The organism is Pseudomonas knackmussii B13, assembly GCF_000689415.1.
Taxonomy (GTDB): domain Bacteria; phylum Pseudomonadota; class Gammaproteobacteria; order Pseudomonadales; family Pseudomonadaceae; genus Pseudomonas; species Pseudomonas knackmussii.
Map to the genome: position 1 here is coordinate 1,867,501 of NZ_HG322950.1, position 110,879 is coordinate 1,978,379.

Consider the following 110,879-nt stretch of genomic DNA (forward strand, 5'->3'; position numbering starts at 1 on the left):
CTATATGGGTCTGTAGCTCAGTCGGTTAGAGCGCACCCCTGATAAGGGTGAGGTCGGCAGTTCGAATCTGCCCAGACCCACCAATCGTTGGAAAAGAGGGGGCCATAGCTCAGCTGGGAGAGCGCCTGCTTTGCACGCAGGAGGTCAGGAGTTCGATCCTCCTTGGCTCCACCATCCACGTCGCGAAAGTTCAGACATGAATGTTCAGGGTAATGGAACATTGATGTCTGGTCTTTGTACCGGAACCGTTCTTTAAAAATTTGGGTATGTGATAGAAGTAGACTGAATAATCTCTTTCACTGGTGATTATTCAAGTCAAGGTAAAATTTGCGAGTTCAAGCGCGAATTTTCGGCGAATGTCGTCTTCACGTTCGAGACGTATAACCAGATTGCTTGGGGTTATATGGTCAAGTGAAGAAGCGCATACGGTGGATGCCTTGGCAGTCAGAGGCGATGAAAGACGTGGTAGCCTGCGATAAGCTTCGGGGAGTCGGCAAACAGACTTTGATCCGGAGATCTCTGAATGGGGGAACCCACCCAGCATAAGCTGGGTATCTTGCACTGAATACATAGGTGTAAGAGGCGAACCAGGGGAACTGAAACATCTAAGTACCCTGAGGAAAAGAAATCAACCGAGATTCCCTTAGTAGTGGCGAGCGAACGGGGACTAGCCCTTAAGCTTCTTTGAATCTAACAGAACGCTCTGGAAAGTGCGGCCATAGTGGGTGATAGCCCCGTATGTGAAAGGTTCTTGGAAGTGAAATCGAGTAGGACGGAGCACGAGAAACTTTGTCTGAATATGGGGGGACCATCCTCCAAGGCTAAATACTACTGACTGACCGATAGTGAACCAGTACCGTGAGGGAAAGGCGAAAAGAACCCCGGAGAGGGGAGTGAAATAGAACCTGAAACCGTATGCGTACAAGCAGTGGGAGCCTACTTTGTTAGGTGACTGCGTACCTTTTGTATAATGGGTCAGCGACTTATATTCAGTGGCGAGCTTAACCGAATAGGGAAGGCGTAGCGAAAGCGAGTCTTAATAGGGCGTTTAGTCGCTGGGTATAGACCCGAAACCGGGCGATCTATCCATGAGCAGGTTGAAGGTTAGGTAACACTGACTGGAGGACCGAACCCACTCCCGTTGAAAAGGTAGGGGATGACTTGTGGATCGGAGTGAAAGGCTAATCAAGCTCGGAGATAGCTGGTTCTCCTCGAAAGCTATTTAGGTAGCGCCTCACGTATCACTCCAGGGGGTAGAGCACTGTTTCGGCTAGGGGGTCATCCCGACTTACCAAACCGATGCAAACTCCGAATACCTGGAAGTGTCAGCGTGGGAGACACACGGCGGGTGCTAACGTCCGTCGTGAAAAGGGAAACAACCCAGACCGTCAGCTAAGGTCCCAAAGTTATGGTTAAGTGGTAAACGATGTGGGAAGGCTTAGACAGCTAGGAGGTTGGCTTAGAAGCAGCCACCCTTTAAAGAAAGCGTAATAGCTCACTAGTCGAGTCGGCCTGCGCGGAAGATGTAACGGGGCTCAAACCATACACCGAAGCTACGGGTGCATCGCAAGATGTGCGGTAGAGGAGCGTTCTGTAAGCCTGTGAAGGTGAGTTGAGAAGCTTGCTGGAGGTATCAGAAGTGCGAATGCTGACATGAGTAACGACAATGGGAGTGAAAAACTCCCACGCCGAAAGACCAAGGGTTCCTGCGCAACGTTAATCGACGCAGGGTTAGTCGGTCCCTAAGGCGAGGCTGAAGAGCGTAGTCGATGGGAAACAGGTTAATATTCCTGTACTTCTAGTTACTGCGATGGAGGGACGGAGAAGGCTAGGCCAGCTTGGCGTTGGTTGTCCAAGTTTAAGGTGGTAGGCAGAGATCTTAGGTAAATCCGGGGTCTTAATGCCGAGAGCTGATGACGAGCGTTCTTTTAGAACGTGAAGTGGTTGATGCCATGCTTCCAGGAAAAGCTTCTAAGCTTCAGGTAACTAGGAACCGTACCCCAAACCGACACAGGTGGTTGGGTAGAGAATACCAAGGCGCTTGAGAGAACTCGGGTGAAGGAACTAGGCAAAATGGCACCGTAACTTCGGGAGAAGGTGCGCCGGTGAGGGTGAAGTATTTACTACGTAAGCCCATGCCGGTCGAAGATACCAGGCCGCTGCGACTGTTTATTAAAAACACAGCACTCTGCAAACACGAAAGTGGACGTATAGGGTGTGACGCCTGCCCGGTGCCGGAAGGTTAATTGATGGGGTTAGCGAAAGCGAAGCTCTTGATCGAAGCCCCGGTAAACGGCGGCCGTAACTATAACGGTCCTAAGGTAGCGAAATTCCTTGTCGGGTAAGTTCCGACCTGCACGAATGGCGTAACGATGGCGGCGCTGTCTCCACCCGAGACTCAGTGAAATTGAAATCGCTGTGAAGATGCAGTGTATCCGCGGCTAGACGGAAAGACCCCGTGAACCTTTACTGTAGCTTTGCACTGGACTTTGAGCCTGCTTGTGTAGGATAGGTGGGAGGCTTTGAAGCGTGGACGCCAGTTCGCGTGGAGCCATCCTTGAAATACCACCCTGGCATGCTTGAGGTTCTAACTCTGGTCCGTTATCCGGATCGAGGACAGTGTATGGTGGGCAGTTTGACTGGGGCGGTCTCCTCCTAAAGAGTAACGGAGGAGTACGAAGGTGCGCTCAGACCGGTCGGAAATCGGTCGTAGAGTATAAAGGCAAAAGCGCGCTTGACTGCGAGACAGACACGTCGAGCAGGTACGAAAGTAGGTCTTAGTGATCCGGTGGTTCTGTATGGAAGGGCCATCGCTCAACGGATAAAAGGTACTCCGGGGATAACAGGCTGATACCGCCCAAGAGTTCATATCGACGGCGGTGTTTGGCACCTCGATGTCGGCTCATCACATCCTGGGGCTGAAGCCGGTCCCAAGGGTATGGCTGTTCGCCATTTAAAGTGGTACGCGAGCTGGGTTTAGAACGTCGTGAGACAGTTCGGTCCCTATCTGCCGTGGACGTTTGAGATTTGAGAGGGGCTGCTCCTAGTACGAGAGGACCGGAGTGGACGAACCTCTGGTGTTCCGGTTGTCACGCCAGTGGCATTGCCGGGTAGCTATGTTCGGAATAGATAACCGCTGAAAGCATCTAAGCGGGAAACTAGCCTCAAGATGAGATCTCACTGGGAACTTGATTCCCCTAAAGGGCCGTCGAAGACTACGACGTTGATAGGTTGGGTGTGTAAGCGCTGTGAGGCGTTGAGCTAACCAATACTAATTGCCCGTGAGGCTTGACCATATAACACCCAAACAATTTGTGTGTTAGACGGTGAAGTCGACGAACCGAAAGTTCGTGTGAACCGCAAATTACCTGTCACATACCCGAATCTGGATGAGCGTGTGCGTAAGCCACGAGCATCCGAAAGAATTGCTTGACGACCATAGAGCGTTGGAACCACCTGATCCCATCCCGAACTCAGAAGTGAAACGATGCATCGCCGATGGTAGTGTGGAGTTTCTCCATGTGAGAGTAGGTCATCGTCAAGCACCTATCCCAAAGCCCCTGATCAGCGAAAGCTGGTCGGGGGCTTTGTCTTTTGGGGCGGAAAAATACTCGGTTCCGCTATCAGTCGGTGAGGGCAGATACTGCTGTTTAACGTCGGTTTAGAAGCCTTTGGCGACAAGTCAGAGGGCGCTAGCGAGACATCGCGTCTGCACTCCAGGAGGGCTTCCTCGCAGGCCTGCGCGATTCTCTTCATGCTGCAGCCCAGGCGGAGTCGAGCTTATTAGTGTAAGCAGACCGAATTCGGATGAGCGCCAAGGCGAGCATCCAAGCGAATTGCTTGACGACCATAGAGCGTTGGAACCACCTGATCCCATCCCGAACTCAGAAGTGAAACGACGCATCGCCGATGGTAGTGTGGAGTTTCTCCATGTGAGAGTAGGTCATCGTCAAGCTTCTAATTCCGAAGCCCCTGATCAGCGAAAGCTGGTCGGGGGCTTTGTCTTTTGGGGCGGAAAAATACTCGGTTCCGCTATCAGTCGGTGAGGGCAGATACTGCTGTTTAACGTCGGTTTAGAAGCCTTTGGCGACAAGTCAGAGGGCGCTAGCGAGACATCGCGTCTGCACTCCAGGAGGGCTTCCTCGCAGGCCTGCGCGATTCTCTTCATGCTGCAGCCCAGGCGGAGTCGAGGAGTTGAGCACTGCATTGCCACGCAGCGCTCAAGTGCCAACGATCTTGCTCCCATTCTGGCAACGAAGGTTTGGCGCATATTCGGTATGCCGGTTGGGGGGTGTGGCTAGAGATGGCTGATGAGCTGGTTCAACGCCCCTGCTCGTTGCTTTCCCGTTCGCTGCCGCCATCAGTTTGCTGAAGGTGGTCTTATCGTTGCTGCGGGCAGCTCTTATCAGATCGGTCTGCTTGGATGTCCTTCTTGGCCTGCGCCAGGAGGGCAGCAGACAGGAATCGCAGGCACAAAAAAGGCGCCCTAGGGCGCCTTTCTCGATTCGGCTAGAGATCAGCCGTTGTAACGCTTCAGCACCAGAGTGGCGTTGGTGCCACCGAAGCCGAAGCTGTTGCTCATTACGGTGTCGAGCTTGGCGCCTTCGCGGGTCTCGCGCAGGATCGGCATGTCGGCGACTTCCGGGTCCAGCTCGTCGATGTTGGCGGAACCGGCGATGAAGTTGCCTTCCATCATCAGCATGCAGTAGATCGCCTCGTGCACGCCGGCCGCGCCCAGGGAGTGACCGGACAGGCTCTTGGTGGAGCTGATGGCCGGGGCCTTGTCGCCGAACACTTCGCGGATGCCGCGAATTTCTGCAACGTCGCCGACCGGGGTCGAGGTGCCGTGGGTGTTCAGGTAGTCGATCGGGGTATCGACGGTGGACAGCGCCTGCTGCATGCAGCGGATCGCGCCTTCGCCGCTCGGAGCGACCATGTCGTAGCCGTCGGAGGTGGCACCATAGCCGACGATCTCGGCGTAGATCTTCGCGCCGCGCTTGAGTGCGTGCTCGAGTTCTTCCACCACTACCATGCCGCCACCGCCAGCAATGACGAAGCCGTCACGCTTGGCGTCGTAGGCGCGGGAGGCTTTCTCCGGGGTGTCGTTGTACTGGGTGGAGAGGGCGCCCATGGCGTCGAACAGGCAGCTCTGGCTCCAGTGTTCTTCTTCACCGCCGCCGGCGAAGACCACGTCCTGCTTGCCCATCTGGATCTGTTCCATCGCGTGGCCGATGCAGTGCGCGCTGGTGGCGCAAGCCGAGGAGATGGAGTAGTTCACGCCCTTGATCTGGAAGGGGGTGGCCAGGCAGGCGGATACGGTGCTGCCCATGGTGCGGGTGACGCGGTATGGGCCGATGCGCTTGACGCCTTTTTCGCGCAGAGTGTCGATGGCTTCCATCTGGTTCAGGGTGGAAGCGCCGCCGGAACCGGCGATCAGGCCGGTGCGCGGGTTGGAGATCTGCTCTTCGGTCAGGCCCGAGTCCTTGATCGCCTGTTCCATCGACAGGTAGGCGAAGGCCGCGGCGTCGCCCATGAAGCGCAGGACCTTGCGGTCGATCAGCTCTTCGAGGTTGAGGTTCACCGAACCGGAAACGTGGCTGCGCAGGCCCATGTCCGCGTAGGACTGGTTGTGGCGGATGCCAGCACGGCCGGCGCGCAGGTTGGCGGATACGGTTTCTTTGTCAGTGCCCAGGCAGGAGACGATGCCGAGGCCGGTGATCACGACGCGACGCATGCGGATAACCCTTAGAAGCTGTCAGTGGAAGTGAACAGGCCGACGCGCAGGCCTTCGGCACTGTAGATCTCGCGACCGTCGACGCTAACGCTGCCATCGGCGATAGCCAGGACCAGCGAGCGGTTGATGGTGCGCTTGATATGAATGTTGTAGGTGACCTTCTTCGCGGTCGGCAGGACCTGACCGAAGAATTTCACTTCGCCCGAGCCCAGGGCACGGCCACGGCCGGGGTTGCCCTGCCAGCCCAGGTAGAAGCCAACCAGCTGCCACATGGCGTCGAGGCCCAGGCAGCCCGGCATCACCGGATCGCCTTCGAAGTGGCAGGCGAAGAACCACAGGTCCGGGTTGATATCCAGCTCGGCGACCAGTTCGCCCTTGCCATACTTGCCGCCGACGTCGCTGATGTGGGTGATGCGATCGATCATCAGCATGTTGGGGGCGGGCAGTTGCGCATTACCCGGGCCGAAGAGCTCGCCGCGGCTGCAGCGCAGCAGGTCTTCTCGGGTGAAGGCGTTTTGTTTGGTCATGCGAGCTCCTCAAAAATCCTCAACGGCAGGGCGATCATCAATCGTCCTGCGGCTCCGCGCGCCTGGTTGTTGTCGCGGCGTCCAGCGGCAGCCTAGTCATAGACTATTGCCTTACAGTTAAAGTCACAGCACCGGGCGAACGGTTGTTCACTTTATTTGGTGCTTTCCACTTTCTGCCGAGCCCTACGGGTTTGCGGCAGGTGTCGCAGTGTGGGCGAACAGGGCCGAGCGATCAACGTCCCGGCGCTATCCAGCGCTGCAGCATGCGCTGCAGATCGGCACGCTTGAAAGGCTTGGCCAGGTAGTCGTCCATGCCCGCTTCCAGGCAGGCCTCGCGATCACCCTGCAGCGCATTCGCGGTCAGGGCGATGATCGGTACCTGTTGGTGCCCTGTCTGACCTCGGATCTGCCGCGTCGCTTCGTAGCCGTCGAGCAGCGGTAGACGGCAATCCATCAGGATGGCGTCGAACTGCTCGCGCTCGGCCGTGCTTACGGCTTGGGCTCCATCGCCAACAAGGGTGACGCTATATCCGAGGCTGCGCAACATTGCCTCGATGACGGTCTGGTTGACCGGATTGTCCTCCACCAGCAGAACAGACTGCCCGCTGGCCAATTCCGGGGGACGATTCGGGTCCGCAGCTGCGACACCATGGCGCGCCTGGAAGGGCAGGGGGATCTCGAGGGTGAAGGTCGAGCCCAGGCCTTCTTCGCTGGACGCCTGCAGCGTGCCGCCCATGCGTTCGGCCAGGGTGCGTGCAATCGCCAGGCCCAGGCCGGTACCCCCGTAGCGCCGCGAGGTGGAAGAGTCGGCCTGGCGGAAGGCTTCGAACATGTGCTCCAGGCGCTCCGCGGAGATGCCGATGCCGCTGTCGTTCACCGCGCAGGTCAGCCAGAGCACTTCGTCGTCCAGCGCCTGCCAGCGGACTTCCAGACGAATGGCGCCTTCCTCGGTGAATTTGAGTGCGTTGCCCAGCAGGTTGACCAGGATCTGCCGCAGCCGCGTGGGGTCGCCACGCACCTCCAGCGCCTCCAGCCCGCGCTGGACGTCCATGCGCAGATCCAGGCCGCGTTGCTGGGCGCTGTGCTGGAACACCTGCACCGAGCCATGGATGAGCTCCAGCAGGTTGAACGGGATGCGCTCCAGTTCCAGGGCGCCACGTTCGATGCGCGAAAAGTCGAGGATGTCGTTGATGACCTTGAGCAGGTGTTCGGTGGATTCGGTGGCCAGCGCCGTGTATTCGGCCTGCTCATGGTTGAGTTCGGTGGTTTCCAGCAACTGCAGCATGCCCAGCACGCCGTTCATGGGCGTGCGCAATTCGTGGCTCATCATCGCGAGGAAGTCCGACTTGCTGCGGTTGGCCTGTTCGGCTTCCTCACGGGAGGCCACGAGCTGGGCAATCATCCGCTCCTGCTCGTTGCTGGCTCGCTGCAGTCCCTGGACGAGGTTGTTGATGTGGCGCGCCAGGTCGCCGACTTCGCCTTCGTCGAGGATTGGCAGGTGGGTCTGGTAATCGCCGGCCTGGATCGCCTGCACTGCGCTGGCCATGCTGCTGATCGGTGCTGCTAGTCGCCGTGCCAGGCGCCGCGCAAGGAGCAGGGTGAGCAGCAGGGCGAAGAAGGCCAGCAGGGCGGCCTTGAAGAGGATTTCCTGCTGACGCTCGCTGAAGGCGTCGTTGGCCATGCCGACGACCACGCGCCCCAGGTAGTCGGCATCGCTACCGCTCGCTGGGGACGTCTGTCCCGGGTTGTGGTGTGCCGCGACTTCAGCCGGCGCCACATGTTCGCGCTGGATAGCGGCGTGGAACACCTCGACTTTGGGGCTCTCCTGGCCGGCGACAGCCGCCTCGTGCTCGGCGTAGACGAGGATCTCGTCGTCGCGATTGCGGACTTCGATGAAACGCACGTGTGGCGTGGTCAGGGTCGTGCGCAGCAGGCTCTGCAGCACCGGAAGATTGCCGCTGAGGACGCCGTACTCCGCCGCCGGCGCGAGCTGGTTGGCGATCAGCTGGCCGGTGTGGTTCAGCTCCTGGCGCAGGTCCTGCAGCCGAGAGTGGATGAAATAGCCGGTCAGCAGCAGGGTCAGCAGCAGGGCCGGGCCCAGGCTGATGGCGAGCATGCGGTTCTGGATGTTCCAGCCCTTGGGCGGGGTCATGGTCGGACTCCGTGGCTGGACGCGAGCGAAATTCGGGAGTGAAGCATGGCGTACTCGGAACGGCCCTGTTCTCGATTCTGTTCGGTTGGAGGATGTTAAACGAGGCCGTGGCCATTGCCAGTGCGTTGATCCGCACTGGCCGCTCGGCAGAGGGGCCTTATAATGCCCCAATCGCCGCCCTCGTGCGGTTCGTTATGGAAGTGTCATGACAGAGCAGCAACCCATCGCCGTGCTGGGAGGTGGCAGTTTCGGCACCGCCTTCGCCAACCTGCTGGCGGAGAATGGTCAGCGCGTGCGCCAATGGATGCGCGACGAGGAGCAGGCCGCGAGCATTCGCGCCCAGCGCGAGAATCCGCGGTACCTGAAGGGCGTGCGCATCCACGACAACGTCGAGCCGGTCACTGACCTGGCGGCGACGTTGCGCGACTGCGAGCTGATCTTCGTTGCCGTGCCGTCCAGCGCCCTGCGCAACGTCCTGCAGCCGTTCGCCGAGCAACTGGCGGGCAAGCTGCTGATCAGCCTGACCAAGGGTATCGAGGCGCAGAGCTTCAAGCTGATGAGCCAGATCCTCGAGGAGATCGCTCCACAAGCCCGCATCGGGGTCATTTCCGGACCGAACCTGGCCCGCGAGATCGCCGAGCATGAGTTGACCGCCACAGTGGTCGCGAGCGAGGACGAAGTGCTCTGCGAGCGAGTGCAGGAAGCGCTGCACGGCCGCACCTTCCGCGTCTATGCCAGCGCCGACCGTTTCGGTGTCGAGCTGGGCGGTGCGCTGAAGAACGTCTACGCCATCATCGCCGGCATGGCTGCCGCGCTGGGCATGGGCGAGAACACCAAGGGCATGCTGATCACTCGTGCGCTGGCGGAGATGACCCGCTTCGCCGTGAAGCTCGGCGCCAACCCCATGACCTTCCTCGGCCTGGCCGGCGTGGGCGACCTGATCGTCACCTGTTCGTCACCCAAGAGCCGTAACTATCAGGTCGGATTCGCCCTCGGCGAAGGCCTGAGCCTGGAAGAGGCGGTAGCGCGCATGGGCGAGACGGCCGAGGGGGTGAACACCCTCAAGGTGCTCAAGACCAAGGCCGACGAGCTGGGCGTGTACATGCCGCTGGTCGCCGGGCTCTACGCCATCCTCTTCGGCGGGCGCACGCTGGCCCAGGTGATCCAGGCCCTGATGAGCGGCGAGCCGAAGACCGATGTCGACTTCATTCCCACCAGTGGTTTCTGAGGAGGTACTCATGTCCGCCGATCGTATGGAAAAGGAATCGCTGGTCTTGCGCGTCCTCTGGATGCTGCTGTTCGCCCTGGTCTGGTACGTCGCCCAGATGCTGCTTGGCGCCGTGGTCGTCGTGCAGCTGATCTACCGCATCATCTACAGCGCGCCGAGTGCGAGCCTGCTTGCCTTCGGCGACAGCCTCAGCCAGTACCTCGCGCAGATCGGCCGCTTCGGCACCTTCAACAGCGACGAGAAGCCCTGGCCGTTCGCCGACTGGCCGACTCCGCGTGCCCCGGAAGGCGAGGCCGCCCATGCGGTGCCTCCGGCGCCGCATCCGGTGCGCGACGAGGAACCCAAGCTGTGAAACTGTGGCTGTTGCGCCACGGTCAGGCCGAGCCGCAGGCACGTCGCGACGCCGATCGGCAACTCACCGCCCATGGTCGCAAGGAAGTTCTGCAGAGTGCCGGGCACCTGGCAGGCCATGCGCTCGACGGCATTCTCGCCAGCCCCTATGTGCGCGCCCAGCAGACCGCCGAGCTGGTACGCGAGGCCCTGGGTTTCGCCGGAGCGGTCGGCACTGCGCCCTGGTTGACGCCAGACGACGATCCGCGCGATGTGCTGCGTTTTCTCGATGGGCGCGACGAGCAGAACCTGCTGCTGGTCAGCCACCAGCCGCTGATCGGCGCGCTCGGTGGGCTGCTGGTGCATGGCAGCCGGGACGAGGCCCTTCCAATGGGCACCGCATCGCTTGCAGAGCTTGAGGGCGACTGCCCGTTGGCGGGGCTGATGAACCTGGTATCGCTCTACCATCCCGGGCATTCCTGAGTCCGCTGAACGAGGCCCCGCTAGGGGCCTCGACGTTCCCCCCGCGCTGAAACGCTGCTCCGTAGCGGGATTACAGCGCTGTTCTGTCATATTCGTCTGACGAATTTCCCTACAAAAGTTCACATATCCCTGCTTGCCTGCCCTCTGTCGGGCGTGGAATAGTCAACCAAGCAAGTGCTTGGTCGATCTATCGCTACACCTCTAGAACAACAAAAAAGGAGGGGCATGTGGTCACTGCAATCCGTTCTCCGCTCGAGCAATTCCTGCAACGCGAGGCACGTCATCCGCACAAGCGCTACCTGGTCCAGCCGTTGCCGGGCGGACAGGTCGAAAGCCTGACCTGGGCCCAGGTCGGCGAGCAGGCACGCCGCGGCGCCGCCTGGCTGCGCAGCCTGCAGCTACCGGCGGGAAGCCGGGTGGCGATCATCTCGAAGAACTGCGCGCACTGGATCGTCGCCGATATCGCCATCTGGATGGCCGGATACGTCTCGGTGCCCTTGTATCCCAACCTCACCGCCGAATCGGCTCGTCAGGTGCTGAGCCACTCGGAGGCTGCCGTCGCCTTCGTCGGCAAGCTCGACGACTGGCCGGCGATGGCGCCCGGGCTGCCGAGCGGCGTGCTCAGCGTGGCGCTGCCGCTGCACCCGGAAGGCCGCTTCGATCACAGCTGGGACGACCTCCAGGCTGTCGAGCCGCTGCAGGACGTGCCGCTGCCCGATCCGAGCGCGCTCGCCACCCTTATCTACACCTCCGGCACCACCGGCACGCCCAAGGGCGTGATGCATTCCTTCGCCAATTTCGATTTCGCTGCGAGCCACGCCATCGAGTTGTTCGGCGTAGGCGAGGATGATCGGCTTCTGTCGTACCTGCCGCTGTGCCACGTGGCCGAGCGCATGTTCGTGGAAATGGCGTCAATCTATGCCGGGCAGACGATCTTCTTCGCCGAGAGCCTGGATACCTTCGTTGCCGACATGCGCCGCGCTCGGCCCACGGTATTCTTCGGCGTGCCGCGGATCTGGACCAAGTTCCAGATGGGCGTCTACTCGCAGATGCCGGCGCAGAAGCTCGACCGCCTGCTGCGTCTCCCCATCGTCGGTCGCCTGGTCGGGCGCAAGGTCCTCGCCGGGCTTGGCCTGGATGCGGTGCGCTATGCCCTGTGCGGTGCAGCGCCGGTGCCTCCGGCCTTGCTCGACTGGTACAAGCGCCTGGGCCTGAGCGTGCTGGAGGTCTACGGCATGACCGAGAACTGCGGCTATTCCCATGTGTGCCGGCCCGGTAAGCAGCGCGAGGGCTGGATCGGCCAGAACAGCCCAGGCGTGGAAGTGCGCATCAGCGACGAAGGCGAGGTGCAGGTGCGTAGCGGCGCGACCATGCTCGGCTACTTCAAGGACCCGGAGAAGACCGCCGAAACCCTTACCGAGGACGGCTTCTTGCGTACCGGCGACAAGGGCGAGCAGGACGCCGATGGCAACCTGCGCCTGACCGGCCGGCTCAAGGAAATCTTCAAGACCGGCAAGGGCAAGTACGTCGCCCCGGCGCCGATCGAGAATCGCCTCGCGGTGCATTCACGCATCGAGCAGATCTGCGTGGTCGGCGACGGCCTGGTGGCACCGCTGGGCCTTTGCGTGCTCTCCGAGGTGGGCCGCCAGGAGGCCGCCAACGGCTCGCGTCCGGCGCTGGAGCAGAGCCTGCGCACGCTGCTGGAGGAGGTCAACGGCGAACTCGACAAGCACGAGCGGCTGGCCGGCCTGGTGCTGGTGAAGGAGGTCTGGACGGTGGACAACGGCTTCCTCACACCGACCCTGAAGATCAAGCGCAACGTGGTGGAAAGCGCCTATGGCGCGCATTTCAACGACTGGGCCGAGCGCCGCGAAGCGGTGCAGTGGCATGACTGAGCAAGGAGTGAATGCATGAGCCTGTGGCGTACCCAGCCGAACCTGGAGGCCCTCAACGCCAACCAGAAGAACACCATCGGTGAGGTTCTGGGCATCCGCTTCGAGGCGGTGGACGACGACTCGCTGACTGCCAGCATGCCGGTCGATTCGCGCACCCACCAGCCGTATGGGCTGCTGCACGGCGGCGCCTCTGTGGTGCTGGCGGAAACCGTCGGCTCGACCGCCAGCTACTTGTGCCTGGATAACAGCAAGTACTACTGCGTGGGCCTGGAAGTGAACGCCAACCACCTGCGCGGCCTGCGCAGCGGGCGGGTGACGGCGGTGGCGAAGGCGGTCCATATCGGCCGCTCCACCCACGTATGGGAAATTCGCCTGCACGGGGACGATGGCAAGCCCAGTTGCATCTCGCGGCTGACCATGGCGGTGGTGCCGCTGGAGCGCTGAACCCCGAGATACCCGCAGGAGCGAGCAAGCTCGCTCCTGCGAACAGCGCCGCGCGGCGCTCCACCCCCGCAATTTTGTCCAAGACCCGCCCGCGCCGCGCCGCTAGAGTGGGGCCATGGAACGCATCGAACACCACTGCAGCGATTTGCCCGGCGTGCGCTTCATCGACGCCGAATACCATCGCTTCGCCTTTCCCCGGCACTTTCACCTGGACTTCCACATCGGGCTGATGCTCGACGGTAGACAGCGCTATGTGCATGGCGGCGAAAGCTGCCTCGCCGGTGGCGGCGACATCCTGCTGATGACCCCGGAAAGCATCCATGACGGCGCCAGCGAGGACGACGCCGGCTACCGCATCCGCGTGTTGTCGCTCGAGCCGCAGTGGCTGGAGCAGGCTGCGCGCGCCTTCAGCGACGGTCGGCAGGGGACGCCACAGCTGCTCGCCAGCCAACTGCGCGATGCGCAACTGCAACAGCAATTGCATGGCCTGCACCAGGTGCTGATGGCAGGCGAACGCCTGGAACAGGAAGGGCGACTCTGGCAGGGACTGGCGACATTGCTGGAGCGCACTTCCCGCTTGCGCATCCGCGAGCCCGGCCAGGGGTTCGACGCGGCGACCTGGCGGCGACTGCGCGAATGGCTCGAGTCGCGCCTGGAGAGCCCGCCGACGCTGGATGAGCTGGCGGCGTTCTGCGACCTCAGTTCTTGGCAGGTGCTGCGACGCTTCCGCAACCACTGCGGGCTGCCACCGCATCAATGGCTGACGCAGCTGCGTCTGGAGCGAGCCTTGCCGCGGGTGATTGCCGGCCAGCCATTGAGCGAGATCGCCCTGAGCCTGGGCTTCTACGACCAGGCGCATTTCAGCCGGTTGTTCCGCCGTACCTACGGCTTGCCGCCGGCTCGCCTGCGTCCACGCTGACGCCCCCTTCTTTCGCTTTTCCACAGGAGAATCCCGTCATGCAGGAGGCCTATGTCTTGCTCACGCTCACTGCCGTCTTCGCCGTCGCCCTGGTCAGCCCGGGGCCGGACGTCGCGCTGGTGGTGCGCACCGCGCTGCACCAGGGGCGTCGAGCCGGGGTGCTCAGCGCCCTCGGCCTGGCCTGCGGCATCCTGGTCCACGGCACCCTGGTGCTGACTGGCGTATCCCTGCTGCTGCGCCACTCGCCGCTGTTATTCGGCCTTTTGCAGGGCGCCGGCGCGCTCTACCTCGCCTGGCTTGGCATCGGTGCGATCCGGGCCTGGTTGCGCCGTGGCAAGGGCGGAGCAGGGCGACTCGACGGCGAGCTGCCGGCCTCGCCGCTCGGGCCCTGGCTGCGCGGACTGGCGACCAATCTGTGCAATCCGAAGGCGTTGGTGTTCTTCCTCGCCCTGCTGAGCAGCCTGATCCCGCTGGACATGTCGGTAGGGGGCAAGCTGGCGGTGGCGATCATGCTGTTCGGCACCGGTTTCGCCTGGTTCAGCCTGCTTAGCGTGACCTTGACCCAGCCGGCCCTGCAGCAGCGTCTTTTACGCGCGGTGCCGCTGATCGACGGCCTCTGCGGCCTGATGTTCCTGACCGTCGCCGGCGTCATCGCGGCAGGGCTGGCGCGGCAGTTCTGAGGTTTGGCCGGAGTGCCCTGGCCGCTAGCCGCCGCGGTCATTGTCCGGGCGACGGTGCTGATGGAGAATTTCCCGATCCTTTTCTTGCGGTGATCGGCATGTCCCGAGCGATCTTCTTTGCCCACGCCAACGGTTTTCCCTCTGCCACCTACGGCAAGCTGTTCGATGCCTTGGCGCCGGAGTTCGAGGTGCGTCGCCTGGAGATGCATGGCCACGACCCGCGCTTCCCGGTGAACGCCAACTGGGGGAACCTGGTGGATGAGTTGCTGTTCCACCTGGAAGGGCAGGGCGAGCCGGTGTGGGGCGTCGGGCATTCCCTGGGCGGGTTGCTGCATTACCATGCCGCGATGCGTCGTCCGGAGCTTTACCGCGGGGTGGTGATGCTCGACTCGCCAACCCTGACCTTCGCCGACCAGTGGGTGATCCGCGCCGCCAAGCGTTTCGGCTTCATCGACCGCATCACCCCGGCCGGGCGCACACTTGGCCGGCGCGAGGATTTCGCCGATTTCGACGAGGCGCTGGACTATTTCGCCGGCAAGTCGCTGTTCCGTCGCTTCGACCCAGACTGTCTCCAGGACTATGTGCGCCACGGCCTGGCCCGGCAGGGCGAGGGGTTGCGGCTGAGGTTCGACCCGGCCACCGAGATCAGCATCTACCGCAACGTGCCGCACACCGCGCCGGGCAGCCCGCGCGGCCTGGTCGTGCCGCTCGCCCTGGTGCGCGGTCGCCACAGCCGGGTCGTGCTGCCGCATCATGCGCGCGTGCTGCGCCGGGTGCCGCAGGGCGAATCGCTGTCGGTGCCGGGCGGGCACATGTTCCCGCTGGAGCGGCCGCGCGACACCGCCGAGCTGATCAAGCAGATATTCGCGCGCTGGCAGCGCCGCGCCGACGAGGAGAAGTGATTGTCATGACAGCGAAGGTCGAAGAGATCCGCCTGAACCTGCCGCACATCGAATTGGCCGCCCACCTGTTCGGCCCGGAAGACGGCAAGCCGGTGCTGGCATTGCACGGCTGGCTGGACAACGCCATGAGCTTCGCGCGCCTGGCGCCGAAACTGGACGGCCTGCGCATCGTCGCCCTGGACTTCGCCGGGCACGGCCACTCGGCGCACCGCGCTGCCGGTGCCAGCTACCTGCTTTGGGACTACGCCTACGACGTGCTGGCGGTAGCCGAGCAACTGGGCTGGGAGCGTTTCTCCCTGCTCGGCCACTCGATGGGCGCGATCGTCTCGGTGCTGTTGGCCGGCGCTATGCCAGAGCGCATCGAGCGCCTGGCGCTGATCGACGGCCTGGTGCCTTTCACCGGCGAGGCGGACAAGGCGCCGGAAAAGCTCGGCGAAGCACTCAAGGCGCAACTGGCGCTGCCGAACAAGCGCAAGCCGGTGTACGAGGCGATCGACCGCGCTGTCGAGGCGCGCATGAAGGGCGTCGGTGCGGTCAGCCGCGAGGCCGCCGAACTGCTGGCACGTCGCGGCCTGATGCCGGTGCCCGGTGGTTTCACGTGGCGTTCCGATGCACGCCTGACCCTGCCGTCGCCGCTGCGCCTGACCCGCGCCCACGCCTTCGCCTTCGTCCAGGCCCTGCAGTGCCCGGTCAGTCTTGTGCTGGCCCAGGGCGGCATGCTGGCTGCCGAGCCGGGTGTGCGGAAGATTCTCGAAGGGCGTCCGTTCGCCGTGCACGAGCTGCCCGGCGGTCATCACCTGCACCTGGACGACGAGCCCGGCGCCGAGGCAGTGGCGGCGATCTTCCGGTCTTTCCTCCTCGAATGATCGCCAAGGGGCGCATGCGCTTGCCGGCGTCGGCTTGACTAAAGCGGGGCTTGCCACGAGGCTGCACGGATCGCAGCAGGGAGTTTCCGCATGATCGCGCTCTACGCCACGGCCGCCGCCCGCGTCGACAAGGATTTCACCGCAGTGGGGCCATATGCGCCGCGCTGCTGCCAACGGGAGTGCGCGATCTGATCATGCGCTTCCTCTTTCTTCTTGGCCTGGCACTGTCCGGCGCCGTTTTCGCCGCCGACGTTCCCGATAGCCACGACCTGACCGTGCTGCCGCGCTATCCGCGCGCGAATATCGTCGACTTCTCCAGCAACGCCTCCGTGGAGCGGGTCTACCCGCGCGGTGCGATCAGCCGCATCAGCGGTCGGCTGCGCATGGAGGGCGAAGTACGCGCCGTCGGCCAACTGACCTCGCTGACCTACCAGCTGCCCGACGAGGACTCCAGCGCGGACGCCTTCGCCGCCGCGCGCAAGGGCCTGCTCGAAGCCGATGCCACGCCGCTGTTCTGGTGCGAGGGGCGCGACTGCGGGTCGAGCAGCCTGCTGGCCAACACGGTGTTCGGCAGCTCCATGCTTTACGGCCCGGATGACCAGCAGGCCTATCTGCTGGTGCGTCTCGCCGCGCCGCAACAGGACAGCTTGCTGGCGGTCTACACCATCACCCGCGGCAACCGCCGCGCGTACCTGCATGCCGAGCAACTGGATGCCGGTGCGCCGCTGGGCGAGCTGCTGCCCAGCCCGGCGACGCTGCTGCGCCTGCTCAAGGCCAATGGAGAACTGACGCTCAGCCACGTGCCGGCGCAGCCCGGTGGTGCATGGCTCGACCTGCTGGTGCGTACCCTGCGCCTGGACACCGGCGTGCGCGTCGAGCTAGCTGGCAGCCACGCCGCCGACTGGCGTGGCGCGCTGGTCGGGCAGAACGTGCGCGAGGCGCGCCTGGAGCTGGGCAGTAGTGAGGGCGGTGGCCTGCACCTCACCTGGCTGCGTTGATTTACCTACGATGAAGCGACGTCGCCCCGGACCCGGGCCGACGTCTTCGCCGAGTTGCCGAGGAGTCCGGCCCCGATGTTCGATAACCTGCTTTTACGCATCCTTCTGATCTTCCTGCTCGGCGCCAGCCTGTGGGTGATGGCGCCGTTCTGGACCGCGCTGTTCTGGGCCGCCGTGCTGGCCTTCGCCAGTTGGCCGCTGATGCGCCTGCTGACGCGCCTGCTGGGCGGCCGCGAGGCGCTGGCGGCCGGCTTGCTGACCGCTTTATGGATCGTCCTGGTGGCGCTGCCGCTGCTCTGGCTCGGTTTTGGCCTGGCGGAAAAAATGCGTGCCGGCGTCGAGTTGGTGAAGAACCTTCAGGTCTCCGGCTTGCCGCCACCGCCGCCGTGGCTGGCGCGCACCCCACTGATCGGTGACCGCCTGATCGGCTGGTGGTATTCCCTGGACCAGCAGGGGGTGGCCATGTTCGCCAACCTCAAACCGTACATGGGGCAGATGGGCAACTGGGTGCTGGCGCGCTCGGCCAAGCTCGCCGGCGGCATCTTCGAACTGGTCCTGAGCCTGGTGCTGATCTTCTTCTTCTACCGCGACGGCCGGCGCCTGGAGCATTTCGCCTACCAGGTGCTCGAACGCCTGATCGGGCCGCGCGCCGAACACTACATGGAGCTGATCGCCGGTACCGTGCAACGAGTGGTCAACGGCGTGATCGGCACCGCGGCGGCACAGGCGATCCTGGCGCTGATCGGCTTCCTGATCGCCGGCGTGCCGGGCGCCTTCATCCTCGGCGGGCTGACCTTCGTTTGCAGCCTGCTGATGTTCCCACCGCTGATCTGGGGGCCGGCCACTGTCTGGCTGTTCCTCCAGGGCAACTACGGCTACGGGGTGTTCCTCGCCATCTGGGGCTTCTTCGTCATCAGCGGCGTGGACAACATCCTCAAGCCCTACCTGATCAGCCGCGGCGGCAACCTGCCGTTGGTGGTGGTGCTGCTCGGCGTGCTCGGCGGCCTGCTCAGCTTCGGCTTCATCGGCCTGTTCCTCGGTCCGGTGCTGCTGGCGGTGGTCTACAACCTGGTCAGCGACTGGATCGAAAGCCCCAAGCGCGCCCTGCCTCCGCCCACTGACAAGGCGCCTTAAGGCGTCTCGCTGCGGACGCTGACCAGCTTCGCGCGGCCGGCGCCCAGGCCGGCCAGCAGCGCGCCCACGCTCAACGCCACGAAGATCGCGCCGACGGCATTCCAGCCGCCGGTGAGGTCATGCACCAGGCCAACCACGAAGGGGCCTGCCGCGGCCAGCGTGTAGCCCACGCCCTGGGCCATGCCTGACAGGTGCGAGGCGACGTGGGCGTCGGGCGAGCGCAGCACGATCAGCGCCAGGGCGATGCTGAAGGTGCCGCCCTGGCCCAGGCCGAGCACCAGCGCCCAGAGCCCGATGCTATCCAGTGGCGCGTAAAGGAAGCCGAGCAGCCCGGCCAGGGTCAGTGCCAGGACCAGCACTACGACCAGGCGCTGGTCGCGTCCGCGGGTGCCCAGCCAGGGAGCGGCGAGGGCGCTGAGCAGTTGCACCAGCACCGAGCCGGAAAGCATCAGCCCGGCGGCCGTGGGGCTCATGCCGCGGTCGATGAGGATCGACGGCAGCCAGCCGAAGACGATGTAGGCCAGCGACGACTGCAGGCCCATGTACAGGGTGACCTGCCAGGCCAGGGCGTCGCGCCACAGGCCGCGCACGCTCGCGATATGGCGCTGTGCATGTTGCGTCTGCCGTGCCTGCGGCAGCCAGATCAGCGCTGCCAGCAGTGCGGGGATTGCCCAGCTCGCCAGGGCCAGCTGCCAGCTGCCGTCCAGCCACCCGGCCAGCGGCACGGTGGCGCCGGCGGCCAGCGCCGCGCCCAGGCACAGGGCCATGGTGTAGACGCCCGTCATGATCCCGGCGATGTGCGGGAAATCGCGCTTGACGATGCCCGGCAGCAGTACGCCGATGATGCCGATGCTGGCGCCGGCCACCAGGCTACCGAAGAACAGGCCGGCGACGGGGTACAGGCTGCGCAGGACGATACCGAAGGCCAGTACCACGAGGATCGCCAGTACCGTGCGTTCGGCGCCCATGCGTCGGGCCAGGCGCGGTGCCAACGGGGCGAATAACCCCAGGCAAAGCACCGGCAGCGTAGTCAGCAGGCCGGCAGCGGCCGCCGAAAGACCGGTCGTGTCGCGCACCTGGTGGAGCAGGGGAGCAAGGCTGGAAAGCGCCGGGCGCAGGTTGAGCGCCACCAGCACCAGGCCGAGCAGGAGCAGTCCGTTGCGGCGGGCGGTGGGCGGAGGCGACGGGGCGTCGTCGATTTCGGCGTCGATCAACAGTTCGTCGACGCCATGGGGAGCGGAGTCTTTCATGGTCGGTATCGCAAGGCAGAAGAAGTGCTCAGATCAGCAACGCGCGGTTGGCCGCTCCAGCGGCGTCGGCATCGCCACGTTCGATGGCGTCGAGCAACTGGCGGTGCAGGTCGAAGGCCGGTTGCGGGCGCCCCGGTTCGCTGATGGTCTGGCGCAGGCCGGCGCCGATCACTTGCGAGAAGTAGCGATACAGCTCGCTGAGCAGAGGGTTGTGGGCGCTGTCGACGATGCGCTGGTGGAAGGCCAGGTCGCACTCGACGTACTGCTCGAGGTCCAGGCCATGGGCGTCCGCACTGGCTTGGAGTGCCGCGCGCAAGGCGGCGATGTCGTCTTCATCGCGGCGCTGGGCGGCCAGGCGCGCGGCCTCGACCTCGATGACGCCACGTGCCTCCAGGGCCTGCTCGATGGAGCCCCGAGCCAGGGTGAGCATGATTTCCAGGGGATCGGTGCGAGCGCGGACGTAGGTGCCGTCGCCCTGGCGCACTTCCAGTACGCCGGAGAAGGCCAGGACTCGCACTGCCTCGCGCACGGTGTTGCGGCTCATGCCAAGGCGCTCGGCGAGCTCCGGCTCCGGCGGCAGGCGCTCACCGAGCGCCCAGCTGCCGTTGTCGATGCGTTGGCGGATCTGCTCCAGGGCGATGTCGACCAAGGAGCGCTTCAGGGGATTTGTCATATATACATCCAATCATCGGATGATTCGGTTGGGCAGGGTACGCCTGTGGGGAGGCGAGGGCAAGGAGAGGGGCTGGTCGGCGTGCGCGTGGGGATCGGCGTCACCCTGCAGGGGCGGATTCATCCGCGACAATCCCCGCGCCGATCTCACCTGTAGGAGCGCGCCATGCGCGCGAATCGCGGCCATGGGCCGCTCCTACAGGGAAAGACCGTGCCGTGCGGTTCGCGGATGAATCCGCTCCTACACGGCCCCGTCATCCTCGCGAACGCGGGAGCTAGCCCGTAGGGCGCATAACCGCGTTCGCGGTTATGCGCCGCCCGGCACGAAAACGGCGGATAACCCTCTCGGGGTTATTCGCCCTTGTATGTCGACGCCCCGCCAGATTGGTGGGTAGTCTCCGGCTGATCCCCGGAAGGAAGGCCAGGAAGACGAATTCGCCCTTAAGCCTCGAGCTTGCAATGTAGATGGTCTCCTGCCTTCCCACCCCACTCACGAATCCGAACGGTATCTAGAGCCCACCGCAGGTGAGAGCTCGCATAAGCAAGGTTGGATGGAGTGGTGTTCTGGGACAGCGGCTACATCGGGGGTAATCGAATATGACCATCGTCGTTGGCGTGGATATCGCCAAGAAAACGTTCGACATCGCGGTACTGCAAAGCAATGGCAAGTACCGCACCAAAGGGAATCTGAGCAACGATTCCTCGGGCTTTAGGGCCTTTGAGCAATGGTTGCAGCAGTATGCCGAGCCAGGGGCCTGGATCGTGGTGGAGGCGACCAACATCTACCACGAAGCGTTGGGCGACTTCCTGCTGGCCAGGGGGTACCGGGTTTGCGTGATGAACCCGGCGCGCATTGCCAGCTACGCGCAGAGCCAGATGCAGCGCGTGAAGACCGACAAGGTCGACGCCAAGCTAATTGCACTGTACGGCGCCCGGCATGTCGGCGACCTCCAGCCCTGGCAGCCGGAGCCGCTGAGTGTGCGCCAACTGCAAGCCCTGGTGCGCCGCTACGAGGAGCTCAAAGAGCTGTTCCAGATGGAGGTTAATCGGCTGGAAACGGCGAAGACCGACCCGGTCAAGGAATCGATCCTGTCGGTAGCGGCACATCTGGAACGGCAGATCGAACAGACTGCGAAGGCCATCCGAGATCACATCGACGATGACCCGGATTTGCGCGGCAAGCGTGATCTGCTCAAAAGCATCGACGGCATCAGTGACCAGACTGCCGCGCTACTGTTGGCCGAGCTCGGAACGATCAGCCGCTTCGACAGTGCTCGTGCCGTCGTGGCCTTTGCCGGGCTCAACCCAAGGTTGCGCGAGTCCGGCCAGCACAAGGGCCAGACGAGCATTTCCAAGATGGGTTCACGGCTCCTGCGAGCCGGCCTGTTCATGCCCGCCATCAGCGCCATGCGCCACAACGCGCCGATTCGAGCACTGCGGATACGGCTGAAAAAGAACGGCAAAGTCGGTAAGCAAATCATCTGCGCGGCGATGCGCAAGCTGCTGCAGATCGCCTACGGCGTCCTCAAGTCGGGCCAGCCCTTCAATCCGGAACTGGCCCTTGCTCGGGGGTAGATGACACGGTATCTACTAAAGCTGCATCTCGGCTCTGGAGCTTGCCAACGTGACTCGCCGAGAGGCGAGACAAGAAGCGTCCGAAGACGCCGAAGCGGCGCGCTACATCGTTTTGGGGGGGCGCGGGGAAGACGGGAATGGCGGGGATAGCGGAAACCTGTAGGAGCGGACCTTGTCCGCGAAAGTAATCGCGGATGAATCCGCTCCTACAGGGAGACACCTTTGCCGGGATTTCGCGGGTGAGATCCGCTCCTGCACAGCGGGAATACCGTGCCAAGCTGTTCGCGAGCAAGCTCGCTCCTACAAGGGAAGCCGGCGCGGGCCGGGGTCAGGCGGCGACGTTCAGCAGGCTGCCGCTGGTGCTCTGGTAGCTTGCCGAGCTGCTGTCCTGGTAGTGCTTGGCCAGCATGGCGAGCATCTGCTGCACCATGTCGGAGTTGCTGGTGCTGCCGTCGCTGGAGCTTGAGCTGCTCGAATCGCTGCTGGCACTGGCGGTCAGGCTGCTGCCGGCGTCACTGCCCGAGGGCGGCGGAGGCGGTGGCATGTCGCCTTGGGTCTGCTGCAGGGCGCTGGTCAGCTCGTCCTTGCTGATGCTGCCGTTGTCGTCGCTGTCCAGCGCGCTGAACAGGTCGCTGGTGTCGGTACTCGAAGTGCTGCTGGCTGCGGTCAGCTCGTCGCTGCTGATGCTGCCGTCGCCATCGCTGTCCAGGGACGACAGCAGGTCGCTGGCGGCCTGGTCGGCGGAAGGTGGCGGCGGAGGCGGTGGCATGTCGCCCTGGGCTTGTTGCAGGGCGCTGCTCAGCTCGGATTCGCTGATGCCGCCGCTGCTGTCGCTGTCCATCTGCGCGAGCAGGTCGTCGACGTCGATTTCGCTGCTGCTGGAACTGCTGTCGCTCGACGACAGGGCGCTGGTCAGTTCGCTGGAGCTGATGCTGCCGTCACCGTCGCTGTCCAGGGACTTGAACAGGTTGGCGGCGAACGCCTTCGCCTTGTCGTTGCCGCTGGTGCTGCTGGTGGTGGTTTGGGTGCTGCTGGTGGTGCTGCGCTGCGTGCTGGTTAGCCCGCTGTAGTAGCTGCTGCTGTAGCCGCTGACTCCGCTGATCATTGGACTGCCTCCAAGAAGTTTCTGCTGCCGGACCCCGGTTTCCCGGTCATGCCAGCGTCGGTGAGGCAGTTGTCTGGGGTATGTGCGCTTTGTATGCGCGCGCCGACAAACTCAGGTGCGCGGCAGGCTCAGCACGGCGGTGGCGCCGCCGCCCGGGGTTTCCTCGAAGTGCAGCTCGCCGCCGTGGCGCCGCGCGGCGTCGCGGGCGATCGCCAGGCCCAGGCCGACGCCGCCGGAGTTGCGGTTGCGCGAGCCTTCCAGGCGGAAGAACGGCTCGAAAACCTGCTCGCGCATCTCGGCGGGGATGCCCGGGCCGTGGTCCTGCACACGGATTTCCACGCGGCCGCCGCCGTCGCGCAGGACGAACTCCACGTCGCCGGCGTAGCGCAGGGCATTGTCCAGCAGGTTGCTCAGGCACGAACGCAGGGCCATGGATTGCACCTTGAGCGGCGCGCACTGGCCCTCGACACGCACCTTGGCGCCATGTTCGCAGGCGTCCTCGGCGAGGGACTCGACCAGCGCCATCACGTCCAGCCACTGCCGCGGTTCACTGGCGCGCTCCTGATGCAGGTAGTGCAGGGTCGAGTCGAGCATGCCGATCATCTCGCTCAGGTCCTGGCTGATGCGCGTGCGCAGCTGCGGGTTGTCGATCTCCTCGACGCGCAGCTTCAGCCGCGAGAGCGGCGTGCGCAGGTCATGGGAGACCGCCACCAGCATGCGGCTGCGCTGCTGCACCTGTTCGCGGATGCGTTCGCGCATGCGGTTGAAAGCCTGCGCCGCCTGCTTGGCTTCCTGCGGACCGGTTTCGGGTATCGGCGGGCTGTCGAGGTCGTCGCTGAGCTGGCGCGCGGCGTCGCCCAGGCGCTGCACGGGCCGCGCCAGCAGGCGTGCGCCGAACCAGGCAGCGCCGACCAGGGCCAGCAGCTGGAACAGGAAGGGCCCGCCAAGAAGCGGTGGATGGTGCGGCGGTGGGCCGAATTCCGGTGGCGGGCCGTGCGGCTCGCGCGGGTCGAACCCGGCCTGCTCATGCGGCGGCGGGGGTGGAAAGTCTCGGTGGTGGTAGTGCTCGAACCAGACGAAGGCCAGCAGGTGGGCAACCACGATGGCCAGCAGGAAGACCCCGAACAGGCGGGCGAACAGAGTGTCGGCAAGCTGCAGGGAGCGCTTCTTCATCGGTCGGTCTCAGGCCTCGCGCCGCTTCAGGCGATTTCGCTGACGTCGAACAGATAGCCTTCGCCGCGCACGGTCTTGATCAGCTTCGGCGAGCGCGGGTCGTCGCCGAGCTTCTGCCGCAGGCGCGAGACCAGCAGGTCGATGCTGCGGTCGAAGGCTTCGATGGCGCGGCCGCGCGCGGCGTCCAGAAGAAGCTCGCGGTTGAGCACCCGGCGCGGGCGCTCGATGAAGGTCCAGAGCAGGCGGAACTCGGCGTTCGACAGCGGCACCACCAGGCCGTCCGGGGTGTGCAGCTGGCGCAGCACGCTGTCCAGGCGCCACTGGTCGAAGCGCACCTGCGAGCGCGGTTCGTTGCGCGTGCCTTCGTCGCCACGGACGCGGCGCAGGATGGTCTGGATGCGCGCCACCAGTTCGCGCGGCTCGAAGGGCTTGGCCATGTAGTCGTCGGCGCCCAGCTCCAGGCCGATGATGCGGTCGGCCGGCTCGCAGCGCGCGGTGAGCATGAGAATCGGGATATCCGACTCGCTGCGCAGGTGGCGGCACAGCGACAGGCCGTCCTCGCCCGGCAGCATCAGGTCGAGCACCACCACGTCGAAGCTTTCCTCGGCCAGCGCCTGGCGCATCTGCTGGCCGTCGGCGACGCCGCGCGTCTCGATGTTGAAGCGCGCGAGGTACCCGCAGAGCAGCTCGCGGATCGGCTCGTCGTCGTCCACCAGCAGGGCGCGGGTGGTCCAGCGGCGGGGGGCTTCGGAGGGCGTGGTGGCGGGAGAGGGGCTGCGCTGCATGGGAGTCCTGTGGCGGGCGGGACACGCTCGGCGAGTGTCGGGGCAGGGGGCGGATGCTAACCCGCGGTTACACGGGCGGCCAGGCTGGAGGAGCCTGACGGACGTGCATATCGACGAAATGTCATGCGTGTATCCGGATTGCTACAAAGCCCGCCGAAGCCGACCCCAGAGGCTTCTTTACGCTTTCTTTATGCCCTGCCGACAGGCCGCCAATCGCTTCTTTACGCCCCCTTTGCGGACACTTTCCCCATCGCAAGGATTCGCCTGCGTGAGGAGACAAAGACATGAGCGTGCTCGACGGGGTGTCCCTGGTTCTGGCCACGGGACTATTCATCTACTTGCTGGTGGCGCTGCTGCGCGCCGACCGCACCTAAGGAGGCCGCATGAACAGCCATGATGTGCTGCTGCTGGTGGCCTTCTTCGTCCTGGTACTGGCGCCCGCGCCGCTGCTGGGACGTTTCTATTACAAGGTGATGGAGGGCCAGCGGACCTTCCTCAGCCCGGTGCTCCTGCCGGTGGAGCGGATGATCTATCGCGTCTGCGGGGTCGATCCGCAGGCCGAGCAGAACTGGAAGACCTACACCCTGGCCCTGCTGGCCTTCAACCTGGTCGGCCTGGCCGTGCTCTTCGCCATCCTGGTCGGGCAGGGCGCGCTGCCGCTCAACCCGCAGCACATGCCGGGTCTGGAGTGGACCCTGGCGTTCAACACCGCGGTGAGCTTCGTCACCAACACCAACTGGCAGGCCTATAGCGGCGAAGCCTCGCTGAGCTACCTGAGCCAGATGCTCGGCCTGACCGTGCAGAACTTCGTCAGCCCGGCGGTTGGCGTGGCTGTGCTGGTGGTGCTGGCGCGCGGCATTGCCCGCAAGTCCACGCAGAACCTCGGCAACTTCTGGGTCGACCTGACCCGCGCCACCCTCTACGGCCTGCTGCCGCTGTGCCTGCTGATGGCGCTGTTCCTGGTCTGGCAGGGCGTGCCGCAGACCTTCCTCGACTACGTCCACGCCAGCACCCTGCAGGGCGCCGACCAGGTCATCCCGCTCGGTCCGGCGGCCAGCCAGATCGCCATCAAGCAGTTGGGCACCAACGGTGGCGGCTTCTTCGGCGTGAACTCGGCGCACCCGTTCGAAAACCCCAGCGCCTGGGCCAACCTGTTCGAGGTGGCCTCGATCATCCTGATTCCAGCGGCGCTGGTGTTCACCTTCGGCCACTACGTGAAGGACCTGCGCCAGAGCCGCGCGATCCTCGGCTGCATGCTGCTGATGCTGGTCATCGGCCTGGGCGTGGCGCTGTGGGCCGAGTACCAGCCCAACCCGACCCTGGCGCACCTGCCGATCACCCAGGGCGCCCCCCTGGAAGGCAAGGAAAGCCGCTTCGGCACCACCGCCAGCGTGCTCTGGGCCGTGACCACCACCGCCGCCTCCAACGGCTCGGTGAACGCCATGCACGACAGCCTCAACCCGCTCAGCGGCCTGGTGGCGATGTTCAACATGATGCTCGGCGAGGTGATCTTCGGCGGCGTTGGCTCGGGCCTCTACGGGATGCTGCTGTTCGTCCTGGTCGCGGTGTTCCTCGCCGGCCTGATGATCGGCCGCACCCCGGAATACCTCGGCAAGAAACTGGAGGCCCGCGAGGTTCGCCTGCTGGTCGCCACCTTGCTGGTGATGCCGGTCGGCGTGCTGGTGCTCGGCGCCATCGCCGCCAGCCTGCCGGGCCCGGCATCGGCCGTCACCAACCCAGGCGCTCACGGCTTCAGCCAGCTGCTGTATGCCTACACCTCGGGCACCGCGAACAACGGCTCGGCCTTCGCCGGCTTCGGCGCCAACACCCCGTTCCACAACCTGATGATCGCCCTGGCCATGCTCATCGGCCGCTTCGGCTACATCGTCCCGGTGCTGGCGATTGCCGGCAGCCTGGCGGCGAAGAAGCGCGTGCCGGTCGGGCCGAACAGCTTCCCCACCCACGGACTGCTGTTCATCGGCCTGCTGACCGCGACCATCCTCCTGGTCGGCGGCCTGAACTTCCTGCCGACCCTGGTCCTCGGCCCGGTGGCCGATCACCTGGCCCTCGGCTTCTGAGGAGCCAACAGATGAATGCCAAGACCCAGGACATGTCGCTGAAAGCTGCCATGCCCGCTTCCGATAAACGCCAGAGCCTGAGCTTCGCCGCGCTGTGGAAGCCGGCGCTGCTGCAGGCCTTCGTCAAGCTCGACCCGCGCCAGCTGCAGCGCTCGCCGGTGATGCTGGTGGTCGAGCTGACCGCCGTCCTCACCACCGTGCTGTGCTTCACCGGCGGCGATAACGTGCCGCTCGCGGTAGCCGCGCAGATCGCCGCCTGGCTGTGGTTCACCGTGCTCTTCGCCAACTTCGCCGAGGCCCTCGCGGAGGGCCGCGGCAAGGCCCGCGCCGACAGCCTCAAGGCCGGCACCCAGGGCCTGATGGCGCAGCGCCTGAACGTCGACGGCGCCTACGAGAGCGTGCCCGCCAGCAGCCTGCGCAAAGGCGATGTGGTGCGCGTGGTGGCCGGCGAGCTGATCCCCGGCGACGGCGAGGTGATCGAGGGCGTGGCCGCGGTCAACGAGTCGGCCATCACCGGCGAATCGGCGCCGGTGATCCGCGAATCCGGCGGCGACCGTTCGGCCGTCACCGGCAACACCCGCCTGGTCTCCGACTGGCTGGTGGTGCGGATCAGCGTCAACCCGGGCGAGTCGACCCTCGACCGGATGATCGCCCTGGTCGAAGGTGCCAAGCGCCAGAAGACCCCCAACGAGGTGGCGCTGGACATCCTGCTGATCGGCCTGACGCTGATCTTCCTGCTGGTAGTGGTGACCCTGAAGCCCTTCGCCCTGTTCGCCGGCGGCCACCTGCCGCTGGTGTTCCTGGTGGCGCTGCTGGTGACCCTGATCCCGACCACCATCGGCGGCCTGCTCTCGGCCATCGGCATCGCCGGCATGGACCGCCTGGTGCGCCTGAACGTGATCGCCAAGTCCGGCCGCGCTGTGGAGGCGGCGGGTGACGTGCACGTGCTGATGCTCGACAAGACCGGCACCATCACCTTCGGCAACCGTCGCTGCAGCGCGCTGCATGCCGCGCCTGGCGTCGCCGCCGTGCAGCTGGCCGAGGGCGCGCTGCTGGCCTCGCTGGCCGACGACACCCCCGAGGGCAAGTCGATCGTCGAGTACGTTCGCGGCCTGCACCGCATTGCCGAGCCTGCGCGCGAGCTGATGACCCCAATCGCCTTCAGCGCGGAAACCCGCCTGTCCGGCGTGGATATCCACAACCACGTCTACCGCAAGGGTGCCGTGGACGCCGCGCTGGCCTTCATCGGCCGCGCCCGCAACGACATGCCGGAAAGCCTGGCCAAGGAAGTCGAGCGCATCGCCCAGAGCGGCGGCACTCCGCTGCTGGTGGTGGCGGACGGCAAGCTGCTCGGCGCCATCCACTTGAAGGACGTGGTCAAGCCGGGCATCCGCGAGCGTTTCGCCGAGCTGCGCCGCATGGGCATCCGCACCGTGATGGTGACCGGCGACAACCCGCTGACCGCCGCCGCGATTGCCGCCGAAGCGGGCGTGGACGACGTGATCGCCGAAGCCACCCCGGAGAAGAAACTGGCGCGTATCCGCCAGGAACAGGGTGAAGGGCGCATGGTCGCGATGTGCGGTGACGGCGCCAACGATGCCCCGGCTCTCGCGCAAGCGGACGTCGGCATGGCGATGAACGACGGCACCCAGGCGGCCCGCGAGGCAGCCAACCTGGTGGACCTGGACAGCGACCCGACCAAGCTGCTCGACGTGGTGCAGGTCGGCAAGGAACTGCTGGTGACCCGCGGCGCGCTGACCACCTTCTCGGTGGCCAACGACGTGGCCAAGTACTTCGCCATCCTGCCCGCGCTGTTCGCCGGCATCTATCCGCAACTGCAGGTGCTCAACGTCATGCACCTGGCCAGCCCGCAGAGCGCCATCCTCTCGGCCATCGTGTTCAACGCGCTGATCATCATCGCGCTGATCCCCCTGGCCCTGCGCGGCGTGCGCGTGGCGGCGACCGACGCCATGCACCTGCTGCGGCGCAACCTGCTGATCTACGGGGTGGGCGGGATCATCGCGCCCTTCATCGGCATCAAGGCCATCGACCTGCTGCTGGTAGCGCTGGGCCTGGCCTGACGTTCGGTTTCCGGGTCCCCGCGTGCGCGGGGATGACGAGGAGGGGGAGGGCGTCCCATCCCGTCACTCCCGCGAATGCGGGAGCCCAGAAGACGCCCAATCGAATCGAGGAATACCCAAATGCTCAAGCAACTCCGTCCCGCCATCGCCTCCCTGGCCCTGCTGTCCGTGGTCACCGGCGTGGCTTATCCGCTGGTCGTCACCGGCATCGCCCAGGTCGCCTTCCCGGCGCAGGCCAATGGCAGCCTGGTGCGCGACGCCCAGGGCCAGGTGCGCGGCTCGTCGCTGATCGCGCAGAAGTTCGAGGGCCCGCAGTGGTTCCACGAGCGGCCCTCGGCCGGTGATTTCGCTACCGTTTCCAGCAGCGCTTCCAACCTGTCTCCGGGCAACCCGGCGCTGGCCGCACGTATCGCCAAGGACGCCGCCAGTGAAGCGGTAGGCGGTCAACCGGTGCCGCAGGCGCTGGTCACCACGTCCGGCAGCGGCCTCGATCCGCAGCTGCCGCCGGAGGCCGCGCTCTACCAGGTGCCGCGCATCGCCGCCGCGCGCAACCTGCCGGCCGATAACGTGCAGCGCCTGGTGGAGGCGAACACCCAGCGCCCGCTGGTGGGCCCGGCCGTGGTCAACGTGCTGGCGCTGAACATGGCTCTCGAACAGGCCGCTCGCTAGACTTGCGCGCAATCCCGAGGAGACCCGCATGACCGATCCCAAGCGCGCTGACGCCCTGCTCGCCGAAGTCGAGCGCAATGGCCGCGGACGCCTGAAGGTGTTCCTCGGCGCCGCACCTGGCGTGGGCAAGACCTACGCCATGCTGCTGGCCGCCCAGGGCCAGCTGCGCCAGGGCGTGAAGCTGCGCGCGGGAGTCGTCGAGACCCACGGCCGCGCCGAGACCGAGGCGCTGCTGGTGGGCTTGCCGCAGCAGCCGCCGCTGCGTTCGGAATACCGCGGCATCCGCCTCACCGAGATGGACCTCGACGGCCTGCTGCGCGACCCGCCGCAACTGGCGCTGGTCGACGAGCTGGCGCACACCAACGCCCCCGGCAGCCGCCACGCCAAGCGCTGGCAGGACATCCAGGAGCTGCTCTCGGCGGGCATCGACGTCTACACCACGGTCAACGTGCAGCACCTGGAGAGTCTCAACGACCAGGTGCGCGACATCACCGGCGTGCAAGTCCGCGAGACGGTGCCCGACTGGGTGCTGCAGGAGGCCGACGAGCTGCTGCTGGTCGACCTGCCGCCGCGCGAGCTGCTCGAACGCCTGCGCGAGGGCAAGGTCTACGTGCCGGAGCAGGCGCGCGCGGCCATCGACGCCTTCTTCAGCCAGACCAACCTCACCGCGCTGCGCGAACTGACCATGCAGACGGCCGCCGCGAGGGTCGACGCCGACCTCGCGCAACGCTACCGCCAACTGGGCAGCGAGGCGCCTGCCGTGCGTGGCCGCCTGCTGGTGGCGGTGGACGGCGAACACAATGCCGAGCGCCTGGTGCGCCACGCCTCGCGGGTGGCCGAGCGCCGACACCTGCCGTGGACGCTGGTGCATGTCGACACCGGAGGCGCCCGTGACGAGCAGTCGCGCCTGCACCTGCAGAACGCCCAGCAACTGGCCGAGCGCCTGGGCGGGGAAATCCTCCAGCTGCGCGGCGGCGAGGTGGCGCGCACCCTGGTAGAACATGCCCGCGAACGCCGTGCCAGCGTGATCCTCGTCGGCCGTTCGCGGCAGCGCTGGTATCGCCGGCTGTTCGGCGGCGGCCTCGCCGCGCGCCTGCTGCGCCTGGGCGAAGGGCTGGAAATCAGCGTGCTGGACAGCGAAGCGGACCTGGCTCCGGCCGGGCCGCGAGCACGCGAGCGCGGCCACTGGCGCGACTACTTGCTGGCGGCGGGCGCCGCCGGGGGGGCCCGCGGCCCGGCCCTGGCGCCAGCGCCCTGGCCTGGGGGGTGTCGCAACTGCTGGCGCTACCCAATATCTCCCTGGTGTTCCTCGCCGCCGTGTTGCTGGTGGCGGTGCGCAGCAGCCTGTGGCCTTCGCTGGCTTGCGCAGTGCTGTCGTTCCTGGCCTACGACTTCCTGTTCATCCCCCCGCGCTTCTCGTTCACCATCGAGCGCGAAGAGGACGTACTGACCCTGCTGTTCTTCCTGCTCATGGCTGCGCTCACCGGCAACCTGGCCGCCCGCCAGCGCCGCCAGTTGCAGGTATTGCGCGATTCCCAGGAGGAGACCGGCGCGCTGCTGGAGCTGTCGCGCAAACTCACTGCCGCCACCGACCGCCAGGCGGTGATGGCAGCCGCCGGCCAGCAGGTCGCCCCGTGGAGCATGTGCGCGCCTTCGAGGACCAGGAGCGCGCCGCCACCGACTGGGCCTGGCAGCACGACCAGCCCGCAGGGCTGGGCACCGGCACCCTGCCTTCGGGGCGCTGGTGGTGGTGGCCGCTGTCGCTGGAAGAGGGGCCGCTGGCGCTGCTTGGCGTGCGCCCGAAGGACGGCGAACCGCTGCCCGGCCAGCGTCGCCGCCTGCTCGCCGCGCTGGGTCAGCCGCTGGCCCAGGCGCTGTCCCGCGCACGCCTGGCCGACGACCTGGAAGCCGCGCGCCTGCACGGCGAGACCGAACAATTGCGCAGCGCGTTGCTGGCCTCGGTCAGCCACGATCTGCGGACGCCGCTGACAACCATGCGCGGCGCCATCGACAGCCTGCTGGCGCTCGGCGACGCCATTCCGCCGGACGATCGCAAGGAGCTGCTGGAAAGCACCCGCGACGAGGCCGAGCGCCTGGATCGCTACATCCAGAACCTGCTCGACATGACCCGCCTGGGCCACGGCGGGCTGAAGCTGGCGCGCGACTGGGTGGCGCCGGAGGACATAGTCGGCAGCGCCGTGCACCGCCTGCGCGCGCTGCTCGCGCCGTACCGGGTGGAAACCCGCGTGCCGGCGGAGTTGCCCTTGCTTTACGTGCATGCGGCGCTGATCGAACAGGCGCTGGTCAACGTCCTGGAGAATGCCGCGCGCTTCTCGCCGCCAGGCGGACGCCTGCGGGTGGAAGCGGAGCAGGTCGGCGAGGAACTGCAATTCAGCGTCAGCGACGAGGGCCCGGGGATTCCCGAGGCCGAGCGCGAGAAGATCTTCGACATGTTCTACACCGCCGCCCGCGGCGATCGCGGCGGGCCGAGCACCGGCCTGGGCCTGGCGATCTGCCAGGGCATGGTCGGCGCCCATGGCGGGCGGATCAGTGTCGGCGACGGTCTCGATGGCCACGGCACGCGCCTCACGCTGCACCTGCCGCTGCAGCGCCAGCCGGACCTGGAGGAACTTGATGCCGGTGCTTGAAAGGACCAAGCTAGGCGCCGTTTCCCCTAGCCCGCCGGATCCCATGAGCTCCACCAACGCTGCCTGCATCCTGGTCATCGACGACGAACCGCAGATCCGCAAGCTGCTGCGCATCAGCCTCAGCGCCGGCGGCTACCGCGTGGTCGAGGCGGCCAACGGCGAGGAAGGCCTGGCGCAGGCCGCGCTGACCCGCCCGGACCTTGTAGTACTCGACCTCGGCCTGCCGGACAAGGACGGCCAGGACGTACTGCGCGAACTGCGCGAGTGGTCGCGGGTGCCGGTGCTGGTGCTCTCGGTGCGCGCCGCCGAGAGCGAGAAGGTGCTGGCCCTGGACGGCGGCGCCAACGACTACGTGACCAAGCCGTTCGGCATCCAGGAATTCCTCGCGCGAATCCGCGTGCTGCTGCGCCAGGGCAACCAGGGCGAGAGCCAGGAAGCCTGCGTCGGCGTCGGCCCGCTGAGCCTCGACTTCGCCTACCGCCGCGTCACTCTCGACGGCGCCGAGGTGCAACTGACGCGCAAGGAATATGCGGTGCTGGCCATGCTCGCCCGCCACCTTGGCCGGGTGGTGACCCAGCAGCAACTGCTCAAGGACATCTGGGGCCCGACCCACGTCGAGGACACCCACTACCTGCGCGTGGTGGTCGGTCACCTGCGGCAGAAGCTCGCCGACGACCCGGCCAACCCGCGCTTCATCGTCACCGAAGCCGGCGTCGGGTATCGCTTGCGCGATGCCTAATCCGCCACCTGTGCCACCGCGCACTTCGAGATCGAACCCGAAGCACCCCGGAACCAAGGCCAATCGGCGGATAACGTCGAACGTTATCCGGCCTACGTTCGGCCCGATCCTGGCGTAGGGCGTACAACCGTTCGCGGTTGTACGCCGCTTCACCTTCCTGTCCGTTCACTTCGAGGTCGAACCCGAAGCGCCCTGCGACCACGGCCGGTGCACCAGCCCTTGCGTCAGGCGCCGAGCACGCGGCAGGCGTGTTCCGGAATGGTCACCGAGACGGCCTGGCCTACGCGCAGGCCTATGTCCTGGCAGGGCGTGCTGAGGGCGGTCAGCGAGACCCCGGAACACTCGACGGTGGTCTCGATGGTCGCGCCTATGTCGCGGATGAAGGTCACGGTGCCCGCCAGGCTGTTGGCCGCCGGAGTCTGCGCAATCGACAGTTGCAGGTCCTCCGGGCGCACCAGCATGCGCACGCTGGCGCCGGCCTGGATGCTCGGGCAGTGCGCCGCATTCAGCGCCGCGCCGCCGGGCAGTCCTACCTGGCCATTGCCCAGGGCGGTCGCCGGGAAGATGTTGCCCGAGCCGATGAAGTCGGCGACGAAGGCGTTGGCCGGGTTGCGGTAGATCTCGATGGGCGTGCCGACCTGCTGTACGCGGTGCTCGCCGAGCACCACCACGATATCGGCCATGGTCATGGCTTCGCGCTGGTCGTGGGTGACCAGGATGGTGGTGATGTTCAGGCGCTGCTGCAGCTGGCGGATTTCCACCTGCATCGATTCGCGCAACTTGGCGTCGAGCGCCGACAGCGGCTCGTCGAGCAGCAGCAGCTTCGGATGCGAGGCGATGGCGCGGGCGATCGCCACGCGCTGGCGCTGGCCGCCGGAAAGCTTGGCCACCGGCCGGTCGACCATCTGCTGCAGCTGGATCATCTGCAGCAGCTCGCTGACCCGAGCCTGCTGCTCGGCCTTGCCGACGCCGCGCAGCTTCAGTGGGTACGCGATGTTCTCGCCGACGGTCATGTGCGGGAACAGCGCCAGCGACTGGAACACCATGCCGAAGTTGCGCTGGTGCGCGGGGATCAGGCTGATGTCCTCGCCGTCGAGGAGGATCTCGCCGCCGCTCAGGTTCTCCAGGCCGGCGATCATCCGCAGCAGGGTGGTCTTGCCGCAGCCGGAAGGGCCGAGGAAGCAGACCAGCTTGCCCTGCGGCAGGTGCAGGTTGACGTCTTTCACGGCGCAGGCCGAGCCGTAGTGCTTCTCGACGTTATGCAGGTTCAGTCCATTCATGTTTCACCTCGAATCAGAACGACACGCCGTCTTCACCGACCAGCTTCTCCAGCGCCCAGATGAGGGCGAAGTCGATCAGCACGATCAGCACGGCGAACGAGAATACGGTGGGGTCCAGCGACGACACGGTGCGGCTGTACATCCAGATCGGCACGGTCATCACGTCGATGTTGTAGAGGAAGTAGGTCACCGTGAATTCGTTGAACGACACGATGAAGGCCAGCAGCATCCCGGCGAGGATGCCCGAGCGCATGAGCGGCACCACCACGTCGACGATGGCCCGCAGCGGCGAGGCGCCGAGCATCTGCGCGGCTTCTTCCACTTCGCTGCCGATGGCCACCATCGCCGCCGTGCAGTTCTTCACCACGAAGGGCAGGGCGAGGATCACGTGGGCGATGACCAGGCGCGAGGTGTCCAGGTGCAGCGGCAGGCTGTCGAACACCAGCAGCAGGGCCAGGCCCAGCACGACCATGGGGAACACCAGCGGCAGCGACATCAGCTGCAGGGCGACGGCCTTGCCGCGGAACTCGCAGCGGGTCAGTGCATAGGCCGCCGGCACCGCGACCAGGGTTGCTAGAACCATGGTCAGGCAGGACACCAGCAGGCTGGTGGTCAGCGCCTTGCCCAGGCTCAGCACGTCGCTGGCGTCGGGCGAGACGAAGGTGTGCCAGGCGGCCTGGTACCACTGCAGGCTGTAGCTCGCGGGCGGGAAGTCGAGGTTCGCGGCGCCGCTGAAGGACATCACGATCATGCTCAGGATCGGCAGCACGGCGAGCAGCAGGATGAAGCCGGAGAGGATCAGCGCGAAGCGCCCGGTATCGCCCGGCAGGGTCGGCTGGCGGCGGGTTGCGGTGCTCATTGCGAGGCCTCCAGGATGCGCCGGCGGCGGCCGGTGACGATTTCCGAAAGGGTCATGATCGCCAGGGTGGTGACGATCAGTACGACGCCGGCGGCGGACGCGGCCGGCCAGTTCATCAGCGGGGCGATCTGGTCATGGACCATCACCGCGAGCATCGGCACGCGGCGCCCGCCGAGCAGCAGCGGGACCACGAAGCTGCTGGCGTTGTAGGCGAACACCAGGGTCGCCCCGGTGAGGATGCCGGGCAGGCTCATCGGCAACACCACCTGGCGGAAGACCTGGAAGCGGCTGGCGCCGAGGGTCGCGGCCGCCTCTTCGTAGCTGCGCGAGATGCCGCGCATGGCGCTGGCGATGGGCAGCACGGCGAGCGGGAAGGCGGTCTGGACCAGGCCCATGAGCACGCCGTTCTGGTTGTACAGCAGCATCACCGGGCGCTTGATCAGGCCCAGGGCCAGCAGCGCCTTGTTGAGCATGCCCGCAGGTCCCAGGATCACCAGCCAGCCGTAGCTTTGCAGCAGCAGGTTGACCAGCAGCGGCAGCAGCACGGCGGCGAGGAAGATCCGTCGCAATAGCGGCGACTGCAGGCGCGCCATGCTGTAGCCGACGGGGATCGCCAGCAGCACTGCGATCAGCGCGCTGACGAAGGCCAGGCGCAGCGTCAGCAGCAGCGATTTGAGGTAGTACGGCTGCAGCAGCTGGGCATAGCTGGCCAGGCTGAAACCGGTCCATTCGGCGCCTTTCTCGCCGACGCTCATGCGCAGCACCAGCAGGCTGGCGGCGATCAGCACGATGAGGAAGCACAGGGACGGCGTGAGGAACAGCCAGGCACGCGCCGTCGGTGAAAAGGGCCGGGGCGGGCGCAGGGGCGCCTCGCCGACCGGGCGGGTCGGATTGCTCGATTGCATGTCGCGTCTCTCGTCAGAACGGAGAATGTCCGCGTGTCGCACGCCGGCAGGGTGAGCTGCCGGCGCGCGACGATTCATGGCTGCCGGGGCGGCCATGGCTGCATCAGGAAGAGAAGATTTCCGTGTAGCGACGGATCCACTGCTCGTGGACGGTGGCGAGGAAGGCGTTGTCGTGCATGATCGCCTTCTCGGCGATCTGCTCGGGCGTGAGGATGTACGGGCTCTTGCGCGCTTCGGCCGAGATGATCGCCTTGGCGTTGACCGGGCCGTTGAAGATGTCTTCGGCCATCTTGCCCTGCACGTAGGGGTCGAGGGAGTGGTCGATGAAGGCGTGGGCCAGGTCGGTGTCGCCCGGACGGTTCTTCGGCAGCACCGAGAGCATCAGGTCGGTGTAGAAGCCTTCCTTCATGCCGAAGGTGGCGCCCAGGCCGTAGTTCGGGTCGCGGATCTGCTTGGGGAAGAACGCCGGCGCGTAGAGGCCGCCGATGTCCAGCGAGCCGGTGCGGAACAGCTCGGCGATCTGGTTGGGGTTTTCGCCCAGCATCATGACCCGGTCCTTGAGCTCTTCGAGCTTCTTGAAGCCCGGTTCGATGTTGTGCTCGTCACCGCCGGCGAGCTTGGCGGCGATGATGATCAGGTCCATGGCCTCGGTCCAGTTCGGCGGCGGCAGGAACAGGCGGCCGGCGTAGTTCTCATCCCACAGGGCCGCGTAGCTGTCCGGCACGTCCTTCACGGTGCGCGTGCTGTACACCAGGCTGTTGCACCACAGCAGGTAGCCGATGCCGTGGCCGTCGGCGCCGGTCTGGTATTTCGCCGGTACGTCCTTGAGGTTGGGGATGCGGTTGAGGTCGGGCTTTTCCAGCAGTCCGGCGCTGGCCAGGCCCTCGGCGCCGACACCGGCCAGGGTGATGACGTCGTACTGCGGGCGGTCGCCGCCGGCCTTGAGCTTGGCGACCATCTCCGAGGTGCTGCCGGTGCGGTCGGCGATCACCTTGGCGCCGGTCTTGGCCTCGAAGGTCGCGGCGATGTTGCGCAGTGCCGCAAGGCCGGTGTCGTCGGACCAGGTGAGCAGGCGCAGGGTCTTGCCCTGGAAGCGGTTGTCGCTGGCGCTGGCCCGGACGAACGGCATGGACATGGCGGCTGCCGCTACTACCGAGGCGGCCCCTACGGTCTTGATGAATTGCCTTCTGCTGAAATCACGCTCGCCCATCTGGGACTCCTTTGCTCTTATCGCTTTTGTTGAGGAAGGTCACTGGTGCGTTGCGGGTGGTCAGGGCTGTCGACCCCCGCCTGTCGGATACGCCCGGCGGCCCCGGAATCCGGAGGGTGCAGGCGTTTCGGCGGGGTCATCCTGCGACCTCGGCGAGGGGCCAACAATCGAAAAAATGTCATCGGAGCCATGTCCTGGGCGCATGGCTGGCGTGCGTCCATGCACAAACGACAGGCCTCCCCTGGAAGGTCCGTTCTAGAGCTGTTTCACGGTCGAAAAAAAAGCGCCGTGAAGACGGCGCGGGGTGGGGAACGATCCCCAGGAATATCCCTGCCGCCCGGTGCGGCAGGGAGAGAGGCATCAGCCCAGGCTGCTCATCCAGGTCGCCTGGTCGATCTCGATCAGGGTCGGCAGCGAGCTGGCGCCGGCTTCGCGCAGCGCGGCGCGCAGTGCCGCTTCGTCGCCCGCGCGATGCGCCTTGCAGCCCAGTGCCTTGGCCGCGCCGATGAAGTCGGGGGTGTAGATGTCCACGCCGACTGGCTCGATATCGCGGTTGACCATGTACTTCTTGATTTCCTCGTAGCCGTGGTTGTTCCACAGCAGGACGATCAGCGGCACGTGCGCTTCCACGGCGCTGGCCAGCTCCGGCAGGGTGAACTGCAGTCCGCCGTCGCCGATCAGGCACAGCACCGGGCGTCGCGAGGCGTCGCCCAGCCAGGCGCCGATGGCGGCCGGTAGCGCGTAGCCGAGGGTGCCGTAGCCGGTCGAGGAGTTGAACCAGCGGCGCGGCTGCTCCAGGTCGAGGGTGAGGTTGCCGGTGTACACCGGCTGGGTCGAATCGCCGACCAGCACGGCTTCGGGCAGCTCGTCCAGCGCGGCGCGCAGGAAGCGGGTCTGGGCACGCAGGTTGTCGTCCCAGGTTCCCAGCAGCACTTCGCGCAGGCTGGCGGCGCGGCGGGCGCCCCAGTGCTCGGTGTCGACCGCCAGGGCCTGGCCGTCCAGGGCGCTGAGCAAGGCTTCCAGTGCCAGCCGGGAGTCGGCGACCAGCGCGGCGCGCGGCGGGTAATTGCGCACCGTCTGGTCCGGGTCGATGTCGATGCGCAGCAGGGCGCCGGGAATCTTGAATCCGCCGGCGAAGGTCACGTCGTAGTCGGTTTCGCCGAGCTCGGTGCCGACCGCGAGGACCACGTCGGCCTCGTTGACCAGTTCGCGGGTGGCCTCGAGGGACTGCGTCGAGCCGATCAGCAGCGGGTGGCGCGAAGGCAGCAGGCCCTTGGCGTTGATGGTCAGCGCCACGGGGGCATGCAGGTGCTCGGCCAAGCGCTGCAGGGCAGGGCCGGCATCGATCGCACCGCCGCCGGCGAGGATCAGCGGACGCCGCGCTCCTGCGAGCAGGCTGGCCATCTCGGCCACCGCTGCCGGTGCGGCGCCGGCGCGCGCTACCTGGACCGGTTGGCTGGCGAGCAGCGCGTCGGCGTTCTCCACCAGCACGTCGAGGGGGATCTCGATGTGCACTGGGCGTGGCCGGCCGGCCTGGAACAGGGCGAAGGCGCGGGCCAGTACGGCCGGCAGTTCGGCGGCCGACATCAGCGTGTGGGAGAAGGCGCTGCAACCGGCGATCAGGTTGCTCTGCGACGGCAGCTCATGGAGCTTGCCGCGCCCGCCGCCCAGTTGGCTGCGCGACTGCACGCTGGAGATCACCAGCATCGGAATCGAGTCGGCGTAGGCCTGGGCCATGGCCGTGGCGATGTTGGTCATGCCCGGGCCGGTGATGATGAAGCACACGCCGGGCTTGCCGCTGGTGCGCGCGAAGCCGTCGGCCATGAAGCCGGCGCCTTGCTCGTGGCGCGGCGTGACGTGGCGGATTTTCGAGCGGGCAAGCCCGCGATAGAGCTCCACGGTATGTACGCCGGGGATGCCGAACACTTGCTCGACACCGTAGCCTTCGAGCAGGTGCACCAGAACTTCGCCGCATGTGGCCATGGTCATCGTCCTTTTCTTGTCGTCGATCGGGCGCGCCATCTCGGCGGGTTCGCCGACGCCAGACAAGGGGCGAGGGGCAGGGAGGCAGTCGAGGGGGCGCGCATGGGAGACGGGATTGAGCCTGCCGGCGCCAGGTGCTGACAAACCAAAATTTGTCATACTAGGCATGTTCTCACCTCATGCCTGGGCATCGATGAAGCGGCTTCCCCCCCTGCCTGCTCTGCACACCTTCCTGGTCACCGCGCAGTGCTGCAATTTCACCCATGCGGCCGGTCTGCTGCATATCACCCAGGGCGCGGTGAGCCGGCAGATCGCCGGCCTGGAAAGCCACCTGGGCTATCCCTTGTTCCAGCGCCAGGCCCGCGGGCTGAGCCTCACGACACAGGGGCGCGAGCTGCTGCCGCGCATCCAGCAGGTGTTCGCACTGATCGAAGAAGCCGTGGGCGAGGTCGGCGGCAAGCGCGAGGCGCTGCAGCTTAAAGCGCCCACCTGCATCATGCGCTGGCTGCTGCCGCGCCTGCTGCAGTGGCAGGCCGAGCGACCGGACGTGCCGGTGGAGCTGACCACCACCGTGCAGCACTCGGTGGATTTCCGCAGCGAGGAGTTCGATGCCGCGGTGATCTACGGCGGCCAGCCGGACGAGCAATTGTCCTGTCATCGCCTGTTCGACGAGCAGCTGACGCCGGTCTGCGCCCCGCAACTGCTGGCCGGGCCCCAGCCGCTGGAGGCCTTCGCGGACCTGGAACGGCACATGCTGCTGCACCCCACCCGCGACCAGCGCGACTGGGAAGCCTGGCTGCGCGCCGCCGGCACGCGGGTCAGAAATATCGGCAAGGGCCAGCACTTCGACACCCTGGACCTGGCCATGTCGGTGGCAGTGCAGGGAGCCGGCGTGGCGATGGGGGATTGGGTGCTGAGCGGCGACGATCTGCGCGCCGGTCGCCTGGTCGCGCCCTTCTCGCTGAAGGTGCGTACCGGCTTGGCGTACTACCTGGTCTATCCGCAGCGCCGGGAACCGTCGCCGCAGTTGCGTGAGTTGATCGACTGGCTGTTGCTGCAGGCCGCCGGGGTCGAAGGCGAACAGATCGCCTGACCCTGCCGTGGTTCAGGAATTCTCCGCCTCGTAGCGATCCAGCGTATCGCTGGCGACCTGCCGGCCGAGGGCGATCAGTTCCGGCGCCTTGTAGAACTCGAAGAAGCGGCACACGCGCTTGGGCACGTTGATCAGGATGTCCGGCGGGTAGCCGGCGATCTTGTACTGCGCCAGCGAGGTCTGCATCACTTCGAAGCTCTGGTTGACCAGCTCCAGCAGCGAGGCCGGCCCGCTGCTCTCGATCACCCGGCTGCCGCTGGCCGAGCGCGGCGAGCCCTTGGCCTGGGGCGCGGCGATTGGCTGCGGAGTGGCCAGCGGGGTTTCCTCGCTGTCCGGCACCGGTATCAGCAGCGCCTCGGCGCGCAGTTCCGGCGGCGTCTCCAGTTCGGCGTTGTGGCGGCGCAGAAAGGCCAGCTTGTCGGTGAGCGAGCCGACCAGGCTGTCGAAGCGGCCCTTGATCGCGGCGGGGCGCTCGATGGTCGGCAGCTGATAGTGCTTGTCGTTGGTGCCGTTGAGGTTGACCGCGATGATCAGGTCGGCGTGGCTGGACACTACCGGCACGATCGGCAGCGGGTTGAGCAGGCCGCCGTCGACCAGCATGCGATTGCCCTGCACGACCGGGGTGAACAGGCTGGGGATGGCCGCCGAGGCGCGCATGGCCTGGTGCAAGTTGCCTTCCTGGAACCAGATTTCCTGTTGGTTGATGAGGTCCGTGGCGACCGCCGTGTAGGGGATCGGCAGGTCTTCGATGTTTATCTCGCCGAGAATCTCGTGAATCTTGCCGAATACCCGTTCGCCACGGATGGCCCCGAGGCGGAAGCTGACGTCGAGCAGGCGCAGCACGTCCAGGTAGTCGAGGCTCTCCACCCACTCGCGGTACTCGCGCAACTTGCCGGCGGCGTAGATGCCGCCGATCACCGAGCCCATGGAGCAGCCGGCGATGCAGGCGATCTCGTAGCCGCGCCGCTCCAGTTCCTCGATCACGCCAATGTGCGCATAGCCCCGGGCGCCACCGGAGCCCAGCACCAGCGCCACTTGTTTCGACATGGACGGTCGTCCCCCCGGAAAGCTTCGACGGACCGGCGCGAAGCCACGCTGGGTGCGCCGGATACTTTTGACGATACGCCCGGCGCGGGCGGCGCGCCAAGGGTGTTTGCTAGAATCGGCCGATCGATTCCCTGCCTTCCGGAGCCACCATGAGCGACCCGATCCGCCTCACCCAGTACAGCCACGGCGCAGGCTGCGGCTGCAAGATTTCCCCCAAGGTGCTGGAGGTGATCCTGGCCGGCAGCGGCGCGCAGAACCTCGACCCGAAGCTGTGGGTCGGCAACGCCTCGCGCGATGACGCGGCTGTCTACGAAATCGATGCCGAGCGCGGCGTGGTTTCTACCACCGATTTCTTCATGCCGATCGTCGACGATCCCTTCGACTTCGGCCGCATTGCCGCGACCAACGCCATCAGCGACATCTACGCCATGGGCGGCGACCCCCTGATGGCCATCGCGATCCTTGGCTGGCCGGTCAACGTGCTGGCCCCGGAAATCGCCCGCGAAGTCATCGCCGGCGGCCGCAAGGTCTGCGACGAAGCCGGCATCCCGCTGGCCGGCGGCCACTCCATCGACGCCCCCGAGCCGATCTTCGGCCTGGCCGTCACCGGCCTTGTGGAAAAACGCTTCATGAAGCGCAACGACACCGCAACCGCCGGTTGCCGCCTCTACCTCTCCAAGCCGCTGGGCATCGGCATCCTCACCACCGCCGAGAAGAAGTCCAAGCTGCGCGCCGAGGACGTCGGCGTGGCCCGCGACTGGATGTGCACCCTGAACAAGCCGGGCAGCCGCTTCGGCAAGCTCGCCGGGGTCACGGCGATGACCGACGTCACCGGCTTCGGCCTGCTCGGCCACCTGGTGGAAATGGCCGATGGCGCCAGGCTGACCGCGCGCATCCGCTTCGACGCGGTGCCGCGCCTGGCGAACGTCGAGTACTACCTGGAACAGGGCTGCATCCCCGGCGGCACCCTGCGTAATTTCGACAGCTACGGCGAGCGCATCGCGCCGATTCCGGAGCTGCACAAGTTGCTGCTGTGCGACCCGCAGACCAGCGGCGGCCTGTTGGTCGCAGTGACGCCGGAGGGGGAGGCGGAGTTCCTCGCCGTGGCCGCCGAACTGGGGCTGCAACTGGCCCCCATCGGCGAGCTGGTCGAGCGACAGCGTCACGCGGTAGAGGTGGCCTGATGCGCGACAACACCCGGCACTACCGCGAGCTCTTCCTCGAAGACGTCCCGCTGATGGACGTCCGCGCCCCGGTGGAATTCACCAAGGGTGCCTTCCCGCACACGGTCAACCTGCCGCTGATGAACGACATCGAGCGGCAGAAGGTCGGCACCAGCTACAAACAGCACGGCCAGCAGGCGGCCATCGCCCTCGGCCACGAGCTGGTCTGCGGCAAGGTCAAGGCGGAACGCGTCGAAGCCTGGCTGGACTTCGCTCGAAAGCATCCGGACGGCTACCTGTACTGCTTCCGCGGTGGGCTGCGCTCGCAGATCGTCCAGCAATGGATGAAGGAAGCCGGCATCGAATACCCGCGCGTGGTCGGTGGCTACAAGGCGATGCGCGGTTTCCTCTTCGACACCACCCGCGCTGCGACCGAAGAGTGCGGCTTCGTGCTGGTCGGCGGCCTCACCGGTACCGGCAAGACCGAAGTGATCGCCGAGCTGGATAACGCACTCGATCTCGAGGGCCACGCCAATCACCGGGGTTCCAGTTTCGGTCGCCGCGCCACGCCGCAGCCGGCGCAGATCGATTTCGAGAACCGCCTGGCCATCGACATCCTGAAGAAGCGCCATGCCGGCATCGAGCAGTTCGTGCTGGAAGACGAGGGTCGCATCGTCGGCAGCTGCTCGCTGCCGCTGGAGCTTTACCAGGGCATGCAGGGCTATCCGCTGGTGTGGCTGGGGGACAGCTTCGAGGGGCGCGTCGAGCGCATCCTCAAGGACTACGTGGTCAACCTGTGTGCCGAGTTCGTGAGCGTGAAGGGCGACCCGGACGAGGGCTTCGAGGCCTTTGCGGCCTATCTGCAGAAGAGCCTGGCGGGCATCGTCAAGCGCCTGGGCGGCGAGCGCTACCAGCGCATGGCGGCGATCCTCGACGCGGCGCTCGACGAGCAGCGCGGCAGTGGCGCGGTCGACCTGCATCGCGGCTGGATCGAGGGACTGCTCGGCGAGTACTACGACCCTATGTACGCCTACCAGTTGCAGAGCAAGGCCTCGCGCATCGAGTTTCGCGGCAACCATGCCGAGGTGCTGGAGTACCTGCGTCAGCGCGCAAAGCGCTGAGCGCCTGCTCTGTAGGAGCGAGCTTGCTCGCGAACATTCCTCAGCGACGAGGATCGCGAGCAAGCTCGCTCCTACGGAGGATTACAGGCTCTTGCCGTCGAACTCGTTCACCTTCAGCCCGTTTAGCTCCACATCCGGCAGGCAGCGCACGTTCACCGCCGCCATCGGCGTGCCGTCAGGCGCGGTAGCGAATGCCAGGGGACTCACGCCGCAGGTGGCGCAGAACTTGTGCTCGATCTTGTGGGTTCGGAAGGTGTAGGTGCTCATGGCGCTTTCCGGCGTTTTCAGCGTCAGCTTGGCGCGCGGCACGAACCACAGCAGCGAGCCCTTGCGCCGGCAGATCGAGCAGTTGCAGCTGGTGACTTCGGTGATCGGGGCGTCGGCTTCGGCCTCGAAGGCGATCGCGCCGCAATGGCAGCTTCCCTGGTAGAGCATGGTGGCAGTCCTCCGGTTTCAGAGGATTTGCAGTGTAGACCCCGGCGCCATGCGTGGCGGGCGACTAAGCTGGAAGTCGCCCGCTTCCCCATGGAGATCGACATGAAGCCCGTACTTTCCCTGCTGGCCCTCGCTCTGCTACTGGCCGGTTGCTCCGGCACTACGGTCAATCGCGACAACTGTGCCAACGAACTGAGTGCCGCCTGGCGCGAGCTGGACCTTGCTAAAGCAGAGGGGTTCGCCGGCACCGTCAGCTATTCCAAGGCGCTGACCCTGATCACCGCGGCCAAGACCGAGCAGCAGGTCGAGTCCTACGGCGGCTGCCTGGACAAGGCGACCAAGGCGCGCTTCTACATCAAGGAGTCGCGCGCCGGTCGCTGATTCCGCTTGCAGGTTGCGGGCGGGCATAATTCCGGCTCGCCCGCAGCCCGGAATCCTCGTCGATGCAACTCGATTTCTCCTCCCTCGCGCCCGCCGATGCCTATCGTTGGCTGGCCTCGACCGTCACCCCGCGGCCCATCGCCTGGGTCTCCACGCTGTCCGCCGACGGGCGCAGAAACCTGGCGCCGTTCAGCTTCTTCCAGGTCATCAGCGACGAGCCGCCGACGCTGATGGTCAACACCAGCATCCGCGATGACGGCAGCGTCAAGGACACCCTGATCAACGTGCGCGAGACCGGCCAACTGGTCATTCACCTGGTCGATGCGGCACACGCCGAGGCGATGAACGCCACCGCCGCCAACCTGCCGCACGGCACCAGCGAGTTCGAGCATGCCGGCATCGCCACGCTGCCCAGCGAGCGCGTTGCGCCGCCGCGCGTGGCCGGCGCGCCGGTGGCCTTCGAGTGCGAGCTGGCGCAGATCCAGCCGTACCCGGCCGACGCGCCGAGCTGCTACCTGATCTTCGCCCGCGTACTGCTGGCGCATATCGATGACGCGGTGCTGCGCGACGAGCGCCATGTCGATCCGGCGAAGCTGGACCTGGTCGGCCGCCTCGGCGGCACCCAGTACTGCCGCACCCGCGACACCTTCAGCATGGTCCGCCCCAAATAGACGCACGCGCCGTTGCGCGCCGGGCGATTGGCGCGTGACTGTCCTGAGCGCGACCTGCGCATGCCTGTGCGCACCATCGGTTTGCCAGCACCGCCACCGGCCCTTGTTCCGGCGGTCGGCGCGCTCCTAATGTTCCGCCCCAGGGTACCGACAAAGAACGGGAGAGCTTCCGACGAAGACTTTCCCGCACAGCTAGGGCAGGGGGGCAGTAACTATGGTCGCGTTCGTGCAAAGGCGCTTGGCCGATCTGGGGACGGCGAAGAAACTCGCCATCGGCTTCGGCCTCGTGCTGTTGCTGACTGCGCTGGTGGCGGCCATCGGCATCGGTGCCTTGCGCTCCATCGAGCAGCGTTTCGCCGTGCTCGATGCCATGAGCGCGATCAACCGCCAGGTGCTGGAAATGCGCCAGAGCGAGAAGGACTTCGTGCTCAGCGCCGATCCCAAGGCCGCCGATCAACTGCGACTGCAGGCCAAGGGCATCGGCGAGCGCGCGGCGCAGCTCAAGGCTCAGCCTGACCAGGCCGAGGCGATGGCGCGGGTCGAACAGGCCATCGCCGGCTACCTGGAGTCCTTCGCTCGCTTCGAGCAGGCCAGCAAGAGCCGTCGCCTGGCGCTGGAAGCGGCCGGTTGGTCGGTGTCGAGTGCGTCCAACAGCCTGGACATCCTGCAATCGAGCCTGGCCGACGACGGCGCCTACGAACTCAAGCAGAGCCAGGGCCAGAAGGGCGAGGAGTTGCTGCAGCAGGCGACCCAGGTTGGCCAGCTCTATCACCTGGTGCTGCAAGGGCTCAACGAAGCCCGCGCGCGCCTGGACCAGAAGGACGGAACGGCCGCCGCCGACGACGGCAAGATCAAGTCCGCCGACGAGGCCCTGGAGCTGTCGCACAAGCTGCAGGCCGCCATCACCGACAACGCCTACGTCTCGGTGCTCAAGGACGTGGCCACCAACATCGATGCCTTCGGCAGCAACCTCAACGACTATTCGGCTGCCCTCGGCAAGGAGCAGCAGGCCCACCAGCAGATGGCGCAACGCGCCGGCGAGATGATGCAGCAGGTGGACGCCTCCTACGCCGCGCAGCAGGCGGCCATGACCGGCAACCTGAAGACCCGCGGCCTGTTGATCCTGGTCTCGGCGGCGCTGGCGCTGGTGGTCGGCGCCCTGGCTGCACTGCTCATCACCCTGCTGATCGTGCGCCCGCTGCGCCAGGTCATAGGCGCGGCCAGCCGCATCGCCGAAGGCGACCTGAGCCTGAGCATCGAGGCGCGTCGGCGTGATGAGGTCGGCCAGTTGCAGACCGCCGTAGCGGGCATGGCTGATAGCCTGCGCGGCATCGTCGGCCGCCTGCAGGATGGCGTCACGCAGATCACCGCTTCGGCACAAGGATTGTCTGGCATCACCGAACGCACCCAGCTGGGCGTCAACAACCAGAAGGCCGAGACCGACCAGGTCGCCACGGCGATGAACCAGATGGCCGCGACTGTGCACGAGGTGGCACGCAACGCCGAGGCGGCTGCGACCTCTGCCGAACAGGCCGACAGCACCGTGGCCAGCGGTCAGCAGGTGGTGCGCCAGACCATTGGCCGCATCGGCGAGCTGGCCGAGGCGGTGCGCCAGGCGACCCAGAGCATCGAGCAACTGGGCCGCGAAAGTCAGAACATCGGCAGCGTGCTCGACGTGATCAAGGCGGTGGCCGAACAGACCAACCTGCTGGCGCTCAACGCCGCCATCGAGGCCGCGCGGGCCGGTGATCAGGGCCGTGGCTTCGCTGTGGTCGCCGATGAGGTGCGCGCGCTGGCCCGCCGCACCCAGCAGTCCACGGAAGAGATCGAGAAGCTCATCAGCGCCCTGCAGAGCGGCGCGCAGACCTCGGTGCAGCGCATGCAACGCAGCCATCAGCTGGTGGAGAAGAGCGTGGAGGACGCCGAGCAGACCGAGTCCGCGCTGAACGAGATCGCCGCGGCGGTGGCGGTGATCCACCAGATGAACCAGCAGATCGCTGCCGCCTCGGAGCAGCAGAGCGCCGTGGCCGAGGAGATCAACCGCAGCGTCACCAGCATCCGCGGTATCGCCGACGAGTCAGCGCATGCGATGGAATCGACGGCGAGTTCCAGCGTCGAGCTGGCTCAGCTCAGCCGCGACCTGCAGGGGATGGTGGGGCAGTTCCGGCTGTAGGGGGGGCAACCGTTCGCGGTTGTACGCCGTTTCACCGAAATTACCGCCCCTCGGAGTTGAGCCCGAGCGCGCCAATGGCAGCGCGTAGGGCGTATAACCGTTCGCGCTTATACGCCGTTTGGCCGATGTTCCCGCCGACCTCGGTGTTGAGCCGGACGATCGGCTCCGGGCTCGATTCCGAGTGCAATGTCGTCACGGTCAATCGGCGTATAACGCGGAGCGTTATACGCCCTACGACACCTTCACCGCCGGTGTTTCATGCTGGCGCTTGTACCAATGCCGGTAGGCATTCACCCCCGCCCGCACCGAGCTGAACAGCAGCGGCGGCTTGAGCTCACCCAACTGACCGGAGCGGCGCATCATGCCCAGGGTCAGCTCGGGCACCCGCGCCAGGGCCAGGTGGACGTTCTGCGCGGCCAGGGTTTCCTGCACCTCGCGCAGGGTCGACATGCCGGTGACGTCCAGGTTGAGCATGCCTTCGGCGTTAAGCAGCACCGCGCGCGGTGCCTTGGCTTCGGACGTCACCTGCAGCAGGCGCTCCTTGAAGTAGTCGGCGTTGAAGAACAGCAGCGGCGCATCGAAGCGGTAGATCACCAGGCCCGGCAGGGTGTGCGCCTGCGGGTAGCGGCTCAGTTCCACCTGGCCGTCGATGCCATGTACCCAGCCGAGCACCGCGTCGCTTGGGCGGTAGGTGAGATAGAGCAGGCGCAGCAGGGCGAGGGTGATGGCGACGAAGATCCCCGGCAGCACGCCGACGCTCAGCACGCCGACGGTCGTCAGCAGGCACAGGCCGAACTCGAAGCGGGAGAGGCGCCAGAACCCCTTGAGCGCCGCGAAGTCGATCAAGCCCCAGCCAGCCATCAGCAGCACGGCGCCCAGGGCGGGCACGGGAATCCAGCCCAGCGGACGGCTGAACAGCATCAGCGCGATGCCGATCACCAGCGCTGCGACTACCCCGACCATCTGGCTCTGACCGCCGACCATGTCGTTCACCGCGGTGCGTGAGTCGGCGCCGCTGATGACGAAGCCCTGGGAGACGCCAGCGCCTATGTTGGCCACGCCCAGGGCGATCATCTCGTGGTTGGCATCGACGGCGTAACCGTGCCGCGCCGCGAAGCTGCGCGCGGTGAGCATGGCGCTGCAGAAACTGACGATGGTGATGCCCAGGGCGTCGCGGAACAGGTTGCCGATCTCCTGGACGCTGGTGCGCGGCCAGGCCAGCTCCGGCAGGCCCTGGGGCACCTCGCCGAGCAACGCGACACCATAGTGCTCTAGCCCCAGCAGCAGGCTGGCGAGGGTGGCGAAGAGCACGCCGACCAGGGCGCCGGGCACCTTGGGAAAGCGCCGTGGCAGGAAAATCATCAGCAACAGGGTGGCGACGCCCAGGGCGAGGGTCGGCAGGTGCGTGGCGCCAAGGTTGCGCAGCAGCGCCAGCAGGCCGACGAGGAATCCGCTCGTCTCGGTGTGGTAGCCGAGCAGCTTGCCGAGCTGGCCGGCGATCAGGCTCAGGCCGATGCCGTTGAGGTAACCAACCAGCGTCGGGCGCGAGAGGAAGCTGGCGACGAAGCCGGCGCGCGCAATGCCGCCGGCGATGGACAGCAGTCCGACCATGACCGCGACGATCATCGACAGTTGCAGCAGGCGTTGCGGATCGCCCGCGGCCAGCGGCGTGATGGCCGCGGCGACCATGGCTGCGGTGGCGGCGTCCGGGCCGACCATCAACTGCCGCGAGCTGCCCAGCAGGGCATAGATCAGCATCGGCAGGATGCAGGCGTAGAGTCCGACCTGGGCGGGAAAGCCGATGACCTGGGCATAGGCGATGGCGGTCGGGATCTGCACGGCGGCGACCGAGACGCCGGCGAGGATGTCCGGGCGCAGCCAGGCGCGTCGGTAATGCAGCAGCGAGTGCAGGCCGGGGAGCCAGCGGGAGAGGGGCATGGGAGGTCTTCCTGGGGCGTCAGGGCTGGAGCTTAGCCGCAGGCGTCAGTGTCGTGCACAAGGAAGACGAAGGTTTTCGAGAGGGGGCTTTGTAGGAGCGAGCTTGCTCGCGAACGGCGGCGGTGCCCGGTCATTCGCGAGCAAGCTCGCTCCTACGAAAAGCGCTTCAGGCTGGCATCAGACCTTCAGCACCAGCTTGCCGAAGTTCTCGCCGCTGAACAGCTTGAGCACCGTCTGCGGGAAGGTTTGCAGACCCTCGACGATGTCTTCCTTGGATTTCAGCTTGCCCTCGGCGAGCCAGGTCGACATGTCGCGCAGGCCCTCGGGGAAGCGGTTGGCGTAGTCCATCACCACCATGCCTTCCATGCGTGCGCGGTTGACCAGCAGCGACAGGTAGTTGGCCGGGCCTTTCACCGCCTGCTTGTTGTTGTACTGGCTGATCGCACCGCAGATCACCACCCGCGCTTTCGGGGCCAGGCGGGAGAGGGCGGCATCGAGGATTTCACCGCCGACGTTATCGAAGAACACGTCGATGCCGTTCGGGCAGGTGCGCTTGAGGCCGGCAGCGACATCCTCGTTCTTGTAGTCGATGGCGCCGTCGAAGCCGAGTTCTTCCACCAGGTAGCGGCACTTGTCTTCGCCGCCGGCAATACCGATGACCTTGCAGCCCTTGATCTTCGCGACCTGGCCGACCACGCTGCCGACCGCGCCGGCCGCCGCCGAGACCAGCACGGTTTCGCCGGCCTTGGGCTGGCCGACGTCGAGCAGGCCGAAGTAGGCGGTCATGCCGGTCATGCCCAGGGCCGAGAGGTACAGCGGCAGCGGCGCGCGGTTCGGGTCGACCTTGTAGAAGCCCTTCGGCTCGCCGAGGAAGTAGTCCTGCACGCCGAGGGCGCCATTCACGTGGTCGCCGACGGCGAACGACGGGTTGTTCGAGGCGATGACCTGGCCGACGCCGAGGGCGCGCATCACTTCGCCGATGCCCACCGGCGGGATGTAGGACTTGGCATCGTTGAGCCAGCCGCGCATCGCCGGGTCCAGCGACAGGTACAGGTTGCGCACCAGGATCTGCCCCGGGCCGGGCTGGCCGAGCGGGCTCTCGACGTAGCGGAAGGTGTCGTTGTCGATGGCGCCGAGGGGGCGCTGGGCGAGGACGAACTGGCGGTTCAGCGGAGCGGACATGGCAGGGGCCTCGAATCTCGAATGGAGAGGGGAAGTCCTAGGAGATAGTACTTGGGCGGTCGATCGGCAAGTGATGTCCCCGCCGGGAATGCTGGTCCATCGATTCGGGTGATTTCGAGGGCGAAGGATCATCAGTGCAGCACATGAATGCCGCTAAGGCTTCCTGATAGTGCTTCGCGGCGGCCGGCCGCTGGCTAGACTCGCGGGGTTTCCCTTTTTCCGTTCGAGGATCTCCCATGAGTCAGCTGCTTTCCGGCCAGGTCGCCCTGGTCACCGGCGCCGCCGCCGGCATCGGTCGCGCCACCGCCCAGGCCTTTGCCCGCGAAGGGATCAAGGTGGTGGTGTCGGACGTCGACGCCCAGGGTGGCGAGGCCACGGTCGAGCTGATCCGCGCCGCCGGCGGCGAAGCCACCTTCATCCGCTGCGACGTGACCCGCGACGCCGAGGTCCAGGCGCTGGTCGCCGGCACCGTGGCTGCCTACGGCCGCCTCGACTACGCCTTCAACAACGCCGGCATCGAGATCGAGCAGGGCAAGCTGGCCGACGGCCAGGAGAGCGAGTTCGACGCCATCATCGGCGTCAACGTGAAGGGCGTCTGGCTGTGCATGAAGCACCAGATTCCGGTGATGCTCGCCCAGGGCGGCGGCGCCATCGTCAACACAGCTTCGGTGGCAGGCCTGGGCGCCGCGCCGAAGATGAGCATCTATGCAGCTTCCAAGCACGCGGTGATCGGCCTGACCAAATCGGCCGCCATCGAATACGCGAAGAAGAAAGTCCGCATCAACGCCGTATGCCCGGCGGTGATCGACACCGACATGTTCCGCCGCGCCTACGAGGTCGATCCGAAGAAGGCCGAGTTCGCCGCCGCCATGCATCCGGTCGGCCGGGTCGGCAAGGTCGAGGAAATCGCCTCGGCAGTCCTTTATCTGTGCAGCGACAACGCCGGGTTCACCACTGGTATCGCCCTGCCGGTGGATGGTGGCGCCACGGCTATCTGAGTCGGCGTGGATTGCTTTGCCAAGGCGGATGATCGGTGACGGTCATCCGCCTTCTGCTTTTTCGGCGCTCGGGGTCATTCGCATTCTGTTACGCCTGGACCCGCTTTTGGCCGCCAGAGACAGTTACAAGGTCCTACACAAAGGAAAGAATCGGCCTACGGCGGCAGTAGACCGCCGGCCGGCGTGCCCCCACGGAGAACAACAATGACCACCAGCCCCTTGCTCACCCTTTTCCTCCCCATCGCTCTGGGCATCATCATGCTCGGCCTCGGCCTGTCGCTGACCCTGGCCGACTTCGCCCGCGTGGTGCGCTACCCGAAACCGGTACTGATCGGGCTGGTCTGCCAGATCCTCCTGCTGCCGCTGGCCTGCTTCCTGATTACCCTCGGCTTCGGCCTGGAGGCGGCGCTGGCGGTGGGCATGATGCTGCTGGCCGCGTCGCCCGGCGGCACCACGGCGAACCTCTATAGCCACCTGGCCCACGGCGACGTAGCGCTGAACATCACCCTGACCGCGGTGAATTCGGTGATCGCCATCCTCACCATGCCGCTGGTCGTCAACCTGTCGCTGGCCTACTTCATGGATGCCGAACAAGCCATCCCGCTGCAGTTCGGCAAGGTGGTGCAGGTGTTCGTCATCGTCCTCGGCCCGGTAGCCATCGGCATGCTGATCCGCCGCCTGCTGCCGGGCGTGGCGGCGGCGCTGTCCAAGCCGGTGAAGATCCTCTCGGCGTTGCTGCTGGCGGTGATCATCGGCATCGCCGTGAGCAAGGACTGGCAGACCTTCGTCACCTACGCCCCGGTGGTGGGCGCGGCGGCGCTGAGCTTCAACCTGGTCAGCCTGGCGGTGGGCTACTGGGCGCCGCGCCTGCTCAAGCTTTCGCGCCCGCAATCGATCGCCATCGGCATGGAGATCGGCATCCACAACGGCACCCTGGCCATCGCCCTGGCGCTGAGCCCGTCGCTGCTGAACAACCAGACCATGGCCATTCCCGCGGCCATCTATGGCGTGCTGATGTTCTTCACCGCCGGCATCTTCGGCTGGTGGGTCAGTCGCGGCGTGAAGAGCGCGGCGGCGACCGAAGTCGCCGCCTGAGGGCTCAGGCGGCGCGCCGCCAGTTGAGGATCAGCTGGGTCGCCAGCCCCGCTACCAGGCCCCAGAAGGCCGAGCCGACGGAGAACAGGGTCAGCCCCGAGGCGGTGACCAGGAAGGTGACCATGGCCGCCTCGCGCTGGCGGGCGTCGGCCATGGCGTTGCTCAGGCCGTTGGTGATCGAGCCGAGCAGGGCGAGGGCGGCGATGGACAGCACCAGGGCCTTGGGCAGCGCCGCGAACAGCGCCGCCAGGGTGGCGCCGAAGATCCCGGCGATGCCGTAGAACAGCCCGCACCAGAGCGCTGCGGTGTAGCGCTTGTGCGGATTCTCGTGGGCTTCCGGGCCGGTGCAGATGGCCGCGCTGATCGCCGCCAGGTTGATCCCGTGGGAGCCGAAGGGCGCCAGCAGCAGCGAGGCGATGCCGGTGGTCGAGATCAGCGGCGAGGCCGGCACCTGGTAGCCGTCGGTGCGCAACACGGCCAGACCCGGCATGTTCTGCGAGGCCATGGCCACGATGAACAGCGGAATGCCGATGCTGATGGTGGCAGCCAGGGAGAAGCTTGGGCTGGTCCACACCGGCCTGGCCACTTCCAGCTGGAAATGGCTGAAGTTCAGCAGGCCAAGGAAGCCCGCCAGAGCTACGCCGACCAGCAGTGCGACGAACACCGCATAGCGTGGTGACAGGCGCTTGGCTAGCAGGTAGCTGAGGAACATCGCCACCACCAGCAACGTCTGCTGCTCGGCGGCGCGGCGGATCTCGATGCAGATGCGGAACAGTACGCCGGCCAGCAGCGCGGCCGCCAGCGAGCCGGGCACCTGGCGCATCAGGCGGTCGAAGCTGCCGGTGACGCCGCAGAAGGTGATGAGGCCGGCACAGACGATGTACGCGCCTATCGCCTCCGAATATGGCACGCCTGGCAGGCTGCTGATCAGCAGTGCGGCGCCCGGCGTCGACCAGGCGATGACGATGGGCGTGCGGTAGCGCAGGGTCAGGCCGATGGTGGTCAGGGCCATGCCGATGGACAGCGCCCAGATCCACGAGGAAATCTGCGCGCTGGTCAGCCCGGCGGCCTGGCCGGCCTGGAACATCAGCACCAGCGAACTCGTGTAGCCGGTGAGCATGGCGACGAAGCCGGCGACTATCGCGGCCGGGGAGGAGTCGGCGAGGGGGCGCGGGCGTGCGCTGGTCGAGTCGGTCATGCGTGAGCGCTTTCCAGGAGCAGGGGATAAAGGGAGGCCACCAGCAGCAGGGCCATGCCGAGATTGAACAGGCGGCGCCGGGCCGGTTGCTCGAGCCACTGCCGCAGCAGGCTGCCGAGCACCGCCCAGGCGCCGACGCTGGGCAGGTTGACCACGGCGAAGAGTACGGCGATCAGCAGCACGTTGCCGATGAAATTCTGCTCCGGGGTGTAGGTGGTGATGGCGCCGATGGCCATGATCCAGGCCTTGGGGTTGACCCACTGGAAGGCCGCCGCCTGCAGGAAGCTGAACGGCTTGCCGCGCTGGCCCTCGGTCTTTGGCGCGCCGGCGCGGGCGATGCACCAGGCCAGGTAGAGCAGATAGGCTCCGCCGAGGTAGCGCAGAATCTGGTAGGTGACGGGCAGGGCGCGGAACAGTTGGTCCAGGCCCAGGCCGACGGCGACCACCAGCACCAGGAAGCCGAGGCTGATGCCAAGCATGTGCGGCAGGGTGCGGCGTACGCCGAAGTTCACCCCGGAGGCGAGCAGCATCATGTTGTTCGGTCCGGGCGTGATCGAGGTGACGAAGGCGAAGCCGAGGAAAGCGACGAGCAGATCGGCAGGCATGGCGGCGAGTGTCTTGTGGTTTTTCCGCAGCCTACTGCCAGCCCCGGACACTGTCGCGTAACAGCCAGCGGCGGATCGGGCCGTACAGTGGCCAGTGGGCGGTCGACTGGCATAAGGTGGGGGATCGTTCTTCCGGAGTCCGCGCATGGACGAAAATCCTTACGCTGCGCCCAAGGTCGAGCTGATCGAGGCGCGCACGCCGAACGCCTTTTCCGGCGGCCGCTGGAGCCCCGGCAACCTGCGCCTGCTGGCCTGGCTGAGCCTGGCGTTGCTGCTCGCTCAGGGCGTGCTCTTCGCCCTGTCTTTCCTCGGTGGAATGCAGCAGGGCGATCCGCTGGATCGCTACAGCCTCTGGCTGGGCGTGCTCTGCACCTTGCTTGGCTGCTTTCTCAGCTGGCGTGCCACGCAGTTCCTCGTCGACCGCTTCGGCGCCCGCGGCATGGCCTGGCCGCTGTGGCTGTCGATAGGGCTGGCGCTGGTCATCCAGGCTTACGCGGTGCTCTTCGACACGCAGCTCGACGGTACGCCGAATGCGGAGCTGGCGGGGTTCATGGCGATGTTTCTGCCCAGCGGCCTGGTCGGACTCTGGTATGGCGTGCGGGTCTTGAAGATCCGTCTGCCGTACCCTTCGGTGAAGGTACTGGGCTGGCTGGATGTGCTGTCTGGTGTGTGTATGGCCAGCATCCTGCTGTTCATCCCCGGCACGCTGCTTTCGGCCGTTGCGCTGCTGCCGCTGGCGCTGATGTTCCTGCGCGGCGCGCGCGAACTGGCGACGGGCGCGGCTCAGGCTTCCTGAAGCGGCTGCGCCAGGGCCTGGTTGACCGCCAGCCAGCCATGCACCGCCTGCTCGCCGGCCTCGGCGAAGGCGCGTTGCAGCAGGTGCGCCTGTTCACTGCGCAGGGCCTTCTCAAGAGCTGCACCCTCTTCGGTGAGGCTGAGCAGGCGCTTGCGCTTGTCGCTCTCCGAGGCGTCGCTGCGGATCAGCTGCATTTCCTGCAACTGGCGCAGGGGCAGGTTCAACGCCTGCTTGCTCACGCCGAGGGTGGCCAGCAGCTCCTTGACGCTCAGCCCCGGCTGGCGCGCGATGAAGAACAGGATGCGGTGATGCACGCGACCGAGGCCGCGGCGGGCGAGGATCTCGTCCGGCTTCGCGGTGAAGGCCCGGTAGCTGAAGTAGAAGGCTTCCATGGCTTCCGACCAGGTGTCGGACGGCAGAAGGTCATGCATATTGACGTATCCGTGCGGGCGTCGTAGCTTCGGTCAACCAGTTTGACTCATTTGTTCCTGCCTCCGCTACCGGTGACCCCATGGCCTTCTCCGAACGCATTGCCCGCCTGAAAAGCTCCCTGATTCGTGAAATCCTTGCCGCGGCGCAGCGTCCGGAAGTGATGTCCTTCGCCGGCGGCCTGCCCGCGGAGCCGATGCTGCCCAAGGTCGACTGGGCCGAGATGCCGGCGAGCATGGGCCAGTACGGCATGAGCGAGGGCGAGCCGGCCCTGCGCGAGGCCATCGCCGCCGAAGCGCGCAAGCTCGGCGTGCCCTGCGACGCCAGCCAGGTGCTGATCGTCAGCGGTTCGCAACAGACCCTCGATCTCGCCAGTAAGCTGTTCATCGATCCGGGCACCGAAGTGCTGCTCGAGGCGCCGACCTACCTGGCCGCCCTGCAGGCTTTCCAGCTGTTCGGCGCCAACTGCCTGACCGTGCCGCTGGGCGCCGAAGGTCCGGACGTCGCGGCCCTGCGCCAGCGCCTGGAAACCAGCAAGCCGGCCTTCGCTTACTTGATCCCGACCTTCCAGAATCCGTCCGGCGTGCGCTACACCGAAGCGCGCCGTGACGAAGTCGCCGCGGCTCTCGACGAGTTCGGCGTGACCCTGATCGAAGACGAACCCTACCGCGAGCTGGTGTTCGACGCCGGCGCCGCGACCCCGCTGGTCAGCCGCCTGAAGAAATCCAGCTGGATCTACACCGGCACCGTCTCCAAGACCCTGCTGCCGGGCCTGCGCGTGGGCTTCCTGATCGCCACTCCGGACCTGTTCCCGCACCTGCTGCGCCTGAAACAGTCGGCTGACCTGCACACCAACCGCATCGGCCAGTGGCAAGCGCTGCAATGGTTCGGCACCGAGGCCTACAGCGGCCACCTGGCCGAGCTGCGCGACTTCTACCGCATCCGCCGCGACGCCATGCAGGCCCAGCTGGAGGAGCACTTCGGCGACCTCGCCGATTGGAACATTCCGCAGGGCGGCCTGTTCTTCTGGCTGACCCTGAAGAACAAGATCGACACCCGCAGCCTGCTGGACAAGGCGCTCAAGGAAAACGTCGCCTTCATGCCCGGCGAACCCTTCTTCACCGACCCGGATGCCAACCCCGGCCACCTGCGCCTGAACTTCAGCCACGTGGCGCCCGAGCGCCTGGGCGAAGGCCTGCGTCGTCTGGCGGCGGTGATCCGCGAAGCTCAAGCGGCCGCGTAGGCCCGAGGAGGCAGGATGTACAAGGTCTACGGCGACAAGCTTTCGGGCAACTGCTACAAGGTCAAGCTGGTCCTGCACCTGCTCGGCCTGCCGTACCAGTGGCAAGACATCGACATCCTGAAAGGCGAGACCCAGACCGCCGAGTTCCTGGCCATGAACCCCAACGGCAAGGTGCCGGTGCTGCAACTGGAAGACGGCACCTGCCTGTGGGAGTCCAACGCCATCCTCAACTTCCTTGCTGACGGCAGCGACCTGCTGCCGAGCGAGCCGCGCCTGCGCACCCAGGTGCTGCAGTGGCAGTTCTTCGAGCAGTACAGCCATGAGCCCTACGTGGCGGTGGCGCGGTTCATCCAGTTCTACCTGGACATGCCCGAAGAGCGCCGTGCCGAGCACGCGAGCTGCCTGAAGGGTGGCTACAAGGCACTGGACGTGATGGAACAGCAGCTGGCGCGCACGCCGTACCTGGTTGGCGACAACTACTCCATCGCCGACATCACCCTCTACGCCTACACCCACGTGGCGGAGCAGGGCGGGTTCGATCTCTCAGGCTACCCGGCGATCAACGCCTGGATACAGCGGGTCGCGGCGCATCCGCGGCACGTCGGCATGCTCGACTGAAGCGCTGCAGCTCCCAGGAAAAGGCCCGCCATTGTGCGGGCCTTTTGCTGTCCGACCGCTCTATGTAGGACGTTTCCTACAATGCATTGACCGGCATCATGGCTGCGATCCTGGCCATTTCTTACCCTGCCGCCCGTCTATCGAGCTGTAGCAGTGGGAGGTAAGGATGGCCTATCTGGCCTGGCAGGATGATCTGAACACCGGTATCCAGGTGATCGATAACCAGCACAAGCGCATCGTCGAAATGATCAACCAGCTGCACGACGCCCAGGTGCAACGCCTCGACGGCAAGGTGGGGCAGGTCATTGAGGAACTGGTGGACTACACGCTGTCGCACTTCGCCTTCGAGGAAACGCTGCTGGAGGACGCCGGCTACGAATTCACCCGGGCTCACAAGAAGGTCCACGAACTCTTCATCAAGCGCGTTTCCGAATACCGCCTGCGCTTCGCCGCCGGCGAGGACATTGCCGACGAGCTCAAGCAGCTGCTGGGACGCTGGCTGTTCAACCATATTCGCAACGACGACGCCAACTACGCCGACTCGGTTCGCGCGAACCTGCAGACGCTGACCCGCGACCAGGCGCGCGGCGGTTGGCTGTCGCGCTCCATGCAGCGCTTCTTCGGCTGACCGCGCCGGGCGAATCCATGGCGGCCATCTATGCTCTGACCAGAACAATAAAAGGTCACCCAGGAGGTCGTGCATGAAACGTCTGGTCAGTGCGCTGTTGTTGCTCGCCGCTACTCTGCTCCCCTTCGCCGCCTCGGCCGCGACCCAAGCCCCCGGCGATGCCGCCCAGGCACAGCGGGCTCGGCAGCTGCTGGAAAAGGCGGTGGCCTATTACCGCGAGCAGGGCGACAAGGCGTTCGCCGCCTTCAGTCGCCAGGGCGAATTCGTCGACAACGAGCTGTACGTCTACGTGCTCGACGAACACGGCGTGATGCTGGCCAGCGGCGGACCCTCGGTGGTGCTGATCGGCCGTGACGTCTCGACCCTGCTCGACGGCGCGGTGCGCGACAGGTTCGTCAAGGCGCTACAGGCACCGGAGACCGGCAAGGTCGCGGAGGTCGAATACCGCTGGAAGAACGTTTCCGACGGCCGTGTCGAGCGCAAGCATGCCTATTACCAGCGCGTCGGCGACCGCTTCCTTGCCGTCGGTTATTACATTCCACGGGCCGACGCCAGCCGCGCACAGGCCATGCTGGACAAGACGGTGCAATCCGTTTCCAGCGCCCCTGACGCCACTTTCAAGCGCATCAATGCCCTTGATCCGGCCTTTATCGAAGACGATCTCTATGCCTTCGTGGTCGACATGGACACCAAGCGTTTCGTCGCCCATGGCTACAACTCGCGGATGATCGGCACCGATTTCTCCGGCCTCAAGGACTCGGCGGGCAATGCCGTCGGCCAGGCCATGCTGGCGCTGGCGCGCAGCAAGGGCGAAGGGCAATTCGACTACCAGTGGCGCAACCCGGTGACCAACAAGGTGGAAAACAAGCACGCGCTGATCAAGAAGTCCGGCAAGTACCTGGTAGCGGTGGGGTACTACACGGCGGGCAGCTAACTCCTGCAGGCACAAAAAAACCGGCCTTCGAGGCCGGTTTTTTCATTGCCGCGAGCGGGCTCAGCGAATCAGGCTGAGGAATTCGCTGCGGGTAGCAGCGTTCTCGCGGAACTCGCCGAGCATCACCGAGGTGACCATCGAGGAATTCTGCTTCTCGACGCCGCGCATCATCATGCACATGTGCTTGGCTTCGATGACCACCGCCACGCCCAGGGCACCGGTAACTTGCTGCACGGCCTCGGCGATCTGCCGGGACATGTTTTCCTGGATCTGCAGGCGGCGGGCATACATGTCGACGATGCGGGCGACCTTGGACAGGCCCAGCACCTTGCCGTTGGGGATGTAGGCCACGTGGGCCTTGCCGATGAACGGCAGCAGGTGGTGTTCGCACAGCGAGTACAGCTCGATGTCCTTGACCAGCACCATTTCGCTGTTATCGGAGCTGAACAGCGCGCCGTTGACGATCTCTTCCAGCGTCTGCTGATAGCCACGGCAGAGGTACTGCATGGCCTTCGCGGCACGCTTGGGCGTGTCGACCAGACCTTCGCGGGTGACGTCCTCGCCGAGCTGGGTGAGGATCTGCGAGTAGTGTTGTTCCAGGGACATGATCTACCTGTGGGGACTCGATAAAGCGCAGAGGCGCAGGGTAGGGGGTGCTCGTCGTGCTGGCAAGGGCGCGGTGCGCCAGCGGGAGCGTCGGATTAGTCGTCGTCGCGGCCTTCGAGCATGGTGCGGCGCAGCATCACGTAGAGCGAGCCGGTGCCGCCATGGCGCGGCAGGCAGGACGTGAAGCCGAGCACTTGCGGATGCTGGCGCAGCCAGGTGTTGACGTGGCTCTTGAGCAGCGGCTTGCGACCGTCGGTCCGGGCTGCCTTGCCGTGGGTCACGCGTACGCAGCGAACCTCCAGGCGGGTGGCTTCTGCCAGGAAGTCCCAGAGCAGCTCGCGGGCCTTCTCGATGTTCATGCCATGCAGGTCGAGGCTGCCCTCGAAGCTGATCTGGCCGGCCTTGAGCTTGCGCAGCTGGCCTTCCTGCACGCCGTCGCGGGCCCAGGACAGCTCGTCCTCGGCGCCGACGTCGATGACGAACTGGTCGGACAGGCCGTCGACGCGGATGCTTTCCACCTTCACGCTGGCGTTCTGCCGGCGCAGGTTCATCTGCTGGCGATCGGCCTTGGGTTTGCCGGTGTCGGCCTGGTCCACCGAGATGCGTTTCACGCCGCGCATCTCTTGGGTGAACAGGGAAAAATCGTCGTCTTGCATGGAGCCTCCGCGAAGAGCCGGCAAGTGTAACGGATCACGCCCGGCTTGCGGAAATCGCCTTCAGTCGCGCTTCTTCATCAGGCGCGGCGAAAGGCTCAGGCCGTCGCTGCGCCTGGCTCGCGCACGCGCCACACGCCATAGCCGGACGCCCAGCCAGAGGGCGAAGAGGCCGATCGCCAGGAGGATGCCGCCGGCCATGGGCTCGATGTGCAGCAGTTCGGTGGCCGGTTGCCGGCGCAGCAGCGCGGCGCCGCCGGCCAGGGTGCCGAGGATCCCGCAGGTGGCGATCAGTGCGGCGATCGCCGCGACGAAGCGCCAGCGCCAGCGCCCCGGTCGCTTCGGGCGCAGGCGGCGTGGATCAAAACTGTCGGACTTCTTCATCCCGGCTCCTCATCGGCTGAACGAGGCTATGACCGGTATCGGCGGGAAGGGGTTCCACCCCAGGCTGGGATGCTGGGGCCGTCCGTCCGGCGTATGCACATATGCATGCGTGCATACAACCTAAGCATAGGCGCCGCGGCGTGCCTCCGCGGCGGGACGGACGGTGCTCAGATCAGGGCCTGAGCCTGGGCCACCACAGCGGCGAAGTTGTCGCCCAGGGCAGCCATTTCTGCATGGTGCAGCGCTCGCGCGGAGAGCACGCCGCCATCCGGGGTGGGGATGTCGCGCGTGGCGCAGGCGGCGTCGACCAGCGTGCAGCGGTAGCCATAGTCCTTGGCCGCACGCACCGTGGTGCTGATGCTGGAGTGGGTCATGAAACCGCAGACGAGGATGTCCAGCCGGCCGTTGGCCTGCAGGCGGTCGTGCAGCTCGGTGCCGAAGAATGCGTTGGGCATGCGCTTCTCCACCACCACCTCGCCCGGCAGCGGCGCCAGTTCAGGCAGCCACTGGCCGCGCGGGCCTTGCGGGTCGAGTACGCCACCGCGCACGCCGAGGTGGCGCACATGGACGATCGGCGTGCCTTGGGCGCGAGCGGCTTCCAGCAACATGCGGATCTCGGCCACCGCGGCATCGAGGTCGGGCAGGGCCAGAACGCCGCTGCGGTACTCTTCCTGGGCGTCGATGATCAGCAGCGTGCTCTGGCGGAGGTTGGCGGGCGGATAGCCGCGTCCGCTGATCTTCAGCATGCTGAGCGGTTGGGACATGACGAACTCCTGATAATGCGTATGCCATCATTGTGGTCTGTTCCGCGGGCTCTGTGAATCTTTGCTAATCCCGCGCAAAGTGGTATTTGGCGCGGTCGCCGAACCCCGTCCCGTTGTCCGTCGCCTTCGGCTAGAATGCCGGCCCTTTTTGCCTTTCCAGCCGCGAGGAGCGCGCCGTGACCGAATCCCGATTGCTGACCCTGCGTGACCACATCCGCTGGGCGGTCAGCCGTTTCCATGCCGAGGGCCTGTACTTCGGCCACGGCACCGACAACGCCTGGGACGACGCGCGCCAACTGGTGCTCGGCGCCCTGCACCTGCCCTGGGAAATCGCCGACTCCTACCTCGACTGCCGCCTGGAGGACGACGAGCGCTTCCATCTGCGCGAGCTGCTGCGCCGGCGCATCGAGGAGCGCGTGCCCACCGCCTACCTGCTCGGCGAAGCCTGGTTCTGCGACCTGCCGTTCGTGGTCGACGAGCGCGTGCTGATCCCGCGCTCGCCCATCGCCGAGCTCATCCAGCGCAAGTTCGAACCCTGGCTGGCGGCCGACCCGGCGCGGATCCTCGACCTCTGCACCGGTTCGGGCTGCATCGGCATCGCCTGCGCCTACGCCTTCCCAGAGGCCGAGGTGGTGCTGGCCGACCTGTCGTTCGATGCCCTGGAAGTGGCCAATATCAACATCGAGCGCCATGAACTCGGCGAGCGCGTCTATGGCGTCCAGGGCGACGGCTTCGATGGCCTGCCCGGTCAGCGTTTCGACCTGATCGTCTCCAACCCGCCCTATGTCGACGCCGAAGACTTCTCCGACATGCCCGAGGAGTACCAGCACGAGCCGGAGCTCGGCCTGGCCTGCGGCGACGACGGCCTGGACCTGGTGCGGCGCATGCTCGCCGAGGCGGCCGACCACCTGACCGAGAAGGGCAGCCTGATCGTCGAGGTGGGCAACAGCCAGGTGCACGTCGAGGCGCTGTATCCGGAAGTGGACTTCACCTGGCTCGACTTCGAGTACGGCGGCCACGGCGTCTTCCTGCTCTCCGCCGCGCAATGCCGCGAGCACCAGGCGCTGTTCCAGTCACGGGTGAAGTGACGTCGTAGGAGCGAGCTCCTGCGAATAGAACGTCAGTGCGTCGCCATCCAGATCAGCAGCCCGGCCTGGAACACCGCGAACACGGTCAGGCAGGCGATGACGAAGCGCAGGCTGGTGTCGTCGCGGCGGAAGGTGTCGATGCGCTGCTCCAGGCGGCGGATCTCGATTTCCTGGGTGGCGAGGTTCTGGTCGGCCTGCTCGAGCATGGTCGCCGCATCGAGCAGCGGCAGGATCTGCACTTTTTCCTTGTGCCAGTCGTCGTACAGCTCGCTGACCCGCCCGACCGAATAGGTCGCCTTGAGCAGGCGCGAATCCTCGTAATCGACGTCGAATCCCTGGGCCCGCAGGAAGTGGTCGCGGCGTAGGCGATTGTCCTCGTTCGGCGCGTCCTTGGCCGTCAGGCTGCCGCCTTCGACCTTGTAGTGCGCCCATTTCTGCTGGCCCAGGCGATGCCCTGGGCCAGCAGGAAGCGCCCCAGTCCACGGTTGATCGGTTCGATGGAGAAGCCGCTGTCGGCGCCGAAGCGCACTTCCTTGTTGCGATGGTCGGCCCAGACCTCGAACAGATTCTGTTCCTTGCGCAGGGCTTGGCCGGGCAGCTGGATGCTCAGGCGCAGCAAGCTCTGCTCTGGACTGTGGCGTTCGACGCGGCCGAGCTGGACGAAGCGCAGCGGCCGCGCACCGGTCGCGCGGTCGGTGGGCAGCGGCGCCAGTCGCAGCAGGCGGTACTGCTCAGGCGCGAGCTCGGCCCACGGATGCGCTTTCCGGGGTTCCTCGGCGGGAGCGGTTTCGGTTTGCGGTGCGGCGTCGGTCATCGGTCGTCCTCGGGCCTGGCCGCTGGCCAGGGAGTGTTCGGCAACTGCGGGAAATGCCGTTGGTAACGGCTTTCATACAGTGGCCTAGCGATTATCGACGCCCGGGAGGATTTCTTGAGACACCCGTGTCAGCTGGTGCCCGGATTCTGCCCGTTTTGCGACGTTGTCCGACGAATGAACCCGGCCAGGCTTTCGACCAGTTCCCTAGCCAGCGGCAGTTGCGGGTTGTTGTAGGACGCTAGTTGCTGCGCGGGATCGGCGGCGACTATGCGCAACACGTGGTTCATCCCGCCGATCAACCGTAACTCGGCGTCGGGTTTGGCCCACTGTAGCCGCTGTGCATCGGCGACCTCGACCTGGATGTCGTGGGTGCCCTGCAGGATCAGGGTCGGCTGGCGCACCTGGGCCAGGGCCTGGGCCGGGTCGTAGCGGAACAGCGAGATCAGGTAGGGCTGCACGCTTGGGCGGAACAGTGCCTGCAAGAACTTGGGCACCAGCGGTTGCTGATGGCCGGCACGCAACTGGTCGAGCAGGCTGTCGGCCTGGGCCAGCAAGGGCGGTGGCAGGCGTACGGAGAGCTGGTCGCGCAGGACCTGGTCGATGGGCCGGCCGCTGCCGGCGATCAGCACCAGTGCCGAAGCCTTGGTGTGCGGCGCGGCCAGGCTCGCGATCAGCGCGCCTTCGCTGTGGCCGACCAGCACCTGCGGGCCGAAGCGCGGATCGCTGGCCAGTTGCTTGCTCCAGGCCGCCACGTCGTTGGCGTAGCCTTCCACGCTCAACTGCTCCTCGTGGGGGGCAGCCGGCCGGCTCTGCGCAATGCCGCGCTTGTCGTAGCGCACGCTGGCGATGCCCTGGGCCGCCAGGGCTTCCGCCAGGCGCTGCAAATAGGCGTTGCGCCCGCCCTCGGGGTTGTTGCCATCGCGGTCGGTGGGGCCGGAGCCTGCAACCAGCAGCGCCACGGGCGGCGGAGTGGCTTCTTGCGGCAGCAGCAGGGTGCCGCGCAGCACGCCGTGGCCGGTGTCGAGATCGTAGGGGCGTTGCAGGACGGGATTGGGCGCGGCCTGGACGACGCAGGCGAACAGGCAGCAGAGCAGGGCGGTGAGACGCAGCATGGAAAGCTTCATGGACGGCATGATAGCGCTTTGACGGCGGAAACCTCGGAAGGTTCGCAGGCCGCGGCGGGGCGGGTATACTGCTCGGCCTTTTCGATCACCCAAGTCTTCCGCGGAGCCTCGCATGTCCGGCAACACCTACGGCAAGCTGTTCACCGTCACCACCGCTGGCGAAAGCCACGGCCCGGCGCTGGTCGCCATCGTCGACGGCTGCCCGCCGGGGCTGGAGCTCTCCACCGAGGACCTGCAGCGCGACCTCGACCGGCGCAAGCCCGGCACCAGCCGGCACACCACCCAGCGCCAGGAAGCCGACGAGGTGGAAATCCTCTCCGGCGTGTTCGAGGGCAAGACCACCGGCACCCCGATCGGCCTGCTGATCCGCAACACCGACCAGAAGTCCAAGGACTACTCGGCGATCAAGGACCTGTTCCGCCCGGCCCACGCTGATTACACCTACCACCACAAGTACGGTGTGCGCGACTACCGTGGCGGCGGCCGCAGCTCGGCTCGCGAAACCGCCATGCGCGTGGCCGCCGGCGCCATTGCCAAGAAGTTCCTGGCGACCCTGGGCATCACCGTGCGTGGCTACATGAGCCAGCTCGGCCCGATCGAGATTCCCTTCAAGACCTGGGACAGCGTCGAAGAAAACGCCTTCTTCAGCCCCGATCCGGACAAGGTGCCGGAGCTGGAGGCGTACATGGACCAGCTGCGCCGTGACCAGGATTCGGTCGGCGCGAAGATCACCGTGGTCGCCGACGGCGTGCCGCCGGGCCTGGGCGAGCCGATCTTCGACCGCCTGGATGCCGAGCTGGCCCACGCACTGATGAGCATCAACGCGGTCAAGGGTGTGGAGATCGGCGCCGGCTTCGCCAGCGTCGCCCAGCGTGGCACCGAGCACCGCGACGAGCTGACCCCGGAAGGCTTCCTGTCGAACAACGCCGGCGGCATCCTCGGCGGTATCTCCAGCGGCCAGCCGATCATCGCCAACCTGGCGCTGAAGCCGACTTCGAGCATCACCACCCCGGGCCGCTCCATCGACGTCAACGGCAACCCGGTGGACGTGGTCACCAAGGGCCGCCACGACCCGTGCGTGGGCATCCGCGCCACCCCCATCGCCGAGGCGATGATGGCGCTGGTGCTGATGGATCACCTGCTGCGTCAGCGCGCGCAAAACGCCGATGTGCGCGTCGATACGCCGGTGCTGCCGCAGCTTTAAGCCTTCGCCCGCAGGGTGGGTCAGGCGCGCCGTAACCCACCCTGCGCCAGTATCGATTGCAGCCGATGCCCGCAGCCTTGCCTTACTGGCGCCTGTCCAGCTTCTACTTCTTCTATTTCTGCCTGCTTGGCGGAACCGCGCCCTTCCTCGCCCTGTATTTCTCGCACCTGGGGTTCTCCAGCGCGCGCATCGGCGAGCTGGTGGCCATTCCCATGCTGATGCGCTGCGTGGCGCCAAACCTCTGGGGCTGGCTGGGCGACCGTTCCGGCAAGCGCCTGCAGATCGTGCGTTTCGGTGCGCTGTGCACCGCGGTCTGCTTCGCCGGCATCTTCCTCGGCCACAGCTACACCTGGCTGGCGCTGGTGATGGCTGGGCACGCTTTCTTCTGGCATGCGGTGCTGCCGCAGTTCGAGGTCATCACCCTGGCGCACCTGGGTGAGCGTACCGCCAGCTACAGCCGTATCCGCCTGTGGGGCTCGATCGGCTTCATCTGCACTGTGGTCGGCCTGGGCTGGCTGTTCGATAAGGTCAGCCTGGACGCCTATCCCTGGGCGTTGCTGGTCATCATGCTCGGCATCATCGGTGCCAGCTGGTGGGTACCCAACGCGCAGCCGACGTGGCACCACGAGCATGCGACGGCCGGCGGCTTCCTCGCCCAGCTGCGCCAGCCCGGCGTGGTTGCCTTCTACCTCTGCGTGTGCCTGATGCAGCTGTCCCACGGGCCCTACTACACCTTCATCACCATCCACCTGGAGAAGCTCGGCTACAGCCGCGGGCTGATCGGCGGGTTGTGGGCCCTGGGCGTGGTCGCCGAGGTGGTGCTGTTCCTGGTCATGCCTCGCCTGCTGGCGCGCTTCAGCCTGCGCCAGGTGCTGGCCGCCAGCTTCCTGCTCGCCGCGCTGCGCTGGCTGCTGCTCGGTAACCTCGCCCAGCACCTGGGTGTGCTGTTGTTCGCCCAGTTGCTGCACGCGGCCACTTTCGGCAGCTTCCACGCCGCCGCCATTCATTTCGTCCAGCGCACCTTCCAGGCGCGCCAGCAGGGGCAAGGGCAGGCGCTTTACGCCGCTTTGGCCGGCACTGGCGGGGCCCTGGGCGCGCTTTACTCCGGCTACAGCTGGGCTAGCCTGGGTCCGGCCTGGACCTTCGCCATCGCCAGCCTCGCGGCCCTCGCCGCAGCCGCTATCATCGCTACCCGTTTGAAAGAGGAGCGGACATGAGCGTCACTCGTGAACACCTGACCCGGCAGATCATCGACGCCGGGCGTTTCCTGTATGGCCGTGGCTGGTCGCCGGCCACCAGCAGCAACTATTCCGCGCGCCTGGCCGCCGACCGCGCGCTGCTCACCGTTTCGGGCAAGCACAAGGGCCAACTGGGCGTCGACGACGTGCTGGAAACCGATCTGGCCGGCAACAGCCTGGAGCCGGGCAAGAAACCGTCCGCTGAGACCCTGCTGCACACCCAGCTGTATGCCTGGCGCCCGGAGATCGGCGCGGTGCTGCACACCCATTCGGTGAATGCCACCGTGCTCTCGCGCCTGACCCCCGGTGATCGCCTTGAGCTTGAGGACTACGAGCTGCAGAAGGCCTTCGCCGGCGTCACCACCCACGAGGGCCGGGTGACGGTGCCGATCTTCGACAATGACCAGGACATCGCCCGCCTGGCCAGCAAGGTGCAACCCTGGCTGGACGCCCACCCGGACTGCCCCGGCTACCTGATCCGCGGGCACGGCCTGTACACTTGGGGGCCGCGCATGGAAGACGCCCTGCGCCAGGTGGAAGCTTTCGAGTTCCTTTTCGAGTGCGAGCTGAAAGTGCTGAGCCTGCGCGGCTGAAATCCGGCAGTACCCCGAGGAAAGAGACCATGAGCAGCCTGACCGTCTACCACGAATCCGCTCCCGAACAGCCGCTGAAGCTGCTCTGCCACGCCGAGGACATCGCCGCCACCCTGGCCGAGGTCGGCGTGCGTTTCGAGCGCTGGCAGGCCAGTGCGCCCATCGCGCCCGGCGCGAGCCAGGACGAGGTGCTCGCCGCCTACGCGCCGCAGATCCAGCGCCTGAAGGACGAGCAAGGTTACGTCACGGTCGATGTGGTCAGCCTGACCGCCGACCACCCGCAGAAGGACGAGCTGCGCGCCAAGTTCCTCGACGAACACCGCCATGGCGAAGACGAAGTGCGCTTCTTCGTCGCCGGTCGCGGCCTGTTCACCCTGCACATCGAGGATCACGTCTACGCGGTGCTCTGCGAGAAGAATGACCTGATCTCGGTGCCGGCGGGCACCCGTCACTGGTTCGACATGGGCGAGCGCCCGCACTTCGTGGCCATCCGCCTGTTCAACAACCCCGAGGGTTGGGTGGCGAAGTTCACCGGCGACGAAATCGCCAAGCGCTTCCCGCAGTTGGAAGACTGATTACCCGCAACCTTTCTCGCCCTGTAGGAGCGGATCTCATCCGCGAACCGCGCCGGCACCTCCGGCCATCGCGGACAAGGTCCGCTCCTACAGGGATTCGCTGTACCGGAGCTCCCATGCCGATCAAAACCATCCTCACCGACATCGAAGGCACCACCAGCGCGGTGAGCTTCGTCTTCGACGTGCTCTTCCCCTATGCCGCCGCGCACCTGCCGGACTTCGTCCGTGAGCATGCCGGCGAGGCGGCGGTCGCCGCGCAGCTGGACGCCGTTCGCGCTGAAAGTGCAGAGGCGGGTGCCGACGTCGAGCGCTGCATCGCCATTCTCCTGCAATGGATCGCCGAGGACCGCAAGGCCACGCCGCTCAAGGCGCTGCAGGGCATGGTCTGGGAGCAGGGCTACCGCGCCGGCCAGCTCAAGGGGCATGTCTATCTGGACGCTGTGGACGCGCTGCGTCGCTGGAAGGAAGAGGGCTACGAGCTGTACGTCTATTCCTCCGGCTCGATCCAGGCGCAGAAGCTGATCTTCGGCTGCTCCGAGGCGGGCGACCTGACGCCGCTGTTCTCCGGCTACTTCGACACCACCAGCGGGCCCAAGCGCGAAGCGGCTTCCTACGCGCGCATTGTCCAGGCCATTGGTGTTCCGGCCGAGCAAGTGCTGTTCCTCTCCGATGTGGTCCAGGAGCTGGACGCCGCGCAACAGGCCGGCTTGCAGACCATCGGCCTGGCACGCGAGGGCGGCGAGCTGGAAGGCCATGACACCGTGGCCAGCTTCGCGGTGATCGATCCCGCCCGCGTCTGACCTGGGCGCCGGCCAACGTCGGCGGCGCAATGGCTTGCGGGGGCGCATCCGGAGACGGAGACTCGCTTCATGCATTACTGCCTGATCGACACAGAACTCGGCTGCTTCGGGCTCGGCTGGAGCTCGCAAGGCATCGCGCGTGCCTATCTGCCGGGCGACTCCGAGCACAGCGTGCGCCAGCGCTTCGACCAGCTCGGCAGCGAGACGGCCGACTGGCCGGCGTTCATCGACGAGGCGCGCCAACTGATCCTCGGTTATGCGCGGGGCGAGGTTGTGTCCTTCGAGCATTTGCCGCTGGACCTGTCGGCGGTGAGCGATTTCCACCGCCGCGTCTACGGCGACATTCTTCAGCTCAAGCGTGGTGAAACCACCACCTACGGCGAGATCGCCCGGCGCCTGGGCGATGTCGGCCTGTCCCGGGCGGTGGGGCAGGCGATGGGCTCCAACCCGATCCCGCTGATCATCCCTTGCCATCGCGTGCTCGCCAGCGGCGGCAAGACCGGCGGCTTCTCGGCGCCCGGCGGGAGCGATGCCAAGCTGCGCATGCTGGCGCTGGAAGGCGTCGAAGACCCGCGAGCCGCGCAGACCTCGTTCGACTTCTAGCCCTCGATGGCGCCTTCCAGGCGTAGCAGCAACTCCTTGCGCGGCAGGCCGCCGGCGTAGCCGGTAAGGCTGCCGTCGCTGCCAATCACCCGATGACAGGGCACGATGATGCTGATGGGGTTGGCGCCATTGGCCGTGCCCACCGCGCGGATCGCCTTGGGGCGGCCGATGCGCCGGGCCAGCTCGGCGTAGACGGTGGTGTAGCCATAGGGGATCTCCAGCAGCGCTTGCCAGACCTGGCGCTGGAATTCGGTGCCACCGGTATTCAGGCGCACGTCGAAGCGCTGGCGCTTGCCGGCGAAGTACTCGTCGAGCTGGCGGGCTACGTCGTCCAGCAACGGGCTGCCTTCCTGCCATTCCGGCAGCGGGTAGTGCCGGGTTTCCAGGTCCATGTAGAGCATGCGCAGGCCCGCTTCGTCGCCGGCGAGCAGCAGGCGGCCGGTGGGGCTGTCGTGATAGCGATAGAACATGCTCAACCTCCTATGTGGCTGCCTTGCGAATAGGCCTGCCACAGATACACCGCGGCATAGGCGCGCCAGGGCCGCCAGTTTTCCGCGCGCTTCTGCAACTCGCGCGCGGTGATGCCACCTTCGCCCCAGACAGGCGACTTGAGCAGGCCCAGGTCCGCGGCGGGGAAGGCGTCGGCTTCGCCGAAGGCGCGCAAGGCTACGTACTCGGCGGTCCAGGGGCCAATGCCGGGGAGCTCGCAGAGGCGTTTCACCAAGACTTCCGCGCCATCCTCCACATGCAGCTCCAGCGCCCCTTCAGCTATCGCAGCGGCGAAGCGCTGCAGGGTGGCGACGCGCTTGCCGGGCATGCCGATGCCGTCCAGGTTCGCCTCGGCGATGGCCCGCGGCGTCGGGAACAGCCGGTGCGGGCCGTCGGTTACGGCGTTTTCCAAGGGCTCGCCGAGACGTTGCACCAGGCGACCAACGATGGTCACGGCAGCTTTCACCGTGACCTGCTGGCCGACGATGGCGCGCACAGCCTGCTCGAACGGATCGAAGGCGCAGGGCAGGCGCAGCCCCGGCCAGGCCACGAGCAGCGGTTGCAGCAGCGGATCGGCGCTCAGGCAGGCGGCGACGCCGTGCGGGTCGCTGTCCAGGTCGAACATCTTGCGCACCTTGGCTTCCAGCGGCTCGGCGTCAGCTTCGCCATTCAGGTGTAGCTCCAGGCGCAGGGCCGGCTGGTCGGCCAGCGGGCGGATGTCCATCCAGCCGCTGCGGCCATTCAGGCGCAGACTTCGTCGGTAGTGGGTGTCGCCCAGGCACTCGACGCCGACCAGGCGGCGCAGGGCGAAATGGCCATGGAACTGCTGCCAGTCGAACGGCGGCTGGTAGGGCAGGTGGAAGACGAGGGGAGGGGATTGGCGGTTCATGGCGCTGACCATAACCTGCCGCCGAGGCGCTGTCGTCCCGCTGTCGACTTTCAAATTTCGCGGGTTCGACCTGTCCTGCCCCGCACAGTAGAATGCGCGCCTTTCATGGCCGGCCTGTGGCCCGCTTCATCCACCCCTCATCGGGAGCCCGCCCCATGCGCGAATACTTGGAAACCCTCTACGAAGGCTACGGCCAGCGTTTCAGCGTCGACCAGCTGCTGCACGAGGTGCGCACCGAGCACCAGCACCTGGTGATCTTCGAGAATGCCCGCATGGGCCGGGTGATGGCGCTGGACGGTGTCATCCAGACCACCGAGGCCGACGAGTTCATCTACCACGAGATGCTCACCCACGTGCCGATCCTCGCCCACGGCGCCGCCAAGCGCGTACTGATCATCGGCGGCGGCGACGGCGGCATGCTGCGCGAAGTGAGCAAGCACGCCAGCGTCGAGCACATCACCATGGTCGAGATCGACGGCACCGTGGTCGACATGTGCAAGGAATTCCTGCCGCGCCACTCCAACGGCGCCTTCGACGATGCGCGCCTGAACCTGGTGATCGACGACGGCATGCGGTTCGTCGCCACCACCCAGGACAAGTTCGACGTGATCATCTCCGACTCCACCGACCCGATCGGCCCGGGCGAGGTGCTGTTCTCGGAGAACTTCTACCAGGCCTGCCACCGTTGCCTGAACCCGGGCGGCGTGCTGGTGACCCAGAACGGCACCCCGTTCATGCAGCTGGATACCGTGCGCAACACCGCCGGGCGGATGAACGGCCTGTTCGCCGACTGGCACTTCTACCAGGCGGCCGTGCCGACCTACATCGGCGGCAGCATGACCTTCGCCTGGGGCGCCACCGATCCGGCACTGCGCCGCGTGTCGCTGGAAACCCTGCGCCAACGCTTCGCCGCCAGCGGCATCGCCACCCGCTACTACAACCCGGAAATCCACCTGGGTGCCTTCGCCCTGCCGCAGTACGTGCTCCAGGCCATCGGCAAGCCGGGCAACGACTGACCGGCGGGGGCCCCCCCCCCCCCGGCGGGGGCATGACTCTTTTTTCACCCGCATCGGGCATAATCCGGCGGTTGCGCCGGGGCGTATCATCCGGATACGAATGCAGCCGGGCATTTAAGGTTCGGCTAAGCGTGGTCCGCATAGAATGCGCCGCCGGATTTCGCCTGCCGCTCGGCCTGGGTCGAGCGCACGCCCGGTACCCTTGCGCTGCGCATGCAGCCTTGCACCTCGCCCGCTGACGGGCGGCACACGCTCGATATCGAACGTTCAAGAACACGGAACCTGACCATGGGCCAATCGGAAGTCCTGAATACACGCCAGCGCGCCGGCAACCTGACCCGCGCGACCGTATCCAGCCACCTGGGATTCATCCTGCTCAGCACCCTGGCGCTGATGCTGATGTTCTCCCTGCTGCGCCTGGCGCTGTTCATCTATAACCGCGAGCTGATCGGCAGCACCCCGGCGAGCACCTTCTTCGAGGCGTTCTTCAACGGCATGCGCTTCGACATCCGCGCCGTGGTCTTCGCACTGGTTCCGCTGGTGTTCGCCCTGCTCAGCGCCAGCGCCATGCGCTGGCGCACCCTGTGGCGCATCTGGCTGACCTGCTTCGCCAGCCTGACGCTGTTCCTGGGCGTGCTCGAACTGGACTTCTACCGCGAGTTCCACCAGCGCCTGAACAGCCTGGTGTTCCAGTACATGTCCGAAGACCCGAAGACCGTGATCAGCATGGTCTGGTACGGCTACCCGGTTGTCCGCTACCTGCTGGCCTGGGCCTTCGCCACCTGGCTGCTGTACCTGGTGTTCAGGGGTATCGACCGCGCGACTCGGCCGAGCGCCACCGGCGCGCCTATCGCCGCCTGGTACCTGCGCGTACCGGTGCTGCTGCTGGTCGTCGCACTCTGCGTCCTGGCCTCGCGCGGCACCCTGCGTCAGGGCCCGCCGCTGCGCTGGGGTGATGCGTTCACCACTGACTCGATGTTCGCCAACCAGCTCGGCCTGAACGGCTCGCTGACCCTGCTCAAGGCCTTCGAAAGCCGCATGGACGACGACCGCGACCGCATCTGGAAGCCGACCATGCCGGACGACCAGGCCCGCGACACCGTGCGCAAGATGCTGGTCCTGCCGGACGAGCAACTGGTGGATACCGACAAGGCCGCCGTCCGCCGCGACTACACCCCGCCGGCCAGCGGCACGCTGCCGGTGAAGAACGTGGTGGTGATCCTCATGGAGAGCTTCGCCGGCCACTACGTCGGCGCGCTGGGCGCCAAGGGCGACATCACGCCGAACTTCGACAAACTGTCCAAGGAAGGCCTGCTGTTCACCCGCTTCTTCTCCAACGGCACCCACACCCACCAGGGGATGTTCGCCACCATGGCCTGCTTCCCCAACCTGCCGGGCTTCGAGTACCTGATGCAAACGCCCGAGGGCGGCCACAAGTTCTCCGGCCTGCCGCAGCTGCTCAGCGCCCGTCAGTTCAATGACGTCTACGTCTACAACGGTGATTTCGCCTGGGACAACCAGTCGGGCTTCTTCGCCAACCAGGGCATGACCACCTTCATCGGCCGTAACGACTTCGTGAACCCGGTGTTCTCCGACCCGACCTGGGGTGTGTCCGACCAGGACATGTTCGCCCGCGGCAACGAGGAGCTGGACAAGCTGGCGGGCGAGGGCAAGCCGTTCTATGCCCTGCTGCAGACCCTGTCCAACCACGTGCCCTACGCACTGCCGAAGGACCTGCCAGTGCAGCCGGTGAAGGGCTACGGCTCGCTGGACGACCACCTCACCGCGATGCGCTATTCCGACTGGGCGCTGGGCCAGTTCTTCGAGAAGGCCAAGAAGTCGCCGTACTACAAGGACACCATCTTCGTAGTGGTGGGTGACCACGGCTTCGGCTCGCCCGAGCAGCTGACCGAGATGGACCTGTTCCGCTTCAACGTGCCTTTCCTGATCATCGCCCCAGGCGTCCAGGAGAAGTTCGGCGCCACCCGCGACACCGTCGGCACCCAGATCGACATCGTGCCGACCATCATGGGCCGCCTGGGCGGCGAAACCCGCCAGCAGTGCTGGGGCCGCGACCTGCTCAACCTGCCGGCCGGCGACCAGGGCTTCGGCGTGATCAAGCCGTCCGGTAACGAGCCCGTGGTGGCCATCCTCAACGGCGGCCGCATCCTGATCAAACCGAAGGAAGGCGACATCCGCGTCTACGACTACCAGGTCGGCGCCAACCCGCAGATCAAGCGGGTGGACGACGCGCCGGACCGTCCGGAGCTGCTGCACCGCCTGGACTCGTTCATCCAGACGGCGACCAAGAGCCTGCTGGACAACACCGGTGGTGTGGTGGACAGCAAACCGGCCAAGAACTGACCGGACCGTGTCACTGAAAAAGGGGCCCTCGTGGCCCCTTTTTCATTGCATCGGGTGCGGTGTTTCGAGCGCGAGGCTTGCGGCGTCATGCCACGCGCTAACCGCCGGCTCGCGGTTATAAAGTAAGACCATAAAGGTATAAGCGGTTATAAGAAAAGCCGCTATGCTGCGCGCCGGTTCATCTAGGCCGTGTTCGGCCTTCAGGAAGTGATGATGGAAGTGGGTGTATTCGGTTTCGTGGTCGCAGGCCTGGTGGTCGGCTTCATCGTCGGCATGACCGGCGTGGGCGGCGGCTCGCTGATGACCCCCATCCTGCTGTGGTTCGGGATCAACCCCGCCGCGGCCGTGGGCACCGATCTGCTGTACGCCGCCGTCACCAAGTCCGGTGGCGTGCTGGTGCATGGCCGGCAGAAGAACATCGACTGGCGCATCACCGGCTGGCTGACCCTGGGCAGCGTCCCGGCGGCGGCGCTGACCCTGCTGTTCCTGCACAGCCTCGGCTCGAACCTCGAAGCACTCAACGCGCTGATCAAGCACGCGCTGGGCTTCGTCCTGCTGCTCACTGCGCTGGCCGTGCTGTTCAAACATAAGCTGCTGGCCTTCGCTCATCGTCACGCCGGCGATCACTACCACCTCAAGGGCAGCAGCCTGAACAGCCTGACCGTGCTGACTGGCGTAGCGCTCGGCAGCATGGTGGCGCTGACCTCCATCGGCGCCGGCGCCCTGGGCACCGTGGCGTTGTTCGTGCTCTATCCGTTCCTCGCTACCCGCCGCCTGGTGGGCACCGAGATCGCCCACGCGGTCCCGCTGACCCTGGTCGCCGGCCTCGGCCACGCCAGCATGGGCAACATGGACTGGCACCTGCTCGGTTACCTGCTGTGCGGTTCGCTGCCGGGCATCTACCTGGGCAGCCATCTCTCCGGCCGCATCCCCGATGGCGTGCTGCGCCCGTGCCTGGCGGTGATGCTGTTCAGCATCGGCTACAAGCTGGTGTTCTGATCCCCGCCGGGTGATCCGCTCCTGGACCTGTAGGAGCGGATTCATCCGCGAAACTTCCCGCACGCTTTATCCCAGTAGGAGCGAGCTTGCTCGCGATTCGCGGACAAGGTCCGCTCCTACATTCACGCGCCGCGTCCCCCTTCACGTCTTCCCCGCGAACGCGGGGATCCAGCGTCTCGTTTCGGCGTGCACGAATGTTTCTCTGGAAGACTTCAAAGCGAGAGTCAGAGCCGCAGTGCAGCTCTTGTAGGGCAATGAAATGGACTCCTCCCTCCTACGGCGTCAAGCGCCAGACTGATGGTGTAGCCACAAGTCCCGGAGGGGGAGTCAGCATGAACATTAGTCGCGTTGGTCTGGATCTGGCAAAGCAGGTATTTCAGGTGCACGGCGTCGATAGCCACGAGCGCGTGGTGTGCCGGCGGCAGCTCAAGCGGGCGCAGATGCTGGATTTCTTTCGCCAGCTGGCACCCTGCCTGGTGGCGATGGAGGCCTGCGGCAGTGCGCACTATTGGGCGCGAGAGCTGCAGGGGCTGGGGCACGAGGTCCGCTTGATTGCACCGCAGTTCGTCAAACCTTACGTCAAGGGTGACAAACACGATGCCCACGATGCCGAAGCGATCTGCGAGGCGGCCAGCCGTCCGAGCATGCGCTTTGTGCCGGTGAAGAGTGCGCAGCAGCAGGCCGGGCAGTCCGTGCATCGCATTCGCAGCCGTCTGGTCCGGGCCCGTACGGCACTGTGCAACGAAATTCGCGGCTTGCTCGGCGAATTCGGCCTGGTCGCCAGCCGACGCGGGCGCGCGGCGACGGTCGAACTGCTCGAGACGGTCACCGCTGCCGAGCCGGTGCCCTTGCCGGCGCCGATGGGCGAGTTGTTGAGCGGCTTGAAAGAGGAGTTGCAGGCGCTGGATGCCCGCATCGAGCGACTGGAGCGAGTGATCAAGCGCAGTGCGCGCGAGGATGCGCGCATCCAGCGCCTGCTGGCCGTGGAAGGCATCGGCCCGCTCACCGCCAGCGCGGTGGTGGCAGCGGTCGGCGATGCCCGGCAATTCCGCACGGCGCGTCAGTTCGCGGCCTGGCTGGGCCTGGTGCCACGGCAACACTCCACGGGCGGGCAGCAGCGCCTGGGCGGGATCACCAAGCGTGGCGATACCTACCTGCGCACCCTGTTCACCCATGGCTCCCGCTCGGTCGTACGCTGTTGCGCCAACAAGACCGATGCTCGCAGTCGCTGGCTGCAAGGCCTGTTGCAACGATGCAATGCCAACGCCGTCGCCGTTGCCCTGGCCAACAAGAATGCCCGGATCGTCTGGGCCCTGCTCAGTCGGGAAACCACCTACCAACCCGCCTGAGCGTTACCGGCAACACCGCTGTAGAAACGCTCCACCACGATTGCACAGTGAATGGCATTGATGACGAACCGGTCGAACCGGCCTGTATGAAACCTGGGTTATCCGCGGGCTCCCTGCTGCCGTGAAGCAAAGCCGTTAGGGCGATCAGACATACAGGCGCGCATTTCATCAGGGCTCGGGAGCTGCCACACCGCTCCATGAAGCCGGATATACGGACGCAGTCGTACCTAGGTTCGAAATCCCCGCCAAACACTGGCAAACCGGGAGGAGTCCATATACGAATAACCCCGAGGGGGTTATCCGCCGTTTTCGTGCGGGGCGGCGGCGCATGACCGCGAACGGTTATGCGCCCAACAAGGTGATTCCCCTTCGGACCAGCGCAAGCGTGGAGCCGCGTCCCGTGCTCGCGGGGATGAGGGGATGGTGTAGGAGCGGCCCGTGGTCGCGAATCGCGGGCATGGCCCGCTCCTACGGGGCGTGGCGTCAGAACTGCTTTGTCGCCCGCGCCACCACGGTGGCCGTGCAGATGTCCTTGAAGCCCTGCCAGTTGTAGCACTCGTTCTGCGAGAGATCGGTGTCGATGTAGCTCAGCGACCAGTCGATGCCCGCGAAGTCACGATCCAGGCGTGCTTCCCATTCCTGGTAGGTATGGCGGGTGTCGCCGTTGCCGGCGACGTACAGCGGGTCCTTGGCGTCGTTGCGGCCCAGGCGCAGCTTGGCGCGGAATTCGGCCGGCAGGTCGAAGCCGTAGCCGACGTAGCTGTAGAGGTTGCTCTGGTTGCGCCCGAAGTAGGTCGGCATGTCGTCGGAGTAATACGCCGCCACTTCGAAGCCGTAGGCATTGAGGATGGCGTAGACCTCGCTTTGGTCGAACTGCGACTCCTTCGGATAGCGGTATTGGATGTAGCCAAGGTCCAGGCCGACGTCCTCGGTGGCCTGCCAATACCAGCCGGCGTAGTAGTCCAGCTCCTGGCGGGTCTTGGTGTCGTAGCCGAAGTCGACGTTGGAGCTCCACACGCCCAGGTACAAACCGCTGCTGTGCTGCAGGGTGGCGCCGGCCTGGATCGCCGGGTCGTTCTGGGTCTGGGAGATGCCGCGGCTGCGGTAGTCGCTGGCGAGGGTCGTTTCGATCTGGAGCGCGAGGTCGGGGGTGAGCTCGACAGCGTGTGTGCTGGCGAAAGGCGTGCCGAGGAGCAGCGCGCCGAAGATCAGAGCGTTGTGTTTCATGGACTTACCCGTTGTTGTGGTTGTAGTGGGCAGGGAAAAAGCCCGCACAGCCCCCTCCGGCCGGCGAACCGGGAAGCGAGAAGGAGAGGGCGGCGGGAAAAGCCCGGGCCTTCAACGGCCCGGAACTGGAGCGTCGGGAATCAGAGTGCGCTCTGCCCGTCGGCGCGATAGACCTCGCGGCCGCCGAACAGGGTGCGCAGTACGCGGGCCTCGGCGAGCTCTTCGTCGGGCACGCTGAACAGGTCGCGGTCGATCACCACCAGGTCGGCTTGCTTGCCGGCGGTCAGGCTGCCGATCTGCTTCTCCAGGCCGATGGTCTTCGCCGCGTTGAGGGTGTAGGCGTAGAACATGGTCTGGCGGTCGATGCGCTCCTCGGGGTTGAGCACGCCCTTGGGCCCCTTGCGGGTCACCGCCTGGTACATCGCCCGCAGCGGGTCCGGGGTGGAAACCGGCCAGTCGCTGGCACCGGCGATGGTCGCACCGGCATCGAGCAGTGACTTGGCCGGGTACATGTAGCGGTATTCGTCGTCGCCGATGTACGGCTTGACCATATCGAGCGTGTAGTCCTCGGCAGTGGCCCAGTCCAGCTGCATCGACGCGATCACGCCCAACTGCTTGAAGCGCGGGAAGTCCGCCGGATTGACCAGCTGCAGGTGGGTGATGGAGTGGGCGATGCCGCTGTCGCGGTCATGCCGCGCCTGGGCGAAGCCGTTGAGCGATTCGCGTACCGCGCGGTCGCCGATGGCGTGGATGTGCACCAGCCAGCCGCGCTGGTCGGCGGCGCTGACCAGTTCGCCGAAGTGCTTCGGATCGAGCAGCAGCTCGCCGGGCTTGTGCAGGTTCTTGTAGTTCTCCAGCAGCGCGGCGGACTGTGCGGGGTACTCCAGCACGCCGTCGGCGAACACCTTGATCCCCGGCAGGGTCAGGTTGGGGATGCCCTGGAACTGCTGGCGCACCTTGTCGATCACTTCCAGGTCGGCCGGTCGGCTCTTCGGATTGACCACCAGCAGCGCGGCGACGTGTGCGCTGAGCTGGCCGTTGTTCGCCAGGTCGCGGTAGGTCGGCAGCACGCCGAACGTGTGCTCGGTGGGCTTGATGTCGAAGATGGCCTCGCCGGGCATGCCGTTGGCCGCCGGGTCCATCCAGGCGGTGATGCCCAGGCTGTTGTTGTACTTCACCGCGGCTTCGCCAGCGCGGTCGAGAATCTGCTGGTCCGGTGCCGGCATGGCGGTCGCGACACGGTCGAAGCCCGAATCGACAACGAAGCCGGTCGGGTTGAAGTGCTTGTCGTGGCCGATGTTGTGCTGTTCAGCGGCCGGCAGCGAACGCACCAGCTTCGCGTCCAGCTTGGCGCGGCGCAGCATGGCGGCGTTGGCCCAGGCGGTGTGGTGGTCGCTGCCAACCATGACGATCGGCACCTGCGCCCATTCGCCGGCGTTGAAGCGCTTGGCGAGGTCGGCGGCTTGCGACCAGTAGCTGGAGTTCATGCCGTTCATCACGAGGATGTCGCCGACCTTGGCCGTGCCCTTGTCGCGGGCATCGCGCAGGCGCTTCTCCAGTTCGGCGAGGCTGACCTGCTCGTCGCCCATGCTGGCGGAAATCAGTTCCAGGCCGCCGAAGATCGAATGCGAATGGCTGTCGATGAAGCCCGGCATCAGCAGCTTGCCGCCCAGGTCGACCTGCTTGCTGTGGCCGTCGGCGAGCGCGCGGATTTCGTCATTGCCGCCGACCTTGAGCACCTTGTCGCCGACGATGGCCACGGCCTGCTGCAGCGGCTGGCCAGGTTCGCCGGTGAAGACCTTGGCGTTGTACAGGATCAGGTCGGCGTTTTGTGCATTTGCTTCCAAAGTCCCCAGTGCGATTGCAACGGCAAGTGCGCCTTTGATCAGCCTTCGCATGACTTCCTCTTTTCTTGGTGGTTGATTTTTATTGGTCTGCGCCAGAGGCTACTGGCGATGGACCGTCGCCCGAAAGGCAAGGGGCGGCACAAGACTTGTGAGGAAATGGAAAAAATGGACAGGCTCAGCCACCTTTCGTTGTTCGTCGCCTGCGCCGAAACCGGCAGCTTCAGCCGCGCGGCCGAGCAGTTCGGGCGCACGCCCTCGGCGGTGACCAAGGCCATCGGCCAACTGGAGGGCAGCCTGGGCACGCGATTGTTCGAGCGGACAACCCGCAGCATGGCGTTGACCGAGGCTGGCCAGCTCTACCTGGACAGCGCCCGCGAGGTGCTGGCGCGCATGCACGAGACCGCCGAGGAAATCACCCAGCTGCAGCACAGCTTGCGCGGCGGCCTGCGTGTCACGGCGCCGCTGGCCTTCGGTTCGGCGTTTCTCAACGATGCCTGCACCGACTTCCTCGACCGGCATCCCGAGCTGCGCCTGCAGGTGGACCTGAGCGATAGCTACGTGGACATGCTCGACGGTCGCTACGACCTCGCCCTGCGCATGGGCCACAGCAACCTGCCGGGGCTGATCGTGCGGCCGTTGGCGGAGAATCGCCTGGTGCTCTGTGCCAGCCCTGCGTACCTGGCGCAGCGCGGCGCACCCCAGCATCCGGAGGAGTTGCTCGCGCATGACCGCCTCATGTACTGGCACCCGGCGCTGGACACGCACTGGTGGTTCGAGCGTGGCGGCGAGCGCCTTTCCATCCCGCGCGAGGGGCGCCTGGTCAGCGATAACCACGAACTGCTGCTGGCCGCCTGCCTGAAGGGGCGCGGGGTGATGCCTTGCCCGCTATGGAGCGCCTGGCCTTACCTGCGCGACGGCCGCCTGGTCAGCGTGCTGGATGACTACCGCTTCGACCCGGACGCCTTCGGCCAGCAGATCCTTGCCGTCTACCCCAGCCATCGCCGCGCCACACGCAAGATCCTCGCTTTCATCGAGCATCTGGAGGCAGTGCTGGGGCAAATCGGGAGCTAGCGATCGCGGAAGCGCCCGGGCGGCACGCCCTTCCAGCGCTTGAAGGCGTGGATGAAGTTCGACGCCTCGCCATAGCCCAGGCGCTCGGCGATTTCTTCCAGGCGTATGGCGCCGGTCGCCAGCAGTTCCTCGGCCAGCGCCTGACGCACTTCGTCGAGCAGGGCGCGGTAGCTGCTGCCTTCGTCCTGCAGGCGGCGGCGCAGGGTGCGCGAAGTCATATGCAGCTCCTCGGCGACCTGTTCCATGTCCGGTAGGCGCCCCGGCGTACGTAGCAGGCGGTCGCGGATGCGTCCGGCGAAGCCGCCGCGCTCCAGGCGCTGTGCGAGCAGGGCGCGGCATTGCTCCTCGCAGTGCCGGGCCACGCCGGGATTGGCGCCGGGGAGCGGGCGGTCGAGCACGCGGGCATCGATGACGATACGGTTTTCCGGCGCGCCGAAGGTCGGCAGCACGCCCAGTTGCTCCCGGTAGAGGCTGCAGTCGACAGGCGCGGGGCCTCGCAGCTCGGCGCGGAGAATCGGCAGTGGGCCGTTGATCAGGTCTTGCAGGATGCGCAGGGTGCCGCCCAGGTCGCGGTCGCGGACGAAGGTTTGCAGGCCCTCCGGCAGCGCGCTGTCGTCGATCAGTGCGTGCGCCTCGCCGTCGAACTCCTCCAGGCGCAGCTGGGTGAACACGAATGTCAGGCCCAGGTAGCGCAGGCCGAGCAGGGCAGCGCTGCGCAGGGTCGGGCTGCTGAGCAGGGCGAAGCCCCAGATGCCATAGACGTTCAGGTGGTAGCGCAGGCCGGCCAGCAGGCCGCTGCCGGGGGCTGGGTGCAGGTGCTTGGCCAGGTTGCCCAGCACCTGCAGCTCCTGGCTCGCCTCGATCTCGCCGCCGGGTCCGGCTAGCTGCGCCAGGCTGAGGCCGCTGCCCAGCAGGCAGGCGTCGAGGTCCAGGCCATGGTCGAGGCCAAACTGCGTAAGCAGCTGCACGCTGATGGCGCTGCGGCGGGGCGACCAGGGGAGGGCGTCGGGCATGGCGCGAGGGCTCCGAGTGATTGTCCGGAAATCACAACTTAATGTCCGACTATGCCATAAACCCGCGGGGCGCAGGCCACTAGCCTATGCTCATCCGCCAGCGGGGCGGGTGACGAAGGCGCACACAGCGGCGCCTTCGAGCAGCTAAATCGGGAGCACAACAATGCACAACAATTCCCGTGATCCGGCACCCTTGCGCGTGCTGATCATCGGCGCCGGCTTCGGCGGCATCGGCCTGGCAATCCGCCTGCAGCAGGCCGGCATCCACGACTACCTGATCCTCGAGAAGGCCGCCGATGTCGGCGGCGTCTGGCGCGAGAACAGCTATCCCGGCGCCGCCTGCGACGTGCCTTCGCACCTGTATTCCTTTTCCTTCGAGCCCAAGGCCGACTGGACGCGCAAGTACGCGCCGCAGGCGGAAATCCTCGGCTACCTGCGCCACTGCGCGGACAAGTACGGCCTGCGCCAGCACATACGCTTTGGTTGCGAGGCTGTGGAGGCGCAGTTCAGCGAGGCCGACGGGCTGTGGTCGGTGCGCTGCGCCGATGGTCAGGAGCTGCGCACTCAGGCGTTGGTCTGCGCCACCGGCCAGTTGAGCCGGCCGGCGTACCCGCGCATATCCGGACTCGACAACTTTCGCGGCAAGGCCTTCCATTCGGCGCGCTGGGACCATCAGGTCGAGTTGCGCGGCAAGCGCGTGGCGGTGATCGGCACCGGCGCCAGCGCCATCCAGTTCGTTCCGCAGATCGCACCCAAGGTCAGCGAGTTGCTGCTGTTCCAGCGCAGCGCGCCGTACGTGATCGCCAAGCCGGACCGCCCCTATGCCGACTGGGAGCGTCGGATCAAGGCACGCTTCCCCTGGCTGCAGCGCCTGGACCGTGGCCTGAAGTACATCCAGCACGAGTCGCGGGTGCTGGCCTTCGCCACCTTCCCGCCGTTGATGAAGCTGATGCGTCTGAACTTCTACTGGCACCTGCGTCGAGGCATTGCCGACGCGCAGCTGCGCCATCGGTTGATCCCCGACTACCCGCTGGGCTGCAAGCGCATCCTGATCAGCAACGACTACTACCCGGCGCTGGCGCGGGACAACGTGCGGGTGGTCGACCAGGGCATCCGCGAGGTCACCGATGACGCCGTAGTCACCCAGGACGGACAGCGTCATCCGGTAGACGTGATCATCTTCGGCACCGGTTTCGCCGCCACCGATTTCCTCGCGCCGATGCGCATCCAGGGCCTTGGCGGGCGCGGGCTGGAGCAGGCCTGGGCGGCTGGCGCGGAGGCCTACAAGGGCATCAGCGTCAGCGGCTTCCCCAATCTGTTCATCCTCTATGGGCCGAACACCAACCTTGGCCACAACTCCATCGTCTACATGCTGGAAAGCCAGTTCCCCTACGTGCTCGCCTGCCTGAAGCGCCTGCGCGAGCAGGGCTTGCGCTACCTGGACGTGAAGGCCGAAGTGCAGAGCGCCTACAACCGGCGCCTGCAGCACTCGCTGCAGCACACGGTCTGGGAGAGCGGTTGCGACAGCTGGTACAAGACCGCCAGCGGGCGCAACACCAACAACTGGCCGGGCTACACCTTCCTCTACCGCCGTCAGACCCAACAGCCGGAGTTCGCCGACTATGACTGCACCCGTTGAGTTCTCGCCGCCACCGAGCCGTTCCCAGCGCCTGCTGAGCGGTTTCCTGCGCGGTGCGTTGCGCCTGCTGTTCCGTGGGTTGATGCGTCCGTCCGTGCCGGTCGCCTGGCAGCGTCGCGTACTCAATGCGCTCACCGCGGCAACGCTCACGCCGCGGGGGGTGACGCGCAGCGACGAGATCATCGCCGGCGTGGCCTGCGAGTGGCAGCGGGTCGGTTTCGATGGCGGGCGCACGCTGCTCTACCTGCATGGCGGGGCGTATCTGGTCGGCTCGCCGGCTACCCACCGGGCGATTACCTGCAACCTGGCCCGCCTGAGCGGTGCGGCAGTTTGCGCTGCGGACTATCGCCTGGCCCCCGAATATCGCTTTCCGGCCCCCCTGGAAGATGCCCTGGCGGTCTACCAGGCGTTGCTCGAGCGCGGGCAGGACCCGAAGAAGCTGGCGATCGCCGGCGACTCGGCCGGCGGCCACCTGACCCTGCAACTGGCCTTGGCGCTGAAGGAACGCGGCCTGCCATTGCCGGCGGCGCTGGTGGTGTTCTCGCCGGTCACCGACGTCACCTGCAAGCAGTGGCACCAGCCGCCAGCCGGCGATCCGCTGATCAGCCGCGCCTGGGTCGAGCAGGCCGTTGGGCTGTTCTGCCCGCCGCAGGTACCGCTCGATTCGGCGCTGCTGTCGCCGGTGTTTGCCGACCTTGCCGGTCTGCCGCCGTTGCTGATCCAGGTTGGCGAGGACGAAGTGCTGCGCAATGACAGCCTGCGCCTGGCGGAAGCTGCGTATCGCCAGGGCGTGGCGGTCGAGCTGCAGCGCTATCGCGACTGCTGGCATGTCTTCCAGGCCCACGCCGGCGTGCTGGATATCGCCGACCGCGCGCTGGGCGAAGTCGCCGGGTTCCTTTCCCGGCAATGGCAGGGAGAGGCCTGATGCAGAGCATTCTGATCACCGGAGCGGCATCGGGAATCGGTGCCGCCAGCGCACGCATCTTCCAGGCGCGCGGCTGGCGCGTGGGGTTGCTGGATATGAATGGCGAGGCGCTGCAGCGGCTTGCCAGCGAGCTGGGCGAAGCCTGGTGGCGCGTGCTCGATGTCACCGATGCGCAGGCGGTGCGCGATGCCGTCGGGGACTTCGCCGACAGCTGCGATGGCCGGCTGCGTCTCCTCTTCAATTGCGCCGGCGTGCTGCGCTTCGGCCGCTTCGAGGACATCCCGCTGGAAGACCATGGCCGGCTGCTGGCGATCAACGTCCAGGGGCTGCTGAACTGCTGCCATGCTGCTTATCCCTTCCTCAAGGCGACGCCGGGTGCGCAGGTGCTCAACATGGGCTCCGCCTCGGGGCTCTATGGCGTGCCGGAAATGGCCACTTATTCGGCCTCGAAGTTCGCCGTGCGCGGCCTGACCGAGGCACTGGAGCTGGAGTGGCGCAAGCACGGCATCCGCGTCGCCGACCTGATGCCACCCTTCGTGCGCACGCCCATGGTCACCGGGCAGAGCTACGAGCCGCCGGTGCTGCGCCGCCTGGGCATGCGCCTGGGCGCCGAGGACATCGCCGAGGCGGCCTGGCGCCAGGCCAACAGCGGCGGGGTGCATCGGCCGATAGGCGCGCTGTTCAAGGCGCTGTACTGGTCCGGGCAGGTTTCGCCGCCGGCGCTCAACCGCTGGGTGATGGCCTGGCTCAGCCGCGACTAGATTCCAGCCGCTGATGGCCGCAAGTGGGCGTGCTGCGCGAGGTTGCGTTCGGCGAGGCCAGTCTGCCGCCCGTCGCCGCCGAACGGCTGGAATGACGCGCGGGGCGGCAAGCGGCCGGCAATGGCGCTACGCTGAAACTGTTGGCTGCGTCGCACTGGGCTGAAAGTTCGCGTTTCCCAGCACGTTCACTGAAATTTGCAGTCAATTGGAGGGCTTTGATTCATTTTGGCGTTTCCTGAGGCACAGCAAGGTGCCCGCCCCATGCGCCCGGCCGTCAGCCACGCAGGGTCAGGCGGGGAAACTAGGTGAAACCCTGACCGTCTCGAAAGGAGGTGCGTACCATGGAAAAGCCCCTCTCGGAGGATATCAGCGTCAATGTGCTCCGTCGGATGAAGGAGGGCGGCTTCGATTTCGCCCGCATTCATCCCATCGACTTCTTCGCCATCTTTTCCGATGAACAGAATGCCCGCCAGGCCGCACGACAGTTTCGCGGCGAGTCCATGAGAGCCCAGGTCGAAGCCCGCGATGACGGCGGCTGGAACCTGCAGATCAGCAAGGTGATGTTCGCCACCCATGCCGCCATAGGCGCGTTCGAGCACGACCTGGAGGAAGTCGTTGCGCCGCTGGGCGGTGTTCTCGATGGCTGGGGCGTGACCCAGGAAGTCTCCAGCCTGCTGCACCCCTGATCGACCATCTTTCGTTGCGCCGCCTGGTCCGAACGACCGGTGGCTTCCCACTCCCGTAAACCTGAATGCGCCGTGCCGCCGGAGGGCGGCACGGCCAGCATGCGGGCACGCGGGGGGTTATGGTCACGTGCCTTTTGCGGCAGACTGCCGCGCGGAGGTACGCATGACCGATATCCTGATTCTCACCCACGCCGATTTCTGCCCGCCGGGCCACCTGGCCTGCGTGCTCGATCGCGCCAACCTGGCCTTCGAGGTTCGCCGCGCCGACCACGGCGAACTGGATGGCTACGACCTGGAGCGCCCTCGCGCAGTCGCCATCATGGGCGGGCCGATGAGCGTGAACGACGACCTGCCCTGGCTGCGCACCGAGATCGCCGCGTTGCAGCGCTTCATCGAGCGCCGCGTGCCGATGATCGGCCACTGCCTTGGCGGCCAACTATTGGCCAAGGCGCTGGGCGCCGGTATCCGCCACCAGGGCTACACGGAAATGGGCTGGCAGCCGATGCGCCGCCTGGAGTCGCAGAGCCCCTGGCTCGCGCACCTGCCCGAGGAGTTCCCGATCTACCAATGGCACGGCGACAGCTTCGACCTGCCCGAAGGCGCCGAGCACCTGCTGTCCAGCCCCTGGTGCGCCAACCAGGGCTTCTCCTGGGGCGGCTTCATCCTCGGCCTGCAGGGCCATCCGGAGATGACCGAGGAACTGGTCAGCGGCTGGATCCACGGTTGGCCGGAATACCTCGACCCGAGCCAGCCGAGCCAGGAAAGCGCGGAAGTGATGCTCGACGAACTGCCACGCAAGGTGGCCGAGCTGAACCAGGTCGCCGAAGGCTTCTACGCCCATTGGCTGAAGCTGGCAGAGTTGGTTTGATCCCCTCCCTGTAGGAGATTCTATGTCAATGACGGCTCCTGCTTTGGAGGCTGGTAGCTGGTCTGGGATTGCATCAGGGCAAAGGCAATTCGGGCCAATTTGCGGGCGAGGATAGTCAGGGCCTCGATCTTCTTCAGGCCGCGCGCCAGGTAGCTTTGGTAAAGGGCCTGCCAGCGCTGCGTGCGCGCTGCCGCCATGGCCGCGTTGTGGAGCAGCCGACGGATTTCAGGATCCCCTTGCTTGGTCAGCTTTCGACGGCCGCTATAGCGGCCGGACTCCTTGAGCCGCACATCCAATCCGATAAAGGCGATGAAGGCATCGCTATTGCGAAAGCGTCCCCGCAGAAATGCCAGGTTCAGGGCCGCTGCCGTCAGCGGTCCGATCCCTTCGATGGCCTGACAGCGCTTGCTTTGCTCCATTAGGCCGGCCTCTCGCAGCGCCTGTTGAATCTCTTTCTCCAGGCGTGACTCCAGTGTGGCCATTTGCTTGAGAACAGGCTTCAGCGCCTTGGCCAGGGAGCGATCCTGGGAAAAGCTCTGGCGCAACGAGATGGCGCTACGGACCAGTGCAGCACGCCGATGCAGCAGTGTCTGCAGGCGGCAGTAGGCCTTGCTCGGCGGCTGCCAAGGCTCCAGTTGCGCTTGTTCGTGGGTCAGGTAACGGGCCAGCAGCAGGGCATCGCTGCGATCATCCTTGTTTCGCCCACCAATCCCCTTGCGGTAGTTGCTCAGGCGAAAGCCATTGATGACGTAGATCCGATGTCCCCGCGCATGCGCCAGGGTCGCAACATCCATGTGATAGGTGCTGGTCGCTTCGATCGCGATGGCGCAGCAGGGCGGAAGGGTTTTCAGCCAGGCCTTGATTGTGCGGACGTCATTGGCCAGTTCGAATACTTCGCCCGAGCGTGTATCGCAGAGGCTCAGCGACTCCTTGGCGACATCGATACCGATAACCGGAACTTGGCTTGTCATGGGGTTCTCCGACAGTGAAGATGGTCCAACCTGTCGGGAGCTCACATTGGCGCAGGCTTGCCGGTATTGTCGGTTTGAGCGGCTACTCAATCCGATGGATTCCTTATCGGCGCTTGTCGTGAGCGGGTGGGTGGGGGAAGTCTCCTACCGTCTGGCTTGCAGAAGCGGATCTTGTCCCTCCACACCCCGACAGGTTCCTACCCTAACGCCATACAAGCGGACCTTGTCCGCGATATCGCGGCCATGGGCCGCTCCTACAGGCAACATTTGCACAGGAATTTCGCGGATAAGATCCGCTCCTGCAAAAAGCCTCGGCGCCTCAATGCTTGAACATGATGTGCCGCGCCACCGTGTAGTCCTCCAGGCCGTACATCGACAGGTCCTTGCCGTAGCCGGACTGCTTGAAGCCGCCATGGGGCATCTCGCTGCACAACATGAAGTGGGTGTTCACCCAGGTGCAGCCGTACTGCAGGCGCGCCGCCACTCTTGAGGCGCGGCCCACGTCGCGGGTCCACACCGAGGAGGCCAGGCCGTACTCGGAATCGTTGGCCCAGCGAATGGCTTCATCGGCGTCGCTGAACGGCGTCACCGACACCACCGGGCCGAACACTTCGTTGCGAACGATCTCATCGTCCTGCAGGGCGTTGGCGACCACCGTCGGCTGGTAGAAGAAGCCCTTGCCGGCCACCGGGCCTCCGCCAGTGGCGATCTTGATGTGCGGGCTCGCCTTGGCCCGCTCGACGAAGCCCGAAACCCGGTCGCGCTGGGACGCGGTGATCAGCGGGCCGAGCTCGGTATTCGGGTCGTCCTGCAGGCCGGTCTTCAGGCTCGACACGGCGCTGGCGAGGTCAGCGACGAAGTTGTCGTAGATCTTCCGTCCGGCGTAGATGCGGCACGCGGCGGTGCAGTCTTGGCCTGCGTTGTAGAAGCCGAAGGTGCGGATGCCGGCGACCACGTCGGCGAGGTCCGCATCGTCGAAGACGATCACCGGGGCCTTGCCGCCCAGTTCCATGTGCAGGCGTTTCACGCTGTCGGCGGCGCTGCGGATGATCGCCTTGCCGGTGCCCACCGAGCCGGTCAGCGAGACCATGCGCACCAGCCGGTGGTTGGCCAGTGGGCTGCCCACCGTCGGGCCGCGGCCGAAGACCATGTTCACCACCCCGGCGGGGAAGAGTTCGGCGATGAACTCGGCCAGGCGCAGGGCGGTCAGCGGCGTCTGCTCGGAGGGCTTGAGCACCACGCAGTTGCCCGCCGCCAGTGCCGGGCCGAGCTTCCAGGCGGCCATCATCAGCGGGTAGTTCCAGGGCGCGATGGAGGCGATCACGCCCACCGGGTCGCGGCGGATCATCGAGGTGAAGCCGGGCAGGTATTCGCCCGCCGCCGAGCCGTGCAGGCAGCGGCTGGCGCCGGCGAAGAAGCGGAACACGTCGGCGATGGCCGGGATCTCGTCGTTCAGCGCGGCGGCGTAGGGCTTGCCGCAGTTCTGCGATTCCAGGCGGGCAAGCTCCTCGCCGTGTTCCTCGATGCGGTCGGCCAGGCGCAGCAGGAGCATCGCGCGGTCTTTCGGCGTGGTTTGCGACCAACTGTCGAAGGCGGCGTCCGCGGCGCGCACGGCGATGTCCACCTGGGCTTCGGTGGCTTCGGCGATCTGGCCGATGACCTCGCCGGTGGAGGGGTTGAGGATGTCCAGCTTCTCGCCTTCGCCGGCGACGAAGTGGCCGTTGATCAGCAGTTTGGTTTGCATCTCGGGGCTCCTCTGGCTAGTGGGGCTGGGACGGTTTCACTTGCCGCCGCCGGCGACGTCGCTGGTGCCGCGGGTCAGGTAGTAGGCCCCGAGGATCGGCAGCATGGTGGCGAGCATCACCAGCATGGCGACGACGTTGGTGATGGGCACGTCGCGCGGGCGGGTCAGCTGGTTGAGCAGCCACAGCGGCAGGGTGCGTTCGTGGCCGGCGGTGAAGGTGGTGACGATGATCTCGTCGAAGGACAGCGCGAAGGCCAGCATGCCGCCGGCGAGCAGGGCGGTGGCGATGTTCGGCAGGATCACGTAGCGGAAGGTCTGCCAGCCATCGGCGCCGAGGTCCATGGACGCCTCGATCAGGCTGAACGAAGTGCGCCGGAAGCGCGCGATCACGTTGTTGTAGACGATCACCACGCAGAAGGTCGCGTGGCCGATGACGATGGTCAGCATGCCCGGCTCGATGCCGAGGGTCTTGAACGCCGACAGCAGCGCGATACCGGTGATGATGCCGGGCAGGGCGATGGGCAGGATCAGCATCAGCGAGATGCCTTCCTTGCCGAAGAAGTCGCGGCGATACAGCGCGCCGGCAGCGAGCGTGCCGAGGACCATGGCGATCAGGGTGGCGATGGCGGCGATCTTCAGCGACAGCCAGATGGCGTCGAGCACGTCGCCACGCTGCGCGGCCTCGGCGAACCAGCGCAGGGTGAAGCCCTGCAGCGGGAAGCTGTAGGCGGCATCTTCGGTGTTGAAGGCGTAGAGCAGGATCACCAGGATCGGGAAGTGCAGGAACACCAACCCGCCCCAGGCGGCCAGGCGCAGGAACCAGGAGGGGCGTTCAGAGTGCATCGAAGCCCCCCAGCCGCTTGGCGATGGACAGGTAGACGGCGATCAGCACGATGGGCACCAGGGTGAAGGCGGCGGCCAGCGGCATGTTGCCGATGGCGCCCTGCTGCACGTAGACCATGCTGCCGATGAACAGCCCGCTTGGGCCGATCAATTGGGGAATGATGAAGTCGCCCAGGGTCAGGCTGAAGGTGAAGATCGAGCCGGCCACCACGCCCGGGAAGGACAGCGGCAGGATGACCTGGACGAAGGTCTGCCGCGGATGCGCGCCGAGGTCCGCCGAAGCTTGCAGCAGCGAGGGCGGCAGGCGCTCCAGGGCAGCCTGGATCGGCAGGATCATGAACGGCAGCCAGATGTAGGTGAACACCCAGAAGCGCCCGAGGTGGGAGGTCGAAAGGGTGTTGCCGCCCACCGCCGGCACCTGCAGCAGCAGGTTGAGCAGGCCGACCAGGTGCAGCTTCTCGATCACCCAGTAGAGGATGCCGCCCTTGGCCAGGATCACCGTCCAGGCGTAGGCCTTGACGATGTAGCTGGCCCACATCGGCAGCATCACGGCGATGTAGAAGAAGGCTTTCTCCTTCGGCCCGGCGAAGCGCGCCATGTAGTAGGCGATGGGGAAGGCGAGAATGGCGCTGGCCAGCGAAACCGCCACGGCCATGCCCAGGGTGCGCAGGACGATGTCGTAGTTGGCCGGGTTGAACAGCGCCTTGTAGTTGGCCAGGGTCAGGTCCGGCGTCACCGCCATGGTGAAGTCGTCGAAGGTGTAGAAGCTCTGCCAGAGCAGGGCGAACAGCGAGCCGATGTAGATCACGCCGAACCACAGCAGCGGCGGAATCAGCAGCATCAGCAGGTAGAGTGAGCTGCGCCGGTAAAGGAAGCTGGAGAGCGCGCGCATCATGGCAGCGGTTCCTCGCGCAACGGCACCAGTGCGCTGCGGGCCCAGCATGCGCGCACCGATTCGCCAGGCTGCGGACGATGCTCGTCACGCTCGCTGTTGGGCAATGCGGCGCCCAGCCGGCCGCCGTCGTCCAGGGCGATTTCGTAGCGGCTGGCGGCGCCCAGGTACTGCACGTCGAGCAGAGTGCCGCTGACCTGCAGTTCGCCATCCGCCGCCGCGCCGAAGCGCACGTGCTCCGGGCGCAGCGACCAGGCGCCGGGTTGGCCGAGCAGGCGCTGGGCAACCTCGCCGCGCAGCACGTTGGCGGTGCCGACGAACTCGGCGACGAAGGGCGTGGCCGGCTTCATGTAGAGATTGCGCGGGGTGTCGACCTGCTCGATGCGGCCCTTGTTGAACACGGCCACGCGGTCGGACATCGATAGCGCTTCACCCTGGTCATGGGTCACGAAGATGAAGGTGATGCCGAGCTGGCGCTGCAGTTTCTTCAGTTCCACCTGCATCTGTTCGCGCAGCTTGAGGTCGAGCGCACCGAGCGGCTCGTCCAGCAGCAGCACGCGCGGGCGATTCACCAGTGCGCGGGCCAGGGCCACGCGCTGGCGCTGGCCACCGGAAGGCTGCGCCGGCTTGCGGCCGCCGTAGCCGCCGAGGGCGACCATCGCAAGAGCCTCTTCGGCGCGGGCCAGGCGTTCGGCCTTGGCCACACCTTTCACCTTCAGGCCGTAGGCGACGTTTTCCAGCACGTTCATGTGCGGGAAGAGCGCGTAGTCCTGAAACACGGTATTTACGTCGCGCTCATAGGGCGGCAGCCCGGCGGCTTCCCCGCCGTGGATGCGGATGGAGCCGGCGCTGGGCTGCTCGAAGCCGGCGATCAGGCGCAGGCAGGTGGTCTTGCCGGAACCGGAGGGGCCGAGCATGGAGAAGAACTCGCCATCACGGATCTCGATGGACACCCGGTCGACGGCCTTCACGTCCCCGTAGTGGCGGCTCACGTCGGTGAACTGGACGGCTGTGGTCATGGGGATACCCGCGTGGCTGCTGTCTTTCAGAAAAGGTAGCGCATGGGGGGCGTACGAGCGGGGCGCGGGGTTCGCGAGCACGCTCGCTCCTATAGTCGAAGCGCTTTTCGTAGGAGCGAGCTTGCTCGCGAAGGCTCTAGGTCTTAGCGGCCGCCCATGATCGCGATGTAGTCCTGGGTCCAGCGGCTATAGGGCACGAACTTGCCGCCGGCCGACTGCGGGGTCTTCCAGAAGGCGATCTTCTCGAACTGGTCGAAGCCGTTGGTGGCGCAGCCCGTGGCGCCGAGCAGGGTGCTGGCCTTGCAGCCGTCCGGCGCGGCCGGGACCGAGCCGAACCAGGCGGCGACGTCGCCCTGGACCTTCGGTTCCAGCGACCAGTTCAGCCACTTGTAGGCGCAGTTCGGGTGCTTGGCGTCGACGTGCATCATGGTGGTGTCGGCCCAGCCGGTGACCCCTTCCTTGGGAATGGTCGAGGCGATCGGCTGTTTCTCGCCCTGCAGCGCGTTTACCTGGTACGGCCAGGAGCCGGAGGCCGCCACACCTTCGTTCTTGAAATCGCTCATCTGCACGGTCGCGTCGTGCCAGTAGCGGTGGACCAGGGCGTGCTGCGCGCGCAGCAGCTTGAGCACGGCGGCGTACTGCTCCTCGTTAAGCTCATAGGGGTCCTTTATCCCCAGCGACGGCTCGGTGGCCTTCAGGTAGACGGCGGCGTCGGCGATGTAGATCGGCCCGTCATAGGCCTGCACGCGGCCCTTGTTGCTCTTGCCGTCGGGCAGGTTCTGCTCCTTGAACACCACGGCCCAGCTGTCCGGCGCCTTGGGGAAGACCTTGCTGCTGTACATCAGCACGTTCGGGCCCCACTGGTAGGGCGTGCCGTAGTGCTCGTTGTTCACCGTGTGCCAGGGCGCGTTCTGCAGGCGCGGGTCGACGTTCTTCCAGTTGGGAATCAGCGCCGTGTTGATTGGCTGCACGCGCTTGCCGTAGACCAGCCGCAGCGAAGCGTCGCCGGACGCGGTGACCAGGTCGTAACCGCCCTTGGCCATCAGGCTGACCATCTCGTCGGAGGTGGCGGCGGTCTTCACGTTGACCTTGCAGCCGGTCTCCTTCTCGAAGGGGGTTACCCAGTCGTAGTTCTTGTCGCTCTCGCCGCGTTCGATGTAACCGGGCCAGGCAATGATGTCGAGCGCGCCTTCGGCGGCGCCGACCTGCTTGATGGCTTCGGCCGCCTGGCTGGCGCCGCTGGCGAGCAGGCAGGTGATGGCGAAGGCCAGGGGAGCGAGTTTCGGGGAGGGCATGATCGGACTCCTGTTATCTGGATTCGGAGCCTCTGCGGCCGGACCGCGCCGAAGGTGGGCACCAGGGCGACAGCATGGGTGTCATGGCAAAAGGACACGCTTGTCCAGCGTAGTCGCGCCTCCGGGGGGCTACAAGCGAGGCCGCTACGGCCAATGGTCGTGTCGCGCAATGTCGGCCGGGGAGTGGCGCGGCGGTGGCCTAGACTTTCCCTAAGCCGCAGGGGCACTGGCGCCAAATAGGGCGGGGGGCGCCGGAGTGCCCTGCGAGCTGCACCAAAGTGGGGCCTTGGGCGCGCGCTTCGTTTCCAAGTCATTGAATAGAAAGGTTTTGCACTGCTGGCACGGGGCTTGCGACGGCAAGCACTACGCTGGCGACAAGGAGTTCGGCATGTCCCGCACTTTCTACGACGAGATGTACGATGCGAACGGCCAGTGCCGCGCGCATTACCGGGAATTCGCCCGCTGGCTGGCCGACGCGCCGCCCGAGATGCTGGAGCAACGTCGGCGCGAGGCCGACCTGCTGTTCCACCGCGCCGGCATCACCTTCACCCTCTATGGCGACGAGCAGGGCACCGAGCGGCTGATCCCCTTCGACACCATCCCGCGCAGCATTCCGATGAACGAATGGCGTTTGGTGGAGCGCGGCTGCATCCAGCGGGTGCGCGCGCTGAACATGTTCCTGGCCGACCTCTACCACGACCAGCGCATCCTCAAGGCCGGGGTGATCCCGGCGGAACAGGTCCTGGCCAACGAGGGCTACCAGATGGCGATGCAGGGCCTGGACCTGCACCGCGACATCTATGCGCACATTGCCGGGGTCGACCTGGTGCGCGATTCCGACGGCAGCTACTACGTGCTCGAGGACAACCTGCGCACGCCCAGCGGCGTCAGCTACATGCTCGAGGACCGCAAGATGATGATGCGGCTGTTCCCCGAGCTGTTCGCCAAGCAGCGCGTGGCGCCCATCGACCACTATCCGAACCTGTTGCTGGACACCCTGCGCAGCTCAAGCCCGCTGGATAACCCCGCCGTCGTGGTGCTGACGCCTGGCCGCTTCAACAGCGCCTACTTCGAGCACGCCTTCCTGGCCCGCGAGATGGGCGTGGAGCTGGTGGAAGGCGCCGACTTGTTCGTCCGCGACGAGCGCGTCTTCATGCGCACCACCGCCGGCCCGCGGCCGGTGGACGTGATCTACCGGCGCCTGGATGACGCCTTCCTCGATCCGCTGGCGTTCAACCCCGAATCGATGCTCGGCGTGCCCGGCCTGCTCTCGGCCTATCGCGCCGGCAACCTGGTGCTGGCCAACGCCATCGGCACCGGGGTGGCCGACGACAAGTCGATCTACCCGTACGTCGGGGACATGGTGCGTTTCTACCTCTCCGAGGAACCAATACTGAAGAACGTGCCGACCTGGCAGTGCCGCAAGCCGCAGGACCTGTCCCACGTGCTGGCGCACCTGCCCGAGCTGGTGGTCAAGGAAACCCAGGGTTCCGGCGGCTACGGCATGCTGGTCGGGCCGGCGGCGTCGAGCAAGGAAATCGAGGCCTTCCGCGAGCGCCTCAAGGCCCGTCCGCACGCCTACATCGCGCAGCCGACGCTGAGCCTGTCGACGTGCCCGACCTACGTCGACAGCGGCATCGCGCCGCGTCACATCGACCTGCGACCGTTCGTGCTGTCCGGCCGCGAGACCCGCCTGGTGCCCGGTGGCCTGACCCGCGTGGCACTGCGCGAAGGCTCGCTGGTCGTGAATTCGTCACAAGGTGGCGGTACCAAGGACACCTGGGTGGTGGAGGACTGAGATGCTGAGCCGTACCGCAGCCGACCTGTACTGGATGTCGCGCTACCTGGAACGCGCCGAGAACCTCGCGCGCATGCTCGACGTGAGCTATTCGCTGTCCCTCATGCCGCAGGACGATCGCGGCGGCGGCAAGGACGAACTGGCCATGCCGCTGCTGATCACCGGGACCATGGACGACTACCTGAGTCGCCACGGGCAGATGCAGCCCGAGCGCATGCTGAACTTCTTCGCCCTCGACGCGGACAACCCGGCGAGCATCTACCGTTGCCTGCAGGCCGCGCGGGGCAATGCCCACGCGGTGCGCGGGCGGATCACCGCGGACATCTGGGAGAACATCAACGCCACCTGGCTGGAGATGCGCAGCATCGCCCAGGAAGGGCTCGGTCGTTATGGCATCAGCCGTTTCTGCGAGTGGGTAAAGGAGCGTTCGCACCTGTTCCGCGGCGCCACCTACGGCACCATCATGCGCGGCGAGGCCTACAGCTTCATTCGCCTGGGGACCTTCATCGAGCGTGCGGACAACACCTTGCGCCTGCTCGATGCGCGCTACGAGATGCTCGGCGAAGAGGCCGAGGAAGTCAGCGACAGCTCGGCGCGCGGCTACTACCAGTGGAGTGCCTTGCTCCGCGCGCTGTCCTCCTTCGAGGCCTACAACGAGCTCTATCGCGACTCCCCTAGCGCGCGCCTGGTCTCCGAACTGCTCCTGCTCCGGGCCGAGGCGCCGCGCTCGCTACGATCCTGCACCGAGGAGCTGAACAGCATCCTCGCCGAGCTGCCCGGCGACAACGGCCGCCCGGCGCAGCGCCTGGCCGCCGAGCTGGACGCGCGCCTGCGCTACACGGCGATCGACGAAATCCTCGACGGTGGCCTGCACGCCTGGCTCACCGACTTCATCCTGCTGATCCGTCAACTCGCGCGGGCCATCCACAGTTCCTATCTGGAGGTCGTATGAAACTCTCCATCAGCCATGACACCACCTACCGCTACGAGGACTCGGTGCGCGCGAGCATCCAGTACCTGCGCCTGACTCCCCAGGAAAGCGAACGCCAGCACGTGCTCAGCTGGGAATTGACCCTGCCGTGCCCGGCCAAGGCGCAACTCGACCCCTTCGGCAATGTGCTGCACGTGCTGAGCATTGACGAGCCCCACGAGGCGGTGGTGATCCGCGCCCGCGGCCAGGTGGAGATCGACGAGCAGCGCGAAGCGGAGCACGACAGCCATTCGCCGCTGCCGTTCCTGCGCTACACGCGCCTGACGATGCCGGATGACGCCCTGCGCGCCTTCGCCGAAGCACAGTGCGGTGCGAGCCGTGATCGCAACGCCCTGATCGCGCTGATGCACGGGCTGCACCAGCACATGCCGTTCCAGCCCGGCGTCACCCACGCCGACAGCACCGCGGCGGAGGCCTTCGCCGGTGGCGCCGGGGTCTGCCAGGACCACACCCATGCGTTCCTCGCGTGCGCCCGCAGCCTGGGGATTCCGGCACGCTTCGTCTCCGGCTACCTGTACCAGGGCAGCGATCAGGACCTGGCCAGCCACGCCTGGGCCGAAGCCTGGCTGGACGACGCCTGGTACAGCTTCGACGTGACCAACGAGCTGTCACGTCCGGAGCGCCACCTGAAACTGGCGGTGGGGCTGGACTACCTCGATGCCTGCCCTGTGCGTGGCATGCGCCGTGGCGGCGGGGTCGGTGTGCAGATGCATGCGCGAGTGGCTGCACCGCCGCTGCTGCGTTCGTCCCAGCAATAGGGCCGTCGTGCGCGGCTGGGCGACTGCCGCGCATGGACTAGTATTCCCCGACCATCTCCACGGGACAGCATTGCCATGACCTATTGCGTCGCCATGAGCCTGGCCGAGGGGCTGGTGTTCGCCTCCGACTCGCGGACCAACGCCGGCATCGACCACATCGCCACCTTCCGCAAGCTGTTTCCCTTCGGTGTGCCGGGGGAACGGCTGATCGTCCTGCAAAGTGCTGGCAACCTGGCCACCTCGCAGTCGGTGGTCAACCTGCTCAAGCAGCGCCTGGACGACCCGAACCGGGCCAATTTGCACAGCGTGCCGACCCTCTACGACGCCACCGAGCTGGTCGCCAGCACTGTGCGCGAGGTGGTGGCGCGCGATGCTGCGCCGCTGGCCGGCAACACCGACCTGACCTGCTCCTTCCTGGTCGGCGGGCAGATCGCCGGCGGCCCGACGGAGCTGTTCAGCATCTATCCGCAGGGCAATTTCATCCAGGCCACCGAGGACACGCCCTTCCTGCAGCTGGGGGAGAGCAAGTACGGCAAGCCGATCCTCGACCGCAACCTCGCGTTCGACACGCCGCTGGGTGAGGCATTGCGCTGCGCCCTGGTCTCGTTCGATTCGACCATCCGCAGCAACCTCTCGGTAGGCATGCCGCTGGACCTGCTGGTGTATCACCGCGACAGCCTGATCCTGCCGGCTGGCTACCGGGTCACCGAGGACGACGCCTACTACGCGAGCATCCGCAAGCAGTGGTCGGCCGGCCTGCACGACCTGCTGGGGCAACTGCCCGAGCCGCCGAAGGAATACAACATCTAGGTGGGAGCCTGTAGGAGCGGGCCATGGTCGCGATTCGCGCGCATGGCGCGCTCCTGCAGGTGGTATCGGAGTGGGGAGCTTTCGCGGATGAGATCCGCTCCTACGAGAGCCGGCGGTGCCAGGAGCAACTGTCATTTGGGCTCCCGCGTTCGCGGGAGCGACGGGATCAAGATTCGCCCACTCCCGCGTCGTCCCCGCGAACGCGGGGATCCAGAAACGAGCGGCCCTTGTCCGCGATTCGCGGCCAGGGGCCGCGCCCACGCTGCAGCTACGGCATCATCGCCTGGCGCAGCGCGGCCATGTGCTTGAAGTACTCGATCAACTGGTCCAGCTCACCCTCGTTGAGGGTTTCCTCGCTGAAGCCGGGCATCTTCGCCTGCGGCCATTTGCGCAGGCTCTGCGGATCGCGGATGTAGGTGCGCAGGTAATCCTTGGCGAAATATTCGGTGGGGCTGAAGGGCTGGTTCAGGTCCGGGCCGAACTGCGCATCGCCGGCGCCGTTGAGGCGGTGACAGGCCATGCAGTGCTTCTGGTACAGGGCGAAGCCCGCCTGCACATCGGCGGTGGCGTCCTTGGCCGGGACCAGCGCCGGGAAGCGATCGGCCACCGAAGTAAGCGCGCGCAGGGTGCTGACCTGGAACGGCCATTGTTCCGGGGCGATGCCGGAGGCCTTGGGATTGGTCCAGACCAGGTAGAAGGGGCCGGCGGACGGCTTGCCCTCCGCCAGCGGCGGCCAGGGCTTGGTGCTGTCCTCGATGGCCAGCCAGGCGCGCGAGCCTTCGATCTGCAGCAGCGGCGCGGCGGGCAATTCGGCGACGAAACCGTCCAGGGCCACCGCCTGGATGTGAGCCTGCGCATCGACCCCTTCGAGCAGGGCGGCCACCGGCACGGCGCGATAGCGCATGGTGCGGTGGTAGGACACGTCGTCCTTGATCTCGATGCTCTTCGCCTGCGGGTTGACCAGCAGTTGCGCACTGCTCAGGACGCGCTTGCCCGAGGGCAGTTCCAGGGTCAGGTCGGCGGCGAAGACCGTGGGGCACAACAGAAGCAGCAGCGACAGGAGGGCGCGCATGGAAGGGCTCCGGCAATTTAGCTGCCGAAACATAGCAGAGGATGGGCTCGCGCGGCACTGCTGCCTGCACTGCGGCGGCCTTCGAGGCACGCAGACGCAGCGGCAGGCAGAGGCGTGGAAGGTCAGCCGACCAGGCGAGTGAGGTTGGGAATGATCAGAACGACTGTGGTGACGATGACGATCAGGCCGGCCTGACGCCATTTTTTCGGTTGTTGGTCCGTCATGATGGTTGTCCGCCTTTCTTGTTGTGGGTCCGGCCCTCACTCGCCTGTACGGCTCGACGGTGAATGGTCCTGACCTTGGCTTTGCAATCCGACCGCCCCGGCAAAACCCGGCAACGGCGTCCATAGGCACTGCAAAATCTGAGTCTAAGCCCCGGCTGGCGCGGGCTTAGACGATCTGGCAGCAAATCCCGAGCCCTCAGGGTTATTCCTTCTATATGACAGCGACGTGACCGCTCTGGCTCGCAGGTCGACCGTTCATCCGGCGACGAGGCCGAAGCCGCGGTAGAGCATGCCAAGTCATCGCCGCCGGTCGGCCGGCCTGAGCGCGGCGGTCAATTGCCCTGAGCGATCCGGTCATTGTCCGCGGCCGCTGCGCCGCTAAGGTAGGCCGACACGCCCCAGTCCGCGTGACGACAACTCTACGAGAGAGCGCCATGACCGAAGCATTCATTTACGACGCGGTGCGTACTCCCCGCGGCAAAGGCAAGAAGGACGGCGCACTGCACAGCGTCAAGCCGGTGAACCTTATGGCCGGCCTGCTGCGTGAATTGCAGCAGCGCAACCGACTGGACACCGCGCAGGTCGACGACATCGTCCTCGGCTGCGTGACCCCGGTGGGCGACCAGGGCGCCGACATCGCCAAGACCGCCGCACTGGTGGCCGACTGGGACGAACAGGTCGCCGGCGTGCAGATCAACCGTTTCTGCGCCTCGGGCCTGGAGGCGGTGAACCTGGGCGCGATGAAGGTGCGTTCCGGCTTCGAGGACCTGGTCGTGGTCGGCGGCGTGGAATCCATGTCGCGCGTGCCCATGGGCTCGGACGGCGGCGCCTGGGCGCTGGACCCGGAAACCAACCTGCACACCAGCTTCGTGCCGCAGGGCATTGGCGCCGACCTGATCGCCACCCTGGAAGGCTTCAGCCGCGCGGACGTCGACGCCTTCGCCCTGCGTTCCCAGCAGAAGGCCGCCAAGGCCCGCGCCGAAGGGCTGTTCGCCAAGTCCCTGGTACCGGTGACCGACCAGAACGGCATCGTCCTGCTCGACCATGACGAATTCATCCGCGCCGACTCCACCCTCGAGGGCCTGGGCGCGCTCAAGCCGAGCTTCGAGATGATGGGGCAGATGGGCTTCGACGCCAGCGCCCTGCGCAAATACAGCTATGTCGAGCGCATCGAGCACGTGCACACCCCGGGCAACAGCTCCGGCATCGTCGACGGCGCCGCCGCCATGCTCATCGGCTCCGAGGCCAAGGGCCGCGAGCTGGGCCTGAAGGCGCGCGGGCGCATCGTCGCCACCGCGGTCACCAGCACCGACCCGACCATCATGCTCACCGGTCCCGCGCCGGCGACCCGCAAGGCCCTGGCCAAGGCCGGCCTGCGTGTCGACGAGATCGACCTGTTCGAGGTCAACGAAGCCTTCGCCTCGGTGGTGATGAAGTTCATGAAGGACATGGGCGTGCCGGAGAGCAAGGTCAACGTCAACGGCGGCTCCATCGCCATGGGCCACCCGCTGGGCGCCACCGGCTGCATGATCCTCGGCACCCTGCTCGACGAACTGGAGCGGCGCAACCTGCGCTACGGCCTGGCCACCCTCTGCGTGGGCGGCGGCATGGGCATCGCCACCATCATCGAAAGGGTTTGAGGCCGGAGAACAAAAATGACCGAAGCCATCCGCTACGAAAAAGATCAGGACAACATCGTCGTCCTGACCATGGACATGCCCGGCCAGAGCGCCAACACCATGAACGGCGTCTACCGCGAAGCCATGGCCGCCACTGTCGCCCGCCTGGAAGCCGAGAAGGATTCCATCGCCGGGGTGATCCTCACCTCCGCCAAGAAAACCTTCTTCGCCGGCGGCGACCTCAACGAACTGATCAAGGTCACCAAGGCCGACGCCCAGGCGTTCTATGAAGGCATCCTGGTCCTCAAGGGCCAGCTGCGTCGCCTGGAAACCCTCGGCAAGCCGGTGGTCGCCGCCATCAACGGCGCCGCCCTGGGCGGTGGCTGGGAAATCTGCCTGGCCTGCCACCACCGCATCGCGCTGAACGAAAGCCATGTGCAGCTCGGCCTGCCGGAAGTCACCCTGGGCCTGCTGCCCGGTGGCGGCGGCGTAGTGCGCATGGTGCGTCTGCTCGGCCTGGAGAAGGCCCTGCCGTATCTCGCCGAAGGCAAGAAGGTGCGCCCGGAGCAGGCGCTCAAGGCCGGTCTGATCCATCAGATCGCCAGCGACCGCGACGACATGCTGGCCAAGGCCCGCGAATGGATCGCCGCCAACCCTGCGGCCAAGCAGCCGTGGGACACCGCCGGCTACAAGATACCCGGCGGTACGCCGTCCAGCCCGAACGTGGCGCAGATGCTCGCCATCGCCCCGAGCGTGCTGCGCGACAAGACCAAGGGCTGCTTCCCGGCGCCGGAGAAGATCATGTGCGCCGCCGTCGAGGGCGCCCAGGTCGACTTCGACACCGCGCAACTGATCGAAGCGCGCTACTTCACCGAGCTGACCACCGGCCAGGTGGCGAAGAACATGATCGGCACTTTCTGGTTCCAGCTGAACGAGATCAACGCCGGCATGTCGCGCCCGCAGGGCCATCCTGCCTATGTCACGAAGAAGGTCGGCGTGCTTGGCGCCGGCATGATGGGCGCGGGCATCGCCTATGTCTCGGCGGCCGCCGGCATCGAGGTGGTGCTCAAGGACGTTTCCATCGAAGCGGCGGAGAACGGCAAGGCCTACTCGGCCGGGCTGCTGGAGAAGAAGGTCGGCAAGGGCCAGATGACCGCCGAGAAGCGCGACGCCTTCCTCGCCCGCATCAAGCCGACCGCGAGCGATTCCGACTTCGAAGGCTGCGACCTGATCATCGAAGCGGTCTTCGAGGACCGCGCGCTCAAGGCCAAGGTCACCGCCGCGGCGGAGAGCGCCGCCCTGGCCGATGCAGTCATCGCCTCCAACACCTCGACCTTGCCGATCACCGGCCTGGCCCAGGCCGTGGCGCAACCGCAGAAGTTCATCGGCCTGCACTTCTTCAGCCCGGTGGACAAGATGCCTTTGGTGGAGATCATCCGCGGCGAGAAGACCGACGACGCCACCCTGGCGCGCGCCTTCGACTACGTCCTGCAGATCAAGAAGACCCCCATCGTGGTCAACGACAGCCGCGGCTTCTTCACCTCGCGGGTGTTCGGCACCTTCACCAACGAAGGCCTGGCCATGCTCGGCGAGGGCGTGCCGGCGGCGATGATCGAGAACCAGGCGCGCCAGGCCGGCATGCCGGTGGGGCCGCTGGCGATCAGCGACGAAGTCTCGCTGAGCCTGATGAGCCACATCCGCGAGCAGACCCGCAAGGACCTGCAAGCCGAAGGCAAGGCGTTGCCGCAGCACCCGGCGTTCGCCGTGGTCGACCTGATGCTCAACGAGTACAAGCGCCCCGGCAAGGCGGCGGGCGGCGGCTTCTACGACTATCCCGCCAACGGCAAGAAGCACCTCTGGCCGGAGCTGAAGCAGCGCTTCGAGAAGGCCGACCGGATGATCCCGGCCGAAGACGTGCGCGACCGTATCCTCTTTGTCCAGGCCATCGAGACGGTGCGTTGCGTTGAGGAGGGCGTGCTGACGTCCACCGCCGACGCCAATATCGGCTCGATCTTCGGCATCGGTTTCGCTGCCTGGAGCGGCGGTGCGCTGCAGTACATCAACCAGTACGGGCTCAAGGACTTCATCGCTCGCGCGCAGTACCTTGCAGAGCAGTACGGCGAACGCTTCGAGCCGCCGGCGCTGCTGCGCGAGAAGGCGGCGCGCGGGGAAACCTTCTGACCGTGCGGAACCTGTAGGAGCGAGCTTGCTCGCGAACAGCCCCGGCACGAGGCCCATTCGCGAGCAAGCTCTCTCCTACGAATAGCCATAAGACGAAACCGGCCACTGAGGCCGGTTTTTTCTTGCCGGTGACAGTCGTAGGATGCGGCTTTGCCCACGCCAAGGACCCGAGCATGGCCCAGCCCGCCCTGTTGATCATCGACATGCAGAAAGGCATGCGCGACTGCCCCGTGCCGCGCAACAACCCGCAGGCCGAAATACGCATCGCCGAGCTGCTGTCGGCCTGGCGCGCGGCGGAGGCGCCCATCGTGCATGTCCGGCACATTTCCCGTACGCCCGGCTCGCCGTTCTGGCCGGGGCAACCGGGGGTGGAGTTCCAGCCTGAACTGGCGCCGTTGGCGCACGAGCACGTGGTGGAGAAGAACGTGCCCGATGCCTTCGTCAACAGCGGCCTGGAACGCTGGCTTCGGGTGCGTGGGATCGAGGAGCTGGTGATCGTCGGCGTCAGCACCAACAACTCGGTGGAGGGCACGGCGCGAAGTGCCGGCAATCTTGGTTTTCGAACGCATGTAGTGGCCGATGCCTGCTTTGCCTTCGAAAAGCGGGATTTTCTCGGGAATTTGCGCAGTGCAGAGGCGGTTCACGCCATGGCTTTGGGCAATCTGCAGGGCGAGTATGCCGACGTGCTGGAAGCCTCGGCGGCACTGGTGCGGCTGCGGATCGGCTAGCTCTCGCGGGACCGCATGTCGCCATGATTTTTTCTGGCATTGATGCAAGACGATTTTTCGGGTATTTCCCCTGAAATTTCCCGCAAGAAAAGGGTTTGCTTTCTTGTGTGGTGAAAAAATTGAGCGTAATTTTCACGCGCTTTTCAAAGGTATCAGGAAGCCCTTAGCTCACATTCGCCAACCCCCCAGGAACCCCCACTGCATGTCGCTGCAAATCTGCATTCTGGAAACCGATATCCTGCGTCCCGAGTTGATCGGTCAGTACACCGGCTACGGCTGGATGTTCCAGCAGCTGTTCGCCAAGCAACCGGTAGCCGCCGAGTTCAAGGTGTACAACGTGGTGGAGGGGCACTACCCGCCCGACAGCGAGCATTACGACGCTTATCTGGTGACCGGTAGCAAGCACGACTCCTTCGGCGACGATCCGTGGATCCAGAAGCTCAAGGCCTATCTGCTGACCCGCTACGAGCGCGGTGACAAGCTGCTTGGCGTGTGCTTCGGCCACCAGCTGCTGGCCCTGCTGCTCGGTGGCAAGACCGAGCGTGCGAGCCAGGGTTGGGGCGTGGGCATCCACGACTATCGCGTCGAGGAGCAGCCGCAATGGATGCAACCGGCTCTGGACGACCTGACTCTGCTGGTCAGCCACCAGGACCAGGTCACCCAGCTGCCGCCCAACGCCCGGCGCATCGCCTCCAGCGACTTCTGCCCGAACGCCGCCTACGCCGTCGGCGACCAGGTGCTGTGCTTCCAGGGGCACCCGGAGTTCATGGCCGACTATTCCGCGGCGATCCTCAACCTGCGTCGCGAGATCTTCAGCGAGCCGGTCTATCGCCAGGGTATCGACAGCCTCGAGCGTTCGCACCAAGGCACCGCGGTGGCGGAGTGGATGATGCGCTTCGTCCAGCAAGGCCGGAAAAAGGACGAGCAGAACGCCGCCTGATCCGTTTGCTGATCGCAAAAGCGCCGCTCGAATGAGCGGCGTTTTCGTTTGTGGGGATTACAGCCAGTCCGCCTGCTTGAAGCTGATGTACAGGCCGACGCAGCCGATCACCAGCAGGCCCATCACCAGGAAGTAGCCGTAGTGCCAGTGCAACTCGGGGATGTAGCTGAAATTCATCCCGTAGATGCCGGCCACCGCAGTGGGCAAGCCGAGGATGGCCGCCCACGCGGCGAACTTGCGCTGCACGATGCTCTGCCGCGAGGACTCCAGCAGCAGGCCGACCTCGATGGTCTGGCTGGCGATGTCACGCAGCGAGCCGAGGTCTTCAAGCAGGCGATTGACGTGGATCGCCACATCGCGGAAGTAGGGGCGCATCTGCTTGTCGATGAAAGGGAAGTCCAGGCGCTGCAGCTCCTGGCAGATCTCCACCATGGGCGCGGCGTAATGCTTGAGCTTGAGCACCTCGCGGCGCAGCCCGTAGATGCGCTCGATCTCCTCTTGGGTCAGCGAGTAGCGCAAGGCGCGTTGTTCCAGTTGCTCGATTTCTTCCCGGATCGCCTCGACCACCGGCTCGTAGTTGCCGACCACGAAGTCGAGCAGGGCGTAGAGCACGAAATCGGTGCCGTGGGCCAGCAACAGAGGGCGTGCCTCGCAGCGTTGGCGCACCTGCGCGTAGGACTGCGAGAAGCCGTGACGGGCGCTGATGATGTAGCCGATGCCGGCGAACAGGTGGGTTTCCACGAACATCAGCCGATTGTCTGCCCGCACCGGCGAGTAGATGACCATGAACAGGGCGTCGCCGAAGGTTTCCAGCTTCGGCCGGCTGTGTTTCTCCAGGGCGTCGGATATCGCCAGTTCGTGCAGGTTGAACTGCCGCTGCAGGTTGCTCAGTTCCTCGGGCGTGGGTTCCTGCAGGCCGGTCCAGACGAAGTGGTCGGGCTGGCAGGCCCAGCGATATCCGTCCTCGAGCGGGATGTCGGAGACCTTCTTGCCCTTGCAGTAGACGGCGGATGCTATGACTCGGCCCATGGGCGCTTTCCCCAGGCAGGTAAAGGCGGGCGCGCCGGACTACCCGGCGTGGACTAGCAATGAGTATGGGCAAGCTGGCGGCGGGTGCCACCGTTGGCTGTCAGGAGCGCGGGCTGAAGGATTGCTGGAGCACCGCCAGGGCGTTGGGCACGACCTGGTTGACGCGCTGGAACAGGGCCGACCTGTCGATGTTATCGGCCTGCACGTGGCTGGCGCGATCGAAACCGCCGGTCAGCGCCAGCAGCACCAGGATCACGATGCTGTACAGGCCGAGACTGGCGAGGGCGCCGTTGCGCGCATGTCGAGCGGTGGGTCGGCTCATGGTGAGGGCTGCCGGGAGTGGGAATGGGCTCAGTTTCCCAGCAGGGCCTTCGATGGAATAACGAACTTCGTTGCTTTCAACTATCAGCGCGGTTGATGTTTTTCCGGCATTGGTACGGTTGCGCTGGCGATGCTCCGCGAGCAGCAGGACCCGCGCACCCGGATACGCGAGGCTGCGGTCCAGCGACCGATCACCCTGACCGGTCGTGGCTTTGGGCTGCCCGGCAGCACGCCGGGCTGGGCTGGATCGAAGCGGGGACATGCTGCGTACTCCGTGGTGGTGCGCTGCGTCTATCAGCCCTGGTGGGCCGGCTGGACGGCGGCGTCCTGCTGGCTGGCGGTCCGCTCGGCTTGTTGCTGGATCGCGGCCTGGTTCATTTGGACCATGCGGTCGTGCATCTGCGGCGATTCTTCGGCGAAGCTGGCCTGGGCAGCGAACAGGGCGGCGGTGGCAAAAACGGCGCTGGCGATCAGTTGGAGTTTCATGATGAGTACCTCTGGGTTGGGTTGTTCGTGGGGCTCATCAATAGGTTATCGCGCAATAATTTTTGAAAAATAGCAAAGTAGATTAATCAGTATTGCTTTTTTCGTAACTATTGGAGCCGGGTTCCTACAACCGAGTTCCTGGTACCCGCTGAGCGGTTCCTGCCGCGCTTTTCAGCGCGCAGAAAAAAGCCCGGCGCAAGGCCGGGCTTTCTCGGAGGGCTGGCCTGGTATCAGGCGAGGTGCTTCTTGTCCTGCTCGATGGCCTGGTCGAGGGTTTCCAGCAGCTGCCGGCGCACTTTCAGCTTGGTGTTGCGGTGCGCGGTCATGTTCAGTTTCTTCAGTTGCTGGGCGGCGGCGAGGGCGGTGTCGAGCAGGGCTTCGGGCGCCACCACCTTGTCGAGGAAGCCGGCAGCGGCAGCGTCCTGCGGGTTGAACATCTCGGCGTTGATCACCGAGCGGTTGAACGCCGATTTGCGCAGGCGGTCGCGGGCCAGTTCGATGCCCACGTGGTGCATGGTCATGCCGATGGCCACTTCGTTCAGGCCGATCTGGAACGGGCCGTCCACACCGATGCGGTAGTCGGCGGAGAGCAGCAGGAACGCGCCCTTGGCCACGGCATGACCGGAGCAGGCGACGATGATCGGGAACGGGTGGGCGAGCATGCGCCGGGCCAGGGTCGAGCCAGCAGCCACCAGGGCTACGGCGTTTTCCGGGCCGGAGGTCATCACCTTGAGGTCGTAGCCGCCGGAGAGGATGCCCGGCTGGCCGGTGAGGATCACTACCGCGCGGTCCTGCTCGGCGCGGTCGAGTGCCTGGTTGAAGGCTTCGATCACAGCGGGGGAGATGGCGTTCACCTTGCCATTGGCGAGGGTGAGGGTGGCAATACCGTCTTCGAGTTGATAGCTGATCAGTTCGCTCATGGCCGGGCTTCCTGGAAAAAGGCGAGGCGCAGAACATACTGGCGGCCATGGCGAGCGTAAAGCGCTTTGACCGACTGGTTGGTCAGTCGTCAATTTGCGATGGCTGTCACTCTCTGGCGGGCTCCTGGCGGGTTTCCGTCGAGCGTGCGTGGAGACGCCGCCTGCCTGCTGTTAAGCTGCCATCATTCGTACAAGAATTCACACAAGGAAGTCCTATCCGATGTCCAAATTCTTCAAGTGGGCCCTGCTGCTGGTCGTGGCGGTGGCCGTGCTCATCAAGGTTTCCCTGTGGCTTTCGGTACGCAGCATCGTCAATGACGCGGTAGCCAAGATGGCGCCGGTGGTGGATGTCAGCTACGGCGGCATTTCCTCGTCGTTCGACGGCCGGGTCGGTTTGAAGAACGTGGTGATACGGGTACCGGCCGCTCACGACAGCCTGAAAGTCGCCCACGCCCAGTTGAAGTTCAACGGCCTGCGCGAACTGCTCAGCTTTAAGGAGCGCCTCGCTGACGGCAAGATGCCGGAGCAGATGGCGGTGGAGCTCGATGGCGTCGAGCTGATGGTTCACGGCCCGTTCATCCAGGCGCTTTACCAACAGCCCGCCGAGCGCAGTGTGTTCACTGCCATGAGCGAGGTCGCCTGTGGCAGCGTGCGTAACATCGGCTCGGATGAACTGCTGGAGATGGGCTACCGCTCGCTGGATGCCGACGTCGAGTTCTCGTACCTGTTCGAACCTGGCGCGCAGAAGCTGACCTTCAATATGCGTTCGGACGTTCGTGACATGGCCGATACCCGTGTGAGCATGTCGCTGAGCAACGTTTCCGAGCGCCCTGGCGACATGCGCGTGAACCCGCCGCGCGTTTCGAGTGTCACTGTCGAACTCGACGACAACCAGTACCAGCGCCGGGTCCAGGAGTTCTGCGCGGCCAAGATGGGTGTGGACAAAGCCACCTACCTGAAGAAGGCAGTGGAGGTATTCGACAAGAACCTCCGCGGCCAGCGCGTGGCGCTCGACAAGCCACTGCTGGATGCCTACGGCCGCTACCTGGCCGACCCACAATCGCTACGCCTGGAGATGACGCCGACCGAGGGCATGAGCTGGGATGGCCTGCAGTTCTTCGAGGCCAAGGACGTGGTCGGCATGCTCAAGCCGGTTGTACTGGTCAACCAGCAGTCGGTGACGCCGATCGGTTTTGCCTGGGTCGACCCGCACAAGGAAAAAATCACCGTGGATTCGGCGACCCAGAAGATCGCTGCGGAAGAAACGGTTGAGTCCGAGAAGAGAACGCAGCAATATGGCTTCGTCGATATCGCCAGCCTTGCTAAGTACACCGGCAAGCGCCTGCAGTTCATCACTTTTGATGGTACTTATTACCAGGGTGTGCTGCACAGGGTGGAGGACGGCCGAGTCTACCTGACTGTCCTGATGGGGACCGGAACGGCCGAAGTGAACCTCCGTCTGAACAAGATCAATCAGGTGCGGGTCGAGTTGTGAGGCCCGGGAGAGGAGAGTGCAAGTGAGTGAGTCGTTGTCCATCCATCATGATGAAACCAGCCACCAGTTCGTGACGACTGTTGACGGTCATCGTGCCTATCTGGCCTACATGGATCTGGGCAAGCAGACTCTCGACATCTACCGCACTTTCGTACCCGACGGCCTGCGCGGCCGCGGCATCGCCGCGGCGCTCACCGAACATGCTCTCCAGTACGCCGAGCGCAAGGGCTACAGCGTGATTCCCTCGTGCTCGTATGTTGAACGCTACCTGGAGCGCCACCCGCGTCACGCCGATCGCACGGCCTGAATCGCGAGCGCAAACGAAAACGCCGGGCAATGCCCGGCGTTTTCATTTCTGCCTACGCTCAGCCGCGCTGACGCTTGGGCAGGACATCCTTCAGCTTGCTGTGCATGCTGCGGATGGCCTTCTCGGTGGCATCCCAGTCGATGCAGGCGTCGGTGATGGAAACGCCGTATTGCAGCTGGCACAGATCCTTCGGAATCGGCTGGTTGCCCCAGCCCAGGTGGCTTTCCACCATCAGGCCGACGATCGAGTTGTTGCCTTCGACGATCTGGTTGCTGACGTTGTCCATCACCAGCGGCTGCAGGGCTGGATCCTTGTTGGAGTTGGCGTGGCTGCAGTCGACCATGATGTTCAGCGGCACCTTGGCCTTTGTCAGTTCCTGCTCGCAGACGGCGACGCTCACCGAGTCGTAGTTCGGCTTGCCGTTGCCGCCGCGAAGTACCACGTGGCCGTAACGGTTGCCCTTGGTGGTGACGATGGACACACCACCCTCCTGGTTGATGCCGAGGAAGCGGTGCGGGCTGGAAACCGACTGCAGGGCGTTGATCGCCACGGTCAGGCTGCCATCGGTGCCGTTCTTGAAACCGACCGCCGAGGACAGGCCCGAGGCCATCTCGCGGTGGGTCTGGGATTCGGTGGTGCGCGCGCCGATGGCCGACCAACTGATCAGGTCCTGCAGGTACTGCGGGGAAATCGGGTCGAGCGCTTCGGTTGCGGTGGGCAGGCCCATCTCGGCGAGGTCGCGCAGCAGCTGGCGGCCGATGTGCAGACCGTCCTGGATCTTGAAGGAGTCGTCCAGGTACGGGTCGTTGATCAGCCCCTTCCAGCCGACGGTGGTGCGCGGCTTCTCGAAGTACACGCGCATCACCAGGAACAGGGTGTCAGCTACTTCGGCGGCCAGGACTTTCAGGCGTTCGGCGTATTCGTGAGCAGCCTTGATGTCGTGGATGGAGCAGGGGCCGATGACCACGAACAGGCGGTGGTCCTTGCCATCCAGGATGTCGCGAATTACCTGGCGACCATTGGCAACGGTGCTCAGCGCCGCGTCGGTCAGGGGGATTTCGCGCTTGAGCTGCTCCGGCGTGATCAGGGTCTCGTTGGAGGCAACGTTAAGGTCGTCGATCTGTAAATCAGCCATCGTGGTACTCAATCAGGTCACGGGTGCCGGCCGCCAGGAACCCCCATGCGATGGGGCGCGGGCAAGGATGTCGCTACGGGGAACCCGAACCTTAACGTGCTGGCACGCCCGCGACAATGGGCAAAGTCAGGGAGAATGCCCGAGTGACGGGGCGTCGAGCGCTTTTTCCCGCCTAGATCGAACAGAACAGCGGGAAGTCGGCGGCGTTGAAGGCGATCCATTCCAGGGCGGTACCTTCGATCGACAATACCTCTCCGCTTCGCAGCTCGCGCTGGCGGCGGTAGTGCTCGATCTGGCAGACCTGCTCGACCATGCGCGCGCGGAACAGCGTGTCCTCGTCGATGAAGGCGACTCCCACCAGATAGTCGTCGCTCAGCTTGCGGCTCCAGGCCACCACGCCAGGGCAGCGCGCGGCGTCGCCGAGCAGGGGGACTCGCAGTTCAACCGAGGTGCCGCGGCGAAAGCCGCGCGGAGCGTTGCAGGCGACACCGCCGAGGCTGATATTGTACAGGCGCTGGCGGGGCAGAAAGGTCTGCTTGCGGATGATCAACTCGACCGGCAGATCGCACGGGTGGCGTAGGAACTGACGCATGACGGAGTACTCCGACTGCAATCTTTATGGTGTTGGCATCGACTTGAGTATAGTGCCGTCGCTCGAAC

Annotated in this window: 101 protein-coding genes, 2 tRNA genes, 3 rRNA genes and 3 pseudogenes (1 of these 109 running past the window's edge); 65 read left to right on the plus strand and 44 right to left on the minus strand. The window is 65.9% G+C overall.

Annotation, left to right across the window (positions count from 1 at the left end):
• Nucleotides 1–6 precede the first annotated feature (6 nt).
• From PKB_RS08975 to rrf (PKB_RS08995), 5 genes are all read left to right on the plus strand, one after another.
• Nucleotides 7–83 (plus strand) — tRNA-Ile (locus PKB_RS08975).
• Between the two features lie 15 nt (nt 84–98).
• Nucleotides 99–174 (plus strand) — tRNA-Ala (locus PKB_RS08980).
• Between the two features lie 231 nt (nt 175–405).
• Nucleotides 406–3,296 (plus strand): 23S ribosomal RNA (locus tag PKB_RS08985).
• 132 nt (nt 3,297–3,428) lie between these two features.
• A 5S ribosomal RNA gene (gene rrf / locus PKB_RS08990) occupies nt 3,429–3,544 on the plus strand.
• 295 nt (nt 3,545–3,839) lie between these two features.
• Nucleotides 3,840–3,955: ribosomal RNA gene (gene rrf, locus PKB_RS08995) — 5S ribosomal RNA — on the plus strand.
• 561 nt (nt 3,956–4,516) lie between these two features.
• On the opposite strand, the gene fabB is transcribed toward rrf (PKB_RS08995), so the two are convergent.
• From fabB to PKB_RS09010, 3 genes are all read right to left on the minus strand, one after another.
• Nucleotides 4,517–5,734: a beta-ketoacyl-ACP synthase I gene (gene fabB, locus PKB_RS09000; protein ID WP_043250923.1), complete on the minus strand. Its 1,218-nt coding sequence runs from the start codon at nt 5,732–5,734 to the stop codon at nt 4,517–4,519.
• Nucleotides 5,735–5,745: 11 nt separating this feature from the next.
• A complete protein-coding gene (gene fabA, locus PKB_RS09005) occupies nt 5,746–6,261 on the minus strand; it encodes a 3-hydroxyacyl-[acyl-carrier-protein] dehydratase FabA (RefSeq protein ID WP_043250924.1) in 516 nt (171 codons plus the stop codon).
• A gap of 232 nt (nt 6,262–6,493) precedes the next feature.
• Entirely contained in the window at nt 6,494–8,413 is a 1,920-nt protein-coding gene (locus tag PKB_RS09010) for an ATP-binding protein (RefSeq protein ID WP_043250927.1), read from the minus strand.
• 205 nt (nt 8,414–8,618) lie between these two features.
• On the opposite strand from PKB_RS09010, the gene PKB_RS09015 reads away from it, so the two are divergent.
• From PKB_RS09015 to PKB_RS09065, 11 genes are all read left to right on the plus strand, one after another.
• A complete protein-coding gene (locus PKB_RS09015; protein ID WP_043250930.1) occupies nt 8,619–9,641 on the plus strand; it encodes an NAD(P)H-dependent glycerol-3-phosphate dehydrogenase in 1,023 nt (340 codons plus the stop codon).
• Between the two features lie 10 nt (nt 9,642–9,651).
• On the plus strand, nt 9,652–9,993 hold the full coding sequence (locus tag PKB_RS09020) for a DUF4389 domain-containing protein (protein WP_043250932.1): 342 nt from the start codon (nt 9,652–9,654) through the stop codon (nt 9,991–9,993).
• Nucleotides 9,990–10,454: a phosphohistidine phosphatase SixA gene (gene sixA, locus PKB_RS09025; RefSeq protein WP_043250934.1), complete on the plus strand. Its 465-nt coding sequence runs from the start codon at nt 9,990–9,992 to the stop codon at nt 10,452–10,454. Before PKB_RS09020 ends, sixA begins: the two co-directional genes overlap by 4 nt.
• A 227-nt stretch (nt 10,455–10,681) precedes the next feature.
• Nucleotides 10,682–12,349, plus strand: a complete 1,668-nt coding sequence (locus tag PKB_RS09030; RefSeq protein WP_043250935.1) for an AMP-binding protein — start codon at nt 10,682–10,684, stop codon at nt 12,347–12,349.
• Between the two features lie 15 nt (nt 12,350–12,364).
• Nucleotides 12,365–12,793, plus strand: a complete 429-nt coding sequence (locus tag PKB_RS09035) for a hotdog fold thioesterase (RefSeq protein ID WP_043250937.1) — start codon at nt 12,365–12,367, stop codon at nt 12,791–12,793.
• Nucleotides 12,794–12,908: 115 nt separating this feature from the next.
• Entirely contained in the window at nt 12,909–13,712 is an 804-nt protein-coding gene (locus PKB_RS09040; protein ID WP_043250939.1) for an AraC family transcriptional regulator, read from the plus strand.
• Nucleotides 13,713–13,750: 38 nt separating this feature from the next.
• Nucleotides 13,751–14,392, plus strand: a complete 642-nt coding sequence (locus PKB_RS09045) for a LysE family translocator (protein ID WP_043250941.1) — start codon at nt 13,751–13,753, stop codon at nt 14,390–14,392.
• Nucleotides 14,393–14,490: 98 nt separating this feature from the next.
• Nucleotides 14,491–15,294 carry an alpha/beta fold hydrolase gene (locus PKB_RS09050; protein ID WP_043250944.1) on the plus strand — a complete coding sequence of 268 codons (804 nt, stop codon included), beginning with the start codon at nt 14,491–14,493 and terminating at the stop codon, nt 15,292–15,294.
• Nucleotides 15,295–15,299: 5 nt separating this feature from the next.
• Nucleotides 15,300–16,160, plus strand: coding sequence for an alpha/beta hydrolase (locus PKB_RS09055; protein WP_043250946.1), 861 nt, complete (start codon nt 15,300–15,302; stop codon nt 16,158–16,160).
• A 194-nt stretch (nt 16,161–16,354) separates the two neighbouring features.
• Nucleotides 16,355–17,158 carry a DUF4892 domain-containing protein gene (locus PKB_RS09060; RefSeq protein ID WP_043250949.1) on the plus strand — a complete coding sequence of 268 codons (804 nt, stop codon included), beginning with the start codon at nt 16,355–16,357 and terminating at the stop codon, nt 17,156–17,158.
• Between the two features lie 75 nt (nt 17,159–17,233).
• Nucleotides 17,234–18,292 (plus strand): AI-2E family transporter, encoded by a 1,059-nt coding sequence (locus tag PKB_RS09065; protein ID WP_043250951.1) that lies wholly within the window; start codon nt 17,234–17,236, stop codon nt 18,290–18,292.
• Here PKB_RS09065 and PKB_RS09070 read toward each other — a convergent pair.
• Nucleotides 18,289–19,542, minus strand: a complete 1,254-nt coding sequence (locus tag PKB_RS09070; RefSeq protein WP_043250953.1) for a CynX/NimT family MFS transporter — start codon at nt 19,540–19,542, stop codon at nt 18,289–18,291. The two genes, PKB_RS09065 and PKB_RS09070, sit on opposite strands and share 4 nt — an antisense overlap.
• Before the next feature lie 28 nt (nt 19,543–19,570).
• On the minus strand, nt 19,571–20,215 hold the full coding sequence (locus PKB_RS09075) for a FadR/GntR family transcriptional regulator (RefSeq protein ID WP_043250956.1): 645 nt from the start codon (nt 20,213–20,215) through the stop codon (nt 19,571–19,573).
• 596 nt (nt 20,216–20,811) lie between these two features.
• On the opposite strand from PKB_RS09075, the gene PKB_RS09080 reads away from it, so the two are divergent.
• Nucleotides 20,812–21,789, plus strand: a complete 978-nt coding sequence (locus tag PKB_RS09080; protein ID WP_043250958.1) for an IS110 family RNA-guided transposase — start codon at nt 20,812–20,814, stop codon at nt 21,787–21,789.
• A 328-nt stretch (nt 21,790–22,117) separates the two neighbouring features.
• Here PKB_RS09080 and xopAW read toward each other — a convergent pair whose 3' ends face one another.
• From xopAW to PKB_RS09095, 3 genes are all read right to left on the minus strand, one after another.
• Nucleotides 22,118–22,894, minus strand: a complete 777-nt coding sequence (xopAW, locus tag PKB_RS09085) for a XopAW family type III secretion system calcium-binding effector (RefSeq protein ID WP_052355222.1) — start codon at nt 22,892–22,894, stop codon at nt 22,118–22,120.
• 111 nt (nt 22,895–23,005) lie between these two features.
• A complete protein-coding gene (locus PKB_RS09090; RefSeq protein ID WP_043250961.1) occupies nt 23,006–24,067 on the minus strand; it encodes a HAMP domain-containing sensor histidine kinase in 1,062 nt (353 codons plus the stop codon).
• Between the two features lie 26 nt (nt 24,068–24,093).
• Nucleotides 24,094–24,852, minus strand: coding sequence for a response regulator (locus PKB_RS09095; RefSeq protein ID WP_043250964.1), 759 nt, complete (start codon nt 24,850–24,852; stop codon nt 24,094–24,096).
• A gap of 284 nt (nt 24,853–25,136) precedes the next feature.
• On the opposite strand from PKB_RS09095, the gene kdpF reads away from it, so the two are divergent.
• From kdpF to PKB_RS09125, 6 genes and pseudogenes are all read left to right on the plus strand, one after another.
• Nucleotides 25,137–25,226 (plus strand): K(+)-transporting ATPase subunit F, encoded by a 90-nt coding sequence (gene kdpF, locus PKB_RS09100; RefSeq protein WP_043250967.1) that lies wholly within the window; start codon nt 25,137–25,139, stop codon nt 25,224–25,226.
• Nucleotides 25,227–25,235: 9 nt separating this feature from the next.
• Nucleotides 25,236–26,930 carry a potassium-transporting ATPase subunit KdpA gene (kdpA, locus tag PKB_RS09105; RefSeq protein WP_043250968.1) on the plus strand — a complete coding sequence of 565 codons (1,695 nt, stop codon included), beginning with the start codon at nt 25,236–25,238 and terminating at the stop codon, nt 26,928–26,930.
• Nucleotides 26,931–26,962: 32 nt separating this feature from the next.
• Entirely contained in the window at nt 26,963–29,011 is a 2,049-nt protein-coding gene (kdpB, locus tag PKB_RS09110; protein WP_371370474.1) for a potassium-transporting ATPase subunit KdpB, read from the plus strand.
• Between the two features lie 120 nt (nt 29,012–29,131).
• Nucleotides 29,132–29,680, plus strand: a complete 549-nt coding sequence (gene kdpC / locus PKB_RS09115; protein ID WP_043250972.1) for a potassium-transporting ATPase subunit KdpC — start codon at nt 29,132–29,134, stop codon at nt 29,678–29,680.
• Nucleotides 29,681–29,708: 28 nt separating this feature from the next.
• Nucleotides 29,709–32,328, plus strand: a pseudogene (locus PKB_RS09120) (DUF4118 domain-containing protein).
• A 43-nt stretch (nt 32,329–32,371) separates the two neighbouring features.
• Nucleotides 32,372–33,067, plus strand: coding sequence for a response regulator (locus tag PKB_RS09125; protein WP_043250974.1), 696 nt, complete (start codon nt 32,372–32,374; stop codon nt 33,065–33,067).
• Between the two features lie 224 nt (nt 33,068–33,291).
• Here the strand turns inward: PKB_RS09125 and PKB_RS09130 are convergent, their stop codons facing one another.
• The 5 genes from PKB_RS09130 to PKB_RS09150 form a co-directional block, all read right to left on the minus strand.
• Entirely contained in the window at nt 33,292–34,347 is a 1,056-nt protein-coding gene (locus PKB_RS09130; RefSeq protein WP_043250976.1) for an ABC transporter ATP-binding protein, read from the minus strand.
• A gap of 13 nt (nt 34,348–34,360) precedes the next feature.
• On the minus strand, nt 34,361–35,206 hold the full coding sequence (locus PKB_RS09135) for an ABC transporter permease (RefSeq protein ID WP_043250979.1): 846 nt from the start codon (nt 35,204–35,206) through the stop codon (nt 34,361–34,363).
• Nucleotides 35,203–36,111, minus strand: coding sequence for an ABC transporter permease (locus tag PKB_RS09140; RefSeq protein WP_043250981.1), 909 nt, complete (start codon nt 36,109–36,111; stop codon nt 35,203–35,205). The genes PKB_RS09135 and PKB_RS09140 overlap by 4 nt, the downstream gene beginning before the upstream one ends.
• A 103-nt stretch (nt 36,112–36,214) precedes the next feature.
• Complete coding sequence (locus tag PKB_RS09145) at nt 36,215–37,321, minus strand: ABC transporter substrate-binding protein (protein ID WP_043250985.1); 1,107 nt, start codon at nt 37,319–37,321, stop codon at nt 36,215–36,217.
• A gap of 360 nt (nt 37,322–37,681) precedes the next feature.
• Nucleotides 37,682–39,304 carry a 5-guanidino-2-oxopentanoate decarboxylase gene (locus tag PKB_RS09150; RefSeq protein ID WP_043257100.1) on the minus strand — a complete coding sequence of 541 codons (1,623 nt, stop codon included), beginning with the start codon at nt 39,302–39,304 and terminating at the stop codon, nt 37,682–37,684.
• A gap of 193 nt (nt 39,305–39,497) precedes the next feature.
• On the opposite strand from PKB_RS09150, the gene PKB_RS09155 reads away from it, so the two are divergent.
• On the plus strand, nt 39,498–40,397 hold the full coding sequence (locus PKB_RS09155) for a LysR substrate-binding domain-containing protein (protein WP_043250987.1): 900 nt from the start codon (nt 39,498–39,500) through the stop codon (nt 40,395–40,397).
• 12 nt (nt 40,398–40,409) lie between these two features.
• Here PKB_RS09155 and PKB_RS09160 read toward each other — a convergent pair whose 3' ends face one another.
• On the minus strand, nt 40,410–41,444 hold the full coding sequence (locus PKB_RS09160) for a patatin-like phospholipase family protein (protein ID WP_043250990.1): 1,035 nt from the start codon (nt 41,442–41,444) through the stop codon (nt 40,410–40,412).
• A gap of 149 nt (nt 41,445–41,593) precedes the next feature.
• Between PKB_RS09160 and selD the strand changes: the two genes are divergently transcribed.
• Nucleotides 41,594–42,628 carry a selenide, water dikinase SelD gene (selD, locus tag PKB_RS09165; protein ID WP_043250992.1) on the plus strand — a complete coding sequence of 345 codons (1,035 nt, stop codon included), beginning with the start codon at nt 41,594–41,596 and terminating at the stop codon, nt 42,626–42,628.
• On the plus strand, nt 42,628–43,728 hold the full coding sequence (gene mnmH, locus PKB_RS09170; protein ID WP_043250994.1) for a tRNA 2-selenouridine(34) synthase MnmH: 1,101 nt from the start codon (nt 42,628–42,630) through the stop codon (nt 43,726–43,728). Before selD ends, mnmH begins: the two co-directional genes overlap by 1 nt.
• A gap of 81 nt (nt 43,729–43,809) precedes the next feature.
• Here mnmH and PKB_RS09175 read toward each other — a convergent pair whose 3' ends face one another.
• Nucleotides 43,810–44,163 carry a GFA family protein gene (locus PKB_RS09175; RefSeq protein WP_043250995.1) on the minus strand — a complete coding sequence of 118 codons (354 nt, stop codon included), beginning with the start codon at nt 44,161–44,163 and terminating at the stop codon, nt 43,810–43,812.
• Nucleotides 44,164–44,265: 102 nt separating this feature from the next.
• Here PKB_RS09175 and PKB_RS09180 point away from each other — a divergent pair, with 102 nt between their 5' ends.
• From PKB_RS09180 to PKB_RS30530, 4 genes and pseudogenes are all read left to right on the plus strand, one after another.
• The gene (locus PKB_RS09180) at nt 44,266–44,544 is read left to right on the plus strand and encodes a hypothetical protein (protein ID WP_043257102.1); all 279 of its coding nucleotides are present in this window, start codon (nt 44,266–44,268) and stop codon (nt 44,542–44,544) included.
• A 62-nt stretch (nt 44,545–44,606) separates the two neighbouring features.
• Nucleotides 44,607–45,215 (plus strand): flavin reductase family protein, encoded by a 609-nt coding sequence (locus tag PKB_RS09185; protein ID WP_043250997.1) that lies wholly within the window; start codon nt 44,607–44,609, stop codon nt 45,213–45,215.
• 1,087 nt (nt 45,216–46,302) lie between these two features.
• Nucleotides 46,303–46,530: pseudogene (locus PKB_RS30525) on the plus strand (HAMP domain-containing protein); the annotation flags it as partial.
• A 144-nt stretch (nt 46,531–46,674) separates the two neighbouring features.
• A complete protein-coding gene (locus tag PKB_RS30530) occupies nt 46,675–47,388 on the plus strand; it encodes a methyl-accepting chemotaxis protein (protein ID WP_422613533.1) in 714 nt (237 codons plus the stop codon).
• Nucleotides 47,389–47,619: 231 nt separating this feature from the next.
• Here PKB_RS30530 and PKB_RS09195 read toward each other — a convergent pair whose 3' ends face one another.
• Together PKB_RS09195 and PKB_RS09200 are read right to left on the minus strand one after the other, a co-directional pair.
• The gene (locus tag PKB_RS09195) at nt 47,620–49,326 is read right to left on the minus strand and encodes a SulP family inorganic anion transporter (protein WP_043251003.1); all 1,707 of its coding nucleotides are present in this window, start codon (nt 49,324–49,326) and stop codon (nt 47,620–47,622) included.
• A gap of 177 nt (nt 49,327–49,503) precedes the next feature.
• Complete coding sequence (locus PKB_RS09200; RefSeq protein WP_043251005.1) at nt 49,504–50,508, minus strand: NADP-dependent oxidoreductase; 1,005 nt, start codon at nt 50,506–50,508, stop codon at nt 49,504–49,506.
• Nucleotides 50,509–50,744: 236 nt separating this feature from the next.
• On the opposite strand from PKB_RS09200, the gene PKB_RS09205 reads away from it, so the two are divergent.
• Nucleotides 50,745–51,506, plus strand: coding sequence for an SDR family oxidoreductase (locus tag PKB_RS09205; protein WP_043251008.1), 762 nt, complete (start codon nt 50,745–50,747; stop codon nt 51,504–51,506).
• A 204-nt stretch (nt 51,507–51,710) separates the two neighbouring features.
• A complete protein-coding gene (locus PKB_RS09210) occupies nt 51,711–52,601 on the plus strand; it encodes a bile acid:sodium symporter family protein (protein WP_043251010.1) in 891 nt (296 codons plus the stop codon).
• A gap of 4 nt (nt 52,602–52,605) precedes the next feature.
• Here PKB_RS09210 and PKB_RS09215 read toward each other — a convergent pair whose 3' ends face one another.
• Entirely contained in the window at nt 52,606–53,799 is a 1,194-nt protein-coding gene (locus PKB_RS09215; protein WP_043251012.1) for a benzoate/H(+) symporter BenE family transporter, read from the minus strand.
• Nucleotides 53,796–54,404: a LysE family translocator gene (locus tag PKB_RS09220; RefSeq protein WP_043251014.1), complete on the minus strand. Its 609-nt coding sequence runs from the start codon at nt 54,402–54,404 to the stop codon at nt 53,796–53,798. The genes PKB_RS09215 and PKB_RS09220 overlap by 4 nt, the downstream gene beginning before the upstream one ends.
• Before the next feature lie 145 nt (nt 54,405–54,549).
• Here PKB_RS09220 and PKB_RS09225 point away from each other — a divergent pair, with 145 nt between their 5' ends.
• Nucleotides 54,550–55,200: a hypothetical protein gene (locus PKB_RS09225; protein WP_043251016.1), complete on the plus strand. Its 651-nt coding sequence runs from the start codon at nt 54,550–54,552 to the stop codon at nt 55,198–55,200.
• On the opposite strand, the gene PKB_RS09230 is transcribed toward PKB_RS09225, so the two are convergent.
• Entirely contained in the window at nt 55,188–55,631 is a 444-nt protein-coding gene (locus PKB_RS09230; protein WP_043251018.1) for a MarR family transcriptional regulator, read from the minus strand. The two genes, PKB_RS09225 and PKB_RS09230, sit on opposite strands and share 13 nt — an antisense overlap.
• An 80-nt stretch (nt 55,632–55,711) precedes the next feature.
• Between PKB_RS09230 and PKB_RS09235 the strand changes: the two genes are divergently transcribed.
• The 4 genes from PKB_RS09235 to PKB_RS09250 all read left to right on the plus strand — a co-directional run bounded on the left by PKB_RS09235 (nt 55,712) and on the right by PKB_RS09250 (nt 59,052).
• Nucleotides 55,712–56,872, plus strand: coding sequence for an aminotransferase-like domain-containing protein (locus tag PKB_RS09235; RefSeq protein WP_043251020.1), 1,161 nt, complete (start codon nt 55,712–55,714; stop codon nt 56,870–56,872).
• 15 nt (nt 56,873–56,887) lie between these two features.
• Nucleotides 56,888–57,490: a glutathione S-transferase family protein gene (locus PKB_RS09240; RefSeq protein WP_043251022.1), complete on the plus strand. Its 603-nt coding sequence runs from the start codon at nt 56,888–56,890 to the stop codon at nt 57,488–57,490.
• 166 nt (nt 57,491–57,656) lie between these two features.
• Nucleotides 57,657–58,118 (plus strand): bacteriohemerythrin, encoded by a 462-nt coding sequence (locus PKB_RS09245; protein WP_043251024.1) that lies wholly within the window; start codon nt 57,657–57,659, stop codon nt 58,116–58,118.
• A gap of 73 nt (nt 58,119–58,191) precedes the next feature.
• Nucleotides 58,192–59,052, plus strand: a complete 861-nt coding sequence (locus PKB_RS09250) for a cache domain-containing protein (RefSeq protein ID WP_043251027.1) — start codon at nt 58,192–58,194, stop codon at nt 59,050–59,052.
• A 60-nt stretch (nt 59,053–59,112) separates the two neighbouring features.
• Here the strand turns inward: PKB_RS09250 and folE are convergent, their stop codons facing one another.
• From folE to PKB_RS09270, 4 genes are all read right to left on the minus strand, one after another.
• On the minus strand, nt 59,113–59,658 hold the full coding sequence (gene folE / locus PKB_RS09255) for a GTP cyclohydrolase I FolE (RefSeq protein WP_043251028.1): 546 nt from the start codon (nt 59,656–59,658) through the stop codon (nt 59,113–59,115).
• Nucleotides 59,659–59,753: 95 nt separating this feature from the next.
• Entirely contained in the window at nt 59,754–60,314 is a 561-nt protein-coding gene (locus tag PKB_RS09260) for a Smr/MutS family protein (protein WP_043251031.1), read from the minus strand.
• Between the two features lie 60 nt (nt 60,315–60,374).
• Nucleotides 60,375–60,695 carry a hypothetical protein gene (locus PKB_RS09265; RefSeq protein ID WP_043251033.1) on the minus strand — a complete coding sequence of 107 codons (321 nt, stop codon included), beginning with the start codon at nt 60,693–60,695 and terminating at the stop codon, nt 60,375–60,377.
• Between the two features lie 167 nt (nt 60,696–60,862).
• Entirely contained in the window at nt 60,863–61,459 is a 597-nt protein-coding gene (locus PKB_RS09270; RefSeq protein WP_043251035.1) for a cysteine hydrolase family protein, read from the minus strand.
• A gap of 176 nt (nt 61,460–61,635) precedes the next feature.
• Between PKB_RS09270 and prmB the strand changes: the two genes are divergently transcribed.
• Complete coding sequence (gene prmB, locus PKB_RS09275; RefSeq protein ID WP_043251037.1) at nt 61,636–62,547, plus strand: 50S ribosomal protein L3 N(5)-glutamine methyltransferase; 912 nt, start codon at nt 61,636–61,638, stop codon at nt 62,545–62,547.
• A gap of 32 nt (nt 62,548–62,579) precedes the next feature.
• Here the strand turns inward: prmB and PKB_RS09280 are convergent.
• Nucleotides 62,580–63,361: pseudogene (locus tag PKB_RS09280) on the minus strand (hypothetical protein).
• Between the two features lie 128 nt (nt 63,362–63,489).
• Nucleotides 63,490–64,473 carry an alpha/beta hydrolase gene (locus tag PKB_RS09285; protein ID WP_422613527.1) on the minus strand — a complete coding sequence of 328 codons (984 nt, stop codon included), beginning with the start codon at nt 64,471–64,473 and terminating at the stop codon, nt 63,490–63,492.
• Between the two features lie 124 nt (nt 64,474–64,597).
• Between PKB_RS09285 and aroC the strand changes: the two genes are divergently transcribed.
• From aroC to PKB_RS09315, 6 genes are all read left to right on the plus strand, one after another.
• Nucleotides 64,598–65,689 carry a chorismate synthase gene (gene aroC / locus PKB_RS09290; protein WP_043251039.1) on the plus strand — a complete coding sequence of 364 codons (1,092 nt, stop codon included), beginning with the start codon at nt 64,598–64,600 and terminating at the stop codon, nt 65,687–65,689.
• 65 nt (nt 65,690–65,754) lie between these two features.
• A complete protein-coding gene (locus tag PKB_RS09295; RefSeq protein WP_043251041.1) occupies nt 65,755–66,906 on the plus strand; it encodes an MFS transporter in 1,152 nt (383 codons plus the stop codon).
• The gene (locus PKB_RS09300; RefSeq protein ID WP_043251043.1) at nt 66,903–67,520 is read left to right on the plus strand and encodes a methylthioribulose 1-phosphate dehydratase; all 618 of its coding nucleotides are present in this window, start codon (nt 66,903–66,905) and stop codon (nt 67,518–67,520) included. The genes PKB_RS09295 and PKB_RS09300 overlap by 4 nt, the downstream gene beginning before the upstream one ends.
• A gap of 29 nt (nt 67,521–67,549) precedes the next feature.
• Nucleotides 67,550–68,095 (plus strand): 1,2-dihydroxy-3-keto-5-methylthiopentene dioxygenase, encoded by a 546-nt coding sequence (locus tag PKB_RS09305; protein ID WP_043251045.1) that lies wholly within the window; start codon nt 67,550–67,552, stop codon nt 68,093–68,095.
• A 116-nt stretch (nt 68,096–68,211) separates the two neighbouring features.
• Nucleotides 68,212–68,895, plus strand: coding sequence for an acireductone synthase (gene mtnC, locus PKB_RS09310; protein ID WP_043251048.1), 684 nt, complete (start codon nt 68,212–68,214; stop codon nt 68,893–68,895).
• Between the two features lie 69 nt (nt 68,896–68,964).
• Nucleotides 68,965–69,498: a methylated-DNA--[protein]-cysteine S-methyltransferase gene (locus PKB_RS09315; RefSeq protein ID WP_043251050.1), complete on the plus strand. Its 534-nt coding sequence runs from the start codon at nt 68,965–68,967 to the stop codon at nt 69,496–69,498.
• Here the strand turns inward: PKB_RS09315 and PKB_RS09320 are convergent.
• Nucleotides 69,495–69,968 (minus strand): methylated-DNA--[protein]-cysteine S-methyltransferase, encoded by a 474-nt coding sequence (locus PKB_RS09320; RefSeq protein WP_043251052.1) that lies wholly within the window; start codon nt 69,966–69,968, stop codon nt 69,495–69,497. The genes PKB_RS09315 and PKB_RS09320 overlap by 4 nt on opposite strands.
• A gap of 2 nt (nt 69,969–69,970) precedes the next feature.
• Nucleotides 69,971–70,876 carry a DNA-3-methyladenine glycosylase family protein gene (locus tag PKB_RS09325; protein WP_043257107.1) on the minus strand — a complete coding sequence of 302 codons (906 nt, stop codon included), beginning with the start codon at nt 70,874–70,876 and terminating at the stop codon, nt 69,971–69,973.
• 155 nt (nt 70,877–71,031) lie between these two features.
• On the opposite strand from PKB_RS09325, the gene speE reads away from it, so the two are divergent.
• The 4 genes from speE to PKB_RS09345 all read left to right on the plus strand — a co-directional run bounded on the left by speE (nt 71,032) and on the right by PKB_RS09345 (nt 76,604).
• Nucleotides 71,032–71,892 (plus strand): polyamine aminopropyltransferase, encoded by an 861-nt coding sequence (gene speE, locus PKB_RS09330; RefSeq protein ID WP_043251054.1) that lies wholly within the window; start codon nt 71,032–71,034, stop codon nt 71,890–71,892.
• Between the two features lie 288 nt (nt 71,893–72,180).
• The gene (locus PKB_RS09335) at nt 72,181–74,256 is read left to right on the plus strand and encodes an LTA synthase family protein (RefSeq protein ID WP_043251057.1); all 2,076 of its coding nucleotides are present in this window, start codon (nt 72,181–72,183) and stop codon (nt 74,254–74,256) included.
• A gap of 213 nt (nt 74,257–74,469) precedes the next feature.
• Nucleotides 74,470–75,255, plus strand: coding sequence for a sulfite exporter TauE/SafE family protein (locus PKB_RS09340; protein WP_043251060.1), 786 nt, complete (start codon nt 74,470–74,472; stop codon nt 75,253–75,255).
• Between the two features lie 332 nt (nt 75,256–75,587).
• Nucleotides 75,588–76,604, plus strand: coding sequence for an IS110 family RNA-guided transposase (locus tag PKB_RS09345; protein WP_043249792.1), 1,017 nt, complete (start codon nt 75,588–75,590; stop codon nt 76,602–76,604).
• A gap of 483 nt (nt 76,605–77,087) precedes the next feature.
• Here PKB_RS09345 and PKB_RS09350 read toward each other — a convergent pair whose 3' ends face one another.
• Nucleotides 77,088–77,831, minus strand: a complete 744-nt coding sequence (locus PKB_RS09350; RefSeq protein WP_043251062.1) for a TorF family putative porin — start codon at nt 77,829–77,831, stop codon at nt 77,088–77,090.
• A gap of 140 nt (nt 77,832–77,971) precedes the next feature.
• Nucleotides 77,972–79,729, minus strand: a complete 1,758-nt coding sequence (locus PKB_RS09355) for an amidohydrolase (RefSeq protein ID WP_043251063.1) — start codon at nt 79,727–79,729, stop codon at nt 77,972–77,974.
• 114 nt (nt 79,730–79,843) lie between these two features.
• Between PKB_RS09355 and PKB_RS09360 the strand changes: the two genes are divergently transcribed.
• On the plus strand, nt 79,844–80,749 hold the full coding sequence (locus PKB_RS09360) for a LysR family transcriptional regulator (RefSeq protein ID WP_043251064.1): 906 nt from the start codon (nt 79,844–79,846) through the stop codon (nt 80,747–80,749).
• Here the strand turns inward: PKB_RS09360 and PKB_RS09365 are convergent.
• Nucleotides 80,746–81,762: an AraC family transcriptional regulator gene (locus PKB_RS09365; protein ID WP_043251065.1), complete on the minus strand. Its 1,017-nt coding sequence runs from the start codon at nt 81,760–81,762 to the stop codon at nt 80,746–80,748. The genes PKB_RS09360 and PKB_RS09365 overlap by 4 nt on opposite strands.
• A gap of 163 nt (nt 81,763–81,925) precedes the next feature.
• Between PKB_RS09365 and PKB_RS09370 the strand changes: the two genes are divergently transcribed.
• The 5 genes from PKB_RS09370 to PKB_RS09390 all read left to right on the plus strand — a co-directional run bounded on the left by PKB_RS09370 (nt 81,926) and on the right by PKB_RS09390 (nt 86,641).
• Nucleotides 81,926–83,401, plus strand: coding sequence for a flavin-containing monooxygenase (locus PKB_RS09370; protein ID WP_043251066.1), 1,476 nt, complete (start codon nt 81,926–81,928; stop codon nt 83,399–83,401).
• A complete protein-coding gene (locus tag PKB_RS09375; RefSeq protein ID WP_043251067.1) occupies nt 83,385–84,326 on the plus strand; it encodes an alpha/beta hydrolase in 942 nt (313 codons plus the stop codon). Before PKB_RS09370 ends, PKB_RS09375 begins: the two co-directional genes overlap by 17 nt.
• Nucleotides 84,326–85,087, plus strand: coding sequence for an SDR family oxidoreductase (locus PKB_RS09380; protein ID WP_043251068.1), 762 nt, complete (start codon nt 84,326–84,328; stop codon nt 85,085–85,087). The genes PKB_RS09375 and PKB_RS09380 overlap by 1 nt, the downstream gene beginning before the upstream one ends.
• Before the next feature lie 341 nt (nt 85,088–85,428).
• The gene (locus tag PKB_RS09385; RefSeq protein ID WP_043251069.1) at nt 85,429–85,773 is read left to right on the plus strand and encodes a ribonuclease E inhibitor RraB; all 345 of its coding nucleotides are present in this window, start codon (nt 85,429–85,431) and stop codon (nt 85,771–85,773) included.
• 163 nt (nt 85,774–85,936) lie between these two features.
• A complete protein-coding gene (locus tag PKB_RS09390) occupies nt 85,937–86,641 on the plus strand; it encodes a type 1 glutamine amidotransferase (protein WP_043251070.1) in 705 nt (234 codons plus the stop codon).
• A 20-nt stretch (nt 86,642–86,661) separates the two neighbouring features.
• Here the strand turns inward: PKB_RS09390 and PKB_RS09395 are convergent, their stop codons facing one another.
• The 6 genes from PKB_RS09395 to ydcS form a co-directional block, all read right to left on the minus strand.
• Nucleotides 86,662–87,612: an IS110 family transposase gene (locus PKB_RS09395; RefSeq protein WP_043248478.1), complete on the minus strand. Its 951-nt coding sequence runs from the start codon at nt 87,610–87,612 to the stop codon at nt 86,662–86,664.
• Nucleotides 87,613–87,931: 319 nt separating this feature from the next.
• Nucleotides 87,932–89,356 carry a gamma-aminobutyraldehyde dehydrogenase gene (locus PKB_RS09400; protein ID WP_043251071.1) on the minus strand — a complete coding sequence of 475 codons (1,425 nt, stop codon included), beginning with the start codon at nt 89,354–89,356 and terminating at the stop codon, nt 87,932–87,934.
• Nucleotides 89,357–89,392: 36 nt separating this feature from the next.
• Complete coding sequence (locus PKB_RS09405; RefSeq protein ID WP_043251072.1) at nt 89,393–90,199, minus strand: ABC transporter permease; 807 nt, start codon at nt 90,197–90,199, stop codon at nt 89,393–89,395.
• Nucleotides 90,189–91,094: an ABC transporter permease gene (locus PKB_RS09410; protein WP_156958011.1), complete on the minus strand. Its 906-nt coding sequence runs from the start codon at nt 91,092–91,094 to the stop codon at nt 90,189–90,191. The genes PKB_RS09405 and PKB_RS09410 overlap by 11 nt, the downstream gene beginning before the upstream one ends.
• Nucleotides 91,091–92,110, minus strand: a complete 1,020-nt coding sequence (locus PKB_RS09415) for an ABC transporter ATP-binding protein (RefSeq protein WP_043251076.1) — start codon at nt 92,108–92,110, stop codon at nt 91,091–91,093. The genes PKB_RS09410 and PKB_RS09415 overlap by 4 nt, the downstream gene beginning before the upstream one ends.
• 143 nt (nt 92,111–92,253) lie before the next feature.
• Entirely contained in the window at nt 92,254–93,405 is a 1,152-nt protein-coding gene (ydcS, locus tag PKB_RS09420; protein WP_043251079.1) for a putative ABC transporter substrate-binding protein YdcS, read from the minus strand.
• Between the two features lie 388 nt (nt 93,406–93,793).
• Between ydcS and PKB_RS09425 the strand changes: the two genes are divergently transcribed.
• The 4 genes from PKB_RS09425 (at nt 93,794) to PKB_RS09440 (ending at nt 97,762) form a co-directional block, all read left to right on the plus strand.
• Complete coding sequence (locus tag PKB_RS09425; RefSeq protein ID WP_043257109.1) at nt 93,794–95,203, plus strand: circularly permuted type 2 ATP-grasp protein; 1,410 nt, start codon at nt 93,794–93,796, stop codon at nt 95,201–95,203.
• Nucleotide 95,204: 1 nt separating this feature from the next.
• Complete coding sequence (locus tag PKB_RS09430) at nt 95,205–96,155, plus strand: alpha-E domain-containing protein (protein ID WP_043251082.1); 951 nt, start codon at nt 95,205–95,207, stop codon at nt 96,153–96,155.
• On the plus strand, nt 96,152–96,952 hold the full coding sequence (locus PKB_RS09435) for a transglutaminase family protein (RefSeq protein WP_043251085.1): 801 nt from the start codon (nt 96,152–96,154) through the stop codon (nt 96,950–96,952). The genes PKB_RS09430 and PKB_RS09435 overlap by 4 nt, the downstream gene beginning before the upstream one ends.
• Nucleotides 96,953–97,027: 75 nt before the next feature.
• On the plus strand, nt 97,028–97,762 hold the full coding sequence (locus tag PKB_RS09440; protein ID WP_043251087.1) for a proteasome-type protease: 735 nt from the start codon (nt 97,028–97,030) through the stop codon (nt 97,760–97,762).
• Between the two features lie 268 nt (nt 97,763–98,030).
• Here the strand turns inward: PKB_RS09440 and PKB_RS09445 are convergent, their stop codons facing one another.
• Nucleotides 98,031–98,834, minus strand: a complete 804-nt coding sequence (locus PKB_RS09445; protein ID WP_043251089.1) for a c-type cytochrome — start codon at nt 98,832–98,834, stop codon at nt 98,031–98,033.
• 658 nt (nt 98,835–99,492) lie between these two features.
• Between PKB_RS09445 and PKB_RS09450 the strand changes: the two genes are divergently transcribed.
• From PKB_RS09450 to PKB_RS09465, 4 genes are all read left to right on the plus strand, one after another.
• Complete coding sequence (locus tag PKB_RS09450) at nt 99,493–100,698, plus strand: acetyl-CoA C-acetyltransferase (RefSeq protein WP_043251091.1); 1,206 nt, start codon at nt 99,493–99,495, stop codon at nt 100,696–100,698.
• A gap of 15 nt (nt 100,699–100,713) precedes the next feature.
• Nucleotides 100,714–102,858 (plus strand): 3-hydroxyacyl-CoA dehydrogenase NAD-binding domain-containing protein, encoded by a 2,145-nt coding sequence (locus PKB_RS09455; RefSeq protein WP_043251093.1) that lies wholly within the window; start codon nt 100,714–100,716, stop codon nt 102,856–102,858.
• 173 nt (nt 102,859–103,031) lie between these two features.
• Complete coding sequence (locus PKB_RS09460; RefSeq protein ID WP_043251095.1) at nt 103,032–103,586, plus strand: cysteine hydrolase family protein; 555 nt, start codon at nt 103,032–103,034, stop codon at nt 103,584–103,586.
• 202 nt (nt 103,587–103,788) lie between these two features.
• On the plus strand, nt 103,789–104,526 hold the full coding sequence (locus PKB_RS09465; protein WP_043251097.1) for an amidotransferase: 738 nt from the start codon (nt 103,789–103,791) through the stop codon (nt 104,524–104,526).
• A gap of 57 nt (nt 104,527–104,583) precedes the next feature.
• Here PKB_RS09465 and PKB_RS09470 read toward each other — a convergent pair whose 3' ends face one another.
• From PKB_RS09470 to PKB_RS09485, 4 genes are all read right to left on the minus strand, one after another.
• Nucleotides 104,584–105,555, minus strand: coding sequence for a magnesium and cobalt transport protein CorA (locus tag PKB_RS09470; protein ID WP_043251099.1), 972 nt, complete (start codon nt 105,553–105,555; stop codon nt 104,584–104,586).
• A 100-nt stretch (nt 105,556–105,655) separates the two neighbouring features.
• Nucleotides 105,656–105,877 (minus strand): hypothetical protein, encoded by a 222-nt coding sequence (locus tag PKB_RS09475; protein WP_043251101.1) that lies wholly within the window; start codon nt 105,875–105,877, stop codon nt 105,656–105,658.
• Nucleotides 105,878–106,170: 293 nt separating this feature from the next.
• Nucleotides 106,171–106,362 (minus strand): hypothetical protein, encoded by a 192-nt coding sequence (locus PKB_RS09480; RefSeq protein ID WP_043251103.1) that lies wholly within the window; start codon nt 106,360–106,362, stop codon nt 106,171–106,173.
• A 230-nt stretch (nt 106,363–106,592) separates the two neighbouring features.
• The gene (locus PKB_RS09485; protein ID WP_043251105.1) at nt 106,593–107,282 is read right to left on the minus strand and encodes a crotonase/enoyl-CoA hydratase family protein; all 690 of its coding nucleotides are present in this window, start codon (nt 107,280–107,282) and stop codon (nt 106,593–106,595) included.
• 220 nt (nt 107,283–107,502) lie between these two features.
• Here PKB_RS09485 and PKB_RS09490 point away from each other — a divergent pair, with 220 nt between their 5' ends.
• The gene (locus tag PKB_RS09490; RefSeq protein WP_043251107.1) at nt 107,503–108,777 is read left to right on the plus strand and encodes a hypothetical protein; all 1,275 of its coding nucleotides are present in this window, start codon (nt 107,503–107,505) and stop codon (nt 108,775–108,777) included.
• Nucleotides 108,778–108,799: 22 nt separating this feature from the next.
• A complete protein-coding gene (locus tag PKB_RS09495) occupies nt 108,800–109,084 on the plus strand; it encodes a GNAT family N-acetyltransferase (protein WP_043251109.1) in 285 nt (94 codons plus the stop codon).
• 58 nt (nt 109,085–109,142) lie between these two features.
• Here the strand turns inward: PKB_RS09495 and PKB_RS09500 are convergent, their stop codons facing one another.
• Together PKB_RS09500 and PKB_RS09505 are read right to left on the minus strand one after the other, a co-directional pair.
• Nucleotides 109,143–110,219 (minus strand): 3-deoxy-7-phosphoheptulonate synthase, encoded by a 1,077-nt coding sequence (locus tag PKB_RS09500; protein WP_043251111.1) that lies wholly within the window; start codon nt 110,217–110,219, stop codon nt 109,143–109,145.
• 172 nt (nt 110,220–110,391) lie between these two features.
• Nucleotides 110,392–110,811 carry a PilZ domain-containing protein gene (locus PKB_RS09505; protein WP_043251113.1) on the minus strand — a complete coding sequence of 140 codons (420 nt, stop codon included), beginning with the start codon at nt 110,809–110,811 and terminating at the stop codon, nt 110,392–110,394.
• Between PKB_RS09505 and PKB_RS09510 the strand changes: the two genes are divergently transcribed.
• Nucleotides 110,810–110,879, plus strand: the 5' portion of a protein-coding gene (locus tag PKB_RS09510; protein ID WP_043251115.1) for a YbbN family protein. It continues 320 nt past the right edge of the window; only the first 70 of its 390 coding nucleotides appear in the window; it begins with the start codon at nt 110,810–110,812; the stop codon falls past the right edge of the window. The two genes, PKB_RS09505 and PKB_RS09510, sit on opposite strands and share 2 nt — an antisense overlap.

What these genes read in the sequence shown, in the direction of transcription:
- fabB (WP_043250923.1), bottom strand. Translation starts at nt 5,734, where the DNA reads ATGCGTCGCGTCGTGATCACCGGCCTCGGCATCGTCTCCTGCCTGGGC.
- fabA (WP_043250924.1), bottom strand. Translation starts at nt 6,261, where the DNA reads ATGACCAAACAAAACGCCTTCACCCGAGAAGACCTGCTGCGCTGCAGC.
- PKB_RS09010 (WP_043250927.1), bottom strand. Translation starts at nt 8,413, where the DNA reads ATGACCCCGCCCAAGGGCTGGAACATCCAGAACCGCATGCTCGCCATC.
- PKB_RS09015 (WP_043250930.1), top strand. Translation starts at nt 8,619, where the DNA reads ATGACAGAGCAGCAACCCATCGCCGTGCTGGGAGGTGGCAGTTTCGGC.
- PKB_RS09020 (WP_043250932.1), top strand. Translation starts at nt 9,652, where the DNA reads ATGTCCGCCGATCGTATGGAAAAGGAATCGCTGGTCTTGCGCGTCCTC.
- PKB_RS09035 (WP_043250937.1), top strand. Translation starts at nt 12,365, where the DNA reads ATGAGCCTGTGGCGTACCCAGCCGAACCTGGAGGCCCTCAACGCCAAC.
- PKB_RS09040 (WP_043250939.1), top strand. Translation starts at nt 12,909, where the DNA reads ATGGAACGCATCGAACACCACTGCAGCGATTTGCCCGGCGTGCGCTTC.
- PKB_RS09045 (WP_043250941.1), top strand. Translation starts at nt 13,751, where the DNA reads ATGCAGGAGGCCTATGTCTTGCTCACGCTCACTGCCGTCTTCGCCGTC.
- PKB_RS09050 (WP_043250944.1), top strand. Translation starts at nt 14,491, where the DNA reads ATGTCCCGAGCGATCTTCTTTGCCCACGCCAACGGTTTTCCCTCTGCC.
- PKB_RS09055 (WP_043250946.1), top strand. Translation starts at nt 15,300, where the DNA reads ATGACAGCGAAGGTCGAAGAGATCCGCCTGAACCTGCCGCACATCGAA.
- PKB_RS09060 (WP_043250949.1), top strand. Translation starts at nt 16,355, where the DNA reads ATGCGCTTCCTCTTTCTTCTTGGCCTGGCACTGTCCGGCGCCGTTTTC.
- PKB_RS09065 (WP_043250951.1), top strand. Translation starts at nt 17,234, where the DNA reads ATGTTCGATAACCTGCTTTTACGCATCCTTCTGATCTTCCTGCTCGGC.
- PKB_RS09070 (WP_043250953.1), bottom strand. Translation starts at nt 19,542, where the DNA reads ATGAAAGACTCCGCTCCCCATGGCGTCGACGAACTGTTGATCGACGCC.
- PKB_RS09075 (WP_043250956.1), bottom strand. Translation starts at nt 20,215, where the DNA reads ATGACAAATCCCCTGAAGCGCTCCTTGGTCGACATCGCCCTGGAGCAG.
- PKB_RS09080 (WP_043250958.1), top strand. Translation starts at nt 20,812, where the DNA reads ATGACCATCGTCGTTGGCGTGGATATCGCCAAGAAAACGTTCGACATC.
- xopAW (WP_052355222.1), bottom strand. Translation starts at nt 22,894, where the DNA reads ATGATCAGCGGAGTCAGCGGCTACAGCAGCAGCTACTACAGCGGGCTA.
- PKB_RS09090 (WP_043250961.1), bottom strand. Translation starts at nt 24,067, where the DNA reads ATGAAGAAGCGCTCCCTGCAGCTTGCCGACACTCTGTTCGCCCGCCTG.
- PKB_RS09095 (WP_043250964.1), bottom strand. Translation starts at nt 24,852, where the DNA reads ATGCAGCGCAGCCCCTCTCCCGCCACCACGCCCTCCGAAGCCCCCCGC.
- kdpF (WP_043250967.1), top strand. Translation starts at nt 25,137, where the DNA reads ATGAGCGTGCTCGACGGGGTGTCCCTGGTTCTGGCCACGGGACTATTC.
- kdpA (WP_043250968.1), top strand. Translation starts at nt 25,236, where the DNA reads ATGAACAGCCATGATGTGCTGCTGCTGGTGGCCTTCTTCGTCCTGGTA.
- kdpB (WP_371370474.1), top strand. Translation starts at nt 26,963, where the DNA reads ATGTCGCTGAAAGCTGCCATGCCCGCTTCCGATAAACGCCAGAGCCTG.
- kdpC (WP_043250972.1), top strand. Translation starts at nt 29,132, where the DNA reads ATGCTCAAGCAACTCCGTCCCGCCATCGCCTCCCTGGCCCTGCTGTCC.
- PKB_RS09125 (WP_043250974.1), top strand. Translation starts at nt 32,372, where the DNA reads ATGAGCTCCACCAACGCTGCCTGCATCCTGGTCATCGACGACGAACCG.
- PKB_RS09130 (WP_043250976.1), bottom strand. Translation starts at nt 34,347, where the DNA reads ATGAATGGACTGAACCTGCATAACGTCGAGAAGCACTACGGCTCGGCC.
- PKB_RS09135 (WP_043250979.1), bottom strand. Translation starts at nt 35,206, where the DNA reads ATGAGCACCGCAACCCGCCGCCAGCCGACCCTGCCGGGCGATACCGGG.
- PKB_RS09140 (WP_043250981.1), bottom strand. Translation starts at nt 36,111, where the DNA reads ATGCAATCGAGCAATCCGACCCGCCCGGTCGGCGAGGCGCCCCTGCGC.
- PKB_RS09145 (WP_043250985.1), bottom strand. Translation starts at nt 37,321, where the DNA reads ATGGGCGAGCGTGATTTCAGCAGAAGGCAATTCATCAAGACCGTAGGG.
- PKB_RS09150 (WP_043257100.1), bottom strand. Translation starts at nt 39,304, where the DNA reads ATGGCCACATGCGGCGAAGTTCTGGTGCACCTGCTCGAAGGCTACGGT.
- PKB_RS09155 (WP_043250987.1), top strand. Translation starts at nt 39,498, where the DNA reads ATGAAGCGGCTTCCCCCCCTGCCTGCTCTGCACACCTTCCTGGTCACC.
- PKB_RS09160 (WP_043250990.1), bottom strand. Translation starts at nt 41,444, where the DNA reads ATGTCGAAACAAGTGGCGCTGGTGCTGGGCTCCGGTGGCGCCCGGGGC.
- selD (WP_043250992.1), top strand. Translation starts at nt 41,594, where the DNA reads ATGAGCGACCCGATCCGCCTCACCCAGTACAGCCACGGCGCAGGCTGC.
- mnmH (WP_043250994.1), top strand. Translation starts at nt 42,628, where the DNA reads ATGCGCGACAACACCCGGCACTACCGCGAGCTCTTCCTCGAAGACGTC.
- PKB_RS09175 (WP_043250995.1), bottom strand. Translation starts at nt 44,163, where the DNA reads ATGCTCTACCAGGGAAGCTGCCATTGCGGCGCGATCGCCTTCGAGGCC.
- PKB_RS09180 (WP_043257102.1), top strand. Translation starts at nt 44,266, where the DNA reads ATGAAGCCCGTACTTTCCCTGCTGGCCCTCGCTCTGCTACTGGCCGGT.
- PKB_RS09185 (WP_043250997.1), top strand. Translation starts at nt 44,607, where the DNA reads ATGCAACTCGATTTCTCCTCCCTCGCGCCCGCCGATGCCTATCGTTGG.
- PKB_RS30530 (WP_422613533.1), top strand. Translation starts at nt 46,675, where the DNA reads ATGAACCAGATGGCCGCGACTGTGCACGAGGTGGCACGCAACGCCGAG.
- PKB_RS09195 (WP_043251003.1), bottom strand. Translation starts at nt 49,326, where the DNA reads ATGCCCCTCTCCCGCTGGCTCCCCGGCCTGCACTCGCTGCTGCATTAC.
- PKB_RS09200 (WP_043251005.1), bottom strand. Translation starts at nt 50,508, where the DNA reads ATGTCCGCTCCGCTGAACCGCCAGTTCGTCCTCGCCCAGCGCCCCCTC.
- PKB_RS09205 (WP_043251008.1), top strand. Translation starts at nt 50,745, where the DNA reads ATGAGTCAGCTGCTTTCCGGCCAGGTCGCCCTGGTCACCGGCGCCGCC.
- PKB_RS09210 (WP_043251010.1), top strand. Translation starts at nt 51,711, where the DNA reads ATGACCACCAGCCCCTTGCTCACCCTTTTCCTCCCCATCGCTCTGGGC.
- PKB_RS09215 (WP_043251012.1), bottom strand. Translation starts at nt 53,799, where the DNA reads ATGACCGACTCGACCAGCGCACGCCCGCGCCCCCTCGCCGACTCCTCC.
- PKB_RS09220 (WP_043251014.1), bottom strand. Translation starts at nt 54,404, where the DNA reads ATGCCTGCCGATCTGCTCGTCGCTTTCCTCGGCTTCGCCTTCGTCACC.
- PKB_RS09225 (WP_043251016.1), top strand. Translation starts at nt 54,550, where the DNA reads ATGGACGAAAATCCTTACGCTGCGCCCAAGGTCGAGCTGATCGAGGCG.
- PKB_RS09230 (WP_043251018.1), bottom strand. Translation starts at nt 55,631, where the DNA reads ATGCATGACCTTCTGCCGTCCGACACCTGGTCGGAAGCCATGGAAGCC.
- PKB_RS09235 (WP_043251020.1), top strand. Translation starts at nt 55,712, where the DNA reads ATGGCCTTCTCCGAACGCATTGCCCGCCTGAAAAGCTCCCTGATTCGT.
- PKB_RS09240 (WP_043251022.1), top strand. Translation starts at nt 56,888, where the DNA reads ATGTACAAGGTCTACGGCGACAAGCTTTCGGGCAACTGCTACAAGGTC.
- PKB_RS09245 (WP_043251024.1), top strand. Translation starts at nt 57,657, where the DNA reads ATGGCCTATCTGGCCTGGCAGGATGATCTGAACACCGGTATCCAGGTG.
- PKB_RS09250 (WP_043251027.1), top strand. Translation starts at nt 58,192, where the DNA reads ATGAAACGTCTGGTCAGTGCGCTGTTGTTGCTCGCCGCTACTCTGCTC.
- folE (WP_043251028.1), bottom strand. Translation starts at nt 59,658, where the DNA reads ATGTCCCTGGAACAACACTACTCGCAGATCCTCACCCAGCTCGGCGAG.
- PKB_RS09260 (WP_043251031.1), bottom strand. Translation starts at nt 60,314, where the DNA reads ATGCAAGACGACGATTTTTCCCTGTTCACCCAAGAGATGCGCGGCGTG.
- PKB_RS09265 (WP_043251033.1), bottom strand. Translation starts at nt 60,695, where the DNA reads ATGAAGAAGTCCGACAGTTTTGATCCACGCCGCCTGCGCCCGAAGCGA.
- PKB_RS09270 (WP_043251035.1), bottom strand. Translation starts at nt 61,459, where the DNA reads ATGTCCCAACCGCTCAGCATGCTGAAGATCAGCGGACGCGGCTATCCG.
- PKB_RS09285 (WP_422613527.1), bottom strand. Translation starts at nt 64,473, where the DNA reads ATGCTGCGTCTCACCGCCCTGCTCTGCTGCCTGTTCGCCTGCGTCGTC.
- aroC (WP_043251039.1), top strand. Translation starts at nt 64,598, where the DNA reads ATGTCCGGCAACACCTACGGCAAGCTGTTCACCGTCACCACCGCTGGC.
- PKB_RS09295 (WP_043251041.1), top strand. Translation starts at nt 65,755, where the DNA reads ATGCCCGCAGCCTTGCCTTACTGGCGCCTGTCCAGCTTCTACTTCTTC.
- PKB_RS09300 (WP_043251043.1), top strand. Translation starts at nt 66,903, where the DNA reads ATGAGCGTCACTCGTGAACACCTGACCCGGCAGATCATCGACGCCGGG.
- PKB_RS09305 (WP_043251045.1), top strand. Translation starts at nt 67,550, where the DNA reads ATGAGCAGCCTGACCGTCTACCACGAATCCGCTCCCGAACAGCCGCTG.
- mtnC (WP_043251048.1), top strand. Translation starts at nt 68,212, where the DNA reads ATGCCGATCAAAACCATCCTCACCGACATCGAAGGCACCACCAGCGCG.
- PKB_RS09315 (WP_043251050.1), top strand. Translation starts at nt 68,965, where the DNA reads ATGCATTACTGCCTGATCGACACAGAACTCGGCTGCTTCGGGCTCGGC.
- PKB_RS09320 (WP_043251052.1), bottom strand. Translation starts at nt 69,968, where the DNA reads ATGTTCTATCGCTATCACGACAGCCCCACCGGCCGCCTGCTGCTCGCC.
- PKB_RS09325 (WP_043257107.1), bottom strand. Translation starts at nt 70,876, where the DNA reads ATGAACCGCCAATCCCCTCCCCTCGTCTTCCACCTGCCCTACCAGCCG.
- speE (WP_043251054.1), top strand. Translation starts at nt 71,032, where the DNA reads ATGCGCGAATACTTGGAAACCCTCTACGAAGGCTACGGCCAGCGTTTC.
- PKB_RS09335 (WP_043251057.1), top strand. Translation starts at nt 72,181, where the DNA reads ATGGGCCAATCGGAAGTCCTGAATACACGCCAGCGCGCCGGCAACCTG.
- PKB_RS09340 (WP_043251060.1), top strand. Translation starts at nt 74,470, where the DNA reads ATGGAAGTGGGTGTATTCGGTTTCGTGGTCGCAGGCCTGGTGGTCGGC.
- PKB_RS09345 (WP_043249792.1), top strand. Translation starts at nt 75,588, where the DNA reads ATGAACATTAGTCGCGTTGGTCTGGATCTGGCAAAGCAGGTATTTCAG.
- PKB_RS09350 (WP_043251062.1), bottom strand. Translation starts at nt 77,831, where the DNA reads ATGAAACACAACGCTCTGATCTTCGGCGCGCTGCTCCTCGGCACGCCT.
- PKB_RS09355 (WP_043251063.1), bottom strand. Translation starts at nt 79,729, where the DNA reads ATGCGAAGGCTGATCAAAGGCGCACTTGCCGTTGCAATCGCACTGGGG.
- PKB_RS09360 (WP_043251064.1), top strand. Translation starts at nt 79,844, where the DNA reads ATGGACAGGCTCAGCCACCTTTCGTTGTTCGTCGCCTGCGCCGAAACC.
- PKB_RS09365 (WP_043251065.1), bottom strand. Translation starts at nt 81,762, where the DNA reads ATGCCCGACGCCCTCCCCTGGTCGCCCCGCCGCAGCGCCATCAGCGTG.
- PKB_RS09370 (WP_043251066.1), top strand. Translation starts at nt 81,926, where the DNA reads ATGCACAACAATTCCCGTGATCCGGCACCCTTGCGCGTGCTGATCATC.
- PKB_RS09375 (WP_043251067.1), top strand. Translation starts at nt 83,385, where the DNA reads ATGACTGCACCCGTTGAGTTCTCGCCGCCACCGAGCCGTTCCCAGCGC.
- PKB_RS09380 (WP_043251068.1), top strand. Translation starts at nt 84,326, where the DNA reads ATGCAGAGCATTCTGATCACCGGAGCGGCATCGGGAATCGGTGCCGCC.
- PKB_RS09385 (WP_043251069.1), top strand. Translation starts at nt 85,429, where the DNA reads ATGGAAAAGCCCCTCTCGGAGGATATCAGCGTCAATGTGCTCCGTCGG.
- PKB_RS09390 (WP_043251070.1), top strand. Translation starts at nt 85,937, where the DNA reads ATGACCGATATCCTGATTCTCACCCACGCCGATTTCTGCCCGCCGGGC.
- PKB_RS09395 (WP_043248478.1), bottom strand. Translation starts at nt 87,612, where the DNA reads ATGACAAGCCAAGTTCCGGTTATCGGTATCGATGTCGCCAAGGAGTCG.
- PKB_RS09400 (WP_043251071.1), bottom strand. Translation starts at nt 89,356, where the DNA reads ATGCAAACCAAACTGCTGATCAACGGCCACTTCGTCGCCGGCGAAGGC.
- PKB_RS09405 (WP_043251072.1), bottom strand. Translation starts at nt 90,199, where the DNA reads ATGCACTCTGAACGCCCCTCCTGGTTCCTGCGCCTGGCCGCCTGGGGC.
- PKB_RS09410 (WP_156958011.1), bottom strand. Translation starts at nt 91,094, where the DNA reads ATGATGCGCGCGCTCTCCAGCTTCCTTTACCGGCGCAGCTCACTCTAC.
- PKB_RS09415 (WP_043251076.1), bottom strand. Translation starts at nt 92,110, where the DNA reads ATGACCACAGCCGTCCAGTTCACCGACGTGAGCCGCCACTACGGGGAC.
- ydcS (WP_043251079.1), bottom strand. Translation starts at nt 93,405, where the DNA reads ATGCCCTCCCCGAAACTCGCTCCCCTGGCCTTCGCCATCACCTGCCTG.
- PKB_RS09425 (WP_043257109.1), top strand. Translation starts at nt 93,794, where the DNA reads ATGTCCCGCACTTTCTACGACGAGATGTACGATGCGAACGGCCAGTGC.
- PKB_RS09430 (WP_043251082.1), top strand. Translation starts at nt 95,205, where the DNA reads ATGCTGAGCCGTACCGCAGCCGACCTGTACTGGATGTCGCGCTACCTG.
- PKB_RS09435 (WP_043251085.1), top strand. Translation starts at nt 96,152, where the DNA reads ATGAAACTCTCCATCAGCCATGACACCACCTACCGCTACGAGGACTCG.
- PKB_RS09440 (WP_043251087.1), top strand. Translation starts at nt 97,028, where the DNA reads ATGACCTATTGCGTCGCCATGAGCCTGGCCGAGGGGCTGGTGTTCGCC.
- PKB_RS09445 (WP_043251089.1), bottom strand. Translation starts at nt 98,834, where the DNA reads ATGCGCGCCCTCCTGTCGCTGCTGCTTCTGTTGTGCCCCACGGTCTTC.
- PKB_RS09450 (WP_043251091.1), top strand. Translation starts at nt 99,493, where the DNA reads ATGACCGAAGCATTCATTTACGACGCGGTGCGTACTCCCCGCGGCAAA.
- PKB_RS09455 (WP_043251093.1), top strand. Translation starts at nt 100,714, where the DNA reads ATGACCGAAGCCATCCGCTACGAAAAAGATCAGGACAACATCGTCGTC.
- PKB_RS09460 (WP_043251095.1), top strand. Translation starts at nt 103,032, where the DNA reads ATGGCCCAGCCCGCCCTGTTGATCATCGACATGCAGAAAGGCATGCGC.
- PKB_RS09465 (WP_043251097.1), top strand. Translation starts at nt 103,789, where the DNA reads ATGTCGCTGCAAATCTGCATTCTGGAAACCGATATCCTGCGTCCCGAG.
- PKB_RS09470 (WP_043251099.1), bottom strand. Translation starts at nt 105,555, where the DNA reads ATGGGCCGAGTCATAGCATCCGCCGTCTACTGCAAGGGCAAGAAGGTC.
- PKB_RS09475 (WP_043251101.1), bottom strand. Translation starts at nt 105,877, where the DNA reads ATGAGCCGACCCACCGCTCGACATGCGCGCAACGGCGCCCTCGCCAGT.
- PKB_RS09480 (WP_043251103.1), bottom strand. Translation starts at nt 106,362, where the DNA reads ATGAAACTCCAACTGATCGCCAGCGCCGTTTTTGCCACCGCCGCCCTG.
- PKB_RS09485 (WP_043251105.1), bottom strand. Translation starts at nt 107,282, where the DNA reads ATGAGCGAACTGATCAGCTATCAACTCGAAGACGGTATTGCCACCCTC.
- PKB_RS09490 (WP_043251107.1), top strand. Translation starts at nt 107,503, where the DNA reads ATGTCCAAATTCTTCAAGTGGGCCCTGCTGCTGGTCGTGGCGGTGGCC.
- PKB_RS09500 (WP_043251111.1), bottom strand. Translation starts at nt 110,219, where the DNA reads ATGGCTGATTTACAGATCGACGACCTTAACGTTGCCTCCAACGAGACC.
- PKB_RS09505 (WP_043251113.1), bottom strand. Translation starts at nt 110,811, where the DNA reads ATGCGTCAGTTCCTACGCCACCCGTGCGATCTGCCGGTCGAGTTGATC.